We start from the raw sequence: 110,487 nt of genomic DNA on the forward strand, positions 1-110,487 counted from the left end.
TCCCTCACAGGTCTTTTTCAAAGGAACCTCATCCACCGAAATGGACGGGGTATCAACTTTTTGGCGTTGATTTTTGGCACGCTGTTGAGTTCTCAAGGAACGGACGCTTCCTTTGTTCCTGTTTCCAGGCCCTCCGGGCGCTTCCTTCGTTTCCAACTCTACCAGATCATTTCCGTTGTCGTTTCCGACTCTGGATTTGAATTCGGTGACCGTTGGGGGGTCTTTGCCTTTCGGCGCTCCACCACATTAGCGCTTATCCCGTGGGGCTCATAATCGGCCGTTCGGAATCGAATTCGGACATGCCGAATAAGACCCCGCCAGGGGTAAGTCGTAGGTAGTGGGTTGGCCGCTCTGGGGGTCTGCTGATAGCAATGCCCCGTTCAAGTGGCTCGGGCTACGTTAGTCGTCCGCAGGCGCCGAGTCAAGTGGAGCGGCGGCGTGGCACGTGGGCCCGGTACGGGCTCACCGTCGGGTCGTGGGTGATCCAGTAGCGGTACGGGTGGGCCGCGCCGTCGCCGCCGACTCCGGTGCGGGGACCGTTGCTCAGGAGGTCCGGCGGGACCGGGGTGCCCGCCAGCAGGAACAAGGGGGAATCTGGGCCGGTGCAGAGGTCCGTGCCGTCCAGGGAGCGGTCCACGGCCAGGGCGGTGGCCAGGCGGGCAGGCCCCTTGGCCAGTTCTCGGTCCGATCGTGCTGCAGCTCGGCGGGTGCGGGCGAGATCCGCGCCCACCGTGATCTCCCCGGCCCGGAGCAGCACACCGCTGGCGTGGCCGGGCGGGCCGCAGACCACGTTGAGGCTGAACCACATGCCGTAGATGAAGTAGACGTACGCGTGTCCGGGTGGGCCGAACATCGACGCGTTGCGCGCCGTCCGGCCGCGGTAGGCGTGGGAGCCCGGGTCGGCTTCCCCCTCGTACGCCTCCACCTCCGTGATGCGCAGTTCCACGGGGCCCTCCGGGGTGCGGCGGACCAGGGTGCGGCCGAGGAGGTCCGGGGCCACGGTGAGGACCGGGCGGTCGAAGAAGGACCGGGGCAGGGGCGTACGGTCGGGGCGCGCGCTCATCCAGTCGAGGGTAGTGGACTGCGTACTCCTGCAACCGGGGCCTAAGGTTCCGCGTTTGTAGGGGTAGTCCCGCGCGTGGTCGCTCGGGGCTGGTCGAGCAGAACTTTTTCGAGCACGTCGTATAAGGGGAGTCAGAGCATGGGGTTCAGGAAGCTGTTCGCGAGCCTGGGTGCCGGTGGTGCTTCGGTCGACACGGTCATCACCGAGCCGAACGTCGTGCCGGGCGGGATCGTCCAGGGCGAGGTGCGGATCCAGGGCGGGTCCGTGGAGCAGCAGATCGAGGGGCTGTCCGTAGGGCTCCAGGCGCGGGTGGAGGTGGAGGGCAACGACCAGGAGTACAAGCAGGACGTCGTCTTCACCAAGCAGCGTCTCGGTGGTGCCTTCCAGGTGCAGGCGGGCGCGCTGCACGTGGTGCCGTTCGGGCTGGAGATCCCCTGGGAGACGCCGATCACCCACTTCGGGGGGCGTCAGCTTCCCGGGATGAACATCGGGGTCAGCACGGAGCTGGAGATCGCGCGCGCGGTGGACGCCGGCGACCTCGACGCGATCAACGTGCACCCGGTGCCGGCGCAGCAGGCGATCCTCGACGCCTTCACGCAGCTGGGCTTCTCCTTCCGCAGCGCTGACATGGAGCGCGGGCACATCCGCGGGACGCGGCAGACGCTGCCGTTCTACCAGGAGATCGAGTTCCTGCCGCCGTCGCAGTACCGGGGGCTGAACCAGGTCGAGCTGACCTTCGTCTCCGACGGGCGCGAGATGGACGTCGTGCTGGAGATGGACAAGAAGCCGGGTCTGTTCAGCGAGGGCAGTGACACCTTCCGCTGCTTCCAGGTGGGGCTGCAGTCCTACCAGGGCACCGACTGGGCGGCCTACCTGAACCAGTGGATCTCGTCGGTGGGTTCGCAGCGCAACTGGCTCTGAGCGGATCTAGGCTCGGTACCGGTACCGGTACCGGTACCGGTCAGCCTCGACTCAATCCAGCAGGAGGTTCCGCAGTGGCCGAGCAGAGCAGGGCGCCGCTCCCCCACGATTTCCATCCGGCGGTGCACGCGTTCACCGTGAGCAGCGCGGACCTGGAGCCCGGGGCCGATCTGGGGCCCGCCCAGGTGCTGTCCGGTGGGAACGTGTCGCCGCACCTGCGGTGGGAGGGGTTTCCGGAGGCGGCGAAGAGCTTCGCCGTGACCTGCTTCGACCCGGACGCGCCGACGGGGAGCGGGTTCTGGCACTGGGTCCTCTTCGACCTGCCGGCCTCGGTCACCGAGCTGCCGGCGGGGGCGGGCTCCGGGAAGTTCGAGGGGCTGCCCGCCGGGGCCGTGCACGTACGCAACGACTACGGCACGCAGGACTTCGGCGGTGCCGCTCCCCCGGCCGGGGAGCGGCACCGGTACGTGTTCACCGTGTACGCCGTGGACGAGGAGAAGCTCGGTCCCGGGGCGGACGTGTCGCCGGCCGTCGTCGGCTTCAATCTGCGGTTCCACACGCTGGGGCGGGCGCAGCTCATCGGTGAGTACGAGGCTCCCGCGGGCTGAGCGTTCCGCACTTCGTTCTCCGAGCGTTTGCCCGGTCCTGGTCTAAAGACGACCAGGACCGGGCATTTTTATTGCGTTGTCCCGCGTGGCGCGCGCGACCAGAGTGGTTGCGGGCCTTGCCGCCAGGGTGGTCGCGGGCCTGCACACGGGAGGTGGGCGAGATGCGGGACACGCTGGTGCTCAACGCGAGCTTCGAGCCGCTGTCGACGGTGACGATGAACCGGGCGGTGGTCCTGGTGCTCCAGGACAAGGCCGTGGTCGAACAGGCGCATCCCGAGTTCCGTGTGCGCGCGGCCACGATGGATCTTCCGTTGCCGCGGGTGATCAGACTCTGCAGGTACGTCCGGGTGCCCTTCCGGAGACATGCTCCCTGGTCACGAAGGGGGGTGTTGATCCGGGACCAACACCGGTGCGCGTACTGCGGGAAACGTGCGACGACCGTGGACCACGTACTTCCGCGGGCTCAGGGGGGTGGGGACACCTGGTTGAACACGGTGGCCTCCTGCTCCGAGGACAACCACCGCAAGGCGGCCCGGACCCCGGAGGAAGCGGGGATGCCGCTCCTCCGGAAGCCCTTCGTTCCCTCGCCGGGCGACGCCATGCTGCTCGCGCTGGGGGTGGGCGGGCGGGAGGCGCTGCCGGAGTGGCTGGAGCGCTCCGCGTAGGGCCGCGGATGATCGCGTAGGGCGGGCTCGGTCCGCCGGGTAGGCGGCTCCGCTGGGCGACGTACGTCTTCTACGTCGCTCAGCGGAGCAGGAGCTGGACGATCGCGATGATCCCGACCGTCACGATGACCGCGCGCAGAGCGGTGGGCGGCAGCCGGCGGCCCACCTTGGCGCCGATCTGGCCGCCGATGGTGGAGCCGACCGCGATGAGCAGGACGGCCGTCCAGTCGAAGTCGGCGACGAAGAGGAAGAAGACGGCGGCGATGCCGTTCACCATCGCCGCGACGACGTTCTTCACCGCGTTGATCCGCTGGAGGTCGTCGCGGAGCAGCAGGCCCATCAGGCCGACGTAGAGCACGCCTTGGGCGGCGCCGAAGTAGCCCCCGTACGCGCTGGAGAGCAGCATGCCCGACAGCAGCAGCGGGCCGCCGTCGGGGTGGCCGGTGTCGCCTCCCGCCGCCTCCTGGCGCCTGCGCAGGGCGGCGGCGAGCCGCGGCTGGAAGACGACGAGGACGAGGGCCAGGCCGATCAGGACCGGCACGATCGTGTCGAAGGAGTCCGACGGCAGGGTCAGGAGCAGGATCGCGCCGGCGAGTCCGCCGACGAGGGAGACGGCGCCGAGCCGGATGACGCGGGCGCGTTGGCCCTGGAGCTCCTTGCGGTAGCCGATGGCTCCGCTGATCGAGCCGGGCACGAGGCCGAGTGTGTTGGAGACGTTGGCCGTGACCGGCGGCAGGCCGGTGGCCAGCAGCACCGGGAAGGTGATCAGGGTGCCGGAGCCGACGATGGTGTTGATGGTGCCGGCGCCGATGCCGGCCGCGAAGACCGCGAGTGATTCCCAGATGGACATGGGCGGGGTCGTCCCCTTTGCATGAGTGGGTCGCCTCCCCGCCGTGAAGGTCGAGGGGCCTCACCGATCATGCCGGAGGGGGCGGCCCGTTCAGTCGATGGGGGGCTGCTCGCGGCGTTCCGCGGCGTCCTTGTCGCGGGCGGCGGGGATGCCGCCGCCGTCCTTGGCACCGTCCTTGCCGGAGTTCTGCGGGTTGAAGCCGGAGGCGGCGCCCATCGGGCCGAAGTTGCCCATCGCTCCGGAGAGGCCCTTGAGGGCGTCGCCGATCTCGCTCGGGACGATCCAGAGCTTGTTCGCGTCGCCTTCGGCCAGCTTCGGGAGCATCTGGAGGTACTGGTAGGCGAGCAGCTTCTGGTCGGCGTCGCCGGCATGGATGGACTCGAAGACCGTACGGATGGCCTGGGCTTCGCCCTCGGCGCGCAGGGCGGCGGCCTTGGCGTCACCTTCGGCGCGCAGGATGGAGGACTGCTTCTCGCCCTCGGCGCGCAGGATCTCGGACTGGCGGACGCCTTCGGCCTGGAGGATCGCGGCACGCTTGTCGCGGTCGGCGCGCATCTGCTTCTCCATCGAGTCCTGGATGGAGGTCGGCGGCTCGATGGCCTTCAGCTCGACGCGGTTGACGCGGATGCCCCACTTGCCGGTGGCCTCGTCGAGGACTCCGCGCAGGGCCGCGTTGATCTCCTCGCGGGAGGTCAGGGTCCGCTCCAGGTCCATGCCGCCGATGATGTTGCGGAGCGTGGTGACGGTGAGCTGCTCGATGGCCTGGATGTAGCTGGCCACCTCGTACGTCGCGGCCCGGGCGTCGGTCACCTGGTAGTAGATGACGGTGTCGATGTTGACGACCAGGTTGTCCTGCGTGATGACCGGCTGCGGCGGGAAGGGGACGACCTGTTCGCGGAGGTCGATCCGGTTGCGGATCGAGTCGATGAACGGGACGACGATGTTGAGGCCCGCGTTGAGGGTGCGGGTGTAGCGGCCGAATCGCTCGACGATGGCGGCGCTGGCCTGCGGGATCACCTGGATCGTCTTGACCAGTGCGATGAAGACCAGAACCACCAGAATGATCAGAACGATGATGATCGGTTGCATGCGGTTCCCCGTGCCCTTCCGGCTGTCTGTGCTGCCCCGTTCAGCGGAGTCTCGCAGACCCCGGGGCCGCGGGTCGGCTGCTTGCCCACATGTGGCGTGCACACAGGTGAGTTGCTCACGTGCTGGTTCGTCACATGACGACGGCGGTCGCCCCGTCGATCTCCACGACGTCGACGGACTGGCCCGGTTCGAAGGTGATGTCGGCGTCCAGGGAGCGTGCCGACCAGATCTCGCCGGCCAGCTTGATCCGGCCGCCGCCACTGGCGTCCACGCGTTCCAGGACCACGGCGCTGCGGCCCCTCAACGCGTCGACTCCACTGCGGTGTTGGGGTTTCTGGTTGCGGTGCCGGTTGGCGATCGGGCGGACGACCGCGATGAGCGCGACCGACACGGCCACGAAGACCAGGACTTGGGCGACCACTCCCCCGCCGAGGGCCGCCGTCACGGCGGCCGCCACCGCTCCGGCGGCGAACATGCCGAATTCGGGCATCGCGGTCAGGACGAGGGGAATGCCCAGTCCGACCGCGCCGATGAGCCACCACACCCACGCGTCGATGTCCACATGGTCATGGTAGGTCGGGTGGGCGCGGTCAGGACAGGGTGCGACAGGTCCCGGCGCGGACTACCGCAGGGGCAGTCCCTGGGCGGTCCACCGGTCGCTCTCGTTGCGCTCGACGACGAGCGGCAGGCCGAAGCAGAGGGAGAGGTTGCGGGAGGTCAGTTCGAGGTCGATCGGTCCGGCCGCGACCACCTTGCCCTGACGGATCATCAGCACGTGGGTGAAGCCGGGGGCGATCTCCTCGACGTGGTGCGTGACCATGATCATCGACGGGGCGAGCGGATCGCGGGCGAGCCGGCCGAGACGTCGTACGAGGTCTTCGCGGCCGCCGAGGTCCAGACCGGCGGCGGGCTCGTCGAGCAGCAGCAGCTCGGGGTCGGTCATCAGCGCGCGGGCGATCAGGGTGCGCTTGCGCTCGCCCTCGGAGAGGGTGCCGAACTTCCGGTCGAGGTAGGGGGTCATGCCGAGGCGGTCGAGGAAGGCGCGGGCGCGCTGCTCGTCGATCTCCTCGTACTCCTCCTGCCAGGTGGCCGTCATGCCGTACGCGGCCGTGAGCACCGTCTCCAGCACGGTCTGGCGCCTGGGCAGCTTGTCGGCCATCGCAATGCCGGCCATCCCGATGCGGGGGCGCAGCTCGAAGACGTCCACCTTGCCGAGGGTGCTGCCGAGGATGGTGGCGGAGCCCTTGGTGGGGAAGAGGTAGCTGGAGGCGAGGTTCAGCAGCGTGGTCTTGCCGGCGCCGTTGGGGCCGAGGATCACCCAGCGCTCCCCCTCCTTGACCGACCAGGAGACCTGGTCCACCAGAGCCCGGCCCTCGCGGACCACGGATACGTCCACCAGCTCCAGAACATCGCTCATGAGCGTGTTGTCTCCCCTTGCAGTCTCGGTTCGTCTGTGCGCCGCCCCGTCCGTGGGCGCAGCCCCAGGGGAAAACCTACGCCACTCGGGGAGGGGTCCGGGCGCGGGCCCTGGTCGCGGGGGCCGTCCGTAAAGTGGGGGGATGCTTTTCGAACCGCGTTCAGGGCGGCTGGCCGCCTGGGGGAACGCTCTGCTGTCCGGTCTCGTCTCGCCCGACGAGGCCGTGTCGTCGATCGTGGGCGAGGACTCGGTGCACCGGGTGGAAGGGCTGCCCGGGGAGTCCGGCCCGGTGGGGCTCACGCTGGCGCTGGGCCGGCTGCGGGTGCTGGGGGTGACCGGGCTGCGGATCGCGCTCCCGGCGCCGGGGCACCCGCTGGGGCTGAGCGGGCCGCCGGAGTTCAACGCGCGGGCGCTGGACGCCGAGGAGGCGGTCGTCGCGGTGGGTGCGGCGGTCGGACTGGTGCCGGAGGTCCACGAGGCGGGGCCCGCGGGTGACGTCCACGTGTCGGTGACCTGGCACTGCATGCCGGTACGGGAGGCCCCGCCGGCGGACGTGCCGTCGCTCGGCGAGGCGGAACGGGAACTGGCGGAGGCGCTGCGCGAGGCCACGGTGGTGCTGACCCGGCTGGACGTGGCGGGATCCGGGCCCGTCGCGGAGGCGGCGCTGTCCGCGTACCGGGCGCGGACGGAGGCCGGGCGGGACGCGCTGGCGCCCGGGTATCCGGCGCGGGCGGTACGGGTCCTGTCGCTGGCGCAGCGGGTGGACCTGCTGGTGTCGCTGGCGACCGAGCGGGGGCACGGGGCGGCGGTGGCGGCGTCGGAGATGGCCGCGCGGGCGGAGGCGCTGCGACCCGTGGAACGGGTCGCCCGCCGGGCGCTGGTCGCGGCGTACAACTCGGCCGTCGAGGAGCAGTACCGGTAGCCGCCGGGCACGGAGGGCGGGGGCTTGTGCGGCGCCGTTGCGCGAGCGTCCCCGGCTGCGCCGGGTCTTCTTGAGCGGCGGGCCTTCTGGGGCGCCCCGAGCCCCGCGCTGCTTCGAGCGCCGGCGGGGCTGGATCTGCCCGGCCGTGGCGGAAGGGCGTCGGCTCCGCTTCCCAGGGAGAGGGGGGAAGCGGAGCCGAGGTGTGTGGCCGCTACGCGGGCCCGGACTCACGCCGGACGGAGTCCGGCGCAGCGCGACGAAGCCTGCGGAGCAGGGCGAGCAGCGCGTGAAACGGGTGTCAGTGGTTGACGCCCGTGTTGCCCCAGGCGCCGTTGAGCAGGCCGATCACGTTGACCGAGTTGCCGACCACGTTCGCGGGGATGTGGACGGGGAGCTGGAGCTGGTTCCCCGCGGCCACGCCGGGCGAGTTCAGGGCCTCGCCCTCCGCCGACGCACCGCCGTGCGCCGAGGAGACACCCGCGCCGGCGGCGAGGAGGCCGCCCGCGATCATGGTGACTGCAGTGGCCTTCTTGAAGTTCTTCACGTTCTCGTCCTCCAGTACGTCTGCCGCGGCCAGCCGCCGCGGCACGTCATGAAGAACGCTCATCCGACGAATGGGATGCGCCATGTGGGCTACATACACCCGACCGTATGAATCACCGCCCGTATGACTCACCGCGCGATGCCGTGTCTGACCGCCCACAGGGCCGCCTGCGTACGGTCCGCGAGGTCCAGCTTCATCAGGATGTTCGAGACGTGCGTCTTCACCGTCTTCTCGGACAGGACGAGCGCGCGGGCGATCTCCCGGTTCGAGCGCCCGTCCGCTATGTGGTTCAGCACCTCGCGCTCGCGTTCCGTCAGGTTGCCGCCGCGGCCGGACGACGGGACGGGGCCCTCCTCGGCGAGCAGCGCCCCGGCGACCTCCGGCTGGAGGAGGACGTGGCCCGCGTACACCGAGCGGATGGCGGCGGCGAGGGCGTCGGGGTCGATGTCCTTGTACACGTAGCCGGCCGCGCCCGCGCGGAGGGCGGGGACCACCGTGCGCTGCTCGGTGAAGCTGGTGACGATCAGCACGCGCGCCGGGTTCGCCAGCGCGCGCAGTCGGCGCAGCGCCTCGATGCCGTCGGTGCCCGGCATCTTGATGTCCATCAGGATGACGTCGGGGCGCAGTTCCTCGGCGCGGTCGATGCCCTCGTCGCCGTCGGCGGCCTCGCCGACCACCTCGATGTCGTCCTGGACCTCCAGGAAGGTGCGCAGGCCCCGCCGGACCACTTGGTGGTCGTCCACGAGCAACACCCTGACGCGGCCGTTACGGCCCGGTGTGTCAGCCACCGGGTACCTCCAGTTCGATCGTGGTGCCGGTGCCGGGCTCGGACCGCACGGCGAGGCTGCCGCCGACGCCGGCGGCCCGGTCCCGCATGGAGACCAGGCCGAGGTGCCGGCCGGCCCGGCGGACGGTGGGAGGGGAGAAGCCGGTTCCGTCGTCGGTCACCCGGAGCCGGGCTCCGCCGGCCTCCCGGCGGGTCAGGGTGACGTCGATCCGGTGTCCGGCCGAGTGGCGCAGGGCGTTGTGCAGGGCCTCCTGGGCCACGCGCAGGACCGCCTCCTCCTGGGCCGCGGGCAGGGCCCGTACGCCGTCGCAGGTGAAGGTGACCTGGGCGGTATGCGCCCGGTCCAGGACGCGGACCTGGTTGCGCAGGGTGGCGATGAGGCCGTCCTCGTCGAGGGCGGCGGGGCGGAGCTCCGTGACGGCCGCACGCAGTTCGTCGGCGGCCTCGGCCGCGAGGGTGGCGACCTGCTGGAGCTCGTCCTTGGCGCGGGCCGGGTCCCGGTCCACCAGGGCGGCGGCAGCCTGCGCCGTCAGGCGGAGCGAGAAGAGCTTCTGGCTGACCGCGTCGTGCAGCTCGTGGGCCAGGCGGGAGCGCTCCTCGGCGATGGTCAGCTCGCGGCTGCGCTCGTAGAGGCGGGCGTTGGTGAGGGCGATCGCCGCGTGCTGGGCGAGGAGGGAGAGGAGTTCCTCGTCCTCGTCGGTGAAACCCCGTTCCCCGCCGGGGGTGCTCCGCTTGTTCGCGAGGAAGAGGGCGCCGAGGGTCTCCTCGCCGTCCCGGATGGGCAGCCCGAGGAAGTCGGACATGTCGGGGTGGGCGGCGGGCCAGCCCTCGAAGCGGGGGTCCTGGCGTACGTCGGCCAGCCGCTCGGGGCCGTCCTGGTGGAGCATCGCGGCGAGGATGCCGTGCTGGCGGGGCAGCGGGCCGATCGCCCGCCACCGCTCCTCGCTGATGCCGTCCACGACGAACTGGGCGAAGCCGCCGTGGTCGTCCGGGACACCCAGGGCCGCGTACTCGGCGTCGAGCAGCTCGCGGGCCGAGACGACGATCGTGCGCAGCACGTCGCGGACCTCCAGCCGGCGGCTCATGGCGAGCAGCGCGGTGCTCACGGCGGCCAGGCCGCCGCCGCGGGGGCCTCGGGGTCCGGAGTGCATGGCCTCACCGTACTCGCGGCGCCGGGGCGGGCGGATCGGGCCGGGGGCGTAGGACCCGCGGGGTGGCGGCCGAGTCCATCGGGACCTGGCGGGGTGCGGCCCGTGGCCGAGACGGCGGGGCGGCGGGGTTCCCGGGTCGGGGCGCGAGCGCGGGCCGGGCGCGCGGTGGGGGCGGGGCGATGGTGGCGGCCGGGGCCTCCGGGGGCGCGCCGGGGAGTCGGACGGGCGCGGGCGGCGCGGGGCTGGGACCCGGTGCGGAGTGCATGGTGCACGGGCTCCCCGGCGGGGGCCGAGGAGGTGCTGCGGGGTGCGTGGGCGCGGGCACGGGTCGCGGTGGCCCGGGGGCCTCGCGGCGGACCGGGCGGAGGGGGTGGCGGCGCGGGGCCGGGACCTGGTGCGCTGCCACGGTGCACGGGTTCGCCGGCGGGGGCCGGGGAGGAGTTGCAGGGTGCGCGGGCGCGGGCGCGGGTCACGGTGGCCCGGGGGCCTCGCGGCGGACCGGGCGGAGGGGGTGGCGGCGCGGGGCCGGGACCTGGTGCGCTGCCACGGTGCACGGGTTCGCCGGCGGGGGCCGGGGAGGAGTTGCGGGGTGCGCGGGCGCGGGCGCAGTGGCCGGGGAGGTGTCCTCGGTGGCGCGTCGGGCGGAGCGGGTGCTGGCGCGGGGGCTGGGCGGGCTGAGGGACATTCCGGCCGGGTCTTGCGGCCCGGGTCCCCGCCGGCGGCGGGGCCGGGACGGGACTCGGTGCGGCCGCTGGTCGCGGAGGGCACCTAGAACGACTGCGCACGCTCCCGGAGTCGGCCGGGCCGGGCGGACCCGTGGTGGACACCTCGGCGACGCTGTCGGCCGCCGTGGACGGGCGGCCCGGGGGCGAGGGGCTCGGCGCGCGCGCTTCCCACTCGGAATGAGGACTGCTGCCGTGCGGCGGGGCTCCGGGACCGGGACCGGGCCGTACGGGAGACGGCCCGGCCGCGGGGCCGCCGGGCCGTGGCGGAGGGGCCGGGCGGGGGGCGCCCTTCCCCGGCGGCCCGCCGGCTCTGGGGCGGGCCGCCCCGCCGGGGGGCCGCCGCGGCCGTCGCGGAGCCGGCGGGCGGGTGGCGCCCTTCACCAGCGGGAGCCGTCGGCCCTGGGGGCGGGCCGGCCGGGGGCCCGCCGAGGCCGTCGCGGACCGCCGGGCGGGTGGCGCCCCTTACGGCGGGAGCCGTCGGCCCTGGGGGCGGGCCGAGCGTGGTGGGCGCGGGCGCTGGAGTCGGCCGCACGGTGCCGTCGGGGCGGGGAAGTGCTTGCGGAGGGCTATGGCGGACTGGACTGTCGTGGCGCGGGGCGCACCGGCGGTCGGGCCCTGGGGGCCGGGTCTCGATCCCGGCTGATGCCGGGGGGCCGTGGCCGGACGTGATCAGGTACGTACTGCGGGAGGGGGTCGCCTCAGCCGTAGCAATGCCGGGGGCGGACGGGGGCCGAGTCCGTACTGCGCGGGGACGCCTCAGCTATAGCGGACCTGGCTGGGGCCGGGGTGGCGGCGGCCGGACGAGGGGCCGGACCGCACTGCGCGGGGGCGCCTCAGCCGGTAGCGGACCTCGCTGCGCCGGGGGCGCGGCCGGACGAGGAGCCGGGTCTGTGCTGCGCGGGGACGCCTCAGCTGTAGCGACCCTGGCTAGGGCCGGGGGCGGTGGACGGACGGGAGGCCTGTCCGTACTGCGCGGGGACGTCTCAGCCGTAGCGGATCTGGCTGGGGCCGGAGGGCGATGGACGGACGGGGGCCGGGTCCGTACTCCACGGGGACGCCTCAACCATGGCGAACCCGGCTGGCGCCGGGGGCGGTGGACGGACGGGGGGCGGATCTGTACTGCGCAGGGGCGTCTCAGTTGTAGCGGACCTGGCCGGGGGCGGATGAGGGGCCGGGCCGTGGTGCGTGGGGACGTCTCAGCCGTAGCGGATCTGGCTGGGGCCGGAGGGCGGTGGACGGACGGGGACCGGGTCCGTACTGCGCGGGGGCGTCTCAGCTGTAGCGAGGCTGTGCCTTTGGCATGAGTTCTGGGGCGGTCCACTGCTACTCAAGGATGAGAACGGTTACTCAATGGATTGCTGACGCAACGGTTGGTGAGATTGATACGTGACCGATGTGAGCCCGCACATAGGACGCACATCACTTACGAAGCTCCCTAGTGGACGAATAAAGGCCCTGTTAACGCCGACTCGCGTGGCCTGAGCCCCGAAATCGGGGCTCGGCTCCGGCCCCTGATCCACTAAGCGGGATCGTACGTCACACCTTTGCCACAGGATTTTGCCACCGCTAAGAATTGCTCTCGCCGCACAGCGCCGCGGATCCCGGATCCGGCAGGCGCTTTCCTGCGGCCCCCGCTATTCGAAGAGGTTGCTACGCATGACCGAGACCAGCACTCCCGGCCACAGTCGTCGTCTGACGATGACGAAGGCGCACAAGCTTTCCATCGCCGGTGTAGCCACCCTGGGCACCGCCGCCCTCGCCTTCTCCCTCGTACCGGCCGGCGCCGCCGAGACGCAGACGGCCGTCGCCGCCGCTCCCGTCGCCTGGTCCAAGGTCGTCGACGGTGCGCAGACGCAGGCCGTGCAGCAGCACCTCACCGTTCAGCAGGTCGTCGCGGACCAGCAGGCCAAGGTCGCGAAGGCAGCCCAGGCCGCCAAGGACACGGCCGCCAAGGCCAAGGCCGAGGCGGACGCCAAGAAGGACCGCGAGCAGAAGGCGGCCGCCAGCCGTTCCGCGAACCGCGCGCCGGTCTTCGCGAACAACCTGGATGGCTGGATCAAGGAAGCCCTCTTCATCATGAAGAAGGAGGGCATTCCGGGCACCTACGCCGGGATCCACAAGAACATCATGCGCGAGTCCAGCGGCAACCCGATGGCGATCAACAACTGGGACATCAACGCCCAGAACGGCATCCCCAGCAAGGGTCTGCTCCAGGTCATCGCCCCGACCTTCAAGGCGTACCACGTCAAGGGCACCAAGTTCGACCAGTACGACCCGGTCGCCAACATCGTCGCGGCCTGCAACTACGCGGCCGACCGCTACGGCTCCATGGACAACGTCAACAGCGCCTACTAGGCCTCTGGCGTCCTCCCCAGCCCCCCATGCGCCTCAGGGCGGCCCCGGTGTTCCGGAGCCGCCCTGAGGCGTTCGTGCGTGCCCGCGCGCGTACGCGGAACCCTGCGCCTACTTGCCCGCGCGCATGACCTCGGGCTCGTGGCGGCGCAGCAGGCGCTGTACGGCGAAGCCGCACGCGACGCCGAGGAGCAGCAGGATCGTGATGTTCAGGCCCCACTGGCCGGCCGTGGCGTCCCAGAGCGGGTCGGTGTTGGTCGGGTTCTCCGCGTCCCACGGCGGCATGAGCACGCCGAGGTTCAGCGTGGTGCCGGCGGCGGCGATCGCCCAGCGGGACGGCATCAGCCAGGCGAACTGCTCCAGGCCCGGAGAGTCGTAGACCTGGAAGAGGATGCCGGTGAAGACGACCTGGACGATCGCGAACATGACGAGCAGCGGCATGGTCTTCTCGGCGGTCTTCACCAGCGAGGAGATCACCAGGCCGAACATCATGGAGGTGAAGCCGAGCGCGATGACCGACAGGCAGATCTCCACGGCCGGCGGCATCAGCAGGCCCTCGGCGGGCAGGTCGCGCGGGTAGAAGCCGATCGCGCAGATGATCACGCCCTGGATGGCCGTGATGAACCCGAGAACGATCACCTTCGACGCGAGGTACGCCGACCGGGACAGGCCGGTCGCGCGCTCGCGCTCGTAGATCACGCGTTCCTTGATCAGCTCTCGGACCGAGTTCGCCGCACCGGAGAAGCACATGCCGACCGCGAGGATCAGCATGATCGTGCCGGCGTCGCCGTTGAAGCGGGACGGCGCCACGGGCGGCGCGAGTCCGAACTTCGCGGGGATGACGACGGAGACCACGCCCAGGACCGCCGGGAGGATCAGCATCAGCCCGATGAAGCCCTTGTCGGACGCGATGACCGACATGTAGCGGCGCATGAGCGTCCAGAGCTGGGAGCCCCAGCCCTGCGGCTTCGGCGGCCGGGTCTGCTGCACGGAGGGCTGCACCGACTGGGGGGCGACCGCGTCGATGTCGGCGGCGTAGAGCTGGTAGTGCTGCGAGCCCTTCCAGCGGCCGGCCCAGTCGTAGTCGCGGTAGCTCTCGAAGGCGGAGAAGACATCGGCCCAGGTCGAGTAGCCGAAGAAGTTCAGCGCCTCGTCCGGCGGGCCGAAGTACGCGACCGAGCCGCCCGGGGCCATGACCAGCAGCTTGTCGCAGATGGCCAGCTCGGCGACCGAGTGCGTGACGACGAGGACCGTGCGGCCGTCGTCGGCGAGGCCGCGCAGCAGCTGCATGACATCGCGGTCCATGCCCGGGTCGAGGCCGGAGGTGGGCTCGTCCAGGAAGATCAGCGAGGGCTTGGTCAGCAGCTCCAGGGCCACGGACACGCGCTTGCGCTGGCCGCCCGAGAGCGAGGTGATCTTCTTGTCCTTGTGGATGTCGAGCTTGAGCTCGCGCAGCACCTCGTTGATGCGGGCGGCGCGCTCGGACTCGGCGGTGTCGCCAGGGAAGCGGAGCTTGGCCGCGTACTTGAGGGCGGTGCTGACCTTCAGCTCCTTGTGCAGGATGTCGTCCTGCGGGACCAGGCCGATGCGCTGGCGGAGCTCCGCGAACTGCTTGTACAGGTTGCGGTTGTCGTAGAGGACGTCGCCCTCGTTGGCCGGGCGGTAGCCGGTCAGCGCCTTGAGGAGCGTCGACTTGCCGGACCCGGAGGGGCCGATGACACCGATCAGCGACTTCTCGGGGACGCCGAAGGTGACGTCCTTGAGGATCTGCTTGCCGCCGTCGACCGTGACCGTGAGGTGGCGGGCCGAGAAGGAGACGTCACCGGTGTCGACGAACTCCTCGAGGCGGTCGCCGACGATCCGGAAGGTCGAGTGGCCGACGCCGACGATGTCGTTCGGGCCGAGCAGCGCCGTGCCCGACTTCGCCAGCGGCTGGCCGTTGACGTAGGTGCCGTTGTGGCTGCCGAGGTCGCGGATCTCGAAGCGGCCGCCCGGCATCGAGTGGAACTCCGCGTGGTGGCGGGAGACCTGGAGGTCGGAGACCACCAGTTCGTTCTCCAGCGCACGGCCGATGCGCATGACGTGGCCCAGCGCGAGCTGGTGGAACGTCGTCGGGCTGCGGTGGTCGCCGTAGCCCGGGGTGCCGCCTCCGCCCGGCTGCTGCTGGTGCTGCTGGTGCTGCTGGTGCTGCTGCGGGAAGGGCTGCGCCTGGTGCGGCTGCTGGGCCTGCTGCTGCGGGAACGGCGGGGCCTGCTGGACCTGCTGTTCCCAGGGCTGCGGCGGCGCCTGCGGCTGCTGCGCCTGCGGCTGTTGCGCGTACGCCTGGGCGGGCGCCTGCTGCGCCACGGCCGGCTGCGGCGCCGGGGCGGCCGCGGCCGCGCCCGCGACCGGATTCAGCCGAGGGCCGTCGGTGGCGTTGCCCAGGTGCACCGGCGTGCCGGGTACGAGTTCGGCCTGCTGGACCCTCGCCCCGCGCACGTAGGTGCCGTTGGTGCTGCCGTGGTCCTCGATTCCCCAACCCCGCCCGTTCCAGGCGATGGTGGCGTGCCGCCACGACACCCGGGCGTCATCGATCACGACGTCTCCCTGGGGATCGCGCCCCAGCGAGTACGACCTGGACGGATCGAGCGTCCAGGTCCTTCCATTCAATTCCAGTACGAGTTCCGGCACTCCAGCCCCACTTAAGTCCCCCGAGAATCCCCCATGACGTCAGGGAGTCTAGGGATGGCGAACATCCGGGGGAACTATTTCAGGCGCAGGGCCACAAGGGGAATCCGGGCCACGTGGCGGCGCCCTGAGAGGCCCGCCGAGGGGGTTGAAAGCGGTGCGGAAGGTGTGTTTCAGGACGTCGTGGCATCCCCCGGCCGCGGCGGAGGCACCGCTTCCTCGCCGCGGGCGGGTTCGCTCCCGCCCTCGGCTCTCCGTCCCACGCGTGGCCCCTCCCGCCGTCCGGCGCGTTTCTCCCCCGGACCTCCACGCGCCCGGCGCACGCCCCGCGCACGCCCCGCGCATGTCCAGCACGTGTCCTTCGCACGTCCGCCGCGCGGCTCCCGCACGTCCGTACGGAGCGAAACGGTTCCGCCAGGTGGGACGGGGCTCCGTGCGCACAGGCCGGGGAGATACGGTGAAGGCACCATGAGCGCTTCGCAGACCTCCGACGTCCCCACCCTCCTCGTCAAGATCTTCGGCAAGGACCGTCCCGGGATCACCGCCGGGCTGTTCGACACCCTCGCCGCCTACTCCGTCGACGTCGTCGACATCGAGCAGGTCGTCACCCGGGGCCGCATCGTCCTGTGCGCCCTCGTCACCCACCCGGCCGCGGGCACCGAGGGCGAGCTGCGGGCCACGGTCCACAGCTGGGCCGAGTCCCTCAAGCTGCAGGCCGAGATCCTCTCCGGTACCGGTGACAACCGGCCGCGCGGCAGTGGCCGTTCGCACGTCACCGTGCTCGGGCACCCGCTCACCGCCGAGTCCACGGCCGCCGTCGCCGCGCGGATCACCGCGACCGGCGGCAACATCGACCGCATCTTCCGGCTCGCGAAATATCCGGTGACGGCGGTGGAATTCGCCGTCTCCGGCACCCCGACCGAGCCGCTGCGCACCGCGCTCGCCACCGCCGCCGCACAGATCGGCGTCGACGTGGCCGTGGTCTCGGCCGGGCTGCACCGGAGGGCCCAGCGCCTCGTCGTCATGGACGTGGACTCGACCCTGATCCAGGACGAGGTCATCGAGCTCTTCGCCGCGCACGCCGGCTGTGAGGCCGAGGTCGCCGAGGTGACCGAGCGGGCCATGCGCGGGGAGCTGGACTTCGAGCAGTCGCTGCACGCCCGGGTCGCGCTGCTGGCGGGGCTGGACGCCTCCGTGGTGGACAAGGTCCGCTCCGAGGTGCGCCTCACCCCGGGTGCCCGTACCCTGATCCGCACCCTCAAGCGCCTCGGGTACCAGGTGGGCGTGGTCTCCGGCGGGTTCACGCAGGTGACGGACGACCTGCGGGAGCGGCTCGGGCTGGACTTCGCTTCCGCCAACACCCTGGAGATCGTCGACGGGAAGCTGACGGGCAAGGTCACCGGCGAGATCGTGGACCGGGCCGGCAAGGCCCGGCTGCTGCGCCGCTTCGCCGCGGAGGCCGGCGTACCGCTGGCCCAGACGGTGGCCATCGGCGACGGGGCCAACGATCTGGACATGCTGAACGCCGCCGGGCTGGGTGTGGCCTTCTGTGCCAAGCCGGTGGTCCGCCAGGCCGCGCACACCGCGGTGAACGTGCCGTTCCTGGACGCCGTGCTGTACCTGCTCGGGATCACCCGCGAAGAGGTCGAGGCCGCCGACCTGGCCTGACGAGGACGGCTGCCCCTTACGACGGAGCGGGCCCCGGCACTTCCACAGTGCCGGGGCCCGCTCCGTCGGCGTAGCCGTCGGGGGGTGCGCGTCAGCCGTGCGGGGTCCAGAAGTCCAGCAGCGTGCCCACGCCGTGTTCCACGGACTTCCACGAACCGGTGAAGGAGACGACGGCGATCCCGGAGGTCGGGAAGCCGCTGCGGTTCATCCGGGTGAGGACGTCACCCTGCGCGCCCCCGGAGAGGGCGTCGGCCAGCGCGTGCATACCGGGGTTGTGGCCGATCACCAGGAGGTTCTTCACGTCGTCGGAGGTCTCGTTGACCAGGGCGATGAGCTCGCCCAGCGAGGCCTCGTAGAGCCGTTCCTCGTACGTGGTCTTCGGCCGGTGCGGCAGCTCCTGGACGGCCAGCTTCCAGGTCTCCCTGGTCCGGGCCGCGCTGGAGCAGAGGGCCAGGTCGAAGGTGATGCCGGTCTGGGCCAGTTTCTGGCCCGCGGCCGGGGCGTCGTGCCGGCCGCGCTCCGCCAGGGGGCGGTCGTGGTCCGTGCCGTCCGACCATTCGGCCTTGGCGTGCCGGAGGAGGACGATCCTGCGTGGTGTGTCGGCGCTCATGACTCCCAGCTTCGCATGGATCGAGCCACGGGGCGCAGGGCGTTGAGGGGGTCACCCGCAGGTGTGGGGCAGTGCGGGCGCGCCCCGGCGCAGGGCCGCGCGAATGGGCTCCCGGTGGCTGGCGCCTCGTCAGCCGACGGCGCTGAGCAGCCGTTCGGTGACGTGGACGAGGGCGGAGCCGTCGCCGGATGCGGCCTGGGCCTGGCCGGATCCGGCCAGGAGTATGAGCAGGAGGCCGAAGGCGAGGGCGGGCAGGGCGAGGGCCCACCAGGGCAGCCGGGCGTCGGCCCCGGCGGCGCGGGGAGCGGACAGGCGGCCGGGGGCCAAGTGCGTGGGGGCCAGCTGCGTGGGGGCCGACATGGCCGCCTCCGTGGGGTGGTCGGACGGGCTCGCTCTTGCTCTTCGAATCTAAGGATTCGAGCAGGCGGTTCCCATCCGGGACGCACCCCAGATGTCCCTGAGCCTGACCCCCTAGGGGTTGGGGGGTTAACCCCACCCCCTACGGCGAGGCGAGGGTGGCGACGACGGAGATGATCACGGTCACCAGCAGCATCGCGCCCAGCACGAGGCCGAGCTTCCGGTGGCCGTTCTGGGGGTTCGGTTCAAGTACGGGCGACATGCCGATCAGTCTCGCATGCCGCATTCGTCCTCGATCGTGCGGTCCCGGCCCGCCAGCACGCCGAGCGCGATCTGCGGGACGAGCAGACCGGCCATCAGGGCGAGGGGCAGGTCCCAGCCGCCGCTGTGCTGGTAGAGGACGCCGATGACGAGCGGCCCGGGGATGGAGATGAGGTATCCGGTGCTCTGGGCGAAGGCGGACAGCTTGACCACGCCCGCCGGGGACTTGGCGCGCAGGCCGATCATCGTGATGACGAGCGGGAAGGCGCAGTTCGAGATGCCGAGCATCAGGACCCACGCCCAGGCCCCGGCGGCGGGGGCGAAGTAGAGCCCGAGGTATCCGGCGAGGCCGAAGAGGCCGAGGACGACCGCGATGGGGCCCTGGTTCTTCATCCGTCCGGCCAGCCCGGGGATGATGAAGGCGAGCGGGACGCCCATGACCATGGTGACGGCGAGCAGGACGCCCGCGGTGGACGCGGAGACCCCGGCGTCGCGGAAGATCTGCGGGAGCCAGCCCATGGTGATGTACGCGCCCGTGGCCTGGAGCCCGAAGTAGCAGGCGAGGGCCCACGCGGTGCGGCTGCGCGCGACGCCGGGCCCGGCGTCGGGGCGGACGGCCGGTGCCGAGGCGGCCGCGGCCGCGGCCTTCTCCTTGCGGGCCGCCGCCGCGATGGCCAGCCAGGGCAGCACGGCCGTCGCCGCGAGGAAGGCCCAGATCAGCAGGCCGGTGCGCCAGCTGCCGCCGAGGGCCCGGGTCATCGGGACCGTCGCCGCCGCGGCGAGCGAGGTGCCGGCGGCCAGGCCCATGGAGTAGAGGCCCGTCATCGTGCCGACCCGGTCGGGGAACCAGCGCTTGACGATCACCGGCAGGAGCACGTTGGTCAGGGCTATGCCCGCCAGGGTCAGGGCGCTGGCCGCGAGGAATCCGGCGGCGTTGGTGGCGAAGGGCCGGATCAGCAGGCCCACGGCGACGGCGGCCATGCCGGCGCAGACCACGGCGGCCGGGCCGAAGCGGCGGGAGAGCCGGGGTGCCGTGACGCCGAACACGGCGAAGCAGAGGGCGGGTACGGAAGTGATGAGCCCGGCCACGGTCCCGCTCATGCCGAGGCCCTCGCGGGCCTCCTCGAACAGGGCGCCGAGGCTGGTGATGGCCGGCCGCAGGTTGAGGGCGGCCAGCACGATGCCGACGAGGAGCACGGGTCCCAGCCACGCCGGCTGCGGGGCGGCGGCGGGGCCGGGAAGGGGCTGCGGGGATGCCGTGCGGGCGGCCTGGGGCCGGTTCAGGGTCTGGATTTCTTCGTCGGACATTCGACCATCATAGAATCATGGGATGATTGGCTGTCCACCCCGCAGCCGTATCGTGACCGTCACTCGCACCGCACCCGCCCCCGAGAGGAACCCCGACCGCATGCCGCTGACCTCGCCCCGGCGATCCGCGCTCGTCGATCAAGTGATCGCCCAGCTCAGGAACCAGATCACCACCGGCGAATGGCCCGTCGGCTCCCGCATCCCCACCGAGCCCGAGCTCGTGGAGCTGATGGGCGTCGCCCGCAACACCGTGCGGGAGGCCGTACGGGCCCTCGCGCACAACGGCCTCCTCGACATCCGCCAGGGCTCGGGGACGTACGTCATCGCCACCAGCGAGCTGGCCGGAGTCATGCACCGCCGCTTCGCCGGCGCCGATCCCCGGCACGTCGCGGAGCTGCGCTCGACGCTGGAGTCCGCGGCCGCCCGTCTCGCGGCGGAGCGGCGGACGGCGCGGGACCTCGTACAGCTGGACGTGCTGCTGGCGCGGCGCGAGGAGGCCTGGTCGGGCGGGGACGCCGAGCCCTTCGTCGCGGCGGACGTGGCCCTGCACATGGCGGTGGTGGCGGCCTCGCACAACGAGGTGCTCATCGAGCTGTACGCGGACCTCGGCGACCTGGTGGCCGACTGGCTGCGCACCGATGTGGGCACGCAGCTCGATCCCGCCTCGCACCTGGACCACGCCCGGCTGATCGAGGCGATCCGGCGCGGGGACGGGGACGCGGCGGCCTCGGAAGCGGCCGGCTATCCGTTCGCCTGCCTGGCCGAGGAGGGGCGGTCCGCGGGGGTCACTGCCGCTGGTGGCTGACCCAGGCGGAGCGGACTTCCTTCCAGCAGCGGCCCGAGAGCTCCACCCGGCCGGCCGGGCCGACGGCCACGGCGGCGCCGTCCCCGTCCACGTCCCACCAGCGGTCGCATTCCACGTGCAGGCGGACCAGGTCGGTCTGCGGATAGCCGTTGTGGCAGAAGGCGACCACCTGCGAGCCGTTGATCTCGGTGTCGCAGTCGGCCCCGAACAGCTCCCGGGCGGCGGGGCGCGCGGGCTGCACGGGCGGTTCGGCGGGGATCTGGGCCAGATCGACCACGGCCGGGGCCTGGACGTCCGTACCGGGCGCCGGGACGGGCACCTGGTCCCGCCCGACTGCTCCCGGGAGCAGGAATCCGGTCAGGACGACCGAGGTGATCAGCAGGGATACCGCTCGGCTCCGCCTCGCGCGCACTCCCGTACCTCCTCCCCGCCCGAGCCGGGAAGATCCCGACGGGCCCAGTTTGCAGGCAAATGTCCCGATTTTCGACTCGGGAAGATCCGGCCCGGGGGCGGACATCTGATCGAGCGGCCCCCTACGGTCCCCACCCCGCGCACCGAAACGGCGGCGGCCGCGCCTCCCGGAAGGGAAGACGCGGCCGCCGCCGTACGGATGGAACAGGCACCCTGGACCGGGAAGACCGGACGGGTCAGGCACCCATCGCGTGCAGACCGCCGTCGACGTGGATGATCTCGCCGGTGGTCTTGGGGAACCAGTCCGACAGCAGGGCGACGACGCCCTTGGCGGCCGGCTCCGGGTCCGACATGTCCCACTCCATCGGGGAGCGGTGGTTCCAGACGTCCGCCAGGTCGGAGAAGCCCGGGATGGACTTCGCGGCCATCGAGCCGAGCGGACCGGCCGAGACCAGATTGCAGCGGATCTTCTCCTTGCCCAGGTCACGGGCCAGGTAGCGGCTGGTGGCCTCCAGGGCGGCCTTGGCCGGGCCCATCCAGTCGTACTGCGGCCACGCGTACTGCGCGTCGAAGGTGAGGCCGACGACCGAGGCGCCCTCGTTCTCCGGGAAGAGCGGCTTGCACGCCATGGTCAGCGACTTCAGCGAGAACGCCGAGACGTGCATGGCGGTGGCGACCGACTCGAACGGGGTGTTCAGGAAGTTGCCGCCGAGCGCGTCCTGCGGCGCGAAGCCGATGGAGTGGACGACGCCGTCGAGGCCGCCGAGCTCCGCGCGGACGAGCTCCTCCACGCGCGCCAGGTGCTCGTCGTTGGTGACGTCGAGCTCGATCACCTTGACGGGCTTGGGCAGCTTGCGGGCGATGCGCTCGGTCAGCGTCGGCCGGGGGAACGCGCTGAGGATGACCTCGGCGCCCTGCTCCTGGGCCAGCTTGGCGACGTGGAAGGCGATGGAGGATTCCATCAGCACCCCGGAGACGAGGAGGCGCTTTCCGTCGAGAATTCCGCTCATGGTGATCAGTGACCCATGCCCAATCCGCCGTCAACGGGAATGACGGCACCAGTGATGTACGCGGCGTTGTCGGACGCCAGGAAGCTGACCGCGGCCGCGATCTCCTCGGGCCGCGCGTAGCGGCCCAGGGGCACCTGGCCGACGATGCCGGCCCGCTGCTCGTCCGTGAGCACCTTCGTCATGTCGGTGTCCACGAAGCCCGGGGCGACGACGTTGAAGGTGATGTTGCGGGAGCCCAGCTCACGGGCGAGGGAGCGGGCGAAACCGACCAGGGCCGCCTTGGAGGCCGCGTAGTTGGCCTGGCCGGCCGAGCCGAGCAGTCCGACGACCGAGGAGATCAGGACGACTCGGCCCTTCTTGGCGCGCAGCATGCCGCGGTTCGCGCGCTTGACCACGCGGAAGGTGCCGGTGAGGTTGGTGTCGACGACCGAGGCGAAATCCTCCTCGGACATGCGCATCAGCAGCGTGTCCTTGGTGATGCCGGCATTGGCCACGAGGACCTCGACCGCGCCGTGCGCGTCCTCGACCTGCTTGTACGCCTGGTCGACCTGGTCGGAATCGGTGATGTCGCAGCGGACCGCCAGCACGCCGAGGGCCGTGAGCTCCGCCGGGGGCTCGCCCGACCGGTACGTGATCGCGACCTTGTCCCCGGCTTCCGCGAAAGCTCGGGCGATGGCGAGGCCGATGCCCCGGTTACCTCCGGTGACGAGAACCGAGCGGCTCAACGGATCACCCTTTCGACTAGCGGTCTGAATACCAAAAACCTATAGGTCAAGTACCCCGTACGGAGAATCCGGCTCCGACAGGTCCTCGGTACGGGCTCTGTCGAGTCCCTACAGAAAGATGTAGGCACGGCAAGCCCCGGCGCGACATGATCGAGCCAGCTGCCCCGACCCCGAGAGGACCTCCGTGCCCCATTCCATCGACGCGACCTTCATGGCGCTTCCCTTGCGGGCGCTCGCCGACGCGGCGCTCGCGCGGGCCCGCGCGCTGGGCGCCGACCACGCCGATTTCCGCCTGGAACGCATCCGCAGCGCCTCCTGGCGGCTGCGCGACGCCAAGCCCTCCGGCGGATCCGACACCACCGACCTCGGCTACGCGGTCCGCGTGGTGCACGGGGGCAGCTGGGGGTTCGCCTCGGGGGTGGACCTGACCATGGACGCGGCCGCCAAGGTGGCCTCGCAGGCCGTGGCCATGGCGAAGCTCTCCGCCCAGGTGATCAAGGCGGCCGGATCGGACGAGCGCGTCGAGCTCGCCGACGAGCCCGTGCACGCCGACAAGACCTGGATCTCCGCCTACGACGTGGACCCCTTCGAGGTGCCGGACACGGAGAAGGCCGCGCTGCTCGCCGACTTCAGCGCGCGCCTCCTGGCGGCCGACGGGGTGGCCCACGTGGACGCCGCGCTGCTCGCGGTCCACGAGAACAAGTTCTACGCCGACACCGCGGGCACCTCCACCACCCAGCAGCGGGTGCGCGTCCACCCGCAGCTCACCGCCGTCGCCGTGAACGCGGCAACCGGCGAGTTCGACTCGATGCGCACCATCGCCCCGCCCGCCGGGCGCGGCTGGGAGTACCTGACCGGCACCGGCTGGGACTGGAACGCCGAGCTGGAGGCGATCCCCGGGCTGCTCGCCGAGAAGATGCTGGCACCGAGCGTGCAGGCCGGGCGCTACGACCTGGTCGTGGACCCCTCGAACCTGTGGCTCACCATCCACGAGTCCATCGGCCACGCCACCGAGCTGGACCGGGCGCTGGGCTACGAGGCCGCGTACGCCGGGACCTCCTTCGCCACCTTCGACCAGCTGGGCAAGCTCGCCTACGGGTCCCCGATCATGAACGTGACGGGCGACCGGACGGCCGAGCACGGGCTGGCCACCATCGGGTACGACGACGAGGGCGTCGCGGCGCAGAGCTGGGACCTGGTCAAGGACGGCACCCTGGCCGGCTACCAGACGGACCGGCGCATCGCGAAGCTGACCGGCCTCGGCCGCTCCAACGGCTGCGCCTACGCCGACTCCCCCGGTCACGTGCCCGTCCAGCGCATGGCGAACGTCTCGCTCCAGCCGGATCCGGGCGGGCTCTCCACCGAGGACCTGATCGGCGGGGTGGAGCGCGGGATCTACGTGGTCGGCGACCGCTCCTGGTCCATCGACATGCAGCGCTACAACTTCCAGTTCACCGGGCAGCGCTTCTTCCGCATCGAGAACGGCAAGCTCGCCGGACAGCTCCGGGACGTCGCCTACCAGGCCACGACCACGGAGTTCTGGGGCTCGATGGAGAAGGTCGGCGGTCCGCAGACCTACGTCCTGGGCGGCGCCTTCAACTGCGGCAAGGCCCAGCCCGGCCAGACCGCGGCGGTGTCGCACGGCTGCCCGTCCGCGCTGTTCCGCGACGTGAACATCTTGAACACCACGCAGGAGGCCGGACGATGACCTCGTCGAGTCGCACCACCAAGCCCCACGAGATCGTCGAGCGGGCGCTGGAGCTGTCCACCGCGGACGGCTGCGTCGTCATCGCCGACGAGGAGTCGAGCGCGAACCTGCGCTGGGCGGGCAATGCCCTGACCACCAACGGGGTCACCCGCGGCCGGACCCTCACCGTCATCGCCACCGTCGACGGGAAGGAGGGCACGGCCTCGGGGGTCGTCTCGCGCTCCGCCGTCACGGCCGCGGAGCTGGAGCCGCTGGTCCGGGCAGCCGAGGCGGCCGCCCGCGGCGCCGGACCTGCGGAGGACGCACGGCCGCTGGTCACCGGCACCCCGGCCTCGCCCCACTTCGCCGACGCTCCGGCCGAGACCTCCTCGGCGGTGTTCGCGGACTTCGCCCCGGCCCTCGGCGAGGCCTTCGCGCGGGCCCGCGCGGGCGGCCGCGACCTGTACGGCTTCGCCAACCACGAGCTGGTGTCCACGTACGTGGGCACCTCTACGGGGCTGCGTCTGCGCCACGACCAGCCCAACGGCACCCTGGAGCTCAACGCGAAGTCCCCGGACCGGCAGCGCTCGGCCTGGGCCGGCCGCGCGACCCGGGACTTCAAGGACGTGGACCCGACCGCGCTGGACGCGGAGCTGGCCGTACGGCTCGGCTGGGCGGAGCGGAAGATCGACCTTCCGGCCGGGCGGTACGAGACGCTGCTGCCCCCCACGGCCGTGGCCGACCTGCTGATCTACCAGATGTGGTCGGCGTCGGCCCGGGACGCGGTGGAGGGCCGGACGGTCTTCTCCAAGCCCGGCGGCGGCACCCGGCTCGGCGAGCGGCTCTCCCCGCTGCCGCTGAACCTGCGCAGCGATCCGAACGCGCAGGGCCTGGAGTCCGCGCCGTTCGTGATCGCGCACAGCTCCGACGACAGCTCCTCCGTCTTCGACAACGGCCTGCCGGTCCCGGCGACCGAGTGGATCAAGGACGGCGAGCTGGCCCGGCTGACCACGACCCGGCACACCGCGGAACTGACCGGGCAGCCGGTCTCCCCCTCCTTCGGGAACCTGATCCTGGAGGCCGGGGGCGAGAAGTCCCTGGAGGAGATGGTGGCCGCGACCGACCGCGGGTTGCTGCTGACCTGCCTGTGGTACATCCGCGAGGTGGACCCGGCGACGCTGCTGCTCACCGGGCTGACCCGGGACGGCGTCTACCTGGTGGAGGGCGGCCAGGTCGTCGGCGAGGTCAACAACTTCCGGTTCAACGAGTCCCCCGTGGACCTGCTGTCGCGGGCTTCGGAGGCCGGCCGGACCGAGAAGACCCTGCCGCGCGAATGGAACGACTGGTTCACGAGGACCGCGATGCCGGCGCTGCGCGTCCCGGACTTCAACATGAGCTCGGTCAGCAGGGGCGTCTGAGCAACGGCGTCCAACTCAACGGCATCCGATCAACGGCGTCCGATCAACGGCGTCCGATCAACAAAGCGTCAGAGGTCCGGGCCTTCCCCGCCTAGACTGGCGGGGCATCCCCCAGCTCTCTGTTCCACCTCGTTCAAGGAGACCCAGAACCGTGACGGACATCGTCGACGAACTGAAGTGGCGCGGGCTCTTCGCCCAGTCCACCGACGAAGAAGCGCTGCGCAAGGCGTTCGCGGACAGTCCCGTCACGTTCTATTGCGGCTTCGACCCGACGGCGGCCTCGCTGCACGTGGGGCACCTGGTGCAGGTCCTCACCGTGCGCCGGCTCCAGCAGGCGGGCAACCGTCCGCTGGCGCTGGTCGGCGGGGCCACGGGTCAGATCGGCGACCCGCGCCCGACCGCCGAGCGCACCCTGAACGACCCGGAGACCATCGCGAACTGGGTGACGCGCCTGCGCACCCAGATCGAGCCGTTCCTGTCCTTCGAGGGCGAGAACGCGGCGGTCATGGTCAACAACCTGGACTGGACGGCGGGCATGTCCGCCATCGAGTTCCTCCGGGACATCGGCAAGCACTTCCGCGTGAACAAGATGCTGACCAAGGACTCGGTCGCCAAGCGGCTGGAGTCCGACCAGGGCATCAGCTACACGGAGTTCAGCTACCAGCTGCTCCAGGGCATGGACTTCCTGGAGCTCTACCGCCGGTACGGCTGCGTGCTCCAGCAGGGCGGGTCCGACCAGTGGGGCAACCTGACGGCCGGTCTCGACCTGATCCACCGGGTGGAGCCTGACGCGCACGTCCACGCCATCGCGACCCCGCTGATGGTCAAGGCGGACGGCACCAAGTTCGGCAAGTCCGAGAGCGGCGCCGTCTGGCTCGACCCGGAGATGACCACCCCGTACGCGTTCTACCAGTTCTGGCTGAACGTGGACGACCGGGACGTCTCCACCTACATGCGCATCCTGTCCTTCCGGACCCGTGAGGAGCTGGAGGCCCTGGAGGCGCAGACCGCCGAGCGGCCGCAGGCGCGTGCCGCCCAGCGGGCGCTGGCGGAGGAGCTGACCACGCTGGTGCACGGCGCGGACCAGTGCGCCGCCGTGATCGCGGCGTCCAAGGCGCTGTTCGGCCAGGGCGAGCTGGCGGACCTGGACGAGGCCACCCTGGCGGCGGCCCTGTCCGAGCTGCCGCGGGCCGAGGTCTCCGAGCCGGGGCTGGTCGTGGACCTCCTCGCGGAGACCGGGCTGGTCGCCAGCAAGTCGGCCGCCCGCCGGACCGTGAAGGAGGGCGGCGCCTACGTGAACAACGTGAAGGTCGCCTCCGAGGACGCGGTCCCCGCCAAGGAGGACCTGCTGCACGGGCGCTGGCTGGTGCTGCGCCGCGGCAAGAAGAACCTGGCGGCCGTCGAGGTCACCGGCTAGTCGCCGCCGCGGCAGCACGACGGAGGGGCCGGTCCGGACGCGCAGTCCGGTCCGGCCCCTCCGTCGTGCTCCGCCGTTCGGCGGGCCGGAGCCCTCAGGTCATCTGCTTCTTGCCGCCGCGCATCGAGCTGTAGATCAGGTCACCGAGACCGACCACCACCACCGCTCCGGCAAGCTGCAGCAAGTGCCGGATCCAGTCGATGCCGCGGGTTTCGTTGACACCGATCCAGGTGGCCACGGCGTTGCCGAGGACCGCGCCGATGATGCCGAAGAGCGTGGTGAGCCAAAGGGGCTGGTGCTGCTTGCCCGGCAGGATCGCCCGGGCAATCAGTCCCAGTACAAAGCCGACGATGATCGCCCACAACCAACCCATGTCGAGCCTCCTCCTGGCGCGTTGTGCGCATGTGGGCCCAGTCTCGACCCGTCCGGCGTACCGCGCATTTCGGACGGCGCCATTCAGGGGACACCCCCGCTGTCCGGCCGTGGGCGGGCGGCGTACCGTGGAGGCGTCCGGGCCGGGGAGTGTCCGGCGATCGATCGGGTGGTGGGTTGTGGAGCGGACGAAGCGGAACGGGGCCGAGGTCTTCCGGATCACGGGGGCCCGGATGGGCCTGGCCGAGGACGTACGGGGCCGCCAGCGCCGGTACGTGATCTCGATGCTGATCAGGACCCTGTCGGTCATCGCGACGATCGTGTTGTGGAACGTGCAGCGGCCCGTGGCCGTCGTGACGCTCGTCGCGGGGGCGCTGCTGCCGTACATCGCGGTGGTCATCGCGAACGCGGGTCGCGAATCGACGCCCTCCCTGCCGTCCCACTTCGTTCCGGCGCCCGCGCACCCCGCACTGGGCGACGGGAACCTCAAGAAAAGCTCAGATCAATCATGAAGTTCCAGTGCACCGCACCGGGTCCTGCGTGACATACTGCCTACGCGCTCCGCATCCCCCGTCGGAGCGACGGACCGACGCCGAGCAGCTCCCCCCGTGGCTGCTCGGCGTCGCCATTCCGTCTTAGGGTTGAGCCGTGACTCCCCTTGACGCACCTCTGAACGACGCCTCCGCCGCCGACGCGCCCACCTGCTCCGCCAAGGGCTGCCGCCAGCCGGCCTCCTGGGTCCTGGCATGGAACAACCCGAAGCTGCACACCCCCGAGCGCCGCAAGACCTGGCTGGCGTGCGAGGAGCACCGTGAGCACCTGTCCCAGTTCCTGGGGGTCCGCGGTTTCCTCAAGGACGTCGTGAAGCTCGACGAGTGGGAAGCGCCCGGGGGCTCGCAGCGGCCGTAGCCACCGCGAGCCCCCGGGGTCGCTCGGAGCCGTTCCTGACGGCGGAGGTCAGCCGCCGATCGCCGACATCGGGCGGTCGGGCTGCAGGAAGGTCGGGTCGTCGAGGCCGGACCCGGCCTTCTTGCCCCACATCGCCACCTTCCACAGGCGGGCGATCTCCTCGTCCGGGGCTCCCGAGCGCAGGGCTGCGCGCAGGTCGGACTCCTCGGTGGCGAAGAGGCACGTACGGATCTGGCCGTCGGCCGTGAGCCGCGTACGGTCGCAGGCTCCGCAGAACGGGCGGGTGACGGAGGCGATGACGCCGACGGTGGCCGGGCCGCCGTCGACGACCCAGCGCTCGGCCGGGGCGGAGCCGCGCTCCTCGGACCCCTCCTCGGTGAGCGTGAAGCGGGTGCGCAGGGATTCCAGGATGTCACCGGCGGTGATCATGCCGTCGCGCTTCCAGCCGTGCTGGGCGTCGAGCGGCATCTGCTCGATGAAGCGGAGCTCGTACTCGTTCTCGACGGCCCAGGCCAGCAGGTCGGGGGCCTCGTCGTCGTTGAGTCCGGGCATCAGCACCGCGTTGACCTTGACGGGGGTGAGGCCGGCGTCGCGGGCGGCGGCCATGCCCTCGATGACGTCCTTGTGGCGGTCGCGGCGGGTCAGGGTCTTGAAGACCTCGGGGCGCAGGGTGTCCAGGGAGACGTTCACCCGGTCCAGGCCGGCGGCCTTGAGGGCCTGCGCGGTGCGCTTGAGGCCGATGCCGTTGGTGGTCAGCGACATCTTGGGGCGGGGCTCCAGGGCCGCGCACTGCTCGACGATCCCGACGAGGCCGGGGCGCAGCAGCGGCTCGCCGCCGGTGAAGCGGACCTCTTTGATCCCGAGCCGGGTGACCGCGATGCGGATCAGCCGGACGATCTCGTCGTCGCTGAGCAGATCCGATTTGCCGAGCCACTGCAGGCCCTCTTCGGGCATGCAGTAGGTACAGCGCAGATTGCACCGGTCGGTGAGCGAGACGCGCAGGTCAGTGGCCACGCGGCCGTACGTGTCGAGAAGCACTGTAAGCCCCCTCCCCTGTCCGGTTTCTAGAGGTTCGCGCCGTGATGGATGAGCGTGCTAGCGCTACCAATGAGCCTACGCGAGACCTGCGCCCCGTAGGCGTGCCCGAATGGACTAGACGCGACGTGGCCATGTCGTAGGGACATACGACATGGCCACGCTGGGTGTTCGGAGGATCTCGCTGCGGCGCGGACGTGTCAGTGCGCGCCGGTTCCGGTGAGCGACCGGACTTCCAGCTCGGCGAACTTCTGCGGGTCGGCCTTCTCCTTGGAGAGGACGGTTCCCAGCCACCCCAGCAGGAAGCCGAGCGGGATGGAGACGATGCCGGGGTTCTCCAGGGGGAACCAGTAGAAGTCGGCGCCCTTGAACATCGAGGTGGGCTTGCCGGAGACGACCGGGGAGAAGAGCACCAGGACGACCGAGGAGACCAGGCCGCCGTAGATGGACCAGAGGGCGCCCTGGGTGGTGAAGCGCTTCCAGAAGAGGCTGTAGAGGATCGTCGGCAGGTTGGCGGAGGCGGCGACCGCGAAGGCCAGCGCGACGAGGCCGGCCACGTTGAGGTCGCGGGCCAGGGCGCCGAGGCCGATGGCCACGGCTCCGATGACCACGGTGGACCAGCGGGCCGCCCGTACCTCTTCCTTCTCGGTGGCCTTGCCCTTGCGGATCACGTTCACGTAGAGGTCGTGGGCGAAGGACGAGGAGGAGGCCAGGGTCAGGCCCGCGACGACCGCGAGGATCGTGGCGAAGGCCACCGCCGAGATCACGGCGAGCAGGACCGCGCCGCCGGTGGAGCCCGGACCGCCGCCGATCTCCTGGGCGAGCAGCGGGGCCGCGGTGGTGCCGGCCTTGTTGGAGGCGATGATGTCGGCCCGCTGGAGCAGGGCCGCGGCGCCGAAGCCGAGGACGATCGTCATCAGGTAGAAGGCGCCGATGATGCCGATGGCCCAGTTCACGGACTTGCGGGCGGCCTTGGCCGTGGGGACCGTGTAGAAGCGGATCAGGATGTGCGGCAGGCCGGCGGTGCCCAGGACCAGGGCCAGGCCCAGCGAGAGGAAGTCCAGCTTCGAGAGCGAGTCCTTTCCGTACTTCAGGCCGGGCTCCAGGAACTTCACTCCCTGGCCGCTGTTGTCGGCGGCCTGGCCCAGCAGGTCCGAGACGTTGAAGTTGAACTTGAGCAGCACCAGGAAGGTGATCAGCAGCGTGCCCGCGATCAGCAGCACGGCCTTGATCATCTGGACCCAGGTGGTGCCCTTCATCCCGCCGATGGTGACGTAGAGGATCATCAGGATGCCGACCAGCGAGACGATCACGACCTTGCCGAAGTCGCTGGTGATGCCGAGGAGCAGCGAGACGAGCACGCCGGCGCCGGCCATCTGGGCGAGCAGGTAGAAGATCGAGACCACGATGGTGGAGGTGCCGGCGGCGGTGCGCACGGGGCGCTGGCGCATCCGGTACGCGAGCACGTCGCCCATCGTGTAGCGGCCGGAGTTGCGCAGCGGCTCGGCGACCAGGAGCAGGGCCACGAGCCAGGCGACGAGGAAGCCGATCGAGTAGAGGAAGCCGTCGTAGCCGAAGAGCGCGATGGCTCCGGCGATGCCGAGGAAGGACGCGGCGGACATGTAGTCGCCGGAGATGGCCAGGCCGTTCTGGAACCCGGTGAACTGGCGGCCGCCCGCGTAGAAGTCGGCGGCGTCCTTGGTCTGGCGTCCGGCCCAGATCGTGATGGCCAGGGTGGCGACGACGAACAGCCCGAACAGGGTGATGATCAGCGGGCGGTGCTCGGAGGCGCCGGCGGCGGTGGTCGTACCCGCCGTGGCCGCCCCGGCGACGGCCACGTACAGGGGGGCGGTCATTCGCCGGCCTCCATCCTTGCCTTGATGGCCGAGGCCTTGGGGTCGAGCTGGGCCGCCGCGTGGCGCGAGTACAGCCAGGCGATGAGGAAGGTCGTCGCGAACTGGCCGAGGCCCAGGACGAGGGCGACGTTGATGTTGCCGAAGAGCTTCGTCCCCATGAAGCCGCCCGCGTAGCTGGAGAGCAGGACGTAGAGCAGGTACCAGGCGATGAAGGCCACGGTGAGCGGGAAGGCGAAGGAGCGGTGGGAGCGGCGCAGTTCGGCGAACTCCTCGCTCTGCTGGACGCGTACGAACTCTTCGGCCGCGGGGCTCGCCGGCGGCGTTCCCGCGCTGCCCGGGGGCGGCGCTGCTTCGGTGGTCACGGGGGACGCTCCTTGTGACGCGGGTGCGGTGGGGATGACGGACAAAACAACCTCCGTGGGGGGACGGTGGTGCCGATCCCCCCTGTCAACGGCACGTCCGGCGCGTCGGGGTGGTTCAACACCTGTTTGTTTCTTTGAGAACTGATTCCTCGAACTAATGGCGCAGAGGGGAACAGAAACGCTAAGTTCGCCTGTCATGAACCCGTCCGTCGCGACCGCGCCCGGACGGCTTTTTCAAGGATGATCTGGAGAACCCATGGCTCATCTGGGATCCGGCCGCCGGCGTGCCCTCGCCATACCGGTCGGCCTGGCGCTCACCGCCTCGCTCGCCTTCCTGCCCTCGGTGGCGGCCTCGGCCGCACCGCTGAGCGGCACGGCGGACGCGGCTACGACTTCTGCGGCCGAGACGACCGGTCCGAAGCTGTCGTACGTGGCGAACCTGAAGACCTATGCCACGGCGAAGGCCGCGAAGAAGGCCATTGAGCGGGCCGGTGGAACGGTGGTGACGGCCTATGAGCAGATCGGGGTCGTCGTCGCGCACTCGCAGAACCCGGACTTCGCCAAGCAGCTGCGTGCGAACCGCGGTCTGTTCGACTCGGTCGGTGCCACCCGTACGGCCCCCCTCTCGCCGGTGCAGACCACCGACGAGGGTGCGACGCAGCACCTGAGCGCGGCGGACGCCGCCAAGGCGGCAGCGGCGGCCCAGGAGGGTCAGGAGCCGCTGGAGTCCAACCAGTGGGACCTGCGGACGATCAAGGCCGATCAGGCTCACAAGATCAACGATGGCAGCCAGGACGTCACTGTGGGCGTCATCGACACGGGTGTCGACGACACTCACCCCGACATCGCGCCGAACTTCTCCAAGGAGCAGTCGGCCAACTGTGTCGGCGGCGTCGCGGACACCAGCGAGGGCGCCTGGCGTCCGTACGCGGACGGCAGCGACCACGGCACGCACGTGGCCGGCACCATCGCGGCCCCGCGCAACGGCCTCGGCATCAGCGGTGTCGCGCCGGGCGTCAAGGTCGCCGGCATCAAGGTGAGCGAGCCCGGCACCAGCCTCTTCTACACCGAAGCGGTCGTCTGCGGCTTCATGTTCGCCGCCGAGAAGGGGATCGAGGTGACCAACAACAGCTACTACGTCGACCCCTGGCTCTACAACTGCAAGGCGGACGACGACCAGAAGGCGCTGGTGGAGGCCATCGGTCGCGCCACCAAGTACGCCGAGCGCAAGGGCACGCTGCACGTGGCCTCGGCCGGCAACTCCAACCACGACCTGGCCGGCGACTCGATCCTCGACGACACCAGCCCGAACGACACCACCCCGGTGCCGCGCACCATCGACCCGAGCGTCTGCCTCGACCTGCCCACCCAGCTCCCGGGCGTGGTCACGGTGTCGGCGACCGGTGACAAGGGCCTGCGCTCGTACTACTCCAGCTACGGCCTCGGAGTCGTGGACGTCGCCGCCCCCGGTGGCGACAAGTGGCAGGTCCCGGCCACCCCGGACGCCAACGGCCGCGTGCTGTCGACGGTCCTGGGCGGCGGCTACGGCTACAAGCAGGGCACCTCGATGGCCGCCCCGCACGTCGCCGGCGTCGCGGCGCTCCTCAAGAGCGCCCACCCCCACGCCTCGCCCGCGATGATCCAGGCGATGCTCAAGGGCCAGGCCACCAAGGCGGACTGCCCGTCGCAGATCTTCAACTCTGCGGGCACCCTGATCGACGCCACCACCTGCGAGAGCGGCTGGGGCCAGACGGGCTACTACGGCTACGGCGTGGTCGACGCGCTGAAGGCCGTCAAGTAACCGGCTGAATCCACTGAACGGAGGAAGGGCCGGGCGGGGAACATCCCGCCCGGCCCTTCCTTGTCGTCGGGCCCCGCCGTCAGGGCCTGATCATGACCTTCAGCGCGCTGCGGTCGTCCATCGCCCGGTAGCCGTCCGGGACCTCGTCCAGGGTGACGGCCCGGTCGAAGACGGGAGACGGGTCGATCGCCCCGCTGAGCACGTCCGCGAGCAGCTCGGGGATGTACGCGCGGACCGGCGCGACCCCGCCGCGCAGGGTGAGGTTGCGGTCGAACATGACGCCGAGGTCGAGGCCGGTGCCGCTGCCGTGCGGAACGCCGACGTAGCCGATGGCCCCGCCGTCGCGGGCGATGTTCACGGCGGTGCGCATGGACATCTCGGTGCCGACCGCCTCGATCACCGAGTGGGCGCCCTGGCCGCCGGTGAGTTCGCGCACGGCGGCCTCGGCGGCCTCGCCGCGCTCGGCGACCACGTCGGTGGCCCCGAAGAGCTTGGCGATGTCCGTACGGACGGCGTGCCGGCCCAGGGCGATGATCCGGTCGGCGCCCAGGCGCTTGGCCGCGAGGACCCCGCACAGGCCGACCGCGCCGTCACCGACGACGGCGACCGTGGAGCCCTTGCGGACCCCCGCCCCCAGCGCGGCGTGGTGGCCGGTCCCCATGACGTCGGAGAGCGCGAGCAGCGCGGTCAGCAGGTGGTCGTCGGAGACGGCGTCGGCGGGCAGCTTCACCAGCGTGCCGTCGGCGTGCGGGACCCGGACGGCCTCGCCCTGGCCGCCGTCGTGGCCGACCGAGCCCCAGAAGCCGCCGTGCTCGCAGGAGGTGTAGAGGCCCTCGGAGCAGTAGGCGCAGGTGCCGTCGGACCACATGAAGGGGGCGACGACGAGGTCTCCGGCGCGCAGGCCCGAGACGGCGGAGCCGGTCTCCTCGACGACGCCGAGGAACTCGTGGCCGATCCGCTGGCCCGGCTGGCGCTTGGCCTCGCCGCGGTAGGCCCACAGGTCGCTGCCGCAGATGCAGGACCGCAGGACGCGGACGACGGCGTCCTCGGGGCGCTGGATCGCAGCGTCGGGCACCTCCTCCACGCGGATGTCGTGCGGGGCGTGGATGACGGTGGCGCGCATGGTGGTGCAGTCCTCCGGCTAGGAAGTGGTGGAGCCCTGTAGGGCCTCCCCACCGTACGCCCGCTGCGCTGCGAGTGCCCCCGTGGCCAGCAGGTACTGGGCCACCACGTAGGTGGCCATGACCCAGAAGTCCGGCCGGGGCAGCTGGGGCCACTCGGCGACCCCGGTGACGATGAGCGTGTCGGAGAGCAGGAACAGCGCCCCGCCGAGCCCGGTCCGCCGCCCCAGGGCGCTGGAGCGGCAGGCCATGGCGGTGAGCAGCAGGCTGTACCCGGCGACCGGGATCCGCAGCTCCACGGGCAGGTCGCCCCAGAGCAGCGTGACGGTGGACAGGAGCGCGGCGGCGTACGCGGCACCGAGCAGGGGGCTCGTCCGGCGGCGGCCGAAGAGGCCGTGCCTGGCGAAGAGCGTGAGGTAGCAGACGTGCCCGGCGGCGAAGGAGCCCATGCCGATCAGGAAGGCGATGTCGGCGTCGAAGAGCAGCGCCAGGTCACCGCCCCAGCCGAACAGCAGGGCCGCGATCAGCAGCCGCGGGGCGCGCAGGGTGATGACGTAGGCGACGAGCAGCGGCATCAGCAGCGGCTTGGCAATGAGGTGCCCGGTGTGCCAGTCCGCCAGCAGGGATCCGAGGTCCAGGGCGGTGGCGGCGGCGAAGGCCACGAGCAGCGCCCTGGTGGCGGAGCCGGAGCCCGGGGGGACGGCGGGGCGCGCCCAGGACGGCGTACGGGACCCCGCGCGCTCGGTGGATCCGGCGGCGCTCACGCGGCGTGCTCCGGGGCGGGAGCGGACGTCGCGGCCGGGGCTGCCTGCGCGGGCTGCGCCGGCTGCGGGGGCTGCCAGCCGGGGCCGCGGAACACGCGTCCGGCGCGCTCGCGCCAGGTGGCGGCCGCGCGTACGTCCCGGGCGATGGAGGCGTACTCGTGGGTGGCGACGCGCAGCGGGTTGTAGGTGCCGATGTTCTTGGTGAGGCCGAAGACGGGCTTGTCGGTCTCCCCCACCCAGGAGCCGAACATCCGGTCCCAGACGATCAGGATGCCGCCGAAGTTCCGGTCCAGGTAGCCGCCTTGGGAGGCGTGGTGGACGCGGTGGTGGGAGGGGGAGTTGAAGACGTACTCGATCGGCCGGGGCAGCTTGTCGATGCGCTCGGTGTGGATCCAGAACTGGTAGACGAGGTTGACCGAGTAGCAGAAGGCGATGGCGGCCGGGTGCACGCCCAGCGCGATCATCGGGAGGTAGAAGGGCCAGGAGGTGGCGCTGGTCCAGGGCTGGCGCAGGGCGGTGGTGAGGTTGAACTTGCGGCTGCTGTGGTGGACGACGTGGCAGGCCCACAGGATCCGGATGACGTGGTGACCGCGGTGCTGCCAGTAGTAGAGGAAGTCCTGGGCGAGCAGCATCAGCGGGATCGTCCACCACAGGACGGGGACGCGGAGCGGGGTGAGTTCGTAGACCGCGGTGTAGACCGCGACGATCGGGATCTTCCAGAGGAAGTCGAAGCCGAGGCTGCCGATCCCCATGCCGAGGCTGGTGACGGCGTCCTTGGTCTCGTACCCGGCGGCGTCCTCGTCGGGATGGATGCGGTAGCTCACGAGCTCGATCACGGTGAGCAGGACGAAGGCGGGTATGGACCACAGCACGACATCGGGCAGGTTCGGCATGTCCGCACCATAGAGGCGGCTTCGGGGGCTCGGCTAGTGGTTGTTACCGATCGGTATCCATCGGTGTTACCGGCGGTTCACGAGATGCTTCCGGGTGCGGGTGTCCGCGGCGGGGGGAAGGCGTGGGGATGACGGGTTTCGAGACGGTTCTCTTACGGGTGGCGGGTACGGCGGCGGGCACGCTGGTCAAGTCCCTCCTGGTCCGGCAACCGGGGGCGGGGCTGACGCCGGACCCGGTCGGCCCGGTGCCGCGGTGGCGCAAGGCGACGGCCGTGCTGGGCGAGCGGGAGACGCGACGGCTGACCGAGGCCCTGGCCGACCGCATGGGCCCGATCTGTTCGGGCCTGCCGGACCACGAGCGGCTGGCGGCGCTGGACGCGGTGTGCGACGCCTTCGCCGCGTTGGGCCACGTGGACGCGGAGGTCCTCTTCGCCGCCGACCCGGACCCGTCGGCCTTGGCGTCGACCCTGCCGGCTCCCCCACCGGGCCTCGACGAGGGCGCCCAGGCCCTCTACCGGCGGCTGGTGCGGCTGTGCTGCGAGCACGCGGTGGAACACCTGACGACCCTGCCGGGCTTCGGCCCCCCGGGGGGCTGGAGGAACACGGGTTCTGGGCATCGAGCTGTTCCCGCCGGAGCGGCTCAGGACCAGCCAGGCCTGAGCCGCCCCGGTGGGCAGCCGTCTCGTCACCAGACCCGGACCGAGCCCCCGCGGGCGAAGGCCGGGCTGGTGGCTCCCGCCGGGACCTCCGTCAGGGGCTGCGCGACCTCCGAGACGAGGGGGCCGTGCTTGGCGGCCACCGCGTCGAGGAGGCCGAGGTCGAAGCCGTACACCCGGGCGGCGTTGCCGCCGACCATGGCGGCGACCTCCTCGCGGGGCAGGCCCGCGTAGGCGATGCGCAGACCCTCGCGGGAGTAGGGCGTGGTGCCCTCGTCGTGGGGGTAGTCGCTGCCCCACATGATCTTGTCGAGGCCGATCCGGTCCCGCAGCGGGACCTCGTGGGGGCGCATGAAGCTCGCCCCCACGAAGCAGTTGTCCCGCCAGACCTCGCCCGGCCCCTTGCCCATGGACTCCGCGAGCCCCGCCCCGAACTTGGCCTCGGCGGTGGAGGATGCCGCCACCAGGCGGCCGTGGTAGTAGTCCAGCATCTCGATCACGCCCGGGATCCAGCCGGAGCCCTGCTCCGTCAGGACCAGTTTCAGCCCGGGGTTGCGGCGGAAGGCCCCGCCGAAGATGAGGTGCCACAGGGCCCGGTGGGAGAACCAGGTGGTCTCCACCATGAAGACGGCCCGCGCCGCCGGCTCGTCGCCCAGCGGCGGGGAGGCGGAGCCGCCGTGGTGGTTGACCGGGACGTCCAGCTCGTCGCAGACGGCCCAGATCGGGTCGTACACCTGCGAGTAGAGCTCGGGGACCGTGGAGCCGGGCGGGACGCCGGGCAGCAGGATGCCGCCGGTCAGGCCCGCCTTGCGGGTGCGGCGGATCTCCTTGACCGCCGCGTCCACGTCGTTCAGCAGGATCTGGACCACGCCCGCCCGGCGGCCCGGCGCGTCCGCGCAGAAGTCGGCCAGCCACCGGTTGTGGGCCTGGAGCCCGGCCCAGCGCATCTCGTACTCGGCCGCCGTCGGGGGCTGGGCCATCAGGGAGGCCTTGGGGAAGAACGGCGGGATGGTGTTCGGGAAGAGCACCTCCGCGACGATCCCGTCGGCTTCGAGCTCGGCCAGGCGCCGCTGCGAGTTCCAGTTGCGGTCGGCCGTGTCCGCGAGGAGGTCCTCGTACGGGTTGACGTAGGTCGCGGCCCAGGCGTCGAACTCCTCGTGGTGGCGCTTCTCCAGGTACGGCTTGTAGTCCAGCAGGTCGGCGCCCGCGTGGCAGTCGGCCGAGATGACCGTGTAGCGGTCGGGTGCTTCGGTCACGGGTTCACCCCCAGCACCGGGAAGTCGTTGTCGGTCAGCCAGTGCCGGCCCACGTCGCGCGAGCGCGCCCAGGAGGCTTCGACGGCCGCCTGGTCCGCGCTCTGCCCGAGCTCGGCGGGGGTGGGGCCGATGCGGCGGGCGATCGGCGCCAGCTTCTCGGTGTCGAAGCCGAAGACGTCCGCCGCGGCCAGGCCCAGCATCCGGCGGGTCTCCTCGACGGGGATGTCGTGGAAGGTGTTCTTCAGCCAGTTACGGGTGTTCGGCCAGGTCCCCTCGGGGTGCGGGAAGTCCGAGCCCCACAGGATGTTGTCCACGCCGATCTCGTAGCGCTGCGCCAGCTCGCGCCGCTTGGTGTTGGTGGCGCAGATGAACACCTGCCGGTCCAGGTACTCGCTCGGCGGCCGCTTCAGCTCCTCGAACGGCGAGAGCTTCTTGCCGCCGTGCGCACCGAGGTAGAGCCGGTCCATGAACCAGAGCTGGTTCGGCAGCCACCAGCAGCCCGATTCGGCGACGCCGAACTTGAGCCCCGGGTGCCGCTCGAAGACCCCGGACCAGAGCAGGAACCACAGCGGGCGGGCCGGCCACCAGGTGACCTCGGAGACGAAGATGCCCAGGTGGTCCCCGTACTCGTGGCGCGGCGAGGACCCCGAGTGGGTGACGATCGGCATCCGCGTCTCGGCCGCCGCCGCCCACACCGGGTCGTACCGGCGGTCGTGGTAGGGGGCCTTGTCCACCCACATGGCCGGGATCATCAGGGCGCCGAGTCCCGATGCCTTGGCCCGGTATATCTCGGCGACGACCTTGTCCGGATCGCCGGTGATGGGCAGCAGGGCCACCCCGCAGTGCCGCTCGGGGTTCTCCGAGACGAACTCGGCGAGCCAGCGGTTGTGCGCCTGGGCGCCGGCCATGCCGAGCTCGGGGTCCTGGTCCCCGGAGAGGCCGAGGCCCACTCCGAAGGGGGCCGCGGTCTGGCTGTCCACGGCGTCGGCGTCGGGGAAGACGACTTCGGCGGCCACGCCGTCGCCGTCGAGTTCCTTCAGCCGCTGGGTGACGTCCCAGCCGCCCTTGAGGCCTTCCTCGTGGTCGTGGAACCACTTCTCGGCGAAGGCCTCGTTGCGCACGCCGAGCTTGGTGGCCTCGGCGCGGCGGGCGTCGCGCTCACCGAGGAACTCGTCGAACTGCGGGTGGAAGGCACTGTCCAGGTAGGGGCGGTACTGCTCGGTCGGCAGCCCCGCGTGGCAGTCGGAGGAGATGATCAGGTAAGGATCTTCGTGCGCGCTTTCGGCGTTCATGTGGGCACCCTCAGTCAAGGATGAAGCTTTCCAGGTAGGCGGGGTTGGCGCGGTCGAGCATCGACTGCGACCGGGCGCGGATCTGCCGGTCGCTGTGCTCGCTGTCGGGCAGCATCCAGAAGCGGTCGGCGCGGATGCCGTCCACGACGTGGTCCGCGACGTCCTCGACCGGAGTGAAGTTCACCTCCTGGCCGGCCTGCTTCATGGCGGCCTCGTACTGGTCGAGGCTGCGGTACGGGGACTTGCGCGGGCGCTCCTTCGCGTACCGGTCGGGCCGGTTGCGGTGCGACTCCCACAGGCCGGTGCGCAGCATGTGCGGTCCGGGGAAGAGCACGGAGGCGCCGATGGCCGCGCCCTCCGCCTTGAGATGGGCGTAGAGCGACTCGGTCATGGTGACCACGGCCGCCTTGGTGACCGCGTAGACGGAGGCGGTCGGAAGCGGGGCGATGCCGCCGTCGCCGGAGGAGGTGTTGACGATGTGGCCGGGGCCGCCGCCCGCGATCATGCGGGGGACGAAGGCCTGGATGCCGTGGAAGACGCCCCAGACGTTGACGGAGAAGGCCCATTTCCAGTCGTTGGGTTCGTGCTCCCACATGCGGCCCTCGGCGCCGGAGCCGACGCCCGCGTTGTTGCAGAGCACGTGCACGGCGCCGAAGGTCTCGTACGCGGCGTCCGCGAGGGAGATCACGGAGTCGCGGTCGCTGACGTCGACGAGTTGGGCGAGCACCTCGGCGCCGTCCGCGGCGAGTTCGTCGGCGGCCTTGCGCAGGGCGCCCTCCTCCACGTCGGCGAGGACCACCTTCAGCCCCTCGGCGGCGAAGCGGCGGGCCATCGCGAGGCCGATACCACTGGCGGCTCCGGTGACCACGGCCACCTGTCCCGGTTCGAGCCGCATCAGACGCTCCCCTCGGGCGGTCCGTCGAGGATCTGCATCGGGTCGTCGTAGCGCTGGTGGATGTACGGGAGCAGGGCCTGGGCGCTGACCCGCTCGACGACCTTGCCCCGCTGGTCGGTGGTCTTCTCGCCGATGGTGAGCTCGACGAGGCGGCGTACGGGGAGGTCGGCGACGGGGTCGAACATCGACTCGCGGAGCACCACGTCGCCGGTGACGTGCTCCAGCTTGCGGACCTTCTCGTTGCGGGTGCAGTGCACCAGCACCGGATCGGCGTCGAAGCCCGAACCGTCCACCGCGGGGAGGAATTTGAAGTAGAAGTCGGTCTTCACGGTGGGCTCGGGCAGCGGCAGTTCGCGGTCCACCGCCCCGCGCACCTCCACGAAGGCGATGCCGTGCCGGGCGAGGGAGGCCCGGACGACCAGGCCGTCGCGCTCCACGGTGATCTCGCCGAGCTTCTTCGGTTCGCCGAAGACCTCGCGGCCTCCGATCAGGGCGCGCTCCATGCTCATCGGCATGACCAGCGGGTACCAGCCCTCGACCCCGTCGTGCTGGGCGGCGACGGCCACCGAGCCGGCGCCGAGCGGGTAGCCGGGCAGGTCCACCTTGCTGATGTTGGCCCGCACCAGGGGCCGCTCCGTGGGCTTCAGCGGCGGCGGGAGGACCGCCGCCACGACGTCCGGGTCGGTCTCCCAGACCGCCACCACACCGGTGGACCAGATGTCGGGGAGCTTGGAACTCTTTTCGCGCGAAGCGGCGATCTCGGCCTCGGTGCGCGCTCCGTACCGTACGCGTGCCATCTGTCGCACCATCCTTCGTCTAGGACGCAGTCGGTTCTGACGCAATCGGTTCTGACGCAATCGGTTCTGACGCAGTCGGTTCTGTAACACAGTTACACCGACAGCGATGAAGGGTAAAGACCCTTGCACGTAACCGATCTGACGGATCGACAGCAAGTTGGGACGGACACGATGGCCAGAACCACGCTGACCCGCGCGGAGGTGCTGGACGCCGCCGCGTCCCTGGTCAAACAGCACGGGCCGGCCGCCCTGACCATGCGCAAGCTCGCCGCCGAGCTGGGCACCGCGGTGACCTCGATCTACTGGCACGTCGGCAACCGCGAATCACTGCTCGACGCCCTCGTGGAGCGGACCGTGGAGGAGGTGGGCGCCATCCGGCCGGCCGGCCGCGACCCCGGGGACCGGATCCTCTCGGTCGCCCGGACCCTGCGCCGCGAGCTGCGCGAGCGCCCGCACCTGATCGCGATGGTCCACGAGCGCGGCCTCACCGACCGGATGTTCCTGCCCGCCCAGCAGGCCCTGGTGCACGAGGTGCACGCGGCCGGCCTGCGCGGGACCCGGGCCGCGGACGCGGTGCGCGCGATCCAGTTCCAGATCATCGGCTTCGTCCTGGTCGAGCGCAATCGCGAACGCTCCCCCGCACAGTCCCCCGCCGAGAGCGAGCTCTGGGACCCGGCCGACGCCCCGCACGACCCGCCGCTCGCCCGCGCGCTGGCCCGGCCGGTGGATCCCGAACGACTGTTCCAACTGTCCCTGAGGGCCTTGGTACAGGCCTTGCTGGCGCCACCGGCCGGGTAACCGGTTTGCCGCCGGGCGACCGCCCGTGGTGGGATCTGCTCCACGGGGGCGGCTCCCCGGCGTGCATCCTCTCCCTTTCACGAAAAGTCCGCGCGCCCTCTCTCCGCCCCCGTTTTTCGTTCGCGGAGGAAAACGAGGAACACCAGGCCGTGCCCGTCATCCGATCCACCGACGAGCTCATGCTGCGCCGGCTCGGGACCGTCTACGTCGACCGGCCGTCGGCCGCCGCTTCGCCCGGCACCGAGGGGGTCCGCCCTCTGGAGGGAGAGCTCCTGGAGCGCGGCCACACCATGAGCCGGGAGCTGTACGCCGCCCTGGCCGTCCTCGCGCCGACCGACCTCGCCGAGGAGCGGTCGCGCCTGCTGGCGCTGGCCGACGGCCTCGCGGACGCCGACCGGGGGCACCGGCCGGCCTTCCGCCGCTTCCCCTTCTCCATCCCGCACGACACCGAGCGCTGGTACACCGACCGCGTCCTCGCCCTGCTGCGCCGGGACCCCGCCCGGCCGTGCGCGCTCTGCGCCGAGACCCGTCCGGTGCGTCCCCTCGCGCCGTGCGCCCATCTCGTCTGCGGCCCCTGCTGGGACGGCGCCGACCACACCGGCTGCCCCGTCTGCCGGCGCCCCGTCGACCCGGCCGGGCCCTTCCTCTCCCTCGCCACGGAGGACCCCCCGCCTACGGAGCACCCCGCGCCCTGCGGCGACGACCCGAGCGGGATCCCTCCCGGCCCGCTCCGGCTGCTGCGGCTCGGCACCGACCCCGCGGCCGACGCCGCCCGGGTGCTGGCCCGGCTGCTCGCCCGGCCGGCCCCGCTGTCCCCCGAGGACCGCGCCGACCTGCCGCCGCTGTTCGGGCTGGCACCGGCCGGGCCCGACTGGCTGCCCGCGCGGATCCCCGTACCGCAGACCCTCGCGCTGGTCCTGGCCCGCCTGCTCCCGGGCGCCGCCACCCCGGACGCCGTACGGCCGCTGCTCGCCGGGCGGTTGACCAGTGCCACCGACGTGCTGCGGGTCCTCGCCGCACTGTCCGGCGGGGATCCGGAGCTGCTCGCACCACCGCCGTCCGGGTTCCGCTCCCCCGCCCGGCCGCTGCGCCGCGCACTGCTCGGCGTACTCGACGCGCTGCCCGCCGCCCTCCTCGTCGAAGACCTGCTGCGCCATCCGACGGCCTGGAAGCGGGCCGCCGAGACGCTGCACCCCTTCGAGGGGCACGCCCGCCATCCCCGGGCCGCCCTGGCCTTCGCCGTGCTGCGGGGCACCGTCCTGTCCGGCGCCCTGGGCGCGGCCCTGCGGGAGACCGCCGCCGCACACCCGGACGCCGTCCGCGTGGCGGGCAACCGGGTCCGGCCCGCGACCCGGGCCGGGCGGCTGGAGCAGGCCCTGGCCGGGGCAGACCCCGGGGCCGGCGCCGCGGCGGCCGCCGAGCGCCCCGAGCAACTCGTCCTGCGCCTCGACCACCTGCTGCGGCTGCACACCGGCGACCGCCTGGTCCCGGAGCTGGCCCGGGAGCTGGCCCTCGGGCTCCCCGCCGTCGGCGCGGGCCCGCTGCTGGCCGCCCTCGGGGCCCTGCGCGGGCGCACCGCGGACCGGACCGGCTCGCGGCGCGTGTTCTTCCCCAAGGGCCCGGCCGGCCACACCCGGTCCGTGACCGAGGACCGCCCGCCGCTTCCCGGCCCGCTCGTCGCGGAGGCCACGGCCCTGCTGGAGGCGGAGGTGCTGCGCCGGTTCGCCCGGGCGGAGGGCGACCCGTACGAGCTGGCCGTCCTGGACTCCGGGCTGGCGGAACTGCCCGTGCCCTCCGGGGAGCGGCCCCGCGCGGGGTCTGCGGGCGTGGCCCCCCGGGGCAGCGTCCTGGCGCTGCCCGAGGGCGGGGTGCTGCGGCTGTTCCTGCACTGGGCAGGGGCCCGGGACCAGTCGGCACACCTGGACCTGGCGGTGGCCCTCTTCGACGCCGACTGGAAGTTCACCGGCCTGTGCGACCGCGGCCGGCCGGTGTACGGGAGCCCCGGGGCCGGCGCCGTGCACTCGGGCGGCGTGCACCCGGGCGGCGTCGGCCGGGCTCCGGTACCGGCCGGGCACCCGGAGGGGGACACGGAGTACGTCGACCTGGACCTGGCCGGGCTCGTCGGACGCGGGGAGGCGTACGCGGTCCCGCTGGTGTCCGGCTACAGCGCCGTGCCGTTCGAGGAGCTGGCGCAGGCCTTCACCGGGTTCGCGGCCCGGCCCGCGGAGGGCCGGCCCGCGTTCCCGGACGGTCCGCGCACGGCCGGCCGGCGCCTCGACCTGACCGGCCCCGCGACGCGGGCCCGGGTGCCGCTCGTCGTGGACCTGGCCGCCCGGCGGGCGTTGTGGGCGGACCTGCGCCTGCCGCCGTCGGACGCCTTCGAGAGCGTCACCCCGCGCGGCGACCGGGTCGCGGCCGCGGCCTCGGACGTGTGGGCCCACTTCACCTCCGGTGCCCGCACCACCCTGTGGGACCTCGGCGTGTGGCGGGCCGCGGCCCGCACCCGGGAAGTGGCGGTGATCCGGCGGGCAACCGGGAGTTCGGTGTCCGGCGAGGTGTGGCTCTACCGGGCCGCGGCCGGTGAGGAGCCGGCCGCCTTCGCCGCGCGGATCGCCGCCCTGGAGCCCCCCGAGGAACTCCGGCCCAGCCCGGACGTGGACGCGGAGGCCGCCGAACTGGCAGCCGGGAAGCGCGCGTTCCTCGCGCTGACCTGCGCGAGCGTGGCCCCCGAAGGCGGTTCGGGGACGGCCTACCGGCTCTTCCCCGGCCCCGCCGAAGTACCCGGGTCCTTCGCCCGGGTGACGGCGGGGGAACTCGTGGCGGAGCTGGGCTGAAAGTCCGTCGGGCTTCGAGTGTCGGCGCGGGCCGATATCCTCTGTGACCATGCTCGCCGACCGTACGACCGCAGAGACGATGTGGCCGACCGCGTACCCACAGGGGTACGCGGTCGTCGACGTGGAGACCACCGGGCTCGCTCGCGACGACCGGATAATCTCCGCAGCCGTCTACCGGCTCGACGCTCAGGGCAACGTCGAGGACCACTGGTACACGCTGGTCAACCCGCTCCGGGACCCCGGACCCGTGTGGATCCACGGCCTGACCAGCGACATGCTCCAGGACGCGCCGCTCTTCAAGGACATCGCCGAGGAGTTCGCGGGCCGGCTCGCCGACCGGGTCCTGGTCGCGCACAACGCCATCTTCGACTGGCAGATGATCGCCCGCGAGTACGCGCGGGCCGAGGCCACCGCTCCGGTGCGCCAGCGGCTGTGCACCATCGCCCTGTCGAAGGAACTGAACCTCCCGCTGCCCAACCACAAGCTGGAGTCGCTCGCCGCGCACTTCGGCGTGGTCCAGCAGCGCGCCCACCACGCGCTCGACGACGCCCGGGTCCTCGCGGAGGCGTTCCGTCCGTCCCTGCACGCGGCCGCGCGGGACAACGTACGGCTGCCCCTGCTGGAATGCCGGCCGCTGACGGAGTGGTCGGACACCCCCGCCACCCCGCGCGTCGGGTACCAGGCCTCGTACGGGGCGGGCTCCTCCAGTTGGCGGGCCTCGCGCAAGCGGCCGCCGTGCCCGTACCCGAATCCGGGGCGGTGGGCGGACGGCACCCCGCTCAAGCAGGGCATGCGGATCGCGTTCTCCGGGGACACCTCGGTGGACCGGGAGCTGCTGGAGGACCGCGCCGTGGAGGCGGGCCTGCACATCGCGACGAGCCTGTCGCGGCTCACGAGCCTGCTCGTGACGAACGACCCGGACTCCTCGACCTCCAAGACGGTGAAGGCGAAGTCCTTCGGCACCCCCGTCGTCGACGAGGCGGCCTTCACCCAGCTGCTGCGGGACGTGGCTCCGGCAGGGGACTGACCCCGGGGAAGTCGGGGCCGCCGTTGGGCCGGCCGGGTGCACGCTCGGCGACTCACCCCCGTGGATCTTGTTCCGGCGGTCCGCCCTGCGCAGCATGCCGCGCATGGCACGTTGCGAAGTCTGCGGGAACGATTACGGCATGTCCTTCGAAGTCCACGCACAGGGTGCTGTGCACGTCTTCGACTGCTTCTCCTGCGCCATTCACCGCATGGCGCCCATCTGCGAGCACTGCCGGGTCCAGATCATCGGGCAGGGCGTCGAGGTCGAGGGGCAGTGGTTCTGCGGAGGGCACTGCGCCCGCGCGGAGGGGAAGGTGGGCATCACCGACCGCGTCTGACCCCCGGCCCGTCCTCCCCTCCCACCCTTCGCCTCCCCCCTCCCTCCCCTCCGCCACGACCCCGGACGGCCACCCGGCCGCCGGGGTCCTCGCCGCTGGGGGTACCGTCGTGGGCGTGTACCGCTTTGTACTGACCCGGCAGTGGGTGTGCCTCACCCTCATCGGCCTCGTCCTGATCCCCGCGATGATCAAGCTGGGGTTCTGGCAGTTCCACCGCCATGAGCACCGCGTCGCGCAGAACGAGCTGATCGACGCGAACCTGCGGGCGAAGCCGGTCCCCGTGACCGAGGTCACCTCTCCCGGCCACGTGGTCCCGCGCGCCGACTACTGGCGCGCCGTGACCGCCACCGGCACGTACGACTCCGCGCACGAGGTCGTCGTCCGCATGCGCACCTCCAACGACGACAAGGTCGGCTTCCACGTCCTCACCCCGCTGGTACTGGCCGACGGCCGGGCGGTGCTCGTCAACCGGGGCTGGATCGCGGGCGGCGACGACCCGCGCGCCTACCCGCCGGTGCCGGCCGCGCCCTCCGGCGAGGTCACGGTCACCGGGCGGCTGAAGGCCGACGAGACCAGCGGGGGCAGCGGCATCAAGGACCGCAAGGGGCTGCCGGACCGTCAGGTGATGCTGATCAACAGCGCCCGGCAGGCGCAGTACCTGGGCAAGCCCGTCCTCGGCGGCTACCTGGAACTCACGGCCCCGGTCCCGGCCGACGGCGAGCCCGAGGTGATCGCCGAGCCCGACCACGACTCGATCGGGGCGCACATGGCGTACGCCGTGCAGTGGTGGCTGTTCACCTCGGCGGTGCCGGTGGGCTGGATCGTGCTCGTACGGCGCGAGAAGCGCGACCGCGAGGCGGCCGCCGCCGGGACCGCCGCCGCCGGGACCGCGGCTGCCGGGACCGAGCGGGAGCCTGCGGCGACCGCGTAGCGTGTCGGGCATGGATCTTGGACTGAAGGACCGTGTCTACATCGTCACCGGCGCCACCAGGGGCCTCGGCTACGCTTCCGCCCGCGAACTGACCGCCGACGGCGCCAAGGTGGTGCTGACCGGCCGGGACGCGGGGCGCGCCGAGGCCGCGGCCAAGGCGCTGGGACCGAACGCGGTCGGCGTGGCCGCCGACAACTCCGACCCCGGGGCCGCCTCCCGGCTCGTCGCCGCGGCCCGGGACCACTTCGGCCGCCTCGACGGCATCCTCATCAGCGTCGGCGGCCCGGCGCCCGGCTCGGCGGCGGACAACACCGACGAACAGTGGACCGCGGCCTTCGAGTCGGTCTTCCTCGGCGCGGTCCGCCTCGCGCGGGCGGCCGCCGCCGAGCTCTCCGACGGCGGGGTCATCGGCTTCGTCCTGTCGGGCTCGGTGTACGAGCCGATCCCGGGACTCACCATCTCCAACGGCCTGCGCCCCGGCCTGGCCGGGTTCGCGAAGTCCCTGTCCGTGGAGCTGGGTCCGCGCGGCATCCGGGTGGTCGGCCTGCTGCCCGGCCGCATCGACACCGACCGGGTCCGCGAGCTCGACACCCTGTCCGGGGACGCGGACCTCGCCCGTTCGGGCAGCGAGTCGCGGATCCCGCTGCGGCGTTACGGCACCCCGGAGGAGTTCGGCCGCTCGGCGGCGTTCCTGCTGTCCCCGGCGGCTTCCTACCTGACCGGCGTCATGCTGCCGGTGGACGGCGGCTCCCGGCACGGCTTCTGAGCCGTCCCCACCCGGGGCCAGTGCGGAACCTCCCCGCCCTCACGTCACCCGCCGCGCCCGGCGGGGGGTGACGTGGAGGCGGGCCTCCGCCGGGAGGGCCGCGAGCGCCGCCGAGGTGCGGGCCCGGCCCAGCACCGGTCCGGCGAGGGCCGCCAGCACGTCGGCCGGCACCGCGTGCGGCTCCAGCTCCAGGGCGACCCGCAGGGCCGGGGCCCCGCGCCGCCCCCGCAAGGTGACCCGGCACCGGGCCACACCCGCCACCGCCTCCTGGACGTCGGCCGCGACGGCCTCCTCCAGCGCCCGCCCGCGTAGCACCGCGAACGCCCCGTCCGCGGTGTCCACGAGCACCTCCGCGAGCCGGGCCCGGCGCAGTTGGGACAGCAGCCACCACAGCGCCAGCAGGACGCACGCCCCGAGCGCGGCGAGCACCACCCACCAGGGCGCCGGCCAGTCCCGCCCGTGCGGCGCCAGCAGGGGTTCGTGCCGGCCCTCGAACGGTCCGGACGCGGTCAGCACCGAGGCCCCCGCCGCCAGCAGGACCAGCCCGAGCAGCGCGAGCAGGACCCGGTTCACCGTACCGAGGCTCACCGGCGGGTCACCCGCACCCGCGGCCGCACCTCGCGGGCCAGGCCCAGCTCGTCGATGCCGACGGCCAGCACCGCGTCCAGATCGGCCCGTACGTCGTCCAGTTCGCGGAAGTGGGACACCGCCCGGACCCCGATGCGGGCCCGGCCCACGCTGACCCGCACCGACCGCACCCCGGACACCTCCATGACCCGGTCGCGCAGCACCTGCGCGGCGGCCTTGCGTTCCAGTCCGCCCCGGACGTCCGGATGCCCCGAGCTCATCGGGAGGATCCCGCGCAGCCCCGGGGTCAGGGCGTACAGCAGCAGCGCGGCACCGGCCGCGGCCACGGCCGCGCCGCCGATCAGCACGCCGGGGTCGGCCGGGGTGTGCCGCTCCAGCGCGCGGGAGAGCTCGTCGCGCCAGCGCATGCCCTGGCGATGGGCGCGTACCGCCGCCAGGTCGTACAGGAACAGCCCCGCCACGCCGAGGACGGCGAACGCCCCCACCGCGGCCGGGAGCCGCCGGGGCGACCGGAAGCGGGCGCTCACCGCACCCGCCGGTCCCGCCCGGCGGCGGGCCGCGCGGGCCGCAGGTGCTCGATGTCGACGTCCACCTCGGGTACGGCCATCTCCGCGTACTCCTCGACGCGCTGGGCGACCCGGCGGCGTACGGCCGCGCACTGGGCGGCGAGGTCGGAGGGGTAGGGAAGCTCCAGGACCACCCGTACGCGGGCGATGTCGTGGTGCACGGTGACGGTGGCGTGCGGCGGGGCCGCGTCCGGGGCGGGCCGGGACAGCGCCTCCCGGGCGGCCTGGGCGGCGATCTTCGCCACGACCCGGTCGGCGATCCGGGTGGCTCCCCGCTCGGCGGCGGGCACGCGGGGCGGGGTGGGCCGGGGGGTGCTCATCGGTCCCGGTCCCGGTCGCGGCGGCCACCGTCCCGGTCGCCGGGGCGGCCCCGGGGGCGGAAGAAGTCCCCCGGTTCCAGGTCCCCGTCGAGGAACCGTCCCACGACGAAGCCGATGGCGCCGAGCGCGGCCACCAGCAGGAAGGCCCCGAAGCCGCCGAAGTACCCGGCGAACCCCAGTGCCATGCCGGCCACCAGGCCGACGACCGCCATGCTCATGCGGGCTCCTCTACTGCAGTCGGGACTCCGGCTCCTCGTCGTCCTCGTCCGGCAGCTTGACGTCGCCGACCGCGATGTTGACCTCGACGACCTCGAGGCCGGTCATCCGCTCCACCGCCGAGACGACGTTCTCACGGACGGCCCGGGCGACGTCCCGGATCGACACGCCGTAATCCACGACGATCTCGAGGTCGAGGGCCGTCTGCACCTCGCCGACCTCCGCCTTGACGCCCCGGCTGACGGTGGACTTGGCCCCGCCGGGGACGCGGTCGCGGACGGCGCCGAAGGTACGGGAGAGGCCGCTGCCGCTGCCCATGGCGTGGACGCCGACCACCTCGCGGGCGGCCAGGCCGGCGATCTTCTCGACCACGCCATCGGCGACGGTCGTCCTTCCGCGGTCTGCGGGGGGCTTGGCGGTGCTCCCGCCGCCCGGGGCGGATTCGGTCATGGCGGATCCCTTCGCACGGTGGGGCTCCCGACCACGGTAAGCCGGGACCGGCCTCGCCGCCCGTCCCGACGCGGCTGCGGGCACTCTGCCCTGCGGCCCAGAACCCGCTCCTCAAACGCGGGCGGGGCTGGGTACACCTGGCCTCCGGCGTGCACGTGCAGGCTGACGCCAGGCAGAATCCAGCCCCTCCGCCGTCCGAGGAGCGGGGGTCCGGGGGCTGGTCCCCGGGAACGGCTCCGCGGTTAGTCCGACAGCCCTGCCAGGTCCCGAAGACGGCGGGCCTGGGCGGCTCGCTCGGCGGCGCGCTGGTCGTCGTACGCCCGGGTCGTCGCACCCCGCAGCAGCGCCTTCGTCTCGATCACCGCGTCCCGCGGCGGAGCCAGCAGCGCCGTGGTGAGGTCCTGGACGGCCGCGTCGAGTTCGCCCGCCGGCACGACCAGGTTCGCGAGGCCGATCCGCTCCGCCTCCTCCGCGTGGACGAAGCGTCCCGTCGCGCAGATTTCGAGCGCGCGGGCATAGCCGACCGTCGAGGTCAGCGGCTGGGTGCCGCCGAGGTCGGGCACCAGGCCCAGCCCGGTCTCGCGCATGGCGAACTGCACGTCGTCCGCGACGACGCGCAGATCGCACGCGAGGGCAAGCTGGAAACCGGCACCGATCGCGTGCCCCTGAACGGCGGCGACGGAGATGATGTCGTTGCGCCGCCACCAGGTGAACGCCTCCTGGTACTCGGCGATGGTGGAGTCGAGCAGTTCCTCCGAACCGCGCGCCAGGTCAAGGAAGGACGGCTCGCCCTCGAAGCCTTCGGGGGTGAACGCCTGCCGGTCGAGCCCTGCGGAGAAGGACTGCCCTTCGCCGCGCAGCACGACGACCCGGACGGTGCCCGGCAATGACCTTCCAGCCTCCGTCAACGCCCGCCAGAGCGCGGGGGATTGAGCGTTTCGCTTGGCCGGATTGGTCAGTGTCACCGTGGCGACCGTGTCGTCGACGGTGAGCCGTACGCCGTCCTTGTCGAGCAGAGCCATCTGTGTGCCTCCGGTGGTTGTGCCGTCGTTCGGCCGCGATCTCGGCCTAAGTGACTGCACAGTAACCACCCAGTCGGCCCTGGAGCCGACCGGGGGTCACCGAAGGACGGTGGAACTGGAACCGTGAAGCTGAATACGGTAAACCGTTGGAACCAAGGGGAACCAAATGGTCAGGCCGTAGCCGCCTTCTTGCCGCGCGTCGCGCCACCGCGACCACGCAGCGTGACTCCGGACTCACTGAGCATCCGATGGACGAATCCGTAGGACCGGCCGGTCGATTCGGCCAGCGCCCGGATACTCGCACCGGAGTCGTACTGCTTCTTCAGGTCTGCCGCGAGCTTGTCACGCGCGGCGCCGGTTACCCGGCTGCCCTTCTTCAGAGTTTCGGCCACCCGTGCCTCCTCTATGGGAAGTGCGCTCTGGACTTCTCATGATCACCCCTCCCCGGCTTCCTGGCCACCCATTCAGCAAGGTCGGTACGGCGGCATTTCTTCAGCCGTGGACGGCCGAGCAGAACGGAATCTCCTCTTCCGCTGCATGACCTCCGTCACATTTCCGTTCCCTTGGCATGAATCACCAGGTCAGGGGCCGGAGCGGGAAAACGGAAGGCCCCGGCCGCACCTCGTGGGAGATGCGGCCGGGGCCTTCGTCGAGCACGGAACGGTATGAGACCGTCTCACTCAGATGATGGATCACGTCTGAGCCGAATGATCCAGAACCAACTGGATCACGGAAGCGGAAGCGAAAGCGGAAGCGGCTCAGGCGAGGGCGACGAGGTCCCGGTAGTCCGGACCCCACAGGTCCTCGACGCCGTCCGGGAGCAGGATGATCCGCTCCGGCTCCAGCGCCTCGACCGCGCCCTCGTCGTGCGTGACGAGGATGACGGCGCCCTTGTACGTGCGCAGGGCGCCCAGGATCTCCTCGCGGCTGGCGGGGTCGAGGTTGTTGGTGGGCTCGTCGAGCAGCAGCACGTTGGCCGAGGAGACGACCAGCGTCGCCAGGGCGAGGCGGGTCTTCTCACCGCCGGACAGGACTCCCGCGGGCTTGTCCACGTCGTCGCCGGAGAAGAGGAACGAGCCGAGCGTCTTGCGGACGGAGACCAGGTCCAGGTCCGGCGCCGAGGAGCGCATGTTCTCCAGGACCGAGCGCTCCGGGTCCAGGGTCTCGTGCTCCTGGGCGTAGTAGCCGAGCTTGAGGCCGTGACCGGGGATGACCGTGCCGGTGTCGGGCTTCTCGGTGCCCGACAGCAGGCGCAGCAGCGTGGTCTTGCCGGCGCCGTTGAGGCCGAGGATGACCACGCGGGAGCCCTTGTCGATGGCCAGGTCCACGTCGGTGAAGATCTCCAGCGAGCCGTACGACTTCGACAGGCCCTCGGCGGTCAGCGGGGTCTTGCCGCAGGGCGCCGGGTCCGGGAAGCGCAGCTTGGCGACCTTGTCGGAGACGCGGACGGCGTCGAGGCCCGCCAGCAGGCGGTCGGCGCGCTTGGCCATGTTCTGGGCGGCGACGGTCTTGGTGGCCTTGGCGCGCATCTTGTCGGCCTGCGAGTTCAGCGCCGCGGCCTTCTTCTCGGCGTTCTGGCGCTCGCGCTTGCGGCGCTTCTCGTCGGCCTCGCGCTGCTGCTGGTAGAGCTTCCAGCCCATGTTGTAGACGTCGATCTGGGAGCGGTTGGCGTCCAGGTAGAAGACCTTGTTGACGACCGTCTCGACCAGGTCCACGTCGTGGGAGATGACGATGAAGCCGCCGCGGTAGGTCTTCAGGTAGTCGCGCAGCCACACGATCGAGTCGGCGTCGAGGTGGTTGGTCGGCTCGTCGAGGAGGAGGGTGTCGGCGTCCGAGAAGAGGATCCGGGCGAGCTCGACGCGGCGGCGCTGGCCGCCGGAGAGGGTGTGCAGCGGCTGGCCGAGCACCCGGTCGGGCAGGCCGAGGGCCGCGGAGATGGTCGCGGCCTCGGACTCGGCGGCGTACCCGCCCTTGGTGAGGAACTCCGTCTCCTGGCGCTCGTACTGGCGCATCGCCTTCTCGCGGGTGGCGCCGGAGCCGGAGGAGATGCGCTCCTCGTTCATGCGCATCTTCTTGAGCAGGACGTCCAGTCCGCGGGCGGACAGGATCCGGTCGCTGGCCAGCACGTCGAGGTCGCCGGTGCGCGGGTCCTGCGGGAGGTAGCCGACCTCGCCCGAGCGGGCGATGCTGCCGCCGGCCGGGGTGCCCTCGCCGGCGAGGCACTTGGTGAGGGTCGTCTTGCCGGCTCCGTTGCGGCCCACGAGGCCGATGCGGTCGCCCTTGGCGACACGGAAGGATGCGTTCTCGATGAGGATGCGGGCGCCGGCGCGCAGCTCGATGCCGGTGGCGGTGATCACGGAAATACTCCAGGGCGGGTCGGGACGGCGGAAGGGGGGCAGGACGCGATGCTTCGACGCCGCTAATCCGCGAGGAGATTTGCCATGGGAGTCATTCTACCGGGGGTGCGCAACTACTTTCGGGCCCGCCCGCCCCTGCCGGGACCCGCTCCGCCCCCGCCCCCGCCTCCCCCGTTCGGCCCAGGGAACACGCCTCCCGGCTGGGGGGCGTATGAGGATGAACGGGTTGATACTCACCGCAGGGGTGTACTCGTACCCCCCTTGGCAGGAATGGAGGGCGGTGCGGGATGCAGTTCGACGACAACGCCAATCTGGACACTTCCGAGGTCAAGGACGTACGCGGCAGCCGCATCCCCGGCGGAAAGGCCACGGTCGGCGGCGGCATCATCGGTTTCATCGCACTGATCATGGGCCTGCTGTTCGGGGTGGGCCCGGAGCAGCTCGGCCTGTCCGACGGAAGCCAGGAGCCCGCGTCGACCGCCTCCTCCGCCGCCCAGGTGCAGCAGAGCTGCAAGACCGGTCAGGACGCGAACACCAAGGAGGACTGCCGGCTGGTGGCGGTGATCAACAGCACCCAGGACTTCTGGAGGCAGGAGTTCGCCAGGCGCAAGGCCCAGTACAGCCCGGCCCAGACGGTGTTCTTCACCGGCAAGGTGGGCACCGCCTGTGGGGCGGCCACGTCGGCGGTCGGCCCGTTCTACTGCCCCGGTGACCGGCAGGTCTATCTGGACCTGGGCTTCTTCAACGAGCTCCGCACCAAGTTCGGCGCGAGCGGCGGCCCCTTCGCCCAGGCGTACGTGGTGGCCCACGAGTACGGCCACCACATCCAGAACCTGACCGGCACCCTGCAGAAGGCCCAGGACGGCCGGCAGGGCGCGAACAGCAACGCGGTGCGGGTCGAGCTGCAGGCCGACTGCTACGCCGGGGTCTGGGCCCACAACGCGACGAAGACCCCCGACGAGTCCACGGGCAAGCCCCTGATCACCAGTCTCACCGACCAGGACATCAGGGACGGCCTGGACGCGGCGGCCGCGGTCGGCGACGACCGGATCCAGGAGAAGTTCCAGGGCCGGGTGTCCCCGGAGTCCTGGACGCACGGCTCGGCCGAGCAGCGCCAGCAGTGGTTCTACCAGGGCTACCGGACGGGCGACATGGCCCAGTGCAACACCTTCCGCTGACTTCCCGCGGCGCCTGCCATGCTGTGACGTGGCTCACCGTCCGCCCGCGGTACGAGAGGGAGTGATCGCCATGGCAGGCGTTCCGTCCATCTGTCCGACCTTGCTGTACACCGACGCCAAGGCCGCCATCCAACTGCTCACGGAGGCTTTCGGCTTCACGCGGGTCGCGGTGTACGAGGGTGAGGACGGCTCGGTGGCGCACGCCGAGCTGTCCTACGGGAACGGCGTGGTGATGCTCGGCAGCAAGGGCACCGGCAGCGCCTTCGACAAGGTGATGGAGACGGCCGGCCCGGTCGGGGTCTACGTGTGCGTCGACGACGTGGACGCCCACCACCGCCGGGCCGCCGAGCACGGCGCGGAGATCCTGATGGAGCCGACCGACCAGGACTACGGCTCGCGGGACTACATGGCCCGCGACGCCGAGGGCAACGTGTGGAGCTTCGGGACGTACGCGCCGCAGGTCTGAGCCCGCGGCGCGCACCGACTCCCGTACGGGGCGCTACGCGCCGCCGGTGTGCACCTGGAAGGCGGCCCTGCGCACCGCCTTGGCCAGGGCCGGATCGGGATGGGCGGCGGCCAGCGCGACCAGCACCTGCACCGTGCGGGGATGCCCGACCGCGCGGACCTCGTCCAGCAGCCGCGGAACCGTGGTCCGCACGGCCGAGTCCAGGTGGCGGGCCAGCAGCTCGGCCTCGCCGTGGTCGGCGATGGCGGCCGCCGTGTCCACCCAGAGCCAGGTCTGCTCCTCGGCGGTGAGCACGCCCTGCGCCTCGTCGGGGTCGACGCCGTCGTGCTCGGCGAGCCAGAGCAGGGCGTAGGGGCGCAGCGCGGCCTCCCGGGACGCCTTGCGCACCTCCGGCTCGGCGGGGGCTCCGACCACGCGCAGGGCCTCGAAGGCCAGCCCGCGCAGCAGGGCGTCCTCGCCGCGGGCCGCGTGCAGCAGTTCGGAGACGGCGTGGCCGACGGGCCGGGCGGCGAGCCAGGCCTGGTACTCGGCGCGGGCCGGGCCGGGGGTGAGCCGCGCGCAGCCGTGGAGCATGGCGGCGGCGGACTGCTCGATGTTCCCGGCCGGGCTCTGCGCGGCCACGCAGATCTGCTCCAGCTTGACCCAGACGGCCCAGCTCCCGAGCGGTGTAAGGGCGGCCCGGGCGGGGCCGAGGGTGACGGCGTCCACGGCGGCGAGTCCGCCGAGCGCCCAGCGCAGCAGCCGGGCGAGCGGGACGGGCGGCGCGGCCGCCACGGCCGGCGCCGAGCCGTCGTGCGGCGCCCCGACGGGCTGGGGGGTCCCGACAGCCTGAGGGGTCCCGCCGGCCTGAGGGGTCCCGACAGCCTGAGGGGTCCCGCCGGTCTGAGCTGTCTCGTAGGGGACCTCGCACCGCTCGTCGCGCAGTTCGTCGACGCGCTGCCCGAGCAGGTCCAGCAGATCCGGGACGGTGACGGGACCGGCGGAGAGCTGGAGCAGGGAGAGCAGCTGGGGCATGGCCTCGACCACCTCGGCGACGGCCGCGGGGGCGATGTCGGCGGGGGCGGGGTGGACCAGCGACCAGGCGTCGAAGAGCGCGACCCAGCCGCGCAGGACGGCGGAGTCGTCCCGGTCCCAGGCGCGCAGGCGCCAGCCCGGGCGGGCGTGCCCGCCGTGCATCTCGATCAGACCGGCGAGCCGGGCGCGGTCCCAGCCGACCCGGATCTGGCCCGGCGTCAGGCTCAGCTGGCCGGCGGCGCGTTCGGCTTCGGCGGCGGGCAGGGCGCCCGCCAGGGCGGGCCCGGCGCTACCCGGGGCGCCGAGGTGGAGCTCGGCCCAGCGGGCGAGCCGTACCGCGTCGGTGAGGGAGGCGCGGGCCCGGTTCGCCAGGTCGGCCGTGGCGGGCGTGCCCGCCGGAGGCCGCGGGGCGGTCCGGGTGCGCCGGTCGGTCACCGCCTTGCGGGCCGTGGCCACGGACCGCGGGGCGACGAGTCGGAGTCTGGAGTCGCGAGCCAACTGCTCATCAGGCTTTCGGGACGTCACGTGAGCAGTCTCGCCCGTCACTGGCCGAAAGCCCAAACGGAACCAGCCATTGCCACAAGGCCCGTAGGGACAGAACGGGACAAGCCTTCCTCCCCACCCCCTCCGTCCCGCAGTCTTCGGACAACTCGTCCGACGGTCCGTCACGCGATGCGTCACATGAAAGGGGTCAGGAAGCGGCGCAGCGCCTCTTCGTACGCGGCCGGACCGGCGTTCCACATCGCCCCGTGGGCGGCGTCGGAAACGGAGTGCAGCGTGACGAGGTCGGGGCGGGCCGCGGCGAGCCGGCGGGAGGACTCCCAGGGGGCGAGCGTGTCGTCGGGGCCGTGGAAGATCAGTACGGGCACCTTCAGCGCGGCCGGATCCGACCCCGGAGCCCGCCGGTCGGCGCGCAGGCCCGCACGGCCCTCGGCGGCCTTGACCGCGAACGGGAGCAGCGGGGCCGGGGTGCGGCGCGCGGCGGCGAGGGCGCGCAGGGTGGCGTGCCAGTCCAGTACGGGCGAGTCGAGGACCAGCCCGCAGATCCGGTCGGCCAGGGCCGAGCGCTCGACGGCGTGCAGGGCCATGGTGGCGCCCGTCGACCAGCCGTGCAGGACCACGCGGCGGGCGCCGTAGCGCAGGGCGTAGCGGATGGCGGCGTCGAGATCGCGCCATTCGGACTCGCCGAGGTGGCCGAGGCCGTCCGGTGACTCCGGGGCGCCGAGGTCGCCCCGGTACCCGAGGTCCAGGACGGGCAGCTTGTTGCGGTGGAGGAAGGGCATGACCACCATCGGGTGCTCCCGGGTGGCGCCGAGCCCGTGGACGGTGATCACCCAGGTGTCGCGGGCCGCGGGGACGAACCAGGCGGGCAGCGCGCCCAGCTCCCCGGGGACGTCCACGTCGGCGTGCTCCAGCCCGAGGGCGGTGCCCGGGTCTCCCAGGTGGACCTGGGGGGTGAGGGTGACGCGGGTTCCGGGGTCGAGGCTGCCGTGGGTGACGGCGAGGAGCCGGCGCACCACGGTGTCGGGGCCGTGCGGGGCGTCGGGGAGGACGGGCCCGACCACGGCGTGCACGCCGGGCGCGGTGAGGCCGTAGGTGCCGGGGCGCAGCGAGGCGAGCGAGCGGGTCAGCTCGACCCGGCCGGCCGCGGTGGAGTGGACGCTGAGCCGGGGGCTGCCGGGGAGCGGACGGCCGGGCTCGGTCCGCAGGGCCGCGCCGGCGGCGTACCGGCCGGCGAGCGCGGCTGCGGTGACGGCGGCCGCGCCGGCGCCGAGCAGGGTCGTGGTGACGGCCGCTGCCGTCGCTGTAGCGGTACGCACCGCTCCAGTGTCGAGGCGGACGGGGCGGCGGGCCACCGGAGGGAAAGGTTCCGGTCGACGGCCCGGAGGGGTGGTGCGGAGGGTGATCTAGGTCTCTTCGGGGCCCCCGGCCTGCGGGAGGTCCTACCGGAAGTCCCGCCCCGAAGGGTGCGGCCATCCCCGCCGTGACGTGCATTAATCGATATATCAACCCCCTTCCCGGGACGAAGGTCCCGATCGGGCGCCGCGGCGATACACCGTACGAACCCTGTCAGTTCACCTTCCGTTCATCCAGGTTGCCTACGGTCCACGAACCACTGACGTCAAACAGAAGCCTGGGTAAATGGAGCACATAACGCTTCTCCTCGGGATCGTGATCATCACCGCTCTCGTGTTCGATTTCACGAACGGTTTTCACGACACGGCCAACGCGATGGCCACCACCATCTCGACCGGCGCCCTCAAGCCCAAGACCGCGGTGGCCATGTCCGCCGTGCTCAACCTCGTCGGCGCTTTCATGTCCGTGGAGGTCGCCAAGACGATCTCCAAGGGACTGGTCAACGAGGAAGGCATCCAGCCGGAGGTCATCTTCGCCGCCTTGGTCGGCGCGATCCTCTGGAACCTCGTCACCTGGCTGGTCGGACTGCCCTCCAGCTCCTCGCACGCCCTGATGGGCGGCCTGATCGGTGCGGCCGTGGCCTCCGCCGGCATGGGCGCGGTCAACGGCAGCGTCGTCGTCACCAAGGTGCTCATCCCCGCGATCGCCGCGCCCCTGGTCGCCGGCATCGCCGCGTACCTGGCCACGAAGGTCACGTACAAGGTCGGCAACGGCATGGGTGAGAAGACCTCGGCCAAGGGCTACCGCGCCGGCCAGATCGCCTCGGCCGGTCTCGTCTCCCTCGCGCACGGCACCAACGACGCGCAGAAGACGATGGGCATCATCACCCTGGCACTCGTCGCCGGCGGCGCACTCGCGCCCGGCTCGAACCCGCCGGTGTGGGTCATCGTCTCCGCCGGTCTGGCCATCGCGATGGGCACCTACCTGGGCGGCTGGCGCATCATCCGCACCATGGGCAAGGGCCTGACCGACCTGCAGCCGCAGCAGGGCTTCGCCGCCCAGACCTCGGCCGCGAGCGTCATCCTGGCCTCCTCCTCCCTCGGCTTCTCCCTCTCCACCACCCACGCGTGCTCCGGCGCCGTCATGGGTTCGGGTCTGGGACGCAAGGGCGGCGTGGTCCGCTGGTCCACCGCCTCCCGCATGTTCATCGCCTGGGGCCTGACCCTCCCGGCCGCGGCCCTCGTCGCCGCCGGTGCCGAGCTGGTCATGCGCACCGGGGACATCGGCATCGCCGGCGTCACGGTCTTCCTGGTCGGTTCCTGCGTCGCCATCTGGCTGATCTCCCGCCGCCAGGTCGTCGACCACACCAACGTCAACGAGGTCGCGCCGGCCGACGCCGAGGGGCCGGGTGTCGTCACCACGGCCATGGCGGCCGTCAGCGTCCCGGCCACGGCCGCCGCCGTCGGCAGCACCGCCGCGGTGACGGACGAGGAGCTCAAGGCCACCATCCCGGCGGCGACGGCGACCCCCGCGGCCCCGGCCGCCGCGGTTTGACCGGCCCGACCCCGAGAACGACAGAGGATTCAGCGGTATGAAGATCGACTGGGAAGCACTCGGCTCCGTCTTCGGGGTCAGCCTCTCCGCCACCGTCGTCCTGGTGACCCTGTTCACCCTGGGCCTGATGGGGCTCTCCAAGCACGAGGCCGCCACCGAACAGGGCGGCGCCGCCACCCTGGCCCGCAGTGGTGCGTACGTCTGCTTCGCGCTCTGCGCGGCGGCCGTGGCCTACGGGATCTACCTGATCGTCGCCTGAGGGCGGGACAGCGCGCACGAAGGCTCCCTCCGGGTCCGTCCCGGAGGGAGCTTTCGCATGCCCGGGCCCCTGGGGCGGGCCCGGCCCCGCCCCCTCCCCCGTCACCCCGCCGCAGGTCAACGGCGAGTTGACGGGCCTTCGCGCTGCGTGGTGGACTGCCCGAGCCAATACGGCGGCATGGAGAGGAAGTCCGGTGCGAATCCGGCGCGGTCCCGCCACTGTCACCGGCGCACGCGGACCTCGGGCCGTGTGCGGCCGGGAGCCAGGAACTCTCGCCGCCGGACACGTCGAACCAGGGCGCGGACCCTGAGTGAGGACATACCTGCCACCATGCGTGCCGATCGCGTCTTCGCGTACGGCGTCACGGCGGGCCTGATCGGCGACCGGATCCTCGGGGATCCGCGCCGAGGGCACCCCGTGGCCGCCTTCGGACGAGCCGCCGCCGCAGTCGAACGCGCCCTGTGGCGCGACGACCGCGCGCGGGGCGTCCTGCACACCCTGCTCTGCGCCGGAGGCGCCACCGCCGTCGGCGCGCTGGGCGCCCGCGCCGTGCGCTCCCGGCCCGCGGCCGCCCGCATCGCCCTCACCGCCGCCGCCACCTGGGCCGTCGTGGGCGGCACTTCGCTGGGCCGGGAGGCCCGTGCCATCGGCGGCGCGCTCGCCGCCGGGGACTCCGAAGTGGCCCGCGAGCGGCTGCCCCACCTGTGCGGGCGCGACCCGCAGGCGCTGGACGAGCAGCAGATGGCCCGCGCGGTCGTCGAATCGGTCGCCGAGAACACCTCCGACGCGGTGGTCGGGGCCCTGGTGTGGGGCGCCGTCGCCGGCGTCCCCGGGCTGCTGGCCTTCCGTGCCGTGAACACCCTGGACGCGATGGTCGGCCACAAGTCCCCCCGCCACCTGCGCTACGGCTGGGCCTCGGCCCGGCTCGACGACGTGGCCGGCTGGCCGGGCGCCCGGCTGACGGCCCTGGCCGCCGTACTGGCCGGGCCCGACCGGCGGGGAGCCGTACGGGCCTGGCGCGCGGACGCCGCCGGGCACCCGAGCCCCAACGCGGGGCCCGTGGAGGCCTCCTTCGCCGGGGCGCTGGGCGTACGGCTGGGCGGGACCCTGGCGTACGCGGGCCGGGTCGAACACCGGGCCGTGCTCAACGGAGCGGCCGGCCGGCCCGTGGAGGTCGCCGACATCGAACGCGCGGTGCGGCTGTCGCGCCAGGTGACGTGGCTGGCCCTGGGGGCCTGCGTGGCCGCCCGGACGCTGCTCGCCCGTACGACCAGGAAGGGGCGGCGCGCATGAGCGGCGGCGCGAAGCGCGGCGGGGGACTCCTCGTCGCCGGTACGACGTCGGACGCGGGCAAGAGCGTGGTCACGGCGGGCATCTGCCGGTGGCTGGCCCGACGGGGTGTGAAGGTGGCCCCGTTCAAGGCGCAGAACATGTCGCTGAACTCCTTCGTGACGAGGGAGGGCGCCGAGATCGGCCGCGCCCAGGCCATGCAGGCCCAGGCGGCCCGCGTGGAGCCGACCGCGCTGATGAACCCGGTGCTGCTCAAGCCCGGCAGCGACCGGAGCAGCCAGGTGGTGCTGCTGGGCAAGCCGGTGGGCGAGATGAGCGCGCGCGGCTACCACGGGGGCAGGCAGGAACAGTTGCTCGGCATCGTCACGGACTGTCTGGAGCAGTTGCGGGGCACGTATGACGCCGTGATCTGCGAGGGGGCGGGCAGCCCGGCCGAGATCAACCTGCGCCGGACCGACATCGTGAACATGGGCATCGCGCGGGCCGCGCGGTTCCCGGTGGTCGTCGTCGGCGACATCGACCGGGGCGGCGTCTTCGCGTCCTTCTTCGGTACGACGGCGCTGCTCTCGCCGGAGGACCAGTCGCTGATCGCGGGCTACCTGGTCAACAAGTTCCGCGGCGACGTCACCCTGCTGGAACCGGGCATGGAGATGCTGCGGGGCCTGACCGGGCGTGCCACGTACGGGGTGCTCCCCTTCCAGCACGGGCTGGGCATCGACGAGGAGGACGGCCTGCGGGTCTCCCTGCGGGGCGCGGTACGGGAATCCGTGGTCGCCCCGCCCGTGGGCGAGGACGTGCTGCGGGTCGCCGTCTGCGCGGTGCCGCTGATGTCCAACTTCACGGACGTCGACGCGCTGGCGGCGGAGCCGGGCGTGGTGGTGCGGTTCGTGGACCGGGCCGATGAACTGGCCGACGCGGACCTGGTCGTCGTCCCCGGCACCCGTGGCACGGTCAAGGCCCTGGCCTGGCTGCGCGAGCGGGGGCTCGCGGACGCGCTGGCCCGGCGGGCCGCCGAGGGCCGGCCGGTCCTGGGCATCTGCGGCGGGTTCCAGGTGCTGGGCGAACACATCGAGGACGAGGTCGAGTCGAAGGCCGGCTCCGTGTCCGGACTCGGGCTCCTTCCCGTGCGGGTCCGCTTCGAGCGGGAGAAGACCCTGGCCCGGCCGGTGGGTTCGGCGCTGGGCGAGCCGGTGGAGGGCTACGAGATCCATCACGGCGTGGCCGAAGTCCTCGGCGGGACCCCCTTCCTGGACGGATGCCGGGTCGGGCCGGTCTGGGGCACGCACTGGCACGGCTCACTGGAGTCGGACGGCTTCCGCCGGGCCTTCCTCCGCGAGGTCGCCTCGGCCGCGGGCCGCCGTTTCGTCCCGGCCCCGGACACGTCGTTCGCCTCCCTGCGGGAGGAGCAGCTCGACCTGCTCGGCGACCTGATCGAGGAACACGCGGACACGGATGCGCTGATGCGGCTCATCGAGGGCGGCGCCCCGGCGGGCCTGCCCTTCCTCCCGCCGGGCGCGCCATGAGCCGCGCAGCCCTGCGGGGGCCCTCCCGCGCGGCGGCGCACCCGCAGCCCGGCCCCGCCGTCCACGCCCGCCCGCGCACGCGTACCCGTACCCACATACAAGAAGGGGCCACCGCATGAGCACGCCCTACCCGTTCACCGCACTGGTCGGCCAGACCGACCTGCGCCTCGCGCTGCTGCTCAACGCCGTGAGCCCCGCGGTCGGCGGTGTTCTCGTGCGCGGCGAGAAGGGGACCGCCAAGTCCACCGCCGTCCGCGCCCTGTCCACCCTGCTGCCGCAGGTGGACGTGGTGCCCGGCTGCCGGTTCAGCTGCGCGCCCACCGCCCCGGACCCCGTCTGCCCCGACGGCCCGCACGAGCCGGGACCGGCCGCCGCGCGGCCCGCCCGCATGGTGGAGCTGCCCGTCGGCGCCTCCGAGGACCGGCTCGTCGGCGCCCTCGACATCGAACGCGCCCTCTCCGAAGGCGTGAAGGCCTTCGAGCCCGGACTGCTGGCCGACGCGCACCGCGGGATCCTGTACGTCGACGAGGTCAACCTGCTCCACGACCACCTCATCGACCTGCTCCTCGACGCCGCCGCGATGGGCGCTTCCTACGTCGAGCGCGAGGGCGTCTCCGTACGTCACGCCGCCCGCTTCCTCCTCGTCGGCACGATGAACCCCGAGGAGGGCGAGCTCCGCCCGCAGCTGCTCGACCGGTTCGGGCTGACCGTCGAGGTCGCCGCCTCCCGGGAGCCCCTCCAGCGGGTCGAGGTGGTCCGTCGCCGGCTCGCCTACGAGGACGACCCCGCGGGCTTCGCGGGCCGCTGGTCCGGGGACGAGGAAGAGGTGCGCGCCATGGTGGTCGCCGCCCGGGCCCTGCTCCCGCAGGTGCGCCTCGGCGACACCTCGCTGCTGCAGATCGCCGCGACCTGCGCCGGTTTCGAGGTCGACGGCATGCGCGCCGACATCGTGATGGCCCGTACCGCGACCGCGCTCGCCGCGTGGGCCGGGCGGACCGAGGTGCGCAAGGAGGACGTGCGGCAGGCCGCCCTGCTGGCGCTCCCCCACCGCCGCCGCCGCAACCCCTTCGACGCGCCCGGTCTCGACGAGGAGAAGCTGGACCGGATCCTGGACGGGTTCCCCGACGACGAGCCGGAGCCCGAGCCCGACCACGAGCCCGAGCCGGAAGGGCCGGGCGAGGGCCCGGAGGACGGCGGCCCGGACGGTGGCGGCTCCGACGGCGGGGGCCCCGACGGCGGGGGCGGCGTACCCCCGCAGGGCTCCGGACCCGACGCGCCCGAAACCGAGCCCGCGCCCGACGCCCCGGCGGACCCCGCGCAGCGGCCCGAGACCCAGCCCTCCGCCCAGGAGAACGAGGCGGCGGCCGGTCCGGCCGAGCAGGCGGCCGTACGGGCCGCCGAGCCGTTCCGCACCAAGATGCTCAGCGTCCCGGGTCTCGGCGAGGGCGCCTCCGGCCGGCGTTCGCGCGCCCGCACCGCGCACGGCCGCACCACCGGCGCCCAGCGCCCCCGGGGCCAGTTGACCAAACTGCACCTGGCGGCGACCGTCCACGCCGCCGCCCCGCACCAGAAGGCGCGCGGGCGCACCGGGCGCGGGCTGATCGTCCGCAAGGACGATCTGCGGCAGGCGACCCGCGAGGGCCGTGAGGGCAACCTCGTCCTGTTCCTCGTCGACGCCTCGGGCTCCATGGCCGCCAGGCAGCGCATGAGCGCGGTCAAGGGAGCGGTGCTGTCCCTCCTGCTCGACGCCTACCAGCGCCGGGACAAGGTCGGCCTGATCACCTTCCGGGGCTCCTCGGCCGAACTGGCCCTGCCGCCCACCTCCTCCGTCGACGCCGCCGCGGCCCGGCTGGAGAACCTGCCGACCGGCGGCCGCACCCCGCTCGCCGCCGGGCTGCTCAAGGCCCACGAAGTCCTGCGGATCGAGCGGTTGCGGGACCCGAGCCGGCGCCCGCTGCTCGTGGTCGTCACCGACGGGCGGGCCACCTCGGCCGGCGCCGTCGGTGGGGACCCGCGCGAGCTCTCGGCGCGCAGCGCCCGGCTGCTGGCGGCCGGCGGGCTCGCCTCCGTGGTCGTGGACTGCGAGTCGGGGCCGGTCCGGCTCGGGCTGGCCGGTGCACTGGCCGCCGATCTGGGCGGCCTGGCCGTCACCCTCGACGGGCTGCGGGCCGATTCGCTGGCCGGGCTCGTGAAGGACGGACTCATCACAAGCACACGTACCCCATCCCCGACCCTCAGGAGGGCCGCGTAATGCCGCAGGGACAGCCGTCCGTCGTTCCGGACGACGGACTCACGACGCGTCAGCGCCGCAACCGCCCGCTCGTCTTCGTCCACACGGGGCCGGGCAAGGGCAAGTCGACGGCGGCCTTCGGCCTGGCGCTGCGCGCCTGGAACCAGGGCTGGCCGATCGGGGTGTTCCAGTTCGTCAAGTCGGCGAAGTGGAAGGTCGGCGAGGAGAACGCGCTGAAGGTGCTCGGCGCCTCCGGCGAGGGCGGCTCCGTCGTCTGGCACAAGATGGGCGAGGGCTGGTCCTGGGTCCAGCGCGACGCGCAGCTCGACAACGAGCAGGCGGCCAAGGAGGGCTGGGAGCAGGTCAAGCGCGATCTGGCCGCCGAGACGCACAAGCTGTACGTGCTCGACGAGTTCGCGTACCCGATGCACTGGGGCTGGATCGACGTCGACGAGGTCGTCGAGGTGCTGCGGAACCGTCCCGGCACCCAGCACGTGGTGATCACCGGCCGCAACGCACCGGAGAAGCTGGTGGAGTTCGCGGACCTCGTCACCGAGATGACCAAGATCAAGCACCCGATGGACGCCGGCCAGAAGGGCCAGAAGGGCATCGAGTGGTGACCTCGCTCAACGTACCGAGACTGGTCATCGCCGCGCCGTCCTCCGGCAGCGGCAAGACCACCGTGGCGACGGGCCTGATGGCGGCCTTCTCGGAGCGCGGCCTCGCCGTGTCCCCGCACAAGGCCGGGCCCGACTACATCGACCCGGGCTACCACGCGCTGGCCACGGGCCGGCCGGGACGCAACCTGGACGCCTTCATGTGCGGGCCCGAGCTGGTGGCTCCGCTGTTCGCGCACGGCGCGGCCGGCTGCGACCTGGCCGTCATCGAGGGCGTGATGGGGCTCTACGACGGGGCCGCGGGGCGGGGCGAACTGGCGTCGACGGCGCAGGTCGCGAAGCTGCTCCGGGCGCCGGTGGTGCTGGTCGTCGACGCGTCCTCGCAGTCGCGGTCGGTGGCGGCGCTGGTCCACGGTTTCGCCTCCTTCGACCCGCAGGTGCGCCTCGGCGGCGTGATCCTGAACAAGGTCGGCTCCGACCGGCACGAGGCGATGCTGCGGGAGGCCCTGGAGGAAGCGGGGATGCCGGTGCTCGGCATCCTGCGGCGGGCTCCGCAGGTGGCCGCGCCCTCGCGGCACCTGGGGCTGGTGCCGGTCGCCGAGCGGCGCCGCGACGCGGTCGCCTCGGTGGCCGCGCTGGCGGAACAGGTCCGCCAGGGGTGCGACCTGGAGGCCCTGATGGCCTTGGCCAGGACGGCACCGCCGCTGGACTGCGAAGCCTGGACTCCGGTGAATCCAGCCTCGTCGGCGTTTGAGGCGCGGGGTCTGGGGCGGAGCGCCAGCGGCGGCGCCGCACCTGTCATCGCCGTCGCGGGCGGGGCCGCCTTCACCTTCTCGTACGCCGAGCACGCGGAGCTGCTGACCGCGGCCGGCGCGGAGGTGGTCACCTTCGATCCGCTCCGGGACGAGAGGCTCCCCGAGGGAACCACCGGCCTGGTGATCGGCGGCGGGTTCCCCGAGGTGTACGCGCCGGAGCTGTCCGCCAACGAGCCGCTCCGCGAGGCCGTCGCCGCGTTCGCCGCGGCCGGCGGCCCGTTGGCCGCGGAGTGCGCGGGGCTGCTGTACCTGGCCCGTTCGCTGGACGGGAAGCCCATGTGCGGGGTGCTTGACGCCGACGCGCGGATGTCCGAGCGGCTCACGCTCGGCTACCGCGAGGCGGTCGCCGTCTCCGACAGCGTCCTCGCACCGGCCGGGACCCGGCTGCGCGGGCACGAGTTCCACCGGACCGTGATCGAGCCGGGCGCCGGCAGCGCACCCGCGTGGGGCTTCACGCATCCCGAACGCCGGGTCGAGGGCTTCGTGGCGGACGGTGTGCACGCCAGTTACCTGCACACGCACTGGGCGGCGGAGCCCTCCGTGGCCCTGCGGTTCGCCGAGGCCGCGGCAGCGCATCGGTGAGCCTCAGACGCAGCCCGGCGCCGTCACTCCGCCAGGCCCACGACCAGCCAGATCCCCGCCACCCCGCCCACGGTGCACATCAGCGTGGACAGCGCGGGGTGCTTGTGGTGGGCCTCGGGCAGGATCTCGGCGGCGGCCAGGTACAGCAGGACACCGCCGAAGAAGCCGAGGTAGGCCCCGAGCGGTTCCTCCGGAAGGGTGAACAGCAGAGTGGACGCGGCGCCCACGACGGGGGCGGCCGCGTCCGCGAAGAGCATGAGCAGGGCCTTGCGGCGGGCGTTCCCGTACAGCCGGGTGAGCGTGTACGTGTTGAACCCGTCGGCGAAGTCGTGGGTGATGACGGCCAGCGCCACGGCCACGCCCATCCCTCCGCCGACCTGGAACGCCGCGCCGAGGGCCACCCCGTCGGCGAGGCTGTGGGCGACCATGGCGGCGGCCGCCGTCAGGCCGACCTGGGGGACCCGCTTCGCCCCGTCCGGGTGCCCGTCGCCGTTCACGCCGCCGTGGGAGGCCTGGCGGACCGCCAGGAGGCGTTCCACGCAGTGCGCGGCGAGGAACCCGCCGACGAAGAGCAGCAGGGCCAGCGGGACTCCGAAGAGTTCGTCACCGGCCGCGTGCATGGCCTCCGGCAGCAGGTCGAGCCCGACGACGCCGAGCATCAGCCCGCCGGCCAGGCCCAGCACGAGGTGGCGGCGGTCGGTGACGCGCTGCGCCGTCCATCCGCCTGCCAGGGTCATCAGGAACGCACCCAACGCCACGATCACGGCCATGTGCCCCTGCATACCGACTCCGCGCCGCCCGCGCACTTCCGCTCCCGGGCGGCGGATCACGGATGGTTGACGGGCCGGCCGTACGCGCGGGCCCCGCGTACGAAGTCCCTGCGTACGAAGTCCCTGCGTACGAAGTCCGCGCGCACGCAGTCCGCGCGCACGAGCAGCACCACGAACACGACGACGGAGAACGGGTGAACCTGTTGGGCGAGTACGCGACACAACTGGTCGTCGGGGTCGGTGGCCGCGCGGGCGTGTCCGTGGCGGAGGTGTGCGCGCTGGTGGAGGAGACCCTGCGCGGAGCCGGGCTGGCGTCCGCGTCGGTGACGGCCCTGGCAACGGTGGAGGGGAAGGTGCTGGAGGCGGGGATCGCCGGCGCGGCGGAACGTTTCGGCGTGCCCCTGCTGAGCTACCCCGCCGAACGGCTGGCCGCGATCCCGGTACCGCACCCCTCGGACGCGGCCCGCGAGGCCGCCGGCACGGCGTCGGTGGCGGAGGCCGCCGCGCTCGCCGGGGGCGGGGAGCTCCTCGTACCCAAGCGGCGGTCGGTGGCGGCGACCTGCGCCGTGGCCACCGCCCACACGCACGACCTGCGCCACCACGGCGACGCGGAGGTCTCGGACGGGGGCGCGGGGCTGGTCGACCTCGCGGTGAACGTACGGTCCCACACCCCGCCGCAGTGGCTGAAGGACCGGATCGCGGCTTCGCTCGACGGCCTGTCCGCGTACCCCGACGGCCGCCCCGCCCGCGCGGCCGTGGCCCTCCGCCACGGGCTGCCGGTCGAGCGGGTGCTGCTGACCGCGGGAGCCGCGGAGGCGTTCGTGCTGATCGCGCGGGCGCTGGGCGCCGTACGGCCCGTGGTGGTGCATCCGCAGTTCACCGAGCCGGAGGCGGCCCTGCGCGATGCGGGCCACCGGGTGGAGCGGGTGGTGCTGCGGGCCTCGGACGGCTTCCGGCTGGACCCGGCGGCGGTACCGGAGGAGGCCGACCTCGTGGTGGTCGGGAACCCGACCAACCCGACCTCGGTGCTGCACCCGGCGGCGACCCTGGCCGCGCTGGCCCGGCCCGGGCGGATCCTGGTGGTCGACGAGGCCTTCATGGACGCGGTCCCCGGCGAGCGCGAGGCGCTGGCCGGCCGGACGGACATACCGGGCCTGGTGGTGCTGCGCAGCCTGACCAAGACCTGGGGCCTGGCCGGGCTGCGCATCGGTTACGTGCTGGCCGAGCCCGGGGTGATCGCGAAGCTGTCGGCGGCTCAGCCGCTGTGGCCGGTGTCCACGCCCGCGCTGGTGGCGGCCGAGGCCTGCGTGTCCCCCGCGGCGCTGGCCGAGGCCGAGGCCGCGGCCCGGCAGATCGCGGTGGACCGGGAGCACCTCCTCGCGGGGCTCGCGGAGTTCGAGGAGATCTCGGTGTCGGGGACGGCGGCAGGGCCCTTCGTGCTGATCCGGGTCGAGGACGCGGCGGAGATCCGCACCCGCCTGCGCGCGCTGGGCTTCGCCGTGCGCCGCGGGGACACCTTCCCGGGGCTGGACCGCTCCTGGCTGCGGCTGGCGGTCCGCGACCGCGCGACGACGGGCCGCCTCCTCCAGGCGCTCGACCTGGCTCTCGCGGCACGCCTGACCACGCGCTGACCGTGGCCGTCTACGGGCCGGCCGACCGCCGACCACGGGCCGACCCCACGCGGGTGGGACACTCCTGCCACCCGCGTGCCCCGCGCCCCGTGCGCCGTGCCGACGGCAAGCCGCCGGGGTGGGCCCGCCCCCGGGGTGGACCTCACTCCATCGGCACGTTTCCGCGGGTCGTGCGGGGCGCTGCCCGTACGGGTGCGCGACTATTTCCGCAGGCAGTGAACAGGCGACACCGGGGGTACGGGGATGAAGACAGTCGGCAAGATAGGCGCGGCCGTGGCCGGATTCGCCGTGGTGGGAGGCGCCGTCTACGGCGTGACGCACCTGGCCGGGCCGGACGGCGGCGCGGCGGCCGGGCAGCGGCTGGGGGCGGAGCCGGGAGCGGCCGCGAGTCCGAGCCGCGACGCGGCGGGCGGAGCCACCGCGTCGGCCACGCCCGACGGGAAGCCGTTCACCCTCGTCGGGACGGGCGACATCATCCCGTACCCGTCGATCATCCAGCGGGCCGCCGACGACGCCGCGGAGAAGGGCGGCCACGACTTCGGGAAGATACTCGCCGGGGTCAAGCCCATCGTCTCCGCCGCCGACCTGGCGATATGCCACCACGAGATACCGTACGGCCGGCCCGGCGGCCCCTACACCGGGTTCCCCCTCTTCAAGGCCCCGCACCAACTGGCCGACGCCCTCAAGGACACCGGCTACGACAGCTGCTCGACCGCCTCGAACCACACCCTGGACGACGGGTACGACGGTCTCGTCCGCGTCCTCGACCACCTCGACCGCGTCGGCATCCGCCACGTGGGCTCCGCTCGGGGCCCCGAGGAGGCCAAGGCCCCGGCCCTGCTCGAAGCCGGCGGGGCCAAGGTCGCGCAACTGGACTACACGTACGGGACGAACGGCATCCCGCTCCCCGCGGACAAGCCCTGGGCCGTGAACCTGATCGACCCGGAGCGGATCGTCGCCGACGCCCGCGCCGCGCGCGCGGCCGGCGCGAACGTCGTCGTCCTCAGCGTCCACTGGGGCTCCGAGTGGCAGACGGCCCCGGACAAGCAGCAACTGGACCTGGCCCAGACGCTGACCGCCTCGCGCGGGGCGGACGGCCTCCCCGACATCGACCTGATCCTCGGCACCCACAACCACGTGCCGCAGCCGTACGAGAAGGTCAACGGCACCTGGGTGGTGTACGGCATGGGCGACCAGATGGCCAGCTTCTACGAGGCCGCGAAGGCCCGCGGCAACATGTCCTCGGTCCCCCGCTTCACCTTCGCGCCGGCGGCCGGCCGGCCGGGCCGCTGGGAGGTGGTGAAGGCCGAGTACCTCACGCAGTTCTCGGACATGCGGCCGCCGTTCCGCGTCGTCTGCACCTCCTGCGAGGCCACCTCCGCCGCCGACAGCACCTACGCCGCCGCCGACCGCGAGGTCACGAAAGCCGTGATGTCACGTGGCGCCGGGGAGCAGGGACTGACGCGCGCGACGAAGTAGGGCGCGGCGGCGGTCGGTGCGGGCCCGGCTCGGCCCGAAGGACACGCCCCGGGCCTACGAGGCCTTGCCGCGCCGGGTCACGACCAGTGCGGCGGCGCCGAAGCCGAGCAGGAGCAGCGCACCGCCCGTCACGAACGGGGTGAGCGAGCCGCCTCCCGTCTCGGCCAGGTCTGCCCGGGTCCCGGAGCCGCCCGCCGTTCCCGTCTGGGGCTTGACGTCGGGCAGTTTCGAAGCACTGGCGCTGGGGGCGGGGGCGGCCGGGGACTCGCAGCGGGCCTCCGCGAGGACGATCTCCCCCTCGACCTGGGCGACGTTCAGGTCGAGCGGGTTCACCGACACCTTGAGCCGCAGCGCGGCCGCGGCGGCCGTGGTGGAGGTGGTCTCGGCGGCGGAGAGCTCCAGGCTCACCAGGCCGACCTTGGGGACCTCGACCTTGGTGGGGCCGCCCGCCGAAAGGGTGACCTTCTTGCCCAGGACGGTCACGGCGCCCAGGACGTTGGAGGAGGCGACCGGCTTCTTGCCCGCCTCGCATACGGCCTTGGAGCTGACCTTCTCCACCTGGATCAGGGACAGCAGGGGCAGGCCCGGTACGTGGACGCGGGCCTTGGCCAGGTTGGCCTCCGCCGCGGCGCGGTCCGAGTCGGCGGTGGCCTTGGAGGTGGCGACGTCGGCGCGCAGGATGCTCACCGGCCTTCCGCCCTCGACCCCGTCGAGGGTGACGGTCAGCGCCGTCTTCGCGGCGTCCGCCGGGGCGCTGACCTCGTTGAGGGTCGCCTTCAGCGGAACGTGCACGGTCTTGTTGAGCAGGCCCACGTCCAGCGTGGTGCGCAGGACGACGGCGCTCGCCCTGCCCTTCCCCGGGTGGGAGCCGGTGGCGAAGGCGGGCGGGGCGGTGAGCAGGGCGACCGCTCCCGTGGCGACGAGCGCGGCCACGGGCATGCGGAAGGTGTTGCTGTTCAAGATGGTGGAACCCCCAGGGAGATGGGAGCCGTCGCGCCGCCAATGGGGGACATTGCGCGCGCCGACGGCCTCGACCCCGGAATCTTTACGCACTGAGAGTGAACGGGGGTGAACCCGGCGTGAGTTCACCCCAAAGGGTGGTTTCCAGGCATAGGTTCGAATAAATACGCCTCACCCGGAACGGGAGTTCCCTCCCATCCCGGGAATCCCGGCCGCCGGGCCCGCGCGCGGCGTACACAACGACCGTGCGGCCGTCGGCGTCACGCCTCGTCAACTCGCGTACGCCCGCGGCCCTCAGGCCACCACCGTGCCGTTCACCACGACTCGCCGCGGCCCCGCCAGCGCCCGTACGTCGGCCCGCGGATCGGCCTCGTAGACCACCAGGTCGGCCGGCGCCCCCTCGGTCAGGCCGGGCCTGCCGAGCCATTCGCGCGCGCCCCAGGCCGTCGCCGAGAGGGCTTGCAGCGGCGGGATGCCCGCCTTGACGAGCTCGCCGACCTCGGCGGCGACCAGGCCGTGCGGGAGGGAGCCTCCCGCGTCCGTACCGACGTAGACCCCGATGCCCGCGTCGTAGGCGGCGCGGACGGTGTCGTAGCGCCGCTCGTGCAGCCTGCGCATGTGCGCCGACCACCGCGGGAACTTGGCCTCGCCGCCCGCGGCCATCTTCGGGAAGGTCGCGATGTTCACGAGCGTGGGGACGATGGCCACCCCGCGCTCCGCGAACAGCGGGATGGTGTCCTCGGTGAGCCCCGTGGCGTGCTCGACGCAGTCGATGCCCGCCTCGACCAGGTCCCGCAGGGAGTCCTCCGCGAAGCAGTGCGCGGTGACGCGCGCCCCGAGGCGGTGGGCCTCGGCTATGGCCGCCTCGACCTCGGCGCGCGGCCAGCAGGCGGTCAGGTCCCCGACCTCGCGGTCGATCCAGTCCCCGACCAGCTTGACCCAGCCGTCGCCGCGCCGCGCCTCCCGGCCGACGTGCTCGACCAGGTCGGCCGGCTCGATCTCGTGGGCGAAGTTGCGGATGTAGCGGCGGGTGCGGGCGATGTGCCGACCCGCCCGGATGATCTTCGGCAGGTCCTCGCGGGCGTCGATCCAGCGGGTGTCGGACGGGGATCCGGCATCGCGGATGAGGAGGGTGCCGGCGTCCCGGTCGGTCAGGGCCTGCCGTTCGGCGGTGTCCGCGTCCACCGGTCCGTGGGCGTCGAGCCCCACGTGGCAGTGCGCGTCGACCAGTCCGGGCAGCACCCACCCGGTGACCTCGGTGACCTCCCGGGCACCGCGCGGGCGCTCGTAGGAGATCCGGCCGCCGACCACCCACAGCTCGTCACGGACCTCCTCGGGCCCGACCAGCACCCGCCCCTTGACGTGCAGCAGACCCGACCTCGCGCTGTCACCGTTGACCTCGTCGCTCATGACGGCACTCTACGTGCGGGCTCGGTAGGCTCTCCAGGTCGGCCCGGACGATTCCGGACGAACGCCCCCAGAGCAAAAGAACCACCGGGGCAAGAGAACCCCGGACCGAGAGAACGAAGAGAGCGGCGCCGTGACCCACCCCCTCCTGGACCTCCCGCCCCTGACCGCCGCGCGCTTCGCGTCGATCGAGCGGGGGGTCGCGGAGCTGCTCGGAACCCGGGCCGACGTGGTGATCACCCAGGGCGAGGCGCTGCTGCCGCTGGAGGGGTGCATCAGGTCGGGCGCGCGGCCCGGCTCGACCGCGCTGAACGTGGTGACCGGCCCCTACGGGACCACCTTCGGCAACTGGCTGCGCGACTGCGGGGCGAGCGTCGTGGACCTGGAGGTCCCCTTCGACACGGCCGTGTCCGCGGCCCAGGTCGAGCACGCCCTGTCGGAGCATCCGGAGATCGACTTCGTCTCCCTGGTGCACGCGGAGGCGGCCACCGGGAACACCAACCCGGTGGCGGAGATCGGCGAGGCCGTACGGGCCCACGGGGCGCTGTTCATGCTGGACGCGGTGGCCTCGGTGGGCGCGGAGCCGCTGCTGCCGGACGCGTGGGGCGTGGACCTGTGCGTGATCGGCGCGCAGAAGGCGATGGGCGGGCCGGCGGGGGTCTCGGCCGTATCGGTCTCCGACCGCGCGTGGGCCCGCTTCGCGGAGAACTCCTCGGCTCCGCGCCGCTCGTACCTCTCCCTGCTGGACTGGAAGGAGCGCTGGATCGACGGCGGGCGCACGGCGCTGCCGCACGCGCCGGCGCAGCTGGAGATGCTGGCGCTGGAGGCCTGCCTGGGCCGCATCGCGGCCGAGGGCCTGCCCGCGGTGACGGCCCGCCACGCGGCCGCGGCGGCGGCGACCCGCGCGGGCGCGGTGGCGCTGGGCATCGCCCCGTACGTCGGCTCGGACGCGGCGGCGGCTCCGGTGGCCACCACCCTGCGGGTCCCGGAGGCCTCCCTGGTGGTGGCGAAGGCCTTGGCGGCCGATCCGGCGGCCCCCCTCGCGGCGGGCGGCGGCGCCCTGGCCGGGGAGATGGTCCGGGTCAACCACTACGGCACGGCGGCCTCCCTGGCCACCGTCGGCTCGAGCCTGACCGCCCTGGCCGCGGCCCTGTCGGCGGACCCGGCCGGGGCCCTCGCGGCGGCGGGTTCGGCCTGGTCGGCGGCCCTGCCCTCCGCCTGATCCGGCCGGTCGGGCCCTACGGCTGCGGCACCGCGCACGCGCCGTCGGGTTCGCAGGCCTCCCCCTCGGGGGCGGCGGGCGCGAGGACCTCGCGGCCTGCCCAGGCCTGCTCCAGCGCCTGCGCGAACACCTCGGAGGGCTGGCCCCCGGAGATCCCGTAGCGGCGGTCGAGCACGAAGAACGGCACGGCGTTCGCGCCCAGCTCGGCCGCCTCGCGCTCGTCGGCCCGCACTTCGGCGGCGTACGCCGACCCGTCGGCCAGCACCGCGCGGGCCTCCACCTCGTCCAGTCCGGCCTCGACGGCGAGTGCGACGAGCACCTCGGGTTCGAAGACGGAGCGCTCCTCGCCGAAGTTGGCGCGGTAGGCGAGGTCGAGCAGTTCCTCCTGGCGTCCGCGGTCGGCGGCCAGGTGCAGCAGGCGGTGGATGTCGAAGGTGTTGCCGTGGTCACGGCCCTCGGTGCGGTACGTCAGCCCCTCGGCGCGGGCGCTCGCGGCGACGTGCTCCTCCATGCCGCGGGCCTCGTCGAGGGTGCGGCCGTACTTCTTGGCCAGCATCTCCAGGACGGGCGCCACCTGGCCCTTGGGGCCGTTCGGGTCGAGCTCGAAGGAGCGGTGGACGACCTCGACCTCGTCGCGGTGGGCGAAGCCGGCCAGCGCCTTGGCGAACCGGGCCTTGCCGATGTAGCACCACGGGCAGGCGATGTCGCTCCAGATCTCGACGCGCATGTTCCCTCTTCCCTCCACGGAATCAACTGTTCCGCGTTCAACCATCCGCCGCCGCGTCTCATTCCCCGGACAGGAGAACGCGCCGGGAACCCTGTCGGCTCCCGGCGCGGTCCGCGGGCTACTTCTTCAGCCAGGCCTGCATCATCTTCTGCGCCACCGGGGCGGCCAGCCTGCCGCCGCCGATCTCGGAGCGGTCCGTGTCCGAGTTCTCGATCACGACGGCGACCGCGATCTGCTTGCCGTTCATCTTTCCGTACGTGGTGTACCAGGCCAGCGGCGGCAGGCTGTTGTTCACACCGCGCTGGGCCGTACCGGTCTTGGCTCCCGACTCGACGCCCGGGATCTGGACGTTCTTGCCACCGCCTTCGGTGGCGACCGTCCTCATGGCGTCCTGGACCATCGAGGCGGTCTTCGCGCTCATCACCTGCTCGGACTTCGGGTCCTTGAAGCTCTCCAGCACGTTGCCGTTGGAGTCCGTGACCTCGGAGACCGCGTGCGGGGAGACCAGCTTGCCGCCGTTCTCGATCGCGGCCGTCACCATCGCCATCTGCAGCGGGGTGGCCTGGACGTCGAACTGGCCGATGCCGGTCTGCGCGACCTGGTCGACCGACATCTTCTTCGTCGGGTACTTGCTGGACGGGCTGGTCCAGACGGGGGTCTTCTGCACGACGTTGAAGCCGAGCTTCTCCGCCATGGCGCGCATCTTGTCCTGGCCGAGCTTGTGGGCGAGGTCCGCGAAGACGTTGTTGCAGGACAGCTTCAGCGCGTTGCGGGGGGTCGCGTTGTTGCAGTCCGAGGCGGGCGCCTCGCTGCGCAGCAGGGTCCTCGTGCCGGGGATGGTGTACTCACCGGGAACCGAGGTCGGCGTGTCGATGTTCGTGACCAGGCCGTTCTCGATGGCCGCCGCCAGGGTGACCAGCTTGAAGGTGGAGCCCGGAGCCTGCGGCTTGCGCAGTGCGGTGTTCTCCAGCGCCTTGCCCTTGTCGGCGCTGAGCGCCTCCCACGCCTTCTGCTCCGCCTCGCCGGCGCCGGCGATGGAGCCCGGGTCGAAGGACGGGTTGTTCACGACGGCCAGGATCTCGCCCGTCGCCGGGTCGATCGCCACGGCCGAGCCCTGCTTGCCCTGGAGCGCGTTGTAGCCGGCCTTCTGAACGTCCTTGTCGATCGTGGTGAGGACGTTGCCGGGGGCGGCCCGCTTGTCGGTGAGCGTGTCCATGATCGTCTTGAGCCGGTTGTCGGAGCCGTTGAGGATGTTCCGGTAGACGCCCTCCAGCATGCTCGACCCGAACGCCTGGGAGCTGTAGCCGGTGATCGGCGCGTACAGCGGCCCGTCGGTGTAGGTCCGCTTGTACCGGAAGTCCTTGCCGCCCGTGTCCGTGGAACCGGTGATCGCCTCCCCGCCCACGATGATGTTCCCCAACGGGTTCTCGTACTGCCCGATGAGGTTGCGCCGGTTGTTCTTGTCGTCTGCGAGGGCCTGGCCTTGATACGCCTGCACCCAGGTGACCCGCACCAAAAGGGCCAGCACCAGAAGCAGACAGAAGACCGACGCACGCCTGATCGTCTTGTTCATCCCCCAGAAGGACGCCCCAACCGTCCCAGCCGTTCCGCTCTGCCCCGATTGTGGCGGAGTTCTCAGCCTTTCTTCATGAGGAAGCCTCCCTCGTACGCCGCGATGACCGCCTGGGTCCGGTCCCGGGAGCCGGTCTTGGCCAGCACCGCGGCGACGTGCGTCTTGACCGTCTGCGGGCCGACTCCGAGCCGCTCGCTCACCTCGTGGTTGGAGAGCCCCGTGGCCATCAGGCGCAGTACGTCGGCCTCCCGGTCCGTGAGCCGGGCGACCCAGGGCGCGGCGGCCGGTCCGGCCCCGGGCGGGGTGCGGGCGGCGGCCAGGGAGCGGACCGCCGCCGGGAAGAGCAGCGAGTCCCCGCGGGCCACCAGCCGGACCGCGGCGGTCAGCTCGTCGGGGTCGGCCCGCTTGAGGAGGAAGCCGGCGGCTCCCGCGCGCAGCGCCTCGTAGACGTGGGCGTCGTTCTCGAACGTGGTGACCACCACGATCCGGGGCGGCTCGGCCATGGTCGCGAGGATCCGCTCGGTGGCCCGGATGCCGTCGATCTCCGGCATCCGCACGTCCATCAGCACCACGTCCGGGGCGAGCGCCCGGACCACGGCCACGGCCTCGGCTCCGGTGGCCGCCTCGCCGACGACCTCCAGGTCGGGCTCGGCGTCGAGGATGACCCGCAGGGCGGTACGGACCATCCGCTCGTCGTCGGCCACGACCAGCCGCAGCGGCGGGCGCCCCGGCGGGGCCGGCGGCAGGGGCGTCGGTGCGGCCGACGGGGCCCGCGGCATCGGCGGTGACGGCGGCGGGGTCTGGGGCATCGGCGGCGGGGTCGGCAACGTCATCGGGCGCCCCCGCCGAGCGGGAGGACGGCTCGCAGCCGCCACCGGTCCCCGTGCGGCCCGGCCTCGACCTGCCCGCCGAGCAGGGCGGCCCGCTCGGCCGCGCCGCGCAGGCCCCGGCCCCCGGTAGTGCGGGCCTGCGGAGCGGCCGCCGGATCGTTCGTCATGGTGATCTCCAGTTCCTCGTGGCCGCCGTACTCCTCGTGGCCGCCGTACTCCGTGTGGCCGCCGTACTCCTCGTGGCCGCCGCGCACCGTGTGGCCGCCGCGCACCCGTACGAGGATCCGGAGATCGACGGGGCCCGTCCCGTGCCGCAGCGCGTTGCTCAGCCCCTCCTGCACGATCCGGTACGCCTCACGGGAGGCGATCGCCGGGAGCCGCTCCCAGCCGCCGGCCGGTCCCGGGTCCTGGCGGGCGGTGATCGGGGTCCCGGAGGCCCGGCTGCGGGCCAGCAGCCCGTCGAGGTCGGATGCCAGCGTCGGAGCCGGCGGCCCGGTACCCCCGGTGCCCGCTCCGTCGCCCTCGCGCAGCAGGCCGAGGACGGCGTCCAGCTCCCCCACCGTGCGCCGGGTGGTGTCCTCGATCGCGGCCAGCGCGTCCCGTACGAAGCCGGGGTCGCTGTCGAGCACCCGCCGGGCGGCGCCCGCCTGGAGGGTGACCGCGCTCAGGGCGTGCCCGACGGCGTCGTGCAGCTCCCGGGCCAGCCGGTTGCGGACCGCCAGATCCGCGGCGCGCTCCTCGGCGGCCGCCAGCCGGTCCGCCGCCGTCGGCCCGAGCAGTACGGGCGCCAGCCGGGCCAGCAGCGCACCCGCCCCGGCGGCGCACAGGACGAGCCCGGCGAGCAGCCCGATCCCGAGCAGCGGGGTCAGGTACGGCTGGGTCCGCGCGTCGAACCAGCCGAGCCCGACCGGAAGCTCCCGCAGCGCGCTCACGAAGGGCAGGGCGATCAGCACCGCCGCCATGGGCGGTACCGCCAGGCTCATCCCGCTGACCAGGGCGCCGACCCCCAGGTGCAGGGTCCACCAGGCCGAGGCCCTGCCCCGGGCCGCCCAGCTCCGGGCCGGCCCCTCGGCGAACCGCTCCCCAGGGACCCCGCACAGGGCGCGCGCCGCGGCGACGGACATCGGCCGGACCAGCCGGAGCAGCCCGGTCACGGCGACGAGCGGCAGGGCGGCGGTGTAGGCGGCGAGGCTGAGCGGCAGGGACTCGCGTACGTTGCTTCCGCCGGCGAGGACACCGACCGCCACCTCCATGAGCAGGAAGTACGGCATCAGCAGGGCCCCGCCGAGGACCAGATGGACCCAGCGCGTCCTGGCCCGCACCCCCGCCACCCGGCCCGGACCGGCCCTGACGCCCGCCCTCACCCGCACGCCCGCCCCCACCCGCGTTACGCCGTACGGCGGGAGGCGAGGAACCGGGTAATGACGACCGCGCCGAGCATTCCGGTGAGCATCTGGCCAGCGTAGGCCAGGCAGATCATCGCGGAGGGGTGTTCGCCCGCGGAGTCCGGGGCCAGCGCGGCCATCAGCAGCCACGCTCCCCAGCTCATCGCCGCCGCCGACCCGATCCAGGCGAGCGCCAACGGCCACCGCGCCGGGCGCTCTCCTCCCCGGACGAGCAGCACCACCCCGGCGGCGCCCACGAGGGCCCACCCCGCGTGGACCAGGTTGACCACGCCCGTCTCCGCGGAGCGCACCGCGGCCTGCGCCGCGCTCAGCCCGGCCGTGCCTGCGAACGCCCAGTACAAGTGGGCCGCGGCCACGGCCAGGGCCAGGACCGCGGAGGCTCCCGCCACCACCCCCGTGGGGGACGGGAGCCCCCGACCCAGCACGCCCTGCCAGCGCGTGCCCCAGCGCTCCCGCGCATAGGGCACGAACAACCCGGCCAGGGCGAGTCCTTGGAGCATGAAGCCGCCGTAGACGACGTTGAACACCCACGGGTCCAGGAAGGGCTCCTGCGCCGCCCGCGCCGCTTCGTCCGCCCCCATGCCCAGGGCCTTGAGGAGTATCTGGCCCGGGAACGCGGTGAGGATCGGGGCCAGCAGCCCGGTCGCGAAGAACACCGGGACGACCAGCAGCCAGGACGGCGCCCGCATGCCCCACGGGCGGGTGAGCACCAACACGAGCACGATCACGGTGGCGTCCATGACCAGCGTGACCGAGTTCGCCACGGTGTAGAGCAGGGTGTGCTCCAGGAGCACACTGCCGTCCGGTATGCCGATCCGGCTCCCGCCCAGCCAGGCGGCCTTCAGGGTCAGGTACGGGACGGTGGAGGCCAAGGCCACTGCCCGCAGGGTCTTCCGCCCGGTCCCCGGCGCGGGGGCCGACGGCTTCGTGTCGTACGCCGTGTCACTCCGATGAACCGCTCGTGTGGTCATGCCTCAACGGTCCCGGTTCCGCGCCCCCGCCACCTCCCCCTTGAAGGGGAACCGCCTCCCCCGCCCGGGGGAGGAACCTCTCCCTCCACCACACCTCCCGCGGCTACATCCGCCGCGTCACCGCCGACAGCCGGTCGCGCGCCGCGAACAGCGCCGCCTTGATGCCCCGTTCGTGCCCCGGCGTCAGCCGCGCCACCGGCACCGAACAGCTCACCGCGTCCCGCGCCGGCGTCCGGTACGGCACCGCCACCCCGAAGCAGCGCAGTCCGAGCGTGTTCTCCTCCCGGTCCACCGCGTACCCCTGCTCCCGTACCAGTGCCAGCTCCTCGATGAGCCGGTCCCGGTCGGTGATGGTGTGCTCGGTGACGGCTTCGAGCCGCCGCGGCAGCAGTGCGCGTACCTCTTCGTCCGTGTGCGTGGCCAGCAGGGCCTTGCCGAGCGCCGTCGAGTGCACCGGCAGCCGCCGCCCGACGCGGGTGAAGGGCCGCAGGTAGTGCTGGGACTGCCGGGTCGCGAGGTAGACCACGCTCGTCCCGTCCATGCGGGCCAGGTGGATCGTCTCCGTCGTGTCGTCGGAGAGCCGGTCCAGCGTGGGCCGCGCCGCCGCGACCACCTCGTCCCCGTCGATGTACGAGCTGCCCACGAGCAGCGCCCGTACGCCGATGCCGTACCGCGTGCCCGTCGCGTCCGTCTCCACCCAGCCCAGGTTCACCAAGGTGCGCAGCAGCATGTAGAGGCTGGATTTGGGCAGGGAGAGGTCGTTCTGGATGTCGGCGAGGCTGTGCAGCCCCGGCCGGGAAGCGAAGTGTTCCAGCAACAGGACCGTGCGTACCGCCGATTTGACGGCCGCCGGCGCCCCCGAGCCCCCCGACTCAGCTGTGGTGGTCATCCGCCTTCGTGCCCCTCTGTCTCTTGCTGTCACTTGTCAACCCGGAAGACACGGAAATAGAGTCCACGGTGGATGTGATCATTCATCCAACGGAACAGCGTTCACAATACTGAACGCATCCGCGCGGGTCAGCGTAGATCCAGGAGGCAGTTCGCCATGGCAGCAACACCAGTCTGGAGTGTGGACCCCCGCACCGGGAAGCACCGCGAGCAGGTTGCGGTGGAGGCCACACCCCGGGAGGTGGACGAAGCCGTGCGGGCGGCGCACGCCGCCCGCGGCTCGCTGGCCGACGCCGCACGGCGCGCCGCCTTCCTGCGCGCCGCCGCCGATCTTCTCGACGAGTCGGTCTCCCACGTCATCGAGGCCGCCGACGCCGAGACGGCGCTCGGCCCGGGCCGGCTCACCGGCGAACTCGCCCGCACCACGGGCCAGTTCCGCGCCTTCGCCGACGCCGTGGACGAGGGCTCCTACCTCGACATCCGCATCGACCGCGCCGATCCCGCCACCGCCCCGCCCCGCCCCGAACTGCGCCGCTACAAGGTGCCGCTGGGCGTGGTCGCGGTCTACGCCGCCTCCAACTTCCCCCTCGCCTTCTCCGTGCCCGGCGGCGACACCGCCAGCGCGCTGGCCGCGGGCTGCCCGGTCGTGGTCAAGGCGCACCCCGACCACCCGGCCACCTCCGAGCTGTGCGCCTCGCTGCTGCGCCGGGCCGCCGTCGCCGCCGGACTGCCGGCCGAGGTCGTCGCGGTGGTCCACGGGTTCGACGCGGGCCTGGAGCTGATCCGGCACCCCCTGATCAGCGCCGCCGGGTTCACCGGGTCCATCCGGGGCGGGCGGGCGCTGTTCGACGCCGCCGCCGCGCGGCCCGTACCGATCCCCTTCCACGGGGAACTGGGCTCCCTGAACCCGGTCGTGGTCACTCCGGCGGCCGCCGCCGAGCGCGCCGAGGAGATCGGCGGCGGACTGGCCGGCTCGGTCACCCTCGGGGTCGGCCAGTTCTGCGTCAAGCCCGGCCTGGTCCTCGTGCCCGAGGGAGCGGACGGGGACCGGCTCGCGAGTGCCCTGACCAAGTCGCTCGGGGAGACCGAGCCCGGGGTCCTCCTCGACCACCGGATGCGGGAGAACTTCGTCGCCGGGGTCCGCGAACGCGCCGCGCTGCCCGGGGTCGACGCCCCCGTCACCCCCGGCGCGGGCGGCGAGCACACCGTCGGCGCGGGCTACCTGAGCGTGCCGGCGCGGACCCTGCTGGAGGGCGGGCCCTACGAGGTGCTCCTGGAGGAGTGCTTCGGCCCCGTCACCGTGCTGGCCCGGTACGCCGGCCAGGACGAGGCCGCCGCCGTGCTCGGGCGGCTCCCCGGGAACCTCACCGCGACCCTGCAGCTGTCGGCCGCCGAGGCGGACGGCGGCCCGGGTCCGGCGGCGGAGCTGATCTCCCAGGTCACGACGCTGGCGGGCCGGGTCGTGGTCAACGGCTGGCCGACGGGCGTGGCCGTGGCTCCGGCCCAGCACCACGGGGGGCCCTACCCGGCGGCGACCTCCCACTCCACCTCGGTCGGCGGCACCGCCATCGAGCGCTGGCTTCGCCCGGTGGCCTACCAGTCGGTGCCGGACGCCCTGCTCCCGGCGGAACTCCGCGAGGCCAACCCCCTCAACCTCCCGCGACGGGTCACGGGAGGTTGACGGCCTAGACCGGGCTGCCGGAGGGGAGGCCCGGTCAGGCGTTCAGCACCCGGGCCTTCTCCGCCGCGAACTCCTCGTCGGTGAGCAGGCCCTGGGCCTTCAGTTCGGCCAGCGCGGTGAGCTGGCCGACCCTGTCGACCGCGGGAGCCGGCGCGGCGGCGGGCTGCTGGGCCTGCTGCTGCCAGGCCTGTTGCTGCGCGGCCGCCTGGGCCGCCGCCTGGTTGACGAGGGCCTGCTGCTCGGCGTCCGCCGCCGCCTGCTGCTGCGCGCTGCGCTCGGCCTGGCCCCGCTGCACCCTCCCGGACACCGCCGTGGCCGTTCCCGCCACGACCGCGGTGCGGGCCATCGCGCCCAGCAGACCCGGGCGCCCCATGCGTCGACGCATGACTCTCCTCCTACTTCTCGGTCAGTGCGGCGACGGCGCGTTCGACGCCGTCCCGTGGGACGCGTTCCATGAAGAGCACCTGCCCGTTCGACTCCCGTACCGCCGAGGCCAGGCGCGTGGCCCAGGCGTTCTCCCACACCACCACGAGCGCGGAGGACTCCGGGGCGAGGCCCTGCGCCACGGTCTCCAGGTCCTCGTCGCTCAGCAGGTCGAACTCCTCGCCGAGGACCCGCTCGAACTGATCGGCCACCTCGGAGTCGGCGAGCTCCACCACGGACACCGCGCCGTCCCGCTCCTTGCGGACGAACGTGAGGTCGAGGATGCGCACCACTCCGCTCTCTTGGAGCTCGCGCAGGGCCGGGGCGACATCGCCGTTGAACCGATTGCCGTCGAAGGTGACCACGGCGACGTCCACCGGGCCGATCGATTCGGCCGTAAGAGCTGCACCAGCAGGCATGAACAACCTCTTCCGTAGCGCATGAAATCACCGCAAAAGGGATCTTACTCGGCACGGCTGACACCGCATCGCGGGGCGGGACGGGGGTCCGGTCCACGGTCGGGGCGGCGGCGGGCCGAGGGCCCGGGCCCGGCATATTGCGTTGCAGGCCACCGCCCGGGGACGGCACGCTCGGCCCATGCCGAAACCCCACGGATTCTCGTACGAACAACGGGCCGACCACAGCGTCGCCATCACCCACCAGGGCCGGTCCGCGGCCACCCTCCGGGGCGGGCGGGCCGCCGCGTTCCTGGCCGAGGTCGAAGCCGGTGACGCCCAGCTCGTGATGGCGCGCTGGACCGGTTCCTACAAGTTCGGCAACGAGCGGACCGCCAGGAACCACCCCCGCAACCGGGGTCGCGCCTGACGCACGGCCGGGGCGAGGGTGAAGAACCGGGAAACCGGGTGAAAGCAAGGGAACGGCAAAGCCACCTCGGTCGTTCTCCCGGCATGACCGCTATGACCCCTGGTTCCAACCTGCCGCTCAATGCCGTCCGCGTGACGGTCGATGTGGCTGCCCCGGTGCGGCTCGACGTCTCCGCGCTACTCCTCGGCGCCGACGGCAAGGTGCGTTCCGACGCCGATTTCATCTTCTTCAACCAGCCGTCCGGCCCTGGCGTCACCTACCGCTCGGGCGGCGGCACCGCGCCGGACTCGATCACCGTGGACACCGGTTCGGTCCCGCCGGGCATCGAGCGGATCGTCATCACCGCAAGCCCGGACGCCGCGGGCCAGTCCTTCCAGGGCATCGAACCCACCGCCACCGTGCGGGACGCCGGCAGCGGAGCGGTGATCTCCACGTTCACCCCGCCGCAGCTCGGCACGGAGACCGCCCTGGTGGTCGTCGAGGTCTATCAGCGCGGCGGCGTGTGGAAGGTGCGCGCGGTCGGCCAAGGGTACGCGAACGGCCTCGCCGGCATCGCGACCGACTTCGGGGTCTCCGTGGAGGAGGAGCCGGCTCCGGCGGCCGCCGCCCCGGCCCCCGTCACCCCGCCCGCGCCCCCGGCTCCCCCCGCGCCGCCCACGTACGCGGCCTCCCCCTGGCTCACCAGCGGCGCTCCCGGGGCGACCCCGGCGGCCCCCGCCCCGGTCGCACCCGCGCCGGTCGCCCCCGCCCCGGTCGCGGCTTCCGCCCCCGCCCCCGGCGCCGGGAAGATCAACCTCGACAAGGGCCGGGTCAGCCTCCAGAAGAACCAGACCGTGTCCCTGGTCAAGGGCGGCCGCCCGCTGCTCTCCCAGGTCAAGATGGGCCTCGGCTGGGAGCCCGCGTTCCGCGGCCGGGACATCGACCTGGACGCCTCGGTCATCGCGTACGGCCCCCAGCGCAACCACATCGACAGCTGCTACTTCGGCAAGCTGTCCATCCTCGGCGGCTCCGTCAAGCACTCCGGCGACAACCTCACCGGCGAGGGCGCGGGCGACGACGAGGTGATCGTCGTGGACCTCGGCCGGCTGCCCGCGGACGCGACGGGCCTCGTCTTCACGGTCAACTCCTTCTCGGGCCAGAAGTTCACCGAGGTGGCCAAGGCCTACTGCCGCCTCATCGACGCCGCGACCAACGAGGAGCTGGTCCGCTTCGACCTCACCAGCGCCGAGCCGCAGACCGGCGTGATGATGGCCAAGCTGATCAAGCAGTTCTCCGGCGAATGGGAGATGACGGCCATGGGCGAGTTTGTGAAGTCGCGCACAGTGCGGGGCATGGTCAAGCCGGCCGCACAGGCACTCTGAGCAGGTGAGCGGGCACATGGAGCGACGAAGGCCTTGTCCGGGTGATCTGTTCCACCCTTAATGCGGAGGTAGCTGTCAGTGCCCGCCCGTAGCCTTGGAAGCATGCACCAGACACTCCAGCCCGCGGGCCCCGCGCGCCCGTCCGCCGCCGAGGCGAACGAGGCGATCCGGCAGCTCGTCGAGAGCCGGGTGGACGGCGAGTGGCCCTCCGAGGCGTACGAGTTCCTCCTCGAGGAGTGGGCCGCGGCCAGCCGCGCCGAAGCTCAGTGATCCAGCCGTAGACGGACGAAGCACAAACGAACAGAAACGACGAGAAGAGCCGCCGGGCCCGAGGGCCCGGCGGCTCTTCTCATGTCCGCGGCTCATGTTCCGCGGCCGGCGGATCAGCGCCGGCGCCGCCACGGCCCCGTGACGGCCAGCATGACGCCCGGGTCCTGGATGCCGACGAACAGCGTCCGCCCGTCCGGCGAGAAGCAGACGCCCGCGAACTCCGCGTACTCCGGCTCCTCGGCCGTCCCCACGTTCATCTCGTTGCGGGCCAGCGGGTACGTGCGCCCCGACTCGGTCGCACCGAAGAGGTGCTGCAGCCCCGAGCCGTCCTCGGCGATGATCACACCGCCGTACGGGGAGACCGTGATGTTGTCCGGACCGTCGTACCCGCCCTCCGCCGTCGGGTCGGCGTTCACCCCGATCAGGAGCTGCAGCCGCAGCGTGCGCCGCTTGGGGTCGTAGAACCACACCTGGCCGTCGTGGGCCGTGCCCGGGCTCTCCGCACGGGCGTAGGAGGACACGAAGTAGGCGCCGCCGTCGGCCCACCACATGCCCTCCAGCTTGCGCCCGCGGGTCACGGCCGCCGCACCGAACTGCTTGCGCACCGCCGCGGTGCGCCCGTCGCGGTCGGGGACCGGCACCCAGTCCACCCCGTAGGTGGTCCCGATCTTCGTCGCCCGCGAGAGGTCGTCGACGAACAGACCCGAGCTGTCGAAGCACTTGGCGGCCGCCAGCACACCGGCGTCGTCGGCGAGCGTACGGAGCTTGCCGCGCCCGTGCCGGAAGCCGCTCGGCGGGGTCCAGCGGAAGAGCAGCCCGTTGGGGTTGGAGGCGTCCTCGGTGAGGTAGGCGTGGCCGTGGCGCGGGTCGATGACCACGGCCTCGTGGTCGTAGCGCCCGAACGCCTTGACCGGCTTGGGGTCGAGGTTGGCGCGGCGGTCGTGCGGGTCGACCTCGAAGACGTAGCCGTGATCCTTGGTCATCCCGTTCTTGCCGGCGAGGTCCGAGTTCTCCTCGCAGGTCAGCCAGGTGTCCCAGGGGGTGGAGCCGCCCGCGCAGTTGGTCGACGTACCGGAGATGCCCACCCATTCGGCGACCTCGCCGCCGCGCCGGACCTCGATGACCGTGCAGCCGCCGGCCGCGGCCGGGTCGTAGACGAGGCCCTCGGCGAGCGGTACGGGGTACTTCCAGTTGGTGCGCGGGCCCTTCAGCTCGTGGTTGTTGACGAGGAGGGTGACACCCCGGTGGCCTTCGAAGGCGGCCGTGCCGTCGTGGTTGGACGGCGTGCTCTCACCCGAGTCGAGCGTGGTGACACCGCTGTGCGTGATCACGCGGTACGTGAATCCGGCGGGGAGGGCCAGGATGCCGGCCGGGTCGGGCACGAGCGGTCCGTAACCGGGGCCGTGGCCGTGGCCGCCCTGACCCGTTTCCCGGTCGGCCTCCGGCCGCGCGCCGTCGTCCGCGGCGAGGGCCCCGGGAGCGGTGGCGAGTGCGCCGGCCGTTCCGGTGAGCGCGACGCCCGCACCCGCGAGTGCGGTGCGGGTGGTGAAATCCCTACGGCTGAGCGGCATCGGGTCTCCAGGAGTGGGGAGGTGGTGCGCTGTCGTGCGGTCGTCGGCGCACACGCTCCCGCCCGCACGTGAACGCCGACTGAACTACCCGGGAAAACGAATCGACCCCTTGCCCGGTGGCCGCGATGGCCGAGTCCCTTTCGGGAACGGCTGGTTCCCCCTGCCTCATACGCCCCGGGAGCGCGCCTTGAACGCGGCCTTCCGGGCCTCCTTGGCGGCCTTCTTGTCGGGGTGCAGCCGCCCCATCGCCTCCAGCACGTGGGCCGTGGCCGGGTGGTCCACCCGCCAGACCTGCTCGAAGAACCCGGCGTGATGGGCGGTCAGCGACTCGATCAGGAGCGGCAGCTCCGCCTCGGCGCCCTCCCCGCCCTCGGCTCCCCCGCCGCTCCCGACGCCCCCGACGCCCGTGGCGAGCTGCGCCGCGATCGTGTCGACCGTCAGCCAGAACACCATCTCCTCGTCCGGCGCCGGTACGTCGGCCACCCCGCGCTCGGCCAGCCAGACCCGGGCGAGCCCGCCGAGCTCGGCGTCGTCCAGCACCGCGCGGACGGCCGGCTCGGCCTCCGCTCCGGTCGGCGCGAGGGCCTGCTGGCAGCGCAGCCGGCGCAGCGGGGCGCCCGCGTCGGCGCCGCGCGCGGCGGCGAGCAGTTCCGCGGCGGCCTCGGGCACGGGGCGGCCGGCCAGCCACTGCTCGATCTCGGCCTGGGCGGCGGCCTCGGAGTAGTGCGAGACCACGTCGAGCAGTACGTCCGCGCCCTTCCCGGCCAGTTCGCCGACGGCGGGGGCCTCGACGCCCGCCTCCAGCATGCGCGCCCGGATCCCGTACATCCCGAGCGGGGTCAGCCGTACCAGCCCGTACCGGGAGACGTCCTCCTCGTCGGGAGCGGCGCCCGCACCCGCGCTCGCGAGGAACTCCTCGTCCTCGGCCTCCGCCATCAGCTCCTCGTCGACGGGACGGAACTCGACCAGCCCGATCGGCTCCAGCTGCCGGAACTGGTCGTCGAGGCGCATCATCGCGTCCGAGACCTGCTCCAGTACGGCGTCGGTGGGATCTCCCATGTCGTCCGGCACCACCATCGACGCGGCGAGCACCGGGAGCGGCACGGGGCCGTCGGCCGTGCCGCCTTCGGCGACGGCGAGCAGGTAGAGGTTGGCGAGGACCCCGTCGAGGAAGTCGGCCTCGCGGCCCGGGTTCCAGTCGAGCCGGCCGAAGTCGATCTCGCCGCCCGCGTCGAGGGCGTCCACCAGGTCGTCCAGGGCGGGCACCGCAGCGTCCGCGAGGACGGTGTCCAGGGCGGCCAGCCACAGGTCGAGCACGTCGCCGGGGGTTCCGCCGGTCACCAGAGCCAGGTCCTCGCCGGGTTCGGCGGTGCCGAGCTCCCGGTGGTCCCACGCCGCGTCCCCGTCGGCGGGGACGCCCTCCTCCGGTTCGGTGACGTCCACCAGGCCGGTGTCGACGGCCACCCGCCAGGCCTGGCTCGCGTGGGCGGCGGAGTCCTCGTCGGCGGGGTCGAGGCCCAGCAGGGCCACGGCCTCGGGCAGTTGCCCGGCGACGAGTTCGCCCCCGGTGTCCACCCGGGTGTCCGGTCCGGCCCAGCGGGCGAGGCGCACGGCGCGGGCGAACAGCGGGGCGGCCAGGGCGTCGCGGGCCAGTTCCGCGTCGGGGAGCAGCCGTACCGGCGGCAGCGTGGGGTGCGAGTCTGCGGACATGGGGCGGTTCTCCTCGCGGACACGGGTTGTTCGGGTACGGGTGGTTCGCGTACGGGTCGTACGGCGCCCCAGAGTAGACGCATTTCGGGCGCCCCCGGCGGCCGCTCCCCTTTGGTTCATCCCACAGTCAACCCCTGTCTTCCCTGTAGGGCTTGACAACTTTGCCGGCGACGAAGGAAATTGACGCGCGTAGATATCTACTCCCTCCTCCACACACCGGAGTTCCCGCCCATGCGCTCCTCGCATCCCCGTTCCGCCGCCGTCGCGGCCCTCGTCGCCACCGCGCTGGCCACCGGCCTGCTCGCGGGCACCGCCGACGCGGCCGAAGGCGCCGTGTCCGCCGATCCGATACGCATCCACGACATCCAGGGCACCACCCGGATATCCCCGATGGTCGGCAAGCAGGTCGCCGGTGTCGCGGGCGTCGTCACGGGCGTCCGTACGTACGGTTCGCGCGGTTTCTGGATCCAGGACCCCGACACCGACGACGACGACGCCACCAGCGAGGGCGTGTTCGTCTTCACCAGCTCGGTCCCGACCGTCGCCGTCGGCGACGCCGTCACCGTCTCCGGCCTGGTCGGCGAGTACATCCCCGGCGGCGTCTCCTCCGGCAACCAGTCGGTCACCCAGATCTCCAAGCCCGTCGTGACCGTGGTCTCCTCCGGCAACGCGCTGCCCGCGGCCACCGCCGTCAACGAGTACTCGGTCCCCTGCGCGTACGCCCCGGAGGGCGACCCGGCCGCCGCCGGCAGCGTCAACGGCCTGACCCTGGAGCCCTCGCGCTACGCCCTGGACTACTACGAGTCCCTGGAGGGCATGAACATCGCGATCGGCACCTCGCGCGTGGTCGGCGCCACCGACCCGTACGCGGCGCTGTGGGTGACGGTGAAGGGCTGGGAGAACAACACCCGGCGCGGCGGCACGGTCTACGGTTCGTACGAATCCCAGAACACCGGCCGCCTCCAGATCCAGCAGCTCGCGCCCCTCGCGCAGCAGCCGTTCCCGGTGGCCAACGTCGGCGACAAGCTGACCGGCCCCACCGAAGGCCCGCTGGACTTCAACCAGTTCGGCGGCTACACCCTGGTGGCCCGCACCCTCGGCACGGTCACGGCGGGCACCCTCGCCCCGGAGCACACCAAGGCGCAGTCCTCCCACGAGCTCGCGGTGGCCACGTACAACGTCGAGAACCTCGACCCGTCCGACCCGCAGGAGAAGTTCGACAACCTGGCCAAGGCCGTCGTCGAGAACCTCGCCTCCCCGGACATCCTCGCCCTGGAGGAGATCCAGGACGACAACGGCGCCAAGAACGACGGCACCGTCTCGTCCGAGGCCACGCTCACGAAGTTCACCACGGCGATCGCGGCCGCGGGCGGCCCGGCCTACCAGTGGCGCACGATCAACCCGGAGGACAAGAAGGACGGCGGCGAGCCCGGCGGCAACATCCGCCAGGTGTTCCTCTTCAACCCGGAGCGGGTCTCCTTCGCCGAGCGCGCCCCGGGCGACGCCGTGACGGCGACCGGCGTGGTCAAGGAGAACGGCAAGGCCGCCCTGACCCACTCCCCCGGCCGCATCGACCCGGCGAACCCGGCGTGGGTGGACAGCCGCAAGCCGCTGGCCGGCGAGTTCGTCTTCCGCGGCAAGACGGTCTTCGTGATCGCCAACCACTTCGGCTCGAAGGGCGGCGACCAGGGCCTGACCTCCTCGAACCAGCCTCCGGTGCGTTCCTCCGAGGCCAAGCGGCTGCTGCAGGCGCAGGCCGTGAACGGCTTCGTGAAGGACATCCTGGCGGTGGAGAAGAAGGCCGCGGTCCTCGTGGTCGGCGACATCAACGACTTCGAGTTCTCGGACACGACGAAGGCGCTGGAGGACGGCGGGGCGCTGTACGCGGCGATCAAGTCGCTGCCGAGGTCGGAGCGTTACTCGTACGTCTACCAGGGCAACTCGCAGGTCCTCGACCAGATCCTGACGAGCCCGGGCATCAAGCAGTTCAGCTACGACAGCGTGCACATCAACGCGGAGTTCTCGAACCAGAACAGCGACCACGACCCGCAGGTCCTGCGCTTCCGCCCGTAGCGGCGGCGCCGAAGGGGCCGGGCCGCACCGCCGCCCGGCCCCTTCGGCATGATCCCGGCATGATCCTCGTCGGCTGCCTGCAGCTGACGTACGTCCCCGGCCTCGGCCAGGGCGGGCGGGAGCGGGCCCTCGTGGAGGCCGTACGGATCCGCGCGGACCGGCGGGGCGGGGGGCTCGGGGCCCGCCTGACGGAGCTGGCGGCGGACCGGGCCCGCGGGCGCGGCTGCGGCCTGATGCAGCTCACCAGCAACAAGCGGCGCACCGCCGCGCACCGCTTCTACGAGCGGCTGGGCTACGCCCGGAGCCACGAGGGCTTCAAGCTGCCGCTGGCCTGAGCGGGACGGGCGGGACCCGAGGACGGGACCTTTGGCCCTGGCGTGACGCTCGGCACATCCCTACCCATTCGGGCGGTTCTGGTGTTGAGTGTCCCCACGCCCGATCTTGTACCGCACTCCAGCACTCCTTTGGAGGACCGCGTGTTCCCCTCCATCTCCCTCGCTCAGGAAATCGGCATCGCCGTCCTGCTCGTGGCCGCCGCCGTCTGGCTGGTCGGCCTCGGCCACATGCTGTGGGACAGCCGTTTCCACCACCCGGAGCCAGGCACCTTCGAAGGGCTCTCGGTCATCCCGGCCCAGCGCGGCACCTCCGTCCATCCGATGGAGTCGGTGGAACTGACCGAGGCGGAGCAGCAGGCGTTCGCCGGCCTCGTCCGCACCATCCCCCTGAGCTGACCCCTCCGCGCGGAACCGCGCAGTGGAGCGCCCTCCCCCGCTCGGGGCGGGAGGGCGCTCACCACGCACGGTGCCCTCCCACCCCGATCGGGGTGGGAGGGCACCGGTACGACGGGACCGCGGTCGGTCAGTTGTGGCTGTGGAGGACCTCGTTCAGGCCGCCCCAGGCCGCCTTGTACGGGCGGGCCTCGACCGCGCCGGTGACCGAGTTGCGGCGGAAGAGGATGTTGTTGGCGCCCGAGAGCTCCAGGGCCTTGACGATCTGGCCGTCCGGCAGGGTGACGCGGGTGCCCGCGGTCACGTACAGGCCGGCCTCGACGACGCACTCGTCGCCCAGCGCGATGCCGACGCCCGCCTCGGCGCCGATCAGGGTGCGCTCGCCGATCGAGATGATCTGCTTGCCGCCGCCCGACAGGGTGCCCATGGTGGACGCGCCGCCGCCGATGTCGGAGCCGTCGCCGACCACGACGCCCGCGGAGATCCGGCCCTCGACCATGGAGGTGCCCAGGGTGCCGGCGTTGAAGTTGACGAAGCCCTCGTGCATGACCGTGGTGCCCTCGGCGAGGTGCGCGCCGAGGCGGACCCGGTCCGCGTCGGCGATGCGCACGCCCTTGGGGGCGACGTAGTCCGTCATCCGCGGGAACTTGTCGATCGAGGTGACCTGGAGGTGCAGGCCCTCGGCGCGGGCGTTCAGGCGGACGGTCTCGACCTGGTCGATCGCGACCGGACCGAGCGAGGTCCAGGCGACGTTGGCCAGCAGGCCGAAGACGCCGTCCAGGTTCTGGCCGTGCGGCTTGACCAGGCGGTGGCTGAGCAGGTGCAGGCGCAGGTACGCGTCGTGCGCGTCCAGCGGCTTGTCCTCCAGGGAGGCGATCACGGTGCGGACCGCTACGACCTCGACGCCGCGGACCGCGTCCTGGCGGATCGCCTTGGGCGCGGTGGCGCCCAGCAGCTCCACGGCCTGTTCGGCGGTGAGGCGCTCGGTGCCGGCCGGGCCGGGCTCGGCGACCAGCTGGGGGGCGGGGAACCAGGTGTCGAGGACGGTGCCGTCGGCGGTGATGGTGGCAAGTCCGGCGGCGACGGCGCCGGTGGTACGCGTAGCAGTCATGCCCGAAACCTAACCGGCGACGGCCCGCGGTCGCGAACCGGTCTCATGTGCCGGGCGCGGGTCGTGTCGCGCCGGGTCCTCCACGGGCCCCGGCACCGGCTCCCCCGGCACCGGCTCCCCCAGCGCGGGCTCCCGCACCGGGTGCGCCTCCGGCCCGGGTCGCGGCTTCCGCGCCCCCCGCGCCGACATCCACAGCACCGCCCCGCCCGCCAGCGCCGCCAGCGCCGTGCACAGCGGCCACAGCAGCCCGGGCGCCGCGGAGTACAGGGCGCCGCCGAGCGGCCCGCCGAGCACGACGCCACTGACCGAGACCCCGGCGTACAGGCTCTGGAACCGCCCGATGGCGTGGGCGGGCGCCTGGTCGGCGACGTACGCGGTGGCCGGGGTCTTGTAGAGGATCTCCCCGAGGCTCAGCAGCAGCATCATCACCACGGCGGCCGCGATCCCGGTCCCGAGCAGCAGCGCCCCGTACCCGGCGCCGACGAGCAGCAGCCCGACGCCGATGACGGTCAGCGGCGGGCGGGTGCGCAGGGCGACGGCGGCCGGCAGCTCCAGGAGGAGGATGACGGCGCCGTTGAGGGCGATGATCAGCCCGTAGGCGCCGGTGTCCAGACCGTGGTCCGCGAGGTAGAGCGGGAAGGTCGAGTACTGCTGGCGGTAGATCACGTCGACGACGAGGACCGCGGCCAGCATGACGAGGACGGCGGGCCTGGCCCGGAGCTCCCCCCATACGCCGCGGCCCAGACCCCCGTCCGGGGCCGCGGCGGGGGTGTTCGCGGCGCCCCGCGCGGGAACGACGCGGGCGGTCCACACGGCGAAGACGAGCGTGCCGATGCCGTCGGCGACGAAGAGCCAGTCGTAGGAGACGCCGGTCGCGATCAGTGCGCCGAGCGGCGCGCCGAGGGTGAAGCCGCCGTTGGAGACGCAGCGGACGACGGCGAAGGACTGGCGGCGCGCGCCCTCGGGGACGATCACCGCGACGAGTGCCGCGTTGGCGGAGCGGATCGCCCCGATGGCGTACTGGGCCGGCGGCAGGGCCGCGTAGAGCACGGCCGTGGGCAGGACCGGCAGGAGGACCAGGGCGCCGCCGGCGACGGCGGAGGCGATGAGCAGGACGCGGCGGTGGCCGTAGCGGTCGCCGAACCCGCCGCCCGTGAAGTTCCCGGCGATCAGGCCGATGCCGCCGATTCCGGTGATCAGGCCCGCCTCGGCGACGGAGAGTCCGCGCGGACCGGTCAGGTACACGAAGACGAAGACGAAGGTGAAGCTGGACACGGCGTTGACGAACACGCCCGGCGAGAGCAGCCAGACCGCTCTCGGCACCTCTGTGAATCCTTGCAGCAGCGCCCGCAGCATTTCCCTGGCCCCCGAGTTAGTTCCCTTTGGGAACTGACTATGTCAGCATGACAACCTCGGGTCAACGGACAGAAGGAGTGCCCATGGCCCAGCGCACGCACCTCGACGACGCGGACTGCTCCATCGCCCAGGCCCTCGACGTCGTGGGCGACTGGTGGACGCTGCTGATCGTGCGCGACGCCGCGCGCGGCGTGGACCGCTTCGACGACTTCCAGCGCGAACTGGGCATGTCCCGCAAGGTCCTGACGGAACGGCTGAAGCTGCTCGTCGAGGCGGGCGTGCTGACCCGCGAGCCGTATCAGGATCGGCCGGTGCGCCACGCGTACCGGCTCACCCCGCGCGGGCGCGGCCTGCTGCCGGTCCTGGTCGCCCTCCAGGACTGGGGAGACACCTGGATCCTGGGCGAAGGGGAGCTGACGGCGACGACGCGGGAGGCGTCACGGGAGGCGGTACGCGTGCACGCGCTGCGCGGCACCCGGCTGCCGGAGCTGTCGCTGCCGGACCTCTCCGGCGAACTCCGCGACCCGGTGGCGGACACCCCGTTCACCGTCCTGTACTGCTTCCCGGGCGCGTTCGCCCGGTCCGAGTCCTACCCGCCGGGGTGGGCCGGGATCCCCGGGGCGCGGGGGTGCACCCTCGAATCGTGCACCTACCGGGACCGGCTCGGGGAGTTCACCGCGGCGGGCGCGACGGTGCACGGGGTGTCCACTCAGCGGCCGGACGAGCAGCGGGAGTTCGCGGAGGCCGAGGGCCTCCGCTTCCCCCTCCTCTCCGACGCGGAGCTCGGGCTCGTGACGGCGCTGCGGCTGCCGACGTTCCGGGCGGGGGGCATCAGCCGGCTGAAGCGCCTGACGCTGGTCGTGGACCGCGACCGGACCGTTCGCGAGGTCCTCTACCCGGTCCAGGACATCGAGGCGAGCGTGGCCGCGGCCCTCGCGGCGATCCGCGGCGCGTAGGCCCGGGGACCGGCCGCCCCACCGGGCCGCCGACCCCGTCGCCGTCAGGGCCGCAGCACCCGGCGCAGGATCTCGCGGGCGTACGCCTCGTCGTACACCGTCCCCGTCAGCAGCACCTGCAGGCTGATCCCGTCCATCAGCGCCACCAGCGCCCGCGCCGTGGCCGGGTCCGTTCGCGCGGACAGCGCCTCGGAGACGGCCTCGCACCACTCCGCCGCCACCGGGCGCAGCGCGGGGCGGCGCAGGGCGGCCAGGTACAGCTCGTACTCCAGCTCCGCCCGCGCCCGGTCCGCCCCCAGGAACTCCCCGAGCAGCGCCGCCAGGGCGCCCGCCAGGTCCGCGCCCGGATCGGCCAGCGCCGCGGAGTCCGCCACCGCCCGGGCGAAGCCCTCGTTGGCCTGCCGCAGCGCCGCCACCAGCAGGTCGTCCAGGGTCTTGAAGTGGTACGTGGTGGAGCCGAGCGGTACGTCGGCCTCCGCTGCCGCGCTGCGGTGGCTGAGCCCCGCGATGCCCCGGGCGCCCACCACCCGGATCGCCGCGTCGATGATCCGGTCCCGCCGGTCCGGGTCGTAGCGGCGCACCGAGCCGGCCATCAGCGGACGGCTCCCGGCACGGCGGCGGCGGGCGACTGGCAGGGCATGCGTACGACGGTACACACGGCCGGGGCGCTCGGGACGGTCCTCGCGGTCAGTGCGCCGTCCCCCCGAGGTTCAGCAGCACGACGCCGGCGATCACCAGGGCGATGCCGCCGATCTTCGCGGCCGTCGCCGCCTCCCCCATGAAGATCATGCCGATCGCGGCGATCGCGGCCGTGCCGACGCCGGCCCAGATCGCGTACGCGGTCCCGACCGACATCGACTTCAGCGTCTGCGCGAGCAGCGTGAAGGCGATGAGGTAGCCCACCAGCGTGATCAGCGAGGGCCACAGCTTCGTGAAGCCCTCACTGAACTTCATGGCGGTGGTACCGGCGACCTCGGCGACGATGGCGGCGGCGAGCAGTATGTAGGGCATGCGTACGACTGTACCCATCGTTATGGACGCCCGTACACATCAGCGCGCCCCGGCCCGTACGCTGCTGCTCTGCTTCCCGCAGCTCACCGCCGGCCTGCTCTACGCGGACCGGCGGATCCGCCGCGAGGACCTGGCGGCGGAGCCCGCCAGGCAGGACGGCGAGCTCAGGTCAGCGTGAACCAGGCCGCGCGGGACTTCTTCCACTCCGGGTGGTCGAGGTCCTTGGCCTCGGTGCCGTCCCCGTACAGGTCGGCGGAGCCGCTGTCGGTGATCAGCTGGACGCGGGCACCGGGCACGCGGAGGTCGGGCACGGAGACCACGGCTTCCCAGCCGCCCGGGTCGGTGGTCGGCAGGTCCGCCCGCTTCACCGGGGCGTGGCCCGGGACGCCGTCCCACTGGTAGAGGGCGTACGGGTCGGAGTTGTCGTCCGCCGCCCAGGAGCCGGCGAGGACCAGGTACTGGTCGGCGGCGTTCTTGCGGATGTCACGGACCGCGAGCCCGCCGAGGTCCATCTCGATCGCCTCGCCGAAGACCGGCCCGGCCGCGCCGGCCACGACCTGGTCGATGTTGGTGACGGGCACGACCAGTGCCCTGCCGCCGGGCACCGCGGGCGCGAGCGGCGCGCGGAAGCCCAGGTAGGCCGTGGTGGTGGAACCCGGGGCGAACTCCAGGCCCTCCACGTTGAACCCGTCGATGCTCTTCGGGATCCGGCCGGCCGCCGTGCCCGCCGCGAAGCCGTAGCGGTTCCCGTTCGCCGTGTCCCAGGCGATCAGGTCCTCGCGCAGGCCCTTGTAGGCGGAGCCGAAGGTGATCTCGGTGTCGGCGCCCGTCCCGGTGAGCCGGGTGGTGAAGACCGTGTTGCGCTCGGCCTTGTACTTGCCGTCCTTGTTGTTGCCGAGCGAGCCCGTCCAGTACACGGTGTCGCCGACCCGGGCGGCGGCCTCGATGTCGGCTTCCTTCTTGGTGCCGAGCGCGGCGCCCAGGTCCCAGGTCTTCACGGGGGCGCCCGAGCGGGACCGGTCGTACAGGCGCAGCACGTTGGTCTCGTCGTCGGCCACCAGCGCGTAGCCGTCGCCGACGTCCACGGCGGCCGAGGAGTCGGCGGAGCCCGTGAGGTAGCGGGTGGTGCGGGCGCCGGTGGCCACCCGCGCCGAAGCGGCGTAGGAGAGGGTGGCCGTGGCCGTCTTGCCGCCGCGGCCGGTCACCCGGAGCGTCAGGTCGGTGTAGCCCTGGGCCCGCGGGCGTACGGTCAGCTCGCGGTGGCCGTGCCCGGTCCGGCCGATGCGCACGTCTCCGGGCCCCGCGACCGCCGGGTTGCTCGAGGAGAGGACGTCGACGTTGAGGAAGGCGGCCGGTATCCCCTGCTGCGCGATGTCCACGCTCACGCCCGGGTCGCCGATCGCGCCGACGGCCCCGGACAGGTACCCGGCGGAGAGTGCGATGGTCGGTTCGGCGGCGGTTTCCTGGGCGGCGTGGGCGGGCGCGGTCAGTACTGCGGCGAGCAGGGCGGCCGCTCCTGCGGCTCCCACGGCACCGAGGCGGAGTGCCGGCGAAAGGCGAACGGTCAACGGAGGGTCCTCTCGTGTGCGGCGCGCCACGATGTGACGGCCGTCGAGAAGATTCGGCCACCGTGGCCAACTCCCGGTGCACGCGGCCCGTCCGCCGGGAAAACAGAGGACCCCCGGCACACCCGTGCCGGGGGTCCTCTGTTCACTCGGCCGTCGGACGGCCGTCGTTCTCGGGTCGGGCGTCGATCAGACGTTGAAACCGAGCGCGCGCAGCTGCTCGCGGCCGTCGTCCGTGATCTTGTCCGGGCCCCACGGCGGCATCCACACCCAGTTGATGCGCAGTTCGCTGACGATGCCGTCCGTAGCCGACTTCGCCTGGTCCTCGATGACGTCCGTCAGCGGGCAGGCCGCCGAGGTCAGGGTCATGTCGAGGGTCGCGATGTTGGCGTCGTCGACGTGGATGCCGTAGATCAGGCCCAGGTTGACGACGTCGATGCCCAGCTCGGGGTCGACCACGTCGTAGAGGGCCTCGCGGACCTCTTCCTCGGTGGCCGGCTTGATGGACGCCTCGGGCGTCGCGTTCTCGGTCATGCCGTCTTCCTCTCGGCGTCGCCCAGTGCCTGGGCGGTCGCGTCCTTCCACGCCATCCAGCTCAGCAGAGCACACTTCACCCGGGCCGGGTACTTGGAGACGCCGGCGAACGCGACCGCGTCCTCCAGCACCTCCTCCATGGCCTCGTCGGGCTCCATCTTGCCCTTGGACTGCATCAGCTCCAGGAAGACTTCCTGGATCTTCCGCGCCTCGCCCAGCTCCTTGCCGACGAGCAGCTCGTTCAGTATCGACGCGCCGGCCTGGCTGATGGAGCAGCCCTGGCCTTCGTACGAGATGTCCGTGAGGGTCTCGCCGTCGTACTTCACGCGCAGGGTGATCTCGTCACCGCACGTCGGGTTGACGTGGTGCACCTCGGCGTCGCCGTCGCGCAGGCCTCGCCCGCGCGGGTGCTTGTAGTGGTCCAGGATCAGTTCCTGGTACATCGATTCCAGCTTCACTGCGCCTCGTCGCCCTCGTCGTCGCTTCGTCTTATCCGAAGAAGTTCCGTACGTGCTCCAGCCCGTCGATCAGTGCGTCGACCTCGGCCGGAGAGGAGTACAGATAGAAAGACGCTCGCGTCGTCGCCGGAATTCCGTACCGGAGGCAGACCGGGCGGGCGCAGTGGTGTCCCACGCGGACCGCGATGCCCTGCTCGTCCAGTACCTGGCCCACGTCGTGCGGGTGGATGTCACCCAGGACGAAGGAGATGGCGGCGCCGCGGTCCTCGGCCGTGGTCGGGCCGATGATGCGCAGGTCCGGGACCTCCGCGAGGCGCTTGATCGCGTACTCGGTGATCGCGTGCTCGTGCGCGGCGATCTTGTCCATGCCGATCGCGGTCAGGTAGTCCACGGCCGCGCCGAGGCCGACGGCCTGGGCGATCGGGGGCGTGCCGGCCTCGAACTTGTGGGGCGCCGGGGCGTAGGTCGAGGAGTGCATCGAGACGGTTTCGATCATCTCGCCGCCACCCAGGAAGGGCGGCAGGTCCTCGAGCAGCTCCTGGCGGCCCCAGAGGACGCCGATGCCGGTCGGGCCGCACATCTTGTGGCCGGTGAAGGCCACGAAGTCGGCGCCGAGCGCCTGCACGTCGAGCGGCATGTGCGGAGCGGCCTGCGAGGCGTCGATCAGCACCAGCGCGCCGACCTCCTGCGCGCGCCGGACGATCGCCTCGGTCGGGTTGACCGTGCCCATGATGTTGGAGACCAGCGTGAAGGAGACGATCTTCGTCTTCTCCGTGATGACCTCTTCGATGTTGGACAGGTCGAGCCGGCCGTCGTCGGTGAGGCCGAACCACTTCAGCTTCGCGCCGGTGCGCTGCGAGAGCAGCTGCCACGGCACGATGTTGGAGTGGTGCTCCATCTCCGTGATGGCGATCTCGGTCTCGCGGTCGACCCGGTAGGGCTCGTCCGCCCAGCCGAGCATGTTCGCGACCAGGTTGAGCGACTCCGAGGCGTTCTTGGTGAAGATCACCTCGTTGCGGCTCGGAGCGTTGATGAAGGCGGCGACCTTGTCGCGGGCGCCCTCGTACAGCGCCGTGGCCTCCTCGGCGAGCACGTGCACGCCGCGGTGGACGTTGGCGTTGTGCTGCTCGTAGTACTCGTTCAGCGCGTCGAGCACCTGGCGCGGCTTCTGCGAAGTCGCCGCGTTGTCCAGGTAAACGATCTTCTTCCCGTCGTGGACCACACGATCCAGAAGGGGGAAGTCCTTGCGGATCGCCTCGATGTCGAGGAGGCCAGGCAGCTGTGTCACGCGGTCGCGCCACCCTTCGTGCTGTAGGACTCGTAGCCCTCCGCCTCCAGCTTGTCGGCGAGCTCGGCGCCGCCGGACTCGACGATGCGGCCCTCGGAGAAGACGTGGACGAAGTCGGGCTTGATGTAGCGGAGGATCCGCGTGTAGTGCGTGATCAGCAGGGTGCCGGTGTCGCCGGTCGAGCGGAAGCGGTTGACGCCCTCGGAGACCTGGCGCAGGGCGTCGACGTCGAGGCCGGAGTCGGTCTCGTCGAGGATCGCGATCTTCGGCTTGAGGAGCTCCAACTGCAGGATCTCGTGACGCTTCTTCTCACCGCCGGAGAAGCCCTCGTTGACGTTGCGCTCGGCGAAGGCCGTGTCCATCTGGAGCTGCTCCATCGCGGACTTGACCTCCTTCACCCAGGTGCGCAGCTTCGGCGCCTCGCCGCGGATGGCGGTGGCCGAGGTGCGCAGGAAGTTGGAGACCGAGACGCCGGGGATCTCGACCGGGTACTGCATCGCGAGGAAGACGCCGGCGCGGGCGCGCTCGTCGACGGACATCTCCAGGACGTCTTCGCCGTCGAGGGTCACGGTGCCCTTGGTGATGGTGTACTTCGGGTGGCCGGCCAGCGCGTAGGCGAGGGTGGACTTGCCGGAGCCGTTCGGACCCATGATGGCGTGCGTCTCACCCTGCTTGATGGTGAGGTCGACGCCCTTGAGGATCTCGCGGGCGCCGTGCTCGGCCTCGACGGAGACGTGCAGGTCGTGGATTTCAAGCGTTGCCATGGATACCTCAGGACTCCTGGGTGAGGGAGACGAGCACGTCGTCCCCTTCGATCTTTACGGGGTATACGGGGACGGGGCGCGTCGCGGGCAGGCCGGACGGCTTGCCGGTGCGCAGGTCGAAGGCCGAGCCGTGCAGCCAGCACTCGATCATGCAGTCTTCGACCTCGCCCTCCGAGAGGGATACGTTCGCGTGCGAGCAGATGTCGTTGATCGCGAACACCTCCCCCTCGGCGCGGACGATGGACACCGGCGTGCCGTCGAGTTCGACCCGCTTGGGGGCGTTCTCCTCCAGCTCGCTCAGCGCACAGGCCTTGACGTAAGTCATCAGACGGAACCCTGGAGCTCGGTCTCGATCTTGGCGAGCAGGCGCTCCTCGATGTCGGCGACACCGATCTGCTGGACGAGCTCGGCGAAGAAGCCGCGCACGACCAGGCGGCGGGCCTCGTCGGCCGGGATGCCGCGGGACTGCAGGTAGAAGAGCTGCTCGTCGTCGAAGCGGCCGGTCGCGGAGGCGTGGCCGGCGCCGACGATCTCGCCGGTCTCGATCTCCAGGTTCGGCACCGAGTCGACCCGCGCGCCGTCCGTGAGGACGAGGTTGCGGTTCATCTCGTAGGTGTCGGTGCCCTCGGCGGTCTTCTCGATGAGCACGTCACCGATCCAGACGGCGTGGGCGTCCTGGCCCTGGAGCGCGCCCTTGTAGACCACGTTCGACTTGCAGTGCGGGGCCTTGTGGTCGACCAGGAGGCGGTGCTCCTGGTGCTGGCCGGCGTCCGTGAAGTACAGGCCGAAGAGCTCCGCCTCGCCGCCGGGACCCGCGTAGTTCACGCGCGGGTGGAGGCGTACGACGTCTCCGCCGAAGGTGACGACGATCGACTTGAAGGTCGCGTCGCGGCCGATCAGGGCGTTGTGCTGGGAGCAGTGGACGGCGGTGTCGTCCCAGTCCTGCACGGAGACCACGGTGAGCTTGGCGCCGTCGCCGACGAGGAAGTCGACGTTGGCGGCGCGCACGCCGTCACCGGTGTGGTCGATGACCACGACGGCCTCGGCGAAGGCCTTCACGTCGAAGACGGTGTGGCCGAAGGTGGTGCCGCCCTCGCCGTGCAGCGTGACGCGCACGGGTTCGGTGAGCACCGCTTCCTTGGGCACGGTCACGACCGTGGCCTTGGCGAAGGACGAGAACGCCTGGGCGGCGATCCGGTCCACCGGGGTGCCGGCCTTGCCGATGCGCGCGTCGCCGCGCTCCACGGACTCGATCGTGACCACGTCGGGCGCGTCGATCTGGGCCTTCATGGTGCCGTTGGCGACCGCGGTGCCGTCGTGCAGGCCCTTGAGGCGGGCGAGCGGCGTGAAGCGCCACTCCTCCTCGCGGCCGTTGGGCACGGGGAAGTCCGCCACGTCGAAGGACGGAGGGGCACTCATCCGGGTGGCGACGGTGGACTCGGCGGCCACCGCGATCGCGCCGGCGGTGGTCGAACCCGCCGGAATGTTCTGAGCCTCAGCCATGGCTGTCGTGTTGCTCTCTTCCTTAAAGAATCTGCTGCGGGGCGTCGGGCGGGCCGGGACTAACCGACCGAGCCTTCCATCTGCAGCTCGATCAGCCGGTTCAGCTCCAGCGCGTACTCCATCGGCAGCTCACGGGCGATCGGCTCGACGAAGCCGCGCACGATCATCGCCATGGCCTCGAACTCCGTCAGACCGCGGCTCATCAGGTAGAAGAGCTGGTCGTCGGAGACCTTGGAGACGGTCGCCTCGTGGCCCATGGACACGTCGTCCTCGCGGACGTCCACGTAGGGGTAGGTGTCCGAGCGGGAGATGGTGTCGACCAGGAGCGCGTCGCACAGCACGTTGGACTTGGAGCCGTGGGCGCCTTCGCCGATCTCGACCAGACCGCGGTACGAGGTGCGGCCGCCGCCTCGGGCCACCGACTTCGAGACGATGTTGGAGGAGGTGTTCGGCGCCATGTGGACCATCTTGGAGCCGGCGTCCTGGTGCTGGCCCTCGCCCGCGAAGGCGATGGAGAGGGTCTCGCCCTTGGCGTGCTCGCCCATCAGGTAGACGGCCGGGTACTTCATGGTGACCTTGGAACCGATGTTGCCGTCGATCCACTCCATGGTCGCGCCCTCGTACGCCACGGCGCGCTTGGTGACCAGGTTGTAGACGTTGTTCGACCAGTTCTGGATCGTCGTGTAGCGGCAGCGGCCGCCCTTCTTCACGATGATCTCGACCACGGCGCTGTGCAGCGAGTCCGAGGAGTAGATCGGGGCGGTGCAGCCCTCGACGTAGTGGACGTAGGCGTCCTCGTCGACGATGATCAGCGTCCGCTCGAACTGGCCCATGTTCTCCGTGTTGATGCGGAAGTAGGCCTGGAGCGGGATGTCCACCTTGACGCCCTTGGGGACGTAGATGAACGAGCCGCCCGACCACACGGCCGTGTTCAGCGAGGCGAACTTGTTGTCGCCGACCGGGATGACGGTGCCGAAGTACTCCTGGAAGAGCTCCGGGTGCGTCTTCAGCGCGGTGTCCGTGTCGAGGAAGATGACGCCCTGCTCCTCCAGGTCCTCACGGATCTGGTGGTAGACGACCTCCGACTCGTACTGGGCCGCGACACCGGCGACGAGGCGCTGCTTCTCCGCCTCGGGGATGCCGAGCTTGTCGTACGTGTTCTTGATGTCCTCCGGCAGGTCCTCCCAAGAAGCGGCCTGCTTCTCGGTGGAACGCACGAAGTACTTGATGTTGTCGAAGTCGATGCCCGAGAGGTCGGAACCCCAGTTGGGCATGGGCTTCTTGCCGAACAGCTTGAGGCCCTTGAGGCGGAGGTTCAGCATCCACTCCGGCTCGGACTTCTTCGCCGAGATATCGCGGACGACCTCTTCGGACAGACCCCGCTTGGCGACCGCACCGGCCGCGTCGGAGTCGGCCCAGCCGTATTCGTAAGTGCCCAGGCCATCGAGCTCAGGGTGAGCAGTCTCCGTGGTCATGCGGGGTTCCTCCCGGCCGTACTTGCAGATACTGATGTGTCGGACTGTGTGGCGCCCTTGGCAGCGGCGCCGTTTCCGCTGCGCGGAATGAACGTCGTGCACACCCCGTCGCCGTGGGCGATCGTGGCGAGACGCTGCACATGCGTCCCGAGCAATCGGGAGAAGACCTCGGTCTCCGCCTCGCAGAGCTGCGGGAACTGCTCGGCGACGTGCGCGACCGGGCAGTGGTGCTGGCAGAGCTGTTCACCGCTGTGCGGACCGGGAGCGCTCTTCGCCGTAGCAGCGTACCCGTCTCCGGTCAACGCCCTGGCAAGGGCCTCGGTGCGCCCGGCCGGGTCGGCCGCATCCACGGCTTCGCGGTAGGTCTCCGCCTGCGCCGTCAGCCTGGCCTTCGCGAAGGCGGCCACGGCGGCGTCGCCCCGTTCCCCGCCCCCGGCGGTCTGCGCGATCCAGCGCATGGCGTCGGCCGCGAGCGAGTCGTAGGACTGGTCGAAGGCGTCCCGGCCGCAGTCGGTCAGCGCGAAGACCTTGGCGGGCCGCCCTCGGGTCCGCGCACCGTACACGCGCTGCTCACGGGGTTCGACCACGTCGTCGGTGACGAGCGTGTCGAGGTGGCGGCGGACGGCGGCCTGGGTGAGGCCGAGGCGCTGGGCGAGGTCGGCGACGGTGGAGGGACCGTGGTCCAGGATCGACCGCGCGACCCGGTTGCGGGTTGACCGCTCCCCGGTCGCGAGTTCGCCCTGGGGGGCCTCGCTCATCCGTTCGCCGTATTTCACAACGCCATTGTTGCGTAATTACTCCGGCCCCGACAAGCCGTGATGGAAGCCACCTCTGGTGGCCTCCATCACTAAGGGTTACCTTATTTATCCACGGAGCGTTACCCGGAAGTCGGCTCCCCGCTCTCCCGCGGGGCCCCGCCGGTGAACCAGTAAACGGCTCCCACCAGCAATCCTCCGCCCACGACGTTCCCCGGCACGGTGAACGTCAGATTTCGGAAAAGATCACCGAACCCGGCTGAGCCATCCAGGATCGCGAGGCTGAAAACAGCCATGTTCGCTACACAGTGTTCGAATCCGACGGCGACAAAAACAGCCACCGGGAGCCACAGGACGAAAATCTTGGCGGCATCGCCGCGGGCCCGGGTGAACATCCAGATGGCCAGGCAGACCAGCATGTTGCAGAGAACGGCCCGCCAGAAGAGCTGCCCGCCGCTCAGCGCCGTCTTCCCGTGCACCATCTCGGTGAGCATGGACCGCGCGGAGGGCGAGGAGGCCACGCCCGAGGCGTGCACCATGGCGCCGAAGGCGAAGGCCCCGACCAGGTTCCCGGCCAGCGAGAGCGTCCAGGAGAGCACCAGGTCCCGGGGACCGGTCCGCCCGGACAGCGCGCCGACCAGCATGACCATCACGTTGCTCGTGAAGAGCTGGGCGCCGGCGAACATCACGATGGTCAGGGCGATCGGGAAGACCGCGCCCTCCAGCAGCTTCACGGCCGGCGAGCCCTTCGCGACGAACGGCGAGATCGCGACCAGGAGCAGCACCTCGCCGATGGCGATGTAGGCGCCGGCGAGCATCGCCGACACGAAGTAGCGCGGCGGGTGCCCGAGGTCATGGGCCTTGTGCTCGGCCTGCCCCGAGGTGGCTTCGACGTTCTGAGCGATGCTGTTCACCATTCGACGTTAGGGTCCGGCCCCGCCCCCGGACGGGCGAAAAGGTCACGATTACGCAGGTCCGTGACCCTTCGGGGGCGGGACCTACGACCCCACCCCGGTCACCTCCCACGGCTCCGTAGACTCACTCCCCATGAGCAACGACCCCGCCGTGGAAATCCGCGGACTGGTGAAGCGGTACGGCCCCAAAACAGCGGTGGACGGCCTGGACCTCACCGTCCGGAGGGCCTCGGTCACCGCGGTACTCGGTCCCAACGGCGCGGGCAAGACGACCACGGTGGAAACCTGCGAGGGCTACCGCCGCCCCGACGCCGGATCCGTCCGCGTCCTCGGCCTCGACCCCGTGGCGCAGGCCGAGTCCCTGCGCCCGCGCATCGGAGTGATGCTCCAGTCCGGCGGCGTCTACTCGGGCGCCCGGGCCGTCGAGATGCTGCGCCACATGGCCAAGCTCTACGCCGACCCCCTGGACGTCCCCACCCTGGTGGAACGCCTCGGCCTCGGCGGCTGCGGCCGCACCGCCTACCGCCGGCTCTCCGGCGGCCAGCAGCAGCGCCTGGCCCTCGCCATGGCCGTCGTCGGCCGCCCCGAGCTGGTCTTCCTGGACGAGCCGACCGCCGGGCTCGACCCGCAGGCCCGCCGCGCGACCTGGGAACTCGTACGGGAACTGCGTGCCGACGGGGTCTCGGTCGTCCTCACCACGCACCACATGGACGAGGCCGAGCAGCTCGCGGACGAGGTCGCCATCGTCGACGCCGGCAAGGTCATCGCCCACGGCACCCCCGACGCGCTGTGCCGCGGCGGCGCCGAGAACACCCTGCGCTTCACCGGCCGCCCCGCGCTCGACGTCGGCTCCCTGCTGAAGGCCCTGCCCGACGGCACCCGGGCCGCCGAGCTCCTCCCCGGCGTCTACCGGGTCACCGGCGACGTGGACCCCCAGCTGCTGGCCACCGTCGCCTCCTGGTGCGCGCAGCACGGGGTGATGCCCGACAGCCTCTCGGTGGAGCGGCACACCCTCGAAGACGTCTTTTTGGAGCTCACCGGTAAGGAGCTGCGCGCATGAGCGCCGGTACGTTCACCCCCCGCCCGGGGGCCGCGCCCGTGTCCCGCATGATCCTGGCGCAGACGGCGCTGGAGACCCGGATGCTGCTGCGCAACGGGGAGCAGCTCCTGCTGACCGTGATCATCCCGGCCCTGCTGCTGACCCTCTTCTCCGCGGTGGACATCATCGACACCGGTGCGCAGAAGTCCGTGGACTTCCTCGCCCCCGGCATCCTGGCGCTGGCCGTGATGTCCACCGCCTTCACGGGCCAGGCCATCGCCACCGGCTTCGACCGGCGCTACGGAGTCCTCAAGCGGCTCGGGGCCTCCCCGCTGCCGCGCTGGGCCCTGATGGCCGCCAAGACGCTGTCCGTGCTGGTCACCGAGGTGCTGCAGATCGCGCTGCTGACCGTGATCGCCTTCGCCCTGGGCTGGTCCCCGCACGGGAACCCGCTGTCCGTCGCCGTGCTGATCCTGCTCGGCACCGCCGCCTTCTCCGGGCTCGGCCTGCTGATGGCGGGCACCCTCAGGGCGGAGGCCACCCTGGCCGCGGCCAACCTGGTCTTCCTGCTGCTGCTGGTCGGCGGCGGGGTGATCGTGCCGCTGGACAAGTTCCCCGGCGCGGTCCAGTCCGTCCTCGGCCTGCTCCCGATCTCGGCGCTCTCCGACGGCCTGCGCGAGGTGCTCCAGCACGGGGCCGCGCTGCCCTGGGGCGACGCGGCCGTGCTTACCTGCTGGGCCGTAATTGGCCTGGGCGCTGCTGCGCGCCTGTTCCGCTGGGATTGACCCCGCTCCCACGCAGGCGAGGGAACTTCCTGGCTCACCCTGCTCGCCCGTCCAGCGGACGGGTGAGTCTTACGCGATCGACGCCAGCCGGGTTGAGACCGCCCGGTTACGCAGCGCCACCGTACCATCACTCGAATGGTCGCGGGGATTGATCGGAACACTTCCCCCCGGTCGGGCTTTCCCTGGGAGAATGGGCACCTTCACGCATGGAGCCGGGGGGCGGCATGGCGCAGCGGGAGGCCGTTCTGCGGCTGGACGAACAGTGGGCACGGATCAGGTCGGGCGCGGCGCACGCGGAGCCCGCGGAGGCCGACGCCCTGCTCGCGGAGCTGATCGGAGCCCTGCGCGAGCCTGCCCGCACCGACGCCGAGTGCGCGGCCCGGCTGGGTCTGCGCCTCAGCGACCTGGCGGCCCGCCGGTTCGCCGGCGGGGACCGGGCCGGGGCCCTGGCCGCCATTGAGGAGGGGCTGCGGTTCTCGCAGCAGGCGGCCGGACGCGCCGCCGAGTACGCCCGCTGGTACGCCCGGGGCCTGATCAACCAGGGGGTCTGGCTGTCCTGGCCCCTCAGCGACGCGGAGCGGCTGCCGAAGCATCCGCTGGGCCCCGGCTCCGAGAGCGGCCCGAGCGCCGTGGAGCGGGCCGCCGGGGAGCGGGCCCGGGACCTGACGCGCGGCGCGGTGGAGGTCTGGGCGGCCCTGGACCAGGGGGATCCGGTCAATCAGCGGGGTCTCGCGCAGGCGAAGGTGTTCCTCGGCGACCGGCTCGCGGAGCTGGGCCTGGCCGAGGAGTCCGTGGCCTGGGCGGTCGACGCGGAAGGCTCCTTCCGGCGGCTGCTGCTCGCCGATCCCGGCTCCGAGGAGTCGCAGGAGGCCGAGGAGGCCCTGGACCACGTCGGCCGTCAGCTCGAACTGCGTCTGCGCTTCCTGTCCTTCGCCTCCCTGGCCGGCCTGCGCACGCGCGGGCTGCTGCCCGAACGGCTGCTGCCGCAGGCCGTGGTGGCCGCCCGCGTCCAGGGCGTCCCCGAGGCGGAGATCGCCGCCCGGCTGGGTCTGGAGGCCGACCAGGTCCACACGATGCTGGAGGTGACCCCCTGGCTCGCGGTGTGGCGCATCGAGGTCCGCGGCTCCGACGGACTGTGGAACGTACAGCCACATCCCTGGCACAGCGGGGCGGAAGTGAGGAACAGGACGGCCGAGGACGTAGGCGCCGAATTGGCGCGCGGCTTCGCCGCCTCGGCCGACTACCCGGGCAAGGGCGCGCATTGGCGGGTCCGCGTGTGGTGGCACGCGGAAGGCGACCCCGCCGGGGCCCGGTTCCGCCTGGTCGTCGGCCCTGACGGAGCGGCCGCCACCCCCTCGTGAAACTTTGCACAAGTGTCCGCGTACGATAAGCGCCGTGTTGACCCCCCTCGCATATCTCGCCCGCCGCTGGACGCCGTCACCCCGGACCGTCCAGCGGGCCGCGTTCGCAGCGGTGCTCATGAGCGTCGTCATCGTCGTCACCGGCGGCGCGGTGCGGCTGACCGGATCCGGTCTCGGCTGCGACACCTGGCCCAAGTGCACCGGCGACAGCCTGATCGTGACCCAGGAGCAGGGCTTCCACGGCGCCATCGAGTTCGGCAACCGCATGCTGACGTACGTGCTCTGCGCGGCCGTCGGCTGGGCGATCACCGCCGCCCGCTGCGCCAAGCCGTGGCGCCGCTCACTGACCCGGCTCGGCTGGCTCCAGTTCGCCATCGTGATGGGCAACGCGGTCCTCGGCGGCATCACCGTCCTGACGGGTCTCAACCCCTACAGCGTGGCCGGGCACTTCATGCTCGCCACCTCGCTGATCACCGTGGCGACGATCACCTGGCAGCGCACCCGCGAGGGCGACGCCCCGGCCCGGCCGCGCGTGCCCGCTCCGGTGCGCAAGCTCTCGTGGGCGCTGCTCGCGGCCACCGTCGTGCTGATCGCGGCGGGCACCGTGGTCACCGGCTCCGGCCCGCACGCCGGGGACAGCAGCGAGATCAAGCGGATGCCGTTCGACTGGTCGGCCACCGTCCACGTCCACGCGGTCTCCGCCTGGCTGGTGTGCGCGCTCGCCGTCGCGATGTGGCTGGTGCTGCGCGTGGTCGACGCTCCCGTGGACACCCGGGCGCGCGCCCGCGACCTGCTGATCGTGCTGCTCTCCCAGGGCGCCATCGGCTACCTCCAGTACTTCACCGACGTGCCCGAGGCCCTCGTGGCGGCCCACATGCTCGGCTCCTGCCTGGTGTGGATCTCGGTGCTCCGGGTGGCGCTGAGCCTGCGCGAGCGTCCGTCCGAGCAGGCCGGCAGCCCGGACCGGGACGACGCCCGGCTCGCCGCGGTCTGACCCACCGGCCCACCGGGGGGGGCCGGCCGCTCGTCGGCACCGTTCGTAGGCGCCGTTCGTCAGCGCCATTCGTCAGCGCCATTCGTCAGCGCCGCTCGTCAGCGCCGTTCGTCCAGCCGGTAGACGCGGCGGGCATTGCCCGCCGCGACCATCGCCGCCACCCGCTCCGCGTCCCGCCAGGACCAGGAGCCGTCGGCGACCCAGCCGCCGAGCACCCGGCCGAGCGCCTCCCGGAAAACCAGCGCGCCCACCGCGTGGAGTTCGGGCAGTTGCCGTCCGCCGCCGGAGAACATCAGCTTCCCGAACGGCGCGGTCTCCAGGCACTCCGCCAGCACGGCGGCCGCCCGGGCCCCCACGGGCCCCGACGCCGCACCGAGGTCGGCGTGGACGTGCGGGAAGGCCGCTGCCAGCCGCGCGGCCTGCCGGTGGTCGGGGTACCCGCCGAGCAGGACCAGCCGCGCCCCCAGCCCCTCGGTCGCCCGTACGAACCCGGTCAGCCGTTCCGGCTCCCCCGACTCCCCGCCCGTGTGCAGCTGGAGCGGCGGCCCGGAGGACACCGCGCTCCACGCCAGGTGCCGCAGGAGTACGGGATCCCGTACCGCCCCGCCCTTGGCCCGCGCGGCCAGCCAGCGCCCGGCCGCGCCCCGCACCTCGCCCGGACCGGGCGGCTCGGGCGCGGCTTCGAGGGCCGCCCCCCAGGCCCGGGCCGCACTCCCCGCCCCGGCCCCGCAGGTGAACGCCACGGCCCCGGCGGCGGCGTGGTGGACCGCCCCCGCGAGGTTGGCCAGGAAGGCGGCCACGGTCCCGGAGGTGTCGGCCGCCTGCTCGGCCAGCAGCTCCAGCCGCACCAGTTCGTAGGCCTCGGCCCCGCCCGCCCGGGCCAGTTCCTTGGGCCCGGTGAGGTCCCCGGGCACCCCGGAGTCGACGAGCCGGGCGCCGACCCCGCAGCCGCGCAGCAGCCGGCGGGCCGACTCGGCGGCGCCCAGCTCGCGCCGCCGGGCGAGGTAGCGGGCGGGGGCGCAGTGCGGTTCGAGGCCGAGCAGCGGCGGGCACCAGCGGCGCACCGCG

At 72.4% G+C, this 110,487-nt stretch carries 107 protein-coding genes, 3 pseudogenes and 1 riboswitch (1 of these 111 only partly in view); of the genes and pseudogenes, 45 read left to right on the plus strand and 65 right to left on the minus strand.

Features of this window, described 5'->3' with window-relative positions; translation table 11 throughout:
• Positions 1–421 precede the first annotated feature (421 nt).
• Positions 422–1,063 carry a DNA-3-methyladenine glycosylase gene (locus AC6CKD_RS08640; RefSeq protein WP_498326310.1) on the minus strand — a complete coding sequence of 214 codons (642 nt, stop codon included), beginning with the start codon at positions 1,061–1,063 and terminating at the stop codon, positions 422–424.
• Positions 1,064–1,201: 138 nt separating this feature from the next.
• Between AC6CKD_RS08640 and AC6CKD_RS08645 the strand changes: the two genes are divergently transcribed.
• The 3 genes from AC6CKD_RS08645 to AC6CKD_RS08655 all read left to right on the plus strand — a co-directional run bounded on the left by AC6CKD_RS08645 (position 1,202) and on the right by AC6CKD_RS08655 (position 3,257).
• The gene (locus AC6CKD_RS08645) at positions 1,202–1,984 is read left to right on the plus strand and encodes a sporulation protein (protein WP_266909861.1); all 783 of its coding nucleotides are present in this window, start codon (positions 1,202–1,204) and stop codon (positions 1,982–1,984) included.
• A gap of 74 nt (positions 1,985–2,058) precedes the next feature.
• A complete protein-coding gene (locus tag AC6CKD_RS08650; protein ID WP_498326311.1) occupies positions 2,059–2,592 on the plus strand; it encodes a YbhB/YbcL family Raf kinase inhibitor-like protein in 534 nt (177 codons plus the stop codon).
• A 161-nt stretch (positions 2,593–2,753) separates the two neighbouring features.
• Positions 2,754–3,257, plus strand: coding sequence for an HNH endonuclease (locus AC6CKD_RS08655; RefSeq protein ID WP_385369627.1), 504 nt, complete (start codon positions 2,754–2,756; stop codon positions 3,255–3,257).
• 79 nt (positions 3,258–3,336) lie between these two features.
• Here AC6CKD_RS08655 and AC6CKD_RS08660 read toward each other — a convergent pair whose 3' ends face one another.
• The 4 genes from AC6CKD_RS08660 to AC6CKD_RS08675 form a co-directional block, all read right to left on the minus strand.
• On the minus strand, positions 3,337–4,107 hold the full coding sequence (locus AC6CKD_RS08660; RefSeq protein WP_498326313.1) for a sulfite exporter TauE/SafE family protein: 771 nt from the start codon (positions 4,105–4,107) through the stop codon (positions 3,337–3,339).
• 90 nt (positions 4,108–4,197) lie between these two features.
• The gene (locus AC6CKD_RS08665) at positions 4,198–5,196 is read right to left on the minus strand and encodes an SPFH domain-containing protein (protein ID WP_498326315.1); all 999 of its coding nucleotides are present in this window, start codon (positions 5,194–5,196) and stop codon (positions 4,198–4,200) included.
• Positions 5,197–5,326: 130 nt separating this feature from the next.
• A complete protein-coding gene (locus AC6CKD_RS08670; protein WP_478687521.1) occupies positions 5,327–5,758 on the minus strand; it encodes an NfeD family protein in 432 nt (143 codons plus the stop codon).
• 60 nt (positions 5,759–5,818) lie between these two features.
• Complete coding sequence (locus tag AC6CKD_RS08675; protein ID WP_498326316.1) at positions 5,819–6,613, minus strand: ABC transporter ATP-binding protein; 795 nt, start codon at positions 6,611–6,613, stop codon at positions 5,819–5,821.
• Between the two features lie 142 nt (positions 6,614–6,755).
• Here AC6CKD_RS08675 and AC6CKD_RS08680 point away from each other — a divergent pair, with 142 nt between their 5' ends.
• Positions 6,756–7,535: an Rv1486c family protein gene (locus AC6CKD_RS08680; RefSeq protein WP_498326317.1), complete on the plus strand. Its 780-nt coding sequence runs from the start codon at positions 6,756–6,758 to the stop codon at positions 7,533–7,535.
• Positions 7,536–7,833: 298 nt separating this feature from the next.
• Here the strand turns inward: AC6CKD_RS08680 and AC6CKD_RS08685 are convergent, their stop codons facing one another.
• The 3 genes from AC6CKD_RS08685 to AC6CKD_RS08695 all read right to left on the minus strand — a co-directional run bounded on the left by AC6CKD_RS08685 (position 7,834) and on the right by AC6CKD_RS08695 (position 10,017).
• Positions 7,834–8,079, minus strand: coding sequence for a chaplin (locus AC6CKD_RS08685; RefSeq protein WP_498326926.1), 246 nt, complete (start codon positions 8,077–8,079; stop codon positions 7,834–7,836).
• 128 nt (positions 8,080–8,207) lie between these two features.
• A complete protein-coding gene (locus AC6CKD_RS08690; RefSeq protein WP_498326318.1) occupies positions 8,208–8,867 on the minus strand; it encodes a response regulator in 660 nt (219 codons plus the stop codon).
• Positions 8,860–10,017: a GAF domain-containing sensor histidine kinase gene (locus AC6CKD_RS08695; protein WP_498326319.1), complete on the minus strand. Its 1,158-nt coding sequence runs from the start codon at positions 10,015–10,017 to the stop codon at positions 8,860–8,862. Before AC6CKD_RS08695 ends, AC6CKD_RS08690 begins: the two co-directional genes overlap by 8 nt.
• A 2,381-nt stretch (positions 10,018–12,398) precedes the next feature.
• On the opposite strand from AC6CKD_RS08695, the gene AC6CKD_RS08700 reads away from it, so the two are divergent.
• Positions 12,399–13,097: a transglycosylase SLT domain-containing protein gene (locus AC6CKD_RS08700; RefSeq protein ID WP_498326320.1), complete on the plus strand. Its 699-nt coding sequence runs from the start codon at positions 12,399–12,401 to the stop codon at positions 13,095–13,097.
• Positions 13,098–13,205: 108 nt separating this feature from the next.
• On the opposite strand, the gene AC6CKD_RS08705 is transcribed toward AC6CKD_RS08700, so the two are convergent.
• Positions 13,206–15,764: an ABC transporter ATP-binding protein/permease gene (locus AC6CKD_RS08705; protein ID WP_498326321.1), complete on the minus strand. Its 2,559-nt coding sequence runs from the start codon at positions 15,762–15,764 to the stop codon at positions 13,206–13,208.
• Positions 15,765–16,229: 465 nt separating this feature from the next.
• Here AC6CKD_RS08705 and serB point away from each other — a divergent pair, with 465 nt between their 5' ends.
• Positions 16,230–17,429, plus strand: coding sequence for a phosphoserine phosphatase SerB (gene serB, locus AC6CKD_RS08710; protein WP_498326322.1), 1,200 nt, complete (start codon positions 16,230–16,232; stop codon positions 17,427–17,429).
• Between the two features lie 91 nt (positions 17,430–17,520).
• Here the strand turns inward: serB and AC6CKD_RS08715 are convergent, their stop codons facing one another.
• From AC6CKD_RS08715 to AC6CKD_RS08730, 4 genes are all read right to left on the minus strand, one after another.
• Complete coding sequence (locus tag AC6CKD_RS08715; RefSeq protein ID WP_498326324.1) at positions 17,521–18,039, minus strand: SixA phosphatase family protein; 519 nt, start codon at positions 18,037–18,039, stop codon at positions 17,521–17,523.
• 129 nt (positions 18,040–18,168) lie between these two features.
• Positions 18,169–18,399, minus strand: a complete 231-nt coding sequence (locus AC6CKD_RS08720) for a hypothetical protein (protein WP_498326325.1) — start codon at positions 18,397–18,399, stop codon at positions 18,169–18,171.
• Positions 18,400–18,538: 139 nt separating this feature from the next.
• Positions 18,539–18,658 (minus strand): SGM_5486 family transporter-associated protein, encoded by a 120-nt coding sequence (locus AC6CKD_RS08725; protein ID WP_422521678.1) that lies wholly within the window; start codon positions 18,656–18,658, stop codon positions 18,539–18,541.
• 5 nt (positions 18,659–18,663) lie between these two features.
• Positions 18,664–19,965: a CynX/NimT family MFS transporter gene (locus AC6CKD_RS08730; protein WP_498326326.1), complete on the minus strand. Its 1,302-nt coding sequence runs from the start codon at positions 19,963–19,965 to the stop codon at positions 18,664–18,666.
• Positions 19,966–20,065: 100 nt separating this feature from the next.
• Between AC6CKD_RS08730 and AC6CKD_RS08735 the strand changes: the two genes are divergently transcribed.
• Positions 20,066–20,770: a FadR/GntR family transcriptional regulator gene (locus tag AC6CKD_RS08735; protein WP_498326327.1), complete on the plus strand. Its 705-nt coding sequence runs from the start codon at positions 20,066–20,068 to the stop codon at positions 20,768–20,770.
• On the opposite strand, the gene AC6CKD_RS08740 is transcribed toward AC6CKD_RS08735, so the two are convergent.
• The 3 genes from AC6CKD_RS08740 to fabG form a co-directional block, all read right to left on the minus strand.
• Positions 20,751–21,182, minus strand: a complete 432-nt coding sequence (locus AC6CKD_RS08740; protein ID WP_498326328.1) for a hypothetical protein — start codon at positions 21,180–21,182, stop codon at positions 20,751–20,753. The two genes, AC6CKD_RS08735 and AC6CKD_RS08740, sit on opposite strands and share 20 nt — an antisense overlap.
• Before the next feature lie 235 nt (positions 21,183–21,417).
• Positions 21,418–22,191: an enoyl-ACP reductase FabI gene (fabI, locus tag AC6CKD_RS08745; protein WP_498326329.1), complete on the minus strand. Its 774-nt coding sequence runs from the start codon at positions 22,189–22,191 to the stop codon at positions 21,418–21,420.
• Positions 22,192–22,196: 5 nt separating this feature from the next.
• On the minus strand, positions 22,197–22,916 hold the full coding sequence (gene fabG, locus AC6CKD_RS08750; protein ID WP_498326330.1) for a 3-oxoacyl-[acyl-carrier-protein] reductase: 720 nt from the start codon (positions 22,914–22,916) through the stop codon (positions 22,197–22,199).
• A gap of 211 nt (positions 22,917–23,127) precedes the next feature.
• On the opposite strand from fabG, the gene AC6CKD_RS08755 reads away from it, so the two are divergent.
• The 3 genes from AC6CKD_RS08755 (at position 23,128) to tyrS (ending at position 27,438) form a co-directional block, all read left to right on the plus strand.
• A complete protein-coding gene (locus AC6CKD_RS08755; protein ID WP_498326927.1) occupies positions 23,128–24,624 on the plus strand; it encodes a TldD/PmbA family protein in 1,497 nt (498 codons plus the stop codon).
• Entirely contained in the window at positions 24,621–26,021 is a 1,401-nt protein-coding gene (locus tag AC6CKD_RS08760) for a metallopeptidase TldD-related protein (protein ID WP_498326331.1), read from the plus strand. Before AC6CKD_RS08755 ends, AC6CKD_RS08760 begins: the two co-directional genes overlap by 4 nt.
• 151 nt (positions 26,022–26,172) lie before the next feature.
• Positions 26,173–27,438 (plus strand): tyrosine--tRNA ligase, encoded by a 1,266-nt coding sequence (gene tyrS, locus AC6CKD_RS08765; RefSeq protein WP_498326332.1) that lies wholly within the window; start codon positions 26,173–26,175, stop codon positions 27,436–27,438.
• A gap of 94 nt (positions 27,439–27,532) precedes the next feature.
• On the opposite strand, the gene AC6CKD_RS08770 is transcribed toward tyrS, so the two are convergent.
• Complete coding sequence (locus AC6CKD_RS08770) at positions 27,533–27,811, minus strand: GlsB/YeaQ/YmgE family stress response membrane protein (protein ID WP_498326334.1); 279 nt, start codon at positions 27,809–27,811, stop codon at positions 27,533–27,535.
• A 178-nt stretch (positions 27,812–27,989) separates the two neighbouring features.
• Between AC6CKD_RS08770 and AC6CKD_RS08775 the strand changes: the two genes are divergently transcribed.
• Together AC6CKD_RS08775 and AC6CKD_RS08780 are read left to right on the plus strand one after the other, a co-directional pair.
• Complete coding sequence (locus tag AC6CKD_RS08775; protein ID WP_498326336.1) at positions 27,990–28,322, plus strand: DUF3099 domain-containing protein; 333 nt, start codon at positions 27,990–27,992, stop codon at positions 28,320–28,322.
• Between the two features lie 136 nt (positions 28,323–28,458).
• Positions 28,459–28,719, plus strand: a complete 261-nt coding sequence (locus tag AC6CKD_RS08780) for a hypothetical protein (RefSeq protein ID WP_498326338.1) — start codon at positions 28,459–28,461, stop codon at positions 28,717–28,719.
• Positions 28,720–28,767: 48 nt separating this feature from the next.
• Here AC6CKD_RS08780 and moaA read toward each other — a convergent pair whose 3' ends face one another.
• From moaA to AC6CKD_RS08795, 3 genes are all read right to left on the minus strand, one after another.
• The gene (gene moaA, locus AC6CKD_RS08785; protein ID WP_498326340.1) at positions 28,768–29,757 is read right to left on the minus strand and encodes a GTP 3',8-cyclase MoaA; all 990 of its coding nucleotides are present in this window, start codon (positions 29,755–29,757) and stop codon (positions 28,768–28,770) included.
• A 197-nt stretch (positions 29,758–29,954) separates the two neighbouring features.
• Positions 29,955–31,610, minus strand: coding sequence for a monocarboxylic acid transporter (locus AC6CKD_RS08790; protein WP_498326341.1), 1,656 nt, complete (start codon positions 31,608–31,610; stop codon positions 29,955–29,957).
• Positions 31,607–31,972, minus strand: coding sequence for a DUF485 domain-containing protein (locus AC6CKD_RS08795; protein WP_498326343.1), 366 nt, complete (start codon positions 31,970–31,972; stop codon positions 31,607–31,609). The genes AC6CKD_RS08790 and AC6CKD_RS08795 overlap by 4 nt, the downstream gene beginning before the upstream one ends.
• Positions 31,973–32,228: 256 nt before the next feature.
• Between AC6CKD_RS08795 and AC6CKD_RS08800 the strand changes: the two genes are divergently transcribed.
• Positions 32,229–33,773, plus strand: coding sequence for a S8 family serine peptidase (locus AC6CKD_RS08800; protein ID WP_498326345.1), 1,545 nt, complete (start codon positions 32,229–32,231; stop codon positions 33,771–33,773).
• A 79-nt stretch (positions 33,774–33,852) separates the two neighbouring features.
• On the opposite strand, the gene AC6CKD_RS08805 is transcribed toward AC6CKD_RS08800, so the two are convergent.
• The 3 genes from AC6CKD_RS08805 to AC6CKD_RS08815 are packed head-to-tail and all read right to left on the minus strand — an operon-like array spanning position 33,853 to position 36,551.
• Positions 33,853–34,896 (minus strand): zinc-dependent alcohol dehydrogenase family protein, encoded by a 1,044-nt coding sequence (locus tag AC6CKD_RS08805; protein ID WP_498326346.1) that lies wholly within the window; start codon positions 34,894–34,896, stop codon positions 33,853–33,855.
• Between the two features lie 18 nt (positions 34,897–34,914).
• Complete coding sequence (locus AC6CKD_RS08810; protein ID WP_498326348.1) at positions 34,915–35,658, minus strand: lysoplasmalogenase; 744 nt, start codon at positions 35,656–35,658, stop codon at positions 34,915–34,917.
• A complete protein-coding gene (locus AC6CKD_RS08815) occupies positions 35,655–36,551 on the minus strand; it encodes a sterol desaturase family protein (RefSeq protein WP_498326349.1) in 897 nt (298 codons plus the stop codon). The genes AC6CKD_RS08810 and AC6CKD_RS08815 overlap by 4 nt, the downstream gene beginning before the upstream one ends.
• 128 nt (positions 36,552–36,679) lie before the next feature.
• Between AC6CKD_RS08815 and AC6CKD_RS08820 the strand changes: the two are divergent.
• Positions 36,680–37,123 (plus strand): annotated as a pseudogene (locus AC6CKD_RS08820) (NACHT N-terminal Helical domain 1-containing protein); the annotation flags it as partial.
• 113 nt (positions 37,124–37,236) lie between these two features.
• On the opposite strand, the gene AC6CKD_RS08825 reads toward AC6CKD_RS08820, so the two are convergent.
• From AC6CKD_RS08825 to AC6CKD_RS08840, 4 genes are read right to left on the minus strand one after another with little or no spacing between them, the layout of a single operon-like run.
• Positions 37,237–38,463, minus strand: a complete 1,227-nt coding sequence (locus tag AC6CKD_RS08825; RefSeq protein ID WP_498326350.1) for an amidohydrolase family protein — start codon at positions 38,461–38,463, stop codon at positions 37,237–37,239.
• On the minus strand, positions 38,460–39,755 hold the full coding sequence (locus AC6CKD_RS08830; RefSeq protein ID WP_498326351.1) for an amidohydrolase family protein: 1,296 nt from the start codon (positions 39,753–39,755) through the stop codon (positions 38,460–38,462). Before AC6CKD_RS08830 ends, AC6CKD_RS08825 begins: the two co-directional genes overlap by 4 nt.
• A gap of 10 nt (positions 39,756–39,765) precedes the next feature.
• Entirely contained in the window at positions 39,766–40,650 is an 885-nt protein-coding gene (locus AC6CKD_RS08835; RefSeq protein WP_498326352.1) for an SDR family NAD(P)-dependent oxidoreductase, read from the minus strand.
• Positions 40,650–41,447: an acetoacetate decarboxylase family protein gene (locus AC6CKD_RS08840; RefSeq protein WP_498326353.1), complete on the minus strand. Its 798-nt coding sequence runs from the start codon at positions 41,445–41,447 to the stop codon at positions 40,650–40,652. Before AC6CKD_RS08840 ends, AC6CKD_RS08835 begins: the two co-directional genes overlap by 1 nt.
• A 171-nt stretch (positions 41,448–41,618) precedes the next feature.
• Here AC6CKD_RS08840 and AC6CKD_RS08845 point away from each other — a divergent pair, with 171 nt between their 5' ends.
• The 6 genes from AC6CKD_RS08845 (at position 41,619) to AC6CKD_RS08870 (ending at position 48,140) form a co-directional block, all read left to right on the plus strand.
• Entirely contained in the window at positions 41,619–42,245 is a 627-nt protein-coding gene (locus tag AC6CKD_RS08845) for a TetR/AcrR family transcriptional regulator (protein WP_498326354.1), read from the plus strand.
• Between the two features lie 149 nt (positions 42,246–42,394).
• A complete protein-coding gene (locus tag AC6CKD_RS08850) occupies positions 42,395–45,079 on the plus strand; it encodes an MXAN_6230/SCO0854 family RING domain-containing protein (RefSeq protein ID WP_498326355.1) in 2,685 nt (894 codons plus the stop codon).
• A 49-nt stretch (positions 45,080–45,128) separates the two neighbouring features.
• The gene (locus tag AC6CKD_RS08855; RefSeq protein WP_498326356.1) at positions 45,129–46,106 is read left to right on the plus strand and encodes a DEDDh family exonuclease; all 978 of its coding nucleotides are present in this window, start codon (positions 45,129–45,131) and stop codon (positions 46,104–46,106) included.
• Positions 46,107–46,209: 103 nt separating this feature from the next.
• On the plus strand, positions 46,210–46,443 hold the full coding sequence (locus AC6CKD_RS08860) for a metallothionein (RefSeq protein WP_112453882.1): 234 nt from the start codon (positions 46,210–46,212) through the stop codon (positions 46,441–46,443).
• A 115-nt stretch (positions 46,444–46,558) separates the two neighbouring features.
• On the plus strand, positions 46,559–47,374 hold the full coding sequence (locus tag AC6CKD_RS08865) for an SURF1 family cytochrome oxidase biogenesis protein (RefSeq protein WP_498326357.1): 816 nt from the start codon (positions 46,559–46,561) through the stop codon (positions 47,372–47,374).
• Positions 47,375–47,384: 10 nt separating this feature from the next.
• The gene (locus AC6CKD_RS08870) at positions 47,385–48,140 is read left to right on the plus strand and encodes an SDR family oxidoreductase (protein ID WP_498326358.1); all 756 of its coding nucleotides are present in this window, start codon (positions 47,385–47,387) and stop codon (positions 48,138–48,140) included.
• Positions 48,141–48,179: 39 nt separating this feature from the next.
• Here AC6CKD_RS08870 and AC6CKD_RS08875 read toward each other — a convergent pair whose 3' ends face one another.
• The 8 genes from AC6CKD_RS08875 to AC6CKD_RS08910 all read right to left on the minus strand — a co-directional run bounded on the left by AC6CKD_RS08875 (position 48,180) and on the right by AC6CKD_RS08910 (position 53,659).
• Positions 48,180–48,728, minus strand: coding sequence for an alkaline shock response membrane anchor protein AmaP (locus AC6CKD_RS08875; RefSeq protein WP_498326360.1), 549 nt, complete (start codon positions 48,726–48,728; stop codon positions 48,180–48,182).
• Positions 48,725–49,255: a DUF6286 domain-containing protein gene (locus AC6CKD_RS08880; RefSeq protein WP_498326361.1), complete on the minus strand. Its 531-nt coding sequence runs from the start codon at positions 49,253–49,255 to the stop codon at positions 48,725–48,727. Before AC6CKD_RS08880 ends, AC6CKD_RS08875 begins: the two co-directional genes overlap by 4 nt.
• Positions 49,252–49,614 (minus strand): Asp23/Gls24 family envelope stress response protein, encoded by a 363-nt coding sequence (locus AC6CKD_RS08885; protein ID WP_498326363.1) that lies wholly within the window; start codon positions 49,612–49,614, stop codon positions 49,252–49,254. Before AC6CKD_RS08885 ends, AC6CKD_RS08880 begins: the two co-directional genes overlap by 4 nt.
• Positions 49,611–49,832 (minus strand): hypothetical protein, encoded by a 222-nt coding sequence (locus tag AC6CKD_RS08890; protein WP_498326364.1) that lies wholly within the window; start codon positions 49,830–49,832, stop codon positions 49,611–49,613. Before AC6CKD_RS08890 ends, AC6CKD_RS08885 begins: the two co-directional genes overlap by 4 nt.
• Before the next feature lie 10 nt (positions 49,833–49,842).
• Positions 49,843–50,280, minus strand: coding sequence for an Asp23/Gls24 family envelope stress response protein (locus tag AC6CKD_RS08895; RefSeq protein WP_498326366.1), 438 nt, complete (start codon positions 50,278–50,280; stop codon positions 49,843–49,845).
• Positions 50,281–50,522: 242 nt separating this feature from the next.
• Complete coding sequence (locus tag AC6CKD_RS08900; RefSeq protein WP_498326367.1) at positions 50,523–51,302, minus strand: enoyl-CoA hydratase/isomerase family protein; 780 nt, start codon at positions 51,300–51,302, stop codon at positions 50,523–50,525.
• Positions 51,303–51,472: 170 nt separating this feature from the next.
• Positions 51,473–51,694 (minus strand): helix-turn-helix domain-containing protein, encoded by a 222-nt coding sequence (locus AC6CKD_RS08905; RefSeq protein ID WP_204357858.1) that lies wholly within the window; start codon positions 51,692–51,694, stop codon positions 51,473–51,475.
• A gap of 366 nt (positions 51,695–52,060) precedes the next feature.
• The gene (locus AC6CKD_RS08910) at positions 52,061–53,659 is read right to left on the minus strand and encodes an ABC-F family ATP-binding cassette domain-containing protein (RefSeq protein ID WP_266909769.1); all 1,599 of its coding nucleotides are present in this window, start codon (positions 53,657–53,659) and stop codon (positions 52,061–52,063) included.
• Positions 53,660–53,946: 287 nt separating this feature from the next.
• Here AC6CKD_RS08910 and ypfJ point away from each other — a divergent pair, with 287 nt between their 5' ends.
• On the plus strand, positions 53,947–54,837 hold the full coding sequence (gene ypfJ, locus AC6CKD_RS08915; RefSeq protein ID WP_498326368.1) for a KPN_02809 family neutral zinc metallopeptidase: 891 nt from the start codon (positions 53,947–53,949) through the stop codon (positions 54,835–54,837).
• Between the two features lie 70 nt (positions 54,838–54,907).
• On the plus strand, positions 54,908–55,303 hold the full coding sequence (locus AC6CKD_RS08920; protein ID WP_498326369.1) for a VOC family protein: 396 nt from the start codon (positions 54,908–54,910) through the stop codon (positions 55,301–55,303).
• Positions 55,304–55,336: 33 nt separating this feature from the next.
• Here AC6CKD_RS08920 and AC6CKD_RS08925 read toward each other — a convergent pair whose 3' ends face one another.
• Both AC6CKD_RS08925 and AC6CKD_RS08930 read right to left on the minus strand, forming a co-directional pair.
• Entirely contained in the window at positions 55,337–56,842 is a 1,506-nt protein-coding gene (locus tag AC6CKD_RS08925; protein ID WP_498326371.1) for a hypothetical protein, read from the minus strand.
• A gap of 152 nt (positions 56,843–56,994) precedes the next feature.
• Positions 56,995–58,137, minus strand: a complete 1,143-nt coding sequence (locus tag AC6CKD_RS08930) for an alpha/beta hydrolase family protein (RefSeq protein WP_498326372.1) — start codon at positions 58,135–58,137, stop codon at positions 56,995–56,997.
• Between the two features lie 322 nt (positions 58,138–58,459).
• On the opposite strand from AC6CKD_RS08930, the gene AC6CKD_RS08935 reads away from it, so the two are divergent.
• From AC6CKD_RS08935 to AC6CKD_RS08965, 7 genes and pseudogenes are all read left to right on the plus strand, one after another.
• Complete coding sequence (locus AC6CKD_RS08935; protein WP_498326374.1) at positions 58,460–59,728, plus strand: inorganic phosphate transporter; 1,269 nt, start codon at positions 58,460–58,462, stop codon at positions 59,726–59,728.
• 37 nt (positions 59,729–59,765) lie between these two features.
• Positions 59,766–59,987, plus strand: a complete 222-nt coding sequence (locus AC6CKD_RS08940; protein ID WP_498326376.1) for a hypothetical protein — start codon at positions 59,766–59,768, stop codon at positions 59,985–59,987.
• Positions 59,988–60,169: 182 nt separating this feature from the next.
• Positions 60,170–60,259: riboswitch (cobalamin riboswitch) on the plus strand.
• A gap of 58 nt (positions 60,260–60,317) precedes the next feature.
• Positions 60,318–61,280, plus strand: coding sequence for a cobalamin biosynthesis protein (locus AC6CKD_RS08945; protein WP_498326377.1), 963 nt, complete (start codon positions 60,318–60,320; stop codon positions 61,278–61,280).
• Positions 61,277–62,864: pseudogene (locus AC6CKD_RS08950) on the plus strand (cobyric acid synthase); the annotation flags it as partial. The gene AC6CKD_RS08945 and the pseudogene AC6CKD_RS08950, both read left to right, overlap by 4 nt.
• Positions 62,865–62,915: 51 nt before the next feature.
• Complete coding sequence (locus AC6CKD_RS08955) at positions 62,916–65,051, plus strand: putative cobaltochelatase (protein WP_498326928.1); 2,136 nt, start codon at positions 62,916–62,918, stop codon at positions 65,049–65,051.
• The gene (gene cobO / locus AC6CKD_RS08960) at positions 65,051–65,650 is read left to right on the plus strand and encodes a cob(I)yrinic acid a,c-diamide adenosyltransferase (RefSeq protein ID WP_498326379.1); all 600 of its coding nucleotides are present in this window, start codon (positions 65,051–65,053) and stop codon (positions 65,648–65,650) included. Before AC6CKD_RS08955 ends, cobO begins: the two co-directional genes overlap by 1 nt.
• Positions 65,644–67,044, plus strand: coding sequence for a cobyrinic acid a,c-diamide synthase CobB (locus tag AC6CKD_RS08965; protein ID WP_498326381.1), 1,401 nt, complete (start codon positions 65,644–65,646; stop codon positions 67,042–67,044). The genes cobO and AC6CKD_RS08965 overlap by 7 nt, the downstream gene beginning before the upstream one ends.
• Positions 67,045–67,067: 23 nt before the next feature.
• Here the strand turns inward: AC6CKD_RS08965 and AC6CKD_RS08970 are convergent, their stop codons facing one another.
• Positions 67,068–67,814, minus strand: a complete 747-nt coding sequence (locus AC6CKD_RS08970; RefSeq protein WP_498326383.1) for a ZIP family metal transporter — start codon at positions 67,812–67,814, stop codon at positions 67,068–67,070.
• Positions 67,815–68,008: 194 nt separating this feature from the next.
• On the opposite strand from AC6CKD_RS08970, the gene cobC reads away from it, so the two are divergent.
• Positions 68,009–69,445, plus strand: coding sequence for an Rv2231c family histidinol phosphate aminotransferase CobC (gene cobC / locus AC6CKD_RS08975; protein WP_498326385.1), 1,437 nt, complete (start codon positions 68,009–68,011; stop codon positions 69,443–69,445).
• Between the two features lie 243 nt (positions 69,446–69,688).
• On the plus strand, positions 69,689–70,924 hold the full coding sequence (locus AC6CKD_RS08980; protein ID WP_498326386.1) for a CapA family protein: 1,236 nt from the start codon (positions 69,689–69,691) through the stop codon (positions 70,922–70,924).
• Between the two features lie 54 nt (positions 70,925–70,978).
• Here the strand turns inward: AC6CKD_RS08980 and AC6CKD_RS08985 are convergent, their stop codons facing one another.
• Both AC6CKD_RS08985 and AC6CKD_RS08990 read right to left on the minus strand, forming a co-directional pair.
• Complete coding sequence (locus tag AC6CKD_RS08985) at positions 70,979–71,884, minus strand: SCO1860 family LAETG-anchored protein (RefSeq protein WP_498326388.1); 906 nt, start codon at positions 71,882–71,884, stop codon at positions 70,979–70,981.
• A gap of 294 nt (positions 71,885–72,178) precedes the next feature.
• Positions 72,179–73,294, minus strand: coding sequence for an amidohydrolase family protein (locus tag AC6CKD_RS08990; RefSeq protein ID WP_498326389.1), 1,116 nt, complete (start codon positions 73,292–73,294; stop codon positions 72,179–72,181).
• A 130-nt stretch (positions 73,295–73,424) separates the two neighbouring features.
• On the opposite strand from AC6CKD_RS08990, the gene AC6CKD_RS08995 reads away from it, so the two are divergent.
• The gene (locus AC6CKD_RS08995; protein ID WP_498326390.1) at positions 73,425–74,513 is read left to right on the plus strand and encodes a pyridoxal-phosphate-dependent aminotransferase family protein; all 1,089 of its coding nucleotides are present in this window, start codon (positions 73,425–73,427) and stop codon (positions 74,511–74,513) included.
• A gap of 16 nt (positions 74,514–74,529) precedes the next feature.
• Here the strand turns inward: AC6CKD_RS08995 and AC6CKD_RS09000 are convergent, their stop codons facing one another.
• The 6 genes from AC6CKD_RS09000 to AC6CKD_RS09025 form a co-directional block, all read right to left on the minus strand.
• Complete coding sequence (locus AC6CKD_RS09000) at positions 74,530–75,240, minus strand: DsbA family oxidoreductase (RefSeq protein WP_498326391.1); 711 nt, start codon at positions 75,238–75,240, stop codon at positions 74,530–74,532.
• A gap of 118 nt (positions 75,241–75,358) precedes the next feature.
• Positions 75,359–76,813: a peptidoglycan D,D-transpeptidase FtsI family protein gene (locus AC6CKD_RS09005; RefSeq protein WP_498326392.1), complete on the minus strand. Its 1,455-nt coding sequence runs from the start codon at positions 76,811–76,813 to the stop codon at positions 75,359–75,361.
• Positions 76,814–76,875: 62 nt separating this feature from the next.
• Positions 76,876–77,592, minus strand: a complete 717-nt coding sequence (locus tag AC6CKD_RS09010) for a response regulator (RefSeq protein ID WP_498326929.1) — start codon at positions 77,590–77,592, stop codon at positions 76,876–76,878.
• 50 nt (positions 77,593–77,642) lie between these two features.
• Positions 77,643–78,965 carry a sensor histidine kinase gene (locus tag AC6CKD_RS09015; protein ID WP_498326393.1) on the minus strand — a complete coding sequence of 441 codons (1,323 nt, stop codon included), beginning with the start codon at positions 78,963–78,965 and terminating at the stop codon, positions 77,643–77,645.
• A gap of 65 nt (positions 78,966–79,030) precedes the next feature.
• Entirely contained in the window at positions 79,031–79,927 is an 897-nt protein-coding gene (locus AC6CKD_RS09020) for a hypothetical protein (RefSeq protein WP_498326394.1), read from the minus strand.
• Between the two features lie 196 nt (positions 79,928–80,123).
• Complete coding sequence (locus AC6CKD_RS09025; protein ID WP_498326395.1) at positions 80,124–80,909, minus strand: IclR family transcriptional regulator; 786 nt, start codon at positions 80,907–80,909, stop codon at positions 80,124–80,126.
• A gap of 156 nt (positions 80,910–81,065) precedes the next feature.
• Between AC6CKD_RS09025 and AC6CKD_RS09030 the strand changes: the two genes are divergently transcribed.
• On the plus strand, positions 81,066–82,589 hold the full coding sequence (locus AC6CKD_RS09030; RefSeq protein WP_498326396.1) for an aldehyde dehydrogenase (NADP(+)): 1,524 nt from the start codon (positions 81,066–81,068) through the stop codon (positions 82,587–82,589).
• A 34-nt stretch (positions 82,590–82,623) separates the two neighbouring features.
• On the opposite strand, the gene AC6CKD_RS09035 is transcribed toward AC6CKD_RS09030, so the two are convergent.
• Both AC6CKD_RS09035 and AC6CKD_RS09040 read right to left on the minus strand, forming a co-directional pair.
• Positions 82,624–82,974: an SHOCT domain-containing protein gene (locus AC6CKD_RS09035; RefSeq protein WP_498326397.1), complete on the minus strand. Its 351-nt coding sequence runs from the start codon at positions 82,972–82,974 to the stop codon at positions 82,624–82,626.
• A 10-nt stretch (positions 82,975–82,984) separates the two neighbouring features.
• Complete coding sequence (locus tag AC6CKD_RS09040) at positions 82,985–83,431, minus strand: DUF6325 family protein (protein ID WP_498326398.1); 447 nt, start codon at positions 83,429–83,431, stop codon at positions 82,985–82,987.
• 178 nt (positions 83,432–83,609) lie between these two features.
• On the opposite strand from AC6CKD_RS09040, the gene AC6CKD_RS09045 reads away from it, so the two are divergent.
• From AC6CKD_RS09045 to AC6CKD_RS09055, 3 genes are all read left to right on the plus strand, one after another.
• Entirely contained in the window at positions 83,610–83,837 is a 228-nt protein-coding gene (locus AC6CKD_RS09045) for a hypothetical protein (RefSeq protein ID WP_498326399.1), read from the plus strand.
• 92 nt (positions 83,838–83,929) lie between these two features.
• Positions 83,930–85,198, plus strand: coding sequence for a TerD family protein (locus AC6CKD_RS09050; RefSeq protein WP_498326931.1), 1,269 nt, complete (start codon positions 83,930–83,932; stop codon positions 85,196–85,198).
• Between the two features lie 102 nt (positions 85,199–85,300).
• Positions 85,301–85,468: a hypothetical protein gene (locus AC6CKD_RS09055; RefSeq protein ID WP_243338429.1), complete on the plus strand. Its 168-nt coding sequence runs from the start codon at positions 85,301–85,303 to the stop codon at positions 85,466–85,468.
• A 113-nt stretch (positions 85,469–85,581) separates the two neighbouring features.
• Here AC6CKD_RS09055 and AC6CKD_RS09060 read toward each other — a convergent pair whose 3' ends face one another.
• Together AC6CKD_RS09060 and AC6CKD_RS09065 are read right to left on the minus strand one after the other, a co-directional pair.
• Positions 85,582–87,039, minus strand: coding sequence for an alkaline phosphatase PhoX (locus AC6CKD_RS09060; RefSeq protein ID WP_498326401.1), 1,458 nt, complete (start codon positions 87,037–87,039; stop codon positions 85,582–85,584).
• Between the two features lie 165 nt (positions 87,040–87,204).
• Entirely contained in the window at positions 87,205–88,749 is a 1,545-nt protein-coding gene (locus AC6CKD_RS09065) for a hypothetical protein (protein ID WP_498326403.1), read from the minus strand.
• Positions 88,750–88,980: 231 nt separating this feature from the next.
• On the opposite strand from AC6CKD_RS09065, the gene AC6CKD_RS09070 reads away from it, so the two are divergent.
• The 3 genes and pseudogenes from AC6CKD_RS09070 to AC6CKD_RS09080 all read left to right on the plus strand — a co-directional run bounded on the left by AC6CKD_RS09070 (position 88,981) and on the right by AC6CKD_RS09080 (position 91,553).
• Entirely contained in the window at positions 88,981–90,822 is a 1,842-nt protein-coding gene (locus tag AC6CKD_RS09070) for a DUF8508 domain-containing protein (protein ID WP_498326933.1), read from the plus strand.
• Positions 90,823–90,887: 65 nt separating this feature from the next.
• Positions 90,888–91,157: pseudogene (locus AC6CKD_RS09075) on the plus strand (GNAT family N-acetyltransferase); the annotation flags it as partial.
• Positions 91,158–91,298: 141 nt separating this feature from the next.
• Positions 91,299–91,553, plus strand: a complete 255-nt coding sequence (locus tag AC6CKD_RS09080) for a hypothetical protein (protein WP_498326404.1) — start codon at positions 91,299–91,301, stop codon at positions 91,551–91,553.
• Positions 91,554–91,680: 127 nt separating this feature from the next.
• Here the strand turns inward: AC6CKD_RS09080 and dapD are convergent, their stop codons facing one another.
• On the minus strand, positions 91,681–92,661 hold the full coding sequence (gene dapD, locus AC6CKD_RS09085) for a 2,3,4,5-tetrahydropyridine-2,6-dicarboxylate N-succinyltransferase (protein ID WP_243338420.1): 981 nt from the start codon (positions 92,659–92,661) through the stop codon (positions 91,681–91,683).
• A gap of 9 nt (positions 92,662–92,670) precedes the next feature.
• Positions 92,671–94,017 (minus strand): MFS transporter, encoded by a 1,347-nt coding sequence (locus AC6CKD_RS09090; protein ID WP_498326406.1) that lies wholly within the window; start codon positions 94,015–94,017, stop codon positions 92,671–92,673.
• Positions 94,018–94,100: 83 nt separating this feature from the next.
• On the opposite strand from AC6CKD_RS09090, the gene AC6CKD_RS09095 reads away from it, so the two are divergent.
• A complete protein-coding gene (locus AC6CKD_RS09095) occupies positions 94,101–94,973 on the plus strand; it encodes a winged helix-turn-helix transcriptional regulator (RefSeq protein ID WP_498326407.1) in 873 nt (290 codons plus the stop codon).
• A 44-nt stretch (positions 94,974–95,017) separates the two neighbouring features.
• Here AC6CKD_RS09095 and AC6CKD_RS09100 read toward each other — a convergent pair whose 3' ends face one another.
• The gene (locus AC6CKD_RS09100; protein ID WP_498326408.1) at positions 95,018–95,566 is read right to left on the minus strand and encodes a TetR/AcrR family transcriptional regulator; all 549 of its coding nucleotides are present in this window, start codon (positions 95,564–95,566) and stop codon (positions 95,018–95,020) included.
• A 94-nt stretch (positions 95,567–95,660) separates the two neighbouring features.
• On the minus strand, positions 95,661–95,984 hold the full coding sequence (locus tag AC6CKD_RS09105) for a DMT family transporter (protein WP_498326409.1): 324 nt from the start codon (positions 95,982–95,984) through the stop codon (positions 95,661–95,663).
• Here AC6CKD_RS09105 and AC6CKD_RS09110 point away from each other — a divergent pair.
• Complete coding sequence (locus AC6CKD_RS09110) at positions 95,983–96,162, plus strand: hypothetical protein (protein ID WP_498326411.1); 180 nt, start codon at positions 95,983–95,985, stop codon at positions 96,160–96,162. The genes AC6CKD_RS09105 and AC6CKD_RS09110 overlap by 2 nt on opposite strands.
• Here the strand turns inward: AC6CKD_RS09110 and AC6CKD_RS09115 are convergent.
• The 10 genes from AC6CKD_RS09115 to AC6CKD_RS09160 form a co-directional block, all read right to left on the minus strand.
• Complete coding sequence (locus tag AC6CKD_RS09115; protein ID WP_498326412.1) at positions 96,149–97,513, minus strand: hypothetical protein; 1,365 nt, start codon at positions 97,511–97,513, stop codon at positions 96,149–96,151. The two genes, AC6CKD_RS09110 and AC6CKD_RS09115, sit on opposite strands and share 14 nt — an antisense overlap.
• A 225-nt stretch (positions 97,514–97,738) precedes the next feature.
• Positions 97,739–98,083 (minus strand): metal-sulfur cluster assembly factor, encoded by a 345-nt coding sequence (locus tag AC6CKD_RS09120; RefSeq protein WP_073913993.1) that lies wholly within the window; start codon positions 98,081–98,083, stop codon positions 97,739–97,741.
• On the minus strand, positions 98,080–98,541 hold the full coding sequence (gene sufU / locus AC6CKD_RS09125) for a Fe-S cluster assembly sulfur transfer protein SufU (protein ID WP_112449508.1): 462 nt from the start codon (positions 98,539–98,541) through the stop codon (positions 98,080–98,082). The genes AC6CKD_RS09120 and sufU overlap by 4 nt, the downstream gene beginning before the upstream one ends.
• A 31-nt stretch (positions 98,542–98,572) precedes the next feature.
• Positions 98,573–99,829, minus strand: a complete 1,257-nt coding sequence (locus tag AC6CKD_RS09130; protein WP_327252118.1) for a cysteine desulfurase — start codon at positions 99,827–99,829, stop codon at positions 98,573–98,575.
• Positions 99,826–100,593, minus strand: a complete 768-nt coding sequence (gene sufC / locus AC6CKD_RS09135; RefSeq protein WP_498326414.1) for a Fe-S cluster assembly ATPase SufC — start codon at positions 100,591–100,593, stop codon at positions 99,826–99,828. The genes AC6CKD_RS09130 and sufC overlap by 4 nt, the downstream gene beginning before the upstream one ends.
• A 7-nt stretch (positions 100,594–100,600) precedes the next feature.
• A complete protein-coding gene (locus AC6CKD_RS09140) occupies positions 100,601–100,918 on the minus strand; it encodes a bifunctional 3-phenylpropionate/cinnamic acid dioxygenase ferredoxin subunit (protein ID WP_250742308.1) in 318 nt (105 codons plus the stop codon).
• Complete coding sequence (sufD, locus tag AC6CKD_RS09145; protein ID WP_498326415.1) at positions 100,918–102,096, minus strand: Fe-S cluster assembly protein SufD; 1,179 nt, start codon at positions 102,094–102,096, stop codon at positions 100,918–100,920. The genes AC6CKD_RS09140 and sufD overlap by 1 nt, the downstream gene beginning before the upstream one ends.
• Positions 102,097–102,155: 59 nt before the next feature.
• On the minus strand, positions 102,156–103,571 hold the full coding sequence (gene sufB, locus AC6CKD_RS09150) for a Fe-S cluster assembly protein SufB (protein ID WP_498326417.1): 1,416 nt from the start codon (positions 103,569–103,571) through the stop codon (positions 102,156–102,158).
• Positions 103,568–104,329 carry a helix-turn-helix transcriptional regulator gene (locus tag AC6CKD_RS09155; protein ID WP_498326419.1) on the minus strand — a complete coding sequence of 254 codons (762 nt, stop codon included), beginning with the start codon at positions 104,327–104,329 and terminating at the stop codon, positions 103,568–103,570. Before AC6CKD_RS09155 ends, sufB begins: the two co-directional genes overlap by 4 nt.
• Positions 104,330–104,448: 119 nt before the next feature.
• Positions 104,449–105,240, minus strand: a complete 792-nt coding sequence (locus AC6CKD_RS09160) for a formate/nitrite transporter family protein (RefSeq protein ID WP_498326420.1) — start codon at positions 105,238–105,240, stop codon at positions 104,449–104,451.
• Between the two features lie 133 nt (positions 105,241–105,373).
• Between AC6CKD_RS09160 and AC6CKD_RS09165 the strand changes: the two genes are divergently transcribed.
• The 4 genes from AC6CKD_RS09165 to AC6CKD_RS09180 all read left to right on the plus strand — a co-directional run bounded on the left by AC6CKD_RS09165 (position 105,374) and on the right by AC6CKD_RS09180 (position 109,419).
• A complete protein-coding gene (locus AC6CKD_RS09165; RefSeq protein WP_498326422.1) occupies positions 105,374–106,300 on the plus strand; it encodes an ABC transporter ATP-binding protein in 927 nt (308 codons plus the stop codon).
• Positions 106,297–107,064: an ABC transporter permease gene (locus AC6CKD_RS09170; protein ID WP_498326423.1), complete on the plus strand. Its 768-nt coding sequence runs from the start codon at positions 106,297–106,299 to the stop codon at positions 107,062–107,064. Before AC6CKD_RS09165 ends, AC6CKD_RS09170 begins: the two co-directional genes overlap by 4 nt.
• 224 nt (positions 107,065–107,288) lie before the next feature.
• On the plus strand, positions 107,289–108,425 hold the full coding sequence (locus AC6CKD_RS09175; RefSeq protein WP_498326425.1) for a hypothetical protein: 1,137 nt from the start codon (positions 107,289–107,291) through the stop codon (positions 108,423–108,425).
• Positions 108,426–108,450: 25 nt separating this feature from the next.
• Entirely contained in the window at positions 108,451–109,419 is a 969-nt protein-coding gene (locus AC6CKD_RS09180; protein ID WP_498326934.1) for a COX15/CtaA family protein, read from the plus strand.
• A gap of 98 nt (positions 109,420–109,517) precedes the next feature.
• Here AC6CKD_RS09180 and AC6CKD_RS09185 read toward each other — a convergent pair whose 3' ends face one another.
• Positions 109,518–110,487 carry the 3' portion of an amidohydrolase family protein gene (locus AC6CKD_RS09185; RefSeq protein ID WP_498326426.1) on the minus strand. It continues 146 nt past the right edge of the window, so only the last 970 of its 1,116 coding nucleotides appear in the window; its start codon lies off the right edge, out of view; its stop codon occupies positions 109,518–109,520.

The organism is Streptomyces sp. GQ60, assembly GCF_059758875.1.

Coding starts and splice junctions, on each gene's coding strand:
- AC6CKD_RS08700 (WP_498326320.1), top strand. CDS start 12,399: ATGACCGAGACCAGCACTCCCGGCCACAGTCGTCGTCTGACGATGACG.
- AC6CKD_RS09065 (WP_498326403.1), bottom strand. CDS start 88,749: ATGTCCGCAGACTCGCACCCCACGCTGCCGCCGGTACGGCTGCTCCCC.
- AC6CKD_RS08885 (WP_498326363.1), bottom strand. CDS start 49,614: ATGAGCACCCCCCGGCCCACCCCGCCCCGCGTGCCCGCCGCCGAGCGG.
- AC6CKD_RS08735 (WP_498326327.1), top strand. CDS start 20,066: ATGCCGCTGACCTCGCCCCGGCGATCCGCGCTCGTCGATCAAGTGATC.
- AC6CKD_RS08990 (WP_498326389.1), bottom strand. CDS start 73,294: ATGAGCGACGAGGTCAACGGTGACAGCGCGAGGTCGGGTCTGCTGCAC.
- AC6CKD_RS09110 (WP_498326411.1), top strand. CDS start 95,983: ATGCGTACGACTGTACCCATCGTTATGGACGCCCGTACACATCAGCGC.
- sufB (WP_498326417.1), bottom strand. CDS start 103,571: ATGACCACGGAGACTGCTCACCCTGAGCTCGATGGCCTGGGCACTTAC.
- AC6CKD_RS08830 (WP_498326351.1), bottom strand. CDS start 39,755: ATGAACGCCGAAAGCGCGCACGAAGATCCTTACCTGATCATCTCCTCC.
- cobO (WP_498326379.1), top strand. CDS start 65,051: ATGCCGCAGGGACAGCCGTCCGTCGTTCCGGACGACGGACTCACGACG.
- AC6CKD_RS09005 (WP_498326392.1), bottom strand. CDS start 76,813: ATGAACAAGACGATCAGGCGTGCGTCGGTCTTCTGTCTGCTTCTGGTG.
- AC6CKD_RS08680 (WP_498326317.1), top strand. CDS start 6,756: ATGCTTTTCGAACCGCGTTCAGGGCGGCTGGCCGCCTGGGGGAACGCT.
- AC6CKD_RS08730 (WP_498326326.1), bottom strand. CDS start 19,965: ATGTCCGACGAAGAAATCCAGACCCTGAACCGGCCCCAGGCCGCCCGC.
- AC6CKD_RS09140 (WP_250742308.1), bottom strand. CDS start 100,918: ATGACTTACGTCAAGGCCTGTGCGCTGAGCGAGCTGGAGGAGAACGCC.
- AC6CKD_RS09040 (WP_498326398.1), bottom strand. CDS start 83,431: ATGCCTGCTGGTGCAGCTCTTACGGCCGAATCGATCGGCCCGGTGGAC.
- AC6CKD_RS08715 (WP_498326324.1), bottom strand. CDS start 18,039: ATGAGCGCCGACACACCACGCAGGATCGTCCTCCTCCGGCACGCCAAG.
- AC6CKD_RS09070 (WP_498326933.1), top strand. CDS start 88,981: ATGCGCTCCTCGCATCCCCGTTCCGCCGCCGTCGCGGCCCTCGTCGCC.
- AC6CKD_RS08655 (WP_385369627.1), top strand. CDS start 2,754: ATGCGGGACACGCTGGTGCTCAACGCGAGCTTCGAGCCGCTGTCGACG.
- fabI (WP_498326329.1), bottom strand. CDS start 22,191: ATGAGCGGAATTCTCGACGGAAAGCGCCTCCTCGTCTCCGGGGTGCTG.
- AC6CKD_RS09045 (WP_498326399.1), top strand. CDS start 83,610: ATGCCGAAACCCCACGGATTCTCGTACGAACAACGGGCCGACCACAGC.
- sufD (WP_498326415.1), bottom strand. CDS start 102,096: ATGGCTGAGGCTCAGAACATTCCGGCGGGTTCGACCACCGCCGGCGCG.
- AC6CKD_RS08640 (WP_498326310.1), bottom strand. CDS start 1,063: ATGAGCGCGCGCCCCGACCGTACGCCCCTGCCCCGGTCCTTCTTCGAC.
- AC6CKD_RS09050 (WP_498326931.1), top strand. CDS start 83,930: ATGACCCCTGGTTCCAACCTGCCGCTCAATGCCGTCCGCGTGACGGTC.
- AC6CKD_RS08720 (WP_498326325.1), bottom strand. CDS start 18,399: ATGTCGGCCCCCACGCAGCTGGCCCCCACGCACTTGGCCCCCGGCCGC.
- AC6CKD_RS09030 (WP_498326396.1), top strand. CDS start 81,066: ATGGCAGCAACACCAGTCTGGAGTGTGGACCCCCGCACCGGGAAGCAC.
- AC6CKD_RS08675 (WP_498326316.1), bottom strand. CDS start 6,613: ATGAGCGATGTTCTGGAGCTGGTGGACGTATCCGTGGTCCGCGAGGGC.
- AC6CKD_RS08890 (WP_498326364.1), bottom strand. CDS start 49,832: ATGAGCATGGCGGTCGTCGGCCTGGTGGCCGGCATGGCACTGGGGTTC.
- AC6CKD_RS09165 (WP_498326422.1), top strand. CDS start 105,374: ATGAGCAACGACCCCGCCGTGGAAATCCGCGGACTGGTGAAGCGGTAC.
- AC6CKD_RS08760 (WP_498326331.1), top strand. CDS start 24,621: ATGACCTCGTCGAGTCGCACCACCAAGCCCCACGAGATCGTCGAGCGG.
- AC6CKD_RS08755 (WP_498326927.1), top strand. CDS start 23,128: ATGGCGCTTCCCTTGCGGGCGCTCGCCGACGCGGCGCTCGCGCGGGCC.
- AC6CKD_RS08840 (WP_498326353.1), bottom strand. CDS start 41,447: ATGGCACGCGTACGGTACGGAGCGCGCACCGAGGCCGAGATCGCCGCT.
- AC6CKD_RS09100 (WP_498326408.1), bottom strand. CDS start 95,566: ATGGCCGGCTCGGTGCGCCGCTACGACCCGGACCGGCGGGACCGGATC.
- AC6CKD_RS08660 (WP_498326313.1), bottom strand. CDS start 4,107: ATGTCCATCTGGGAATCACTCGCGGTCTTCGCGGCCGGCATCGGCGCC.
- AC6CKD_RS09055 (WP_243338429.1), top strand. CDS start 85,301: ATGCACCAGACACTCCAGCCCGCGGGCCCCGCGCGCCCGTCCGCCGCC.
- sufC (WP_498326414.1), bottom strand. CDS start 100,593: ATGGCAACGCTTGAAATCCACGACCTGCACGTCTCCGTCGAGGCCGAG.
- AC6CKD_RS08945 (WP_498326377.1), top strand. CDS start 60,318: ATGCGTGCCGATCGCGTCTTCGCGTACGGCGTCACGGCGGGCCTGATC.
- AC6CKD_RS09095 (WP_498326407.1), top strand. CDS start 94,101: ATGGCCCAGCGCACGCACCTCGACGACGCGGACTGCTCCATCGCCCAG.
- AC6CKD_RS08900 (WP_498326367.1), bottom strand. CDS start 51,302: ATGGCTCTGCTCGACAAGGACGGCGTACGGCTCACCGTCGACGACACG.
- AC6CKD_RS08940 (WP_498326376.1), top strand. CDS start 59,766: ATGAAGATCGACTGGGAAGCACTCGGCTCCGTCTTCGGGGTCAGCCTC.
- AC6CKD_RS09035 (WP_498326397.1), bottom strand. CDS start 82,974: ATGCGTCGACGCATGGGGCGCCCGGGTCTGCTGGGCGCGATGGCCCGC.
- ypfJ (WP_498326368.1), top strand. CDS start 53,947: ATGCAGTTCGACGACAACGCCAATCTGGACACTTCCGAGGTCAAGGAC.
- dapD (WP_243338420.1), bottom strand. CDS start 92,661: ATGACTGCTACGCGTACCACCGGCGCCGTCGCCGCCGGACTTGCCACC.
- AC6CKD_RS08935 (WP_498326374.1), top strand. CDS start 58,460: ATGGAGCACATAACGCTTCTCCTCGGGATCGTGATCATCACCGCTCTC.
- AC6CKD_RS08645 (WP_266909861.1), top strand. CDS start 1,202: ATGGGGTTCAGGAAGCTGTTCGCGAGCCTGGGTGCCGGTGGTGCTTCG.
- AC6CKD_RS08695 (WP_498326319.1), bottom strand. CDS start 10,017: ATGCACTCCGGACCCCGAGGCCCCCGCGGCGGCGGCCTGGCCGCCGTG.
- AC6CKD_RS08770 (WP_498326334.1), bottom strand. CDS start 27,811: ATGGGTTGGTTGTGGGCGATCATCGTCGGCTTTGTACTGGGACTGATT.
- AC6CKD_RS08815 (WP_498326349.1), bottom strand. CDS start 36,551: ATGCCGAACCTGCCCGATGTCGTGCTGTGGTCCATACCCGCCTTCGTC.
- AC6CKD_RS08805 (WP_498326346.1), bottom strand. CDS start 34,896: ATGCGCGCCACCGTCATCCACGCCCCGCACGACATCCGCGTGGAGGAG.
- AC6CKD_RS08800 (WP_498326345.1), top strand. CDS start 32,229: ATGGCTCATCTGGGATCCGGCCGCCGGCGTGCCCTCGCCATACCGGTC.
- AC6CKD_RS09060 (WP_498326401.1), bottom strand. CDS start 87,039: ATGCCGCTCAGCCGTAGGGATTTCACCACCCGCACCGCACTCGCGGGT.
- AC6CKD_RS09025 (WP_498326395.1), bottom strand. CDS start 80,909: ATGACCACCACAGCTGAGTCGGGGGGCTCGGGGGCGCCGGCGGCCGTC.
- AC6CKD_RS08855 (WP_498326356.1), top strand. CDS start 45,129: ATGCTCGCCGACCGTACGACCGCAGAGACGATGTGGCCGACCGCGTAC.
- AC6CKD_RS08970 (WP_498326383.1), bottom strand. CDS start 67,814: ATGGCCGTGATCGTGGCGTTGGGTGCGTTCCTGATGACCCTGGCAGGC.
- AC6CKD_RS09170 (WP_498326423.1), top strand. CDS start 106,297: ATGAGCGCCGGTACGTTCACCCCCCGCCCGGGGGCCGCGCCCGTGTCC.
- AC6CKD_RS09155 (WP_498326419.1), bottom strand. CDS start 104,329: ATGAGCGAGGCCCCCCAGGGCGAACTCGCGACCGGGGAGCGGTCAACC.
- AC6CKD_RS08895 (WP_498326366.1), bottom strand. CDS start 50,280: ATGACCGAATCCGCCCCGGGCGGCGGGAGCACCGCCAAGCCCCCCGCA.
- AC6CKD_RS09120 (WP_073913993.1), bottom strand. CDS start 98,083: ATGACCGAGAACGCGACGCCCGAGGCGTCCATCAAGCCGGCCACCGAG.
- AC6CKD_RS08955 (WP_498326928.1), top strand. CDS start 62,916: ATGAGCACGCCCTACCCGTTCACCGCACTGGTCGGCCAGACCGACCTG.
- AC6CKD_RS09175 (WP_498326425.1), top strand. CDS start 107,289: ATGGCGCAGCGGGAGGCCGTTCTGCGGCTGGACGAACAGTGGGCACGG.
- AC6CKD_RS08860 (WP_112453882.1), top strand. CDS start 46,210: ATGGCACGTTGCGAAGTCTGCGGGAACGATTACGGCATGTCCTTCGAA.
- AC6CKD_RS08870 (WP_498326358.1), top strand. CDS start 47,385: ATGGATCTTGGACTGAAGGACCGTGTCTACATCGTCACCGGCGCCACC.
- AC6CKD_RS08725 (WP_422521678.1), bottom strand. CDS start 18,658: ATGTCGCCCGTACTTGAACCGAACCCCCAGAACGGCCACCGGAAGCTC.
- AC6CKD_RS08980 (WP_498326386.1), top strand. CDS start 69,689: ATGAAGACAGTCGGCAAGATAGGCGCGGCCGTGGCCGGATTCGCCGTG.
- AC6CKD_RS09090 (WP_498326406.1), bottom strand. CDS start 94,017: ATGCTGCGGGCGCTGCTGCAAGGATTCACAGAGGTGCCGAGAGCGGTC.
- AC6CKD_RS09010 (WP_498326929.1), bottom strand. CDS start 77,592: ATGCCGCGGGCCCCGTCGGCCGCACCGACGCCCCTGCCGCCGGCCCCG.
- AC6CKD_RS08845 (WP_498326354.1), top strand. CDS start 41,619: ATGGCCAGAACCACGCTGACCCGCGCGGAGGTGCTGGACGCCGCCGCG.
- AC6CKD_RS08835 (WP_498326352.1), bottom strand. CDS start 40,650: ATGCGGCTCGAACCGGGACAGGTGGCCGTGGTCACCGGAGCCGCCAGT.
- AC6CKD_RS08790 (WP_498326341.1), bottom strand. CDS start 31,610: ATGACCGCCCCCCTGTACGTGGCCGTCGCCGGGGCGGCCACGGCGGGT.
- AC6CKD_RS09105 (WP_498326409.1), bottom strand. CDS start 95,984: ATGCCCTACATACTGCTCGCCGCCGCCATCGTCGCCGAGGTCGCCGGT.
- AC6CKD_RS08665 (WP_498326315.1), bottom strand. CDS start 5,196: ATGCAACCGATCATCATCGTTCTGATCATTCTGGTGGTTCTGGTCTTC.
- AC6CKD_RS08920 (WP_498326369.1), top strand. CDS start 54,908: ATGGCAGGCGTTCCGTCCATCTGTCCGACCTTGCTGTACACCGACGCC.
- serB (WP_498326322.1), top strand. CDS start 16,230: ATGAGCGCTTCGCAGACCTCCGACGTCCCCACCCTCCTCGTCAAGATC.
- AC6CKD_RS09000 (WP_498326391.1), bottom strand. CDS start 75,240: ATGCGCGTCGAGATCTGGAGCGACATCGCCTGCCCGTGGTGCTACATC.